Origin of the sequence: Erwinia sp. INIA01 (assembly GCF_025947915.1) — a bacterium.
GTDB lineage: Bacteria > Pseudomonadota > Gammaproteobacteria > Enterobacterales > Enterobacteriaceae > Erwinia > Erwinia coffeiphila.
Genome location: NZ_JAPDNC010000016.1, coordinates 1 through 87760 on the forward strand (window position 1 = coordinate 1; position 87760 = coordinate 87760).

At 55.0% G+C, this 87760-nt stretch carries 87 protein-coding genes, 3 tRNA genes, 1 other RNA gene and 1 pseudogene; 47 read left to right on the forward strand and 45 right to left on the reverse strand.

Translation table 11 applies throughout. From position 1 onward, the window contains the following. Window positions 1-150: 150 nt before the first annotated feature. Window positions 151-699: a flavodoxin family protein gene (locus OMR58_RS22525; protein WP_105591577.1), complete on the reverse strand. Its 549-nt coding sequence runs from the start codon at window positions 697-699 to the stop codon at window positions 151-153. A 244-nt stretch (window positions 700-943) separates the two neighbouring features. Between OMR58_RS22525 and OMR58_RS22530 the strand changes: the two genes are divergently transcribed. Then, window positions 944-1321: a winged helix-turn-helix transcriptional regulator gene (locus OMR58_RS22530; protein ID WP_264547010.1), complete on the forward strand. Its 378-nt coding sequence runs from the start codon at window positions 944-946 to the stop codon at window positions 1319-1321. A 93-nt stretch (window positions 1322-1414) separates the two neighbouring features. Beyond that, window positions 1415-1519: pseudogene (locus tag OMR58_RS22535) on the forward strand (helix-turn-helix domain-containing protein); the annotation flags it as partial. 55 nt (window positions 1520-1574) lie between these two features. Here the strand turns inward: OMR58_RS22535 and OMR58_RS22540 are convergent. The 4 genes from OMR58_RS22540 to OMR58_RS22555 all read right to left on the reverse strand — a co-directional run bounded on the left by OMR58_RS22540 (window position 1575) and on the right by OMR58_RS22555 (window position 4747). Next, entirely contained in the window at window positions 1575-1886 is a 312-nt protein-coding gene (locus OMR58_RS22540) for an antibiotic biosynthesis monooxygenase (RefSeq protein ID WP_200544375.1), read from the reverse strand. Window positions 1887-2062: 176 nt separating this feature from the next. Beyond that, window positions 2063-3052, reverse strand: coding sequence for an aldo/keto reductase (locus OMR58_RS22545; RefSeq protein WP_264547011.1), 990 nt, complete (start codon window positions 3050-3052; stop codon window positions 2063-2065). A gap of 26 nt (window positions 3053-3078) precedes the next feature. Beyond that, window positions 3079-3930, reverse strand: coding sequence for an aldo/keto reductase (locus tag OMR58_RS22550; protein ID WP_264547012.1), 852 nt, complete (start codon window positions 3928-3930; stop codon window positions 3079-3081). Between the two features lie 226 nt (window positions 3931-4156). Beyond that, window positions 4157-4747, reverse strand: coding sequence for a flavodoxin (locus OMR58_RS22555; RefSeq protein WP_264547013.1), 591 nt, complete (start codon window positions 4745-4747; stop codon window positions 4157-4159). A 258-nt stretch (window positions 4748-5005) separates the two neighbouring features. On the opposite strand from OMR58_RS22555, the gene yafN reads away from it, so the two are divergent. Beyond that, entirely contained in the window at window positions 5006-5299 is a 294-nt protein-coding gene (gene yafN, locus OMR58_RS22560) for a type I toxin-antitoxin system antitoxin YafN (protein ID WP_264547014.1), read from the forward strand. Beyond that, on the forward strand, window positions 5296-5640 hold the full coding sequence (locus OMR58_RS22565) for a type II toxin-antitoxin system YafO family toxin (protein ID WP_234471719.1): 345 nt from the start codon (window positions 5296-5298) through the stop codon (window positions 5638-5640). Before yafN ends, OMR58_RS22565 begins: the two co-directional genes overlap by 4 nt. A gap of 72 nt (window positions 5641-5712) precedes the next feature. On the opposite strand, the gene OMR58_RS22570 is transcribed toward OMR58_RS22565, so the two are convergent. Together OMR58_RS22570 and OMR58_RS22575 are read right to left on the reverse strand one after the other, a co-directional pair. Next, window positions 5713-7035, reverse strand: a complete 1323-nt coding sequence (locus tag OMR58_RS22570; protein WP_264547015.1) for a cation:proton antiporter — start codon at window positions 7033-7035, stop codon at window positions 5713-5715. A gap of 140 nt (window positions 7036-7175) precedes the next feature. Further along, a complete protein-coding gene (locus OMR58_RS22575) occupies window positions 7176-7928 on the reverse strand; it encodes a FadR/GntR family transcriptional regulator (RefSeq protein ID WP_200544256.1) in 753 nt (250 codons plus the stop codon). A 194-nt stretch (window positions 7929-8122) separates the two neighbouring features. Between OMR58_RS22575 and OMR58_RS22580 the strand changes: the two genes are divergently transcribed. The 8 genes from OMR58_RS22580 (at window position 8123) to OMR58_RS22615 (ending at window position 15311) form a co-directional block, all read left to right on the forward strand. Beyond that, complete coding sequence (locus OMR58_RS22580) at window positions 8123-8863, forward strand: SDR family oxidoreductase (protein WP_264547016.1); 741 nt, start codon at window positions 8123-8125, stop codon at window positions 8861-8863. A 14-nt stretch (window positions 8864-8877) separates the two neighbouring features. Continuing rightward, on the forward strand, window positions 8878-9726 hold the full coding sequence (locus tag OMR58_RS22585) for a fumarylacetoacetate hydrolase family protein (protein ID WP_205067254.1): 849 nt from the start codon (window positions 8878-8880) through the stop codon (window positions 9724-9726). Then, window positions 9723-11009 carry an L-fuconate dehydratase gene (locus OMR58_RS22590; protein WP_200559760.1) on the forward strand — a complete coding sequence of 429 codons (1287 nt, stop codon included), beginning with the start codon at window positions 9723-9725 and terminating at the stop codon, window positions 11007-11009. The genes OMR58_RS22585 and OMR58_RS22590 overlap by 4 nt, the downstream gene beginning before the upstream one ends. A gap of 2 nt (window positions 11010-11011) precedes the next feature. After that, entirely contained in the window at window positions 11012-11869 is an 858-nt protein-coding gene (locus OMR58_RS22595) for an amidohydrolase family protein (protein WP_264547017.1), read from the forward strand. Beyond that, window positions 11847-12623: an SDR family oxidoreductase gene (locus tag OMR58_RS22600; protein WP_264547018.1), complete on the forward strand. Its 777-nt coding sequence runs from the start codon at window positions 11847-11849 to the stop codon at window positions 12621-12623. Before OMR58_RS22595 ends, OMR58_RS22600 begins: the two co-directional genes overlap by 23 nt. Next, window positions 12620-12970, forward strand: a complete 351-nt coding sequence (locus OMR58_RS22605) for an L-rhamnose mutarotase (protein ID WP_200559757.1) — start codon at window positions 12620-12622, stop codon at window positions 12968-12970. Before OMR58_RS22600 ends, OMR58_RS22605 begins: the two co-directional genes overlap by 4 nt. 41 nt (window positions 12971-13011) lie before the next feature. Then, on the forward strand, window positions 13012-14241 hold the full coding sequence (gene fucP, locus OMR58_RS22610) for an L-fucose:H+ symporter permease (RefSeq protein WP_200544241.1): 1230 nt from the start codon (window positions 13012-13014) through the stop codon (window positions 14239-14241). A gap of 176 nt (window positions 14242-14417) precedes the next feature. Further along, on the forward strand, window positions 14418-15311 hold the full coding sequence (locus OMR58_RS22615) for an alpha/beta fold hydrolase (protein WP_264547019.1): 894 nt from the start codon (window positions 14418-14420) through the stop codon (window positions 15309-15311). Window positions 15312-15326: 15 nt separating this feature from the next. Here OMR58_RS22615 and OMR58_RS22620 read toward each other — a convergent pair whose 3' ends face one another. Further along, window positions 15327-16769, reverse strand: a complete 1443-nt coding sequence (locus OMR58_RS22620) for an MFS transporter (RefSeq protein ID WP_264547020.1) — start codon at window positions 16767-16769, stop codon at window positions 15327-15329. Window positions 16770-16896: 127 nt separating this feature from the next. Here OMR58_RS22620 and OMR58_RS22625 point away from each other — a divergent pair, with 127 nt between their 5' ends. After that, a complete protein-coding gene (locus OMR58_RS22625; protein ID WP_264547021.1) occupies window positions 16897-17793 on the forward strand; it encodes a LysR substrate-binding domain-containing protein in 897 nt (298 codons plus the stop codon). A 16-nt stretch (window positions 17794-17809) separates the two neighbouring features. On the opposite strand, the gene OMR58_RS22630 is transcribed toward OMR58_RS22625, so the two are convergent. The 8 genes from OMR58_RS22630 to OMR58_RS22665 all read right to left on the reverse strand — a co-directional run bounded on the left by OMR58_RS22630 (window position 17810) and on the right by OMR58_RS22665 (window position 24651). Then, the gene (locus OMR58_RS22630; RefSeq protein ID WP_264547022.1) at window positions 17810-18775 is read right to left on the reverse strand and encodes an AraC family transcriptional regulator; all 966 of its coding nucleotides are present in this window, start codon (window positions 18773-18775) and stop codon (window positions 17810-17812) included. A gap of 182 nt (window positions 18776-18957) precedes the next feature. Continuing rightward, window positions 18958-19845 (reverse strand): alpha/beta fold hydrolase, encoded by an 888-nt coding sequence (locus tag OMR58_RS22635; RefSeq protein ID WP_200544233.1) that lies wholly within the window; start codon window positions 19843-19845, stop codon window positions 18958-18960. Window positions 19846-19894: 49 nt separating this feature from the next. Continuing rightward, on the reverse strand, window positions 19895-20737 hold the full coding sequence (locus tag OMR58_RS22640) for a transporter substrate-binding domain-containing protein (protein ID WP_264547054.1): 843 nt from the start codon (window positions 20735-20737) through the stop codon (window positions 19895-19897). Next, a complete protein-coding gene (locus tag OMR58_RS22645) occupies window positions 20727-21479 on the reverse strand; it encodes an amino acid ABC transporter permease (protein WP_200559753.1) in 753 nt (250 codons plus the stop codon). Before OMR58_RS22645 ends, OMR58_RS22640 begins: the two co-directional genes overlap by 11 nt. Window positions 21480-21487: 8 nt before the next feature. Further along, window positions 21488-22186 (reverse strand): ABC transporter permease subunit, encoded by a 699-nt coding sequence (locus OMR58_RS22650; RefSeq protein WP_264547023.1) that lies wholly within the window; start codon window positions 22184-22186, stop codon window positions 21488-21490. A gap of 11 nt (window positions 22187-22197) precedes the next feature. Continuing rightward, on the reverse strand, window positions 22198-22938 hold the full coding sequence (locus tag OMR58_RS22655) for an amino acid ABC transporter ATP-binding protein (RefSeq protein ID WP_264547024.1): 741 nt from the start codon (window positions 22936-22938) through the stop codon (window positions 22198-22200). A gap of 275 nt (window positions 22939-23213) precedes the next feature. Beyond that, window positions 23214-24014, reverse strand: a complete 801-nt coding sequence (panB, locus tag OMR58_RS22660; RefSeq protein WP_264547025.1) for a 3-methyl-2-oxobutanoate hydroxymethyltransferase — start codon at window positions 24012-24014, stop codon at window positions 23214-23216. A gap of 10 nt (window positions 24015-24024) precedes the next feature. Continuing rightward, window positions 24025-24651, reverse strand: a complete 627-nt coding sequence (locus OMR58_RS22665; protein WP_264547026.1) for a LysE family translocator — start codon at window positions 24649-24651, stop codon at window positions 24025-24027. A 233-nt stretch (window positions 24652-24884) separates the two neighbouring features. Here OMR58_RS22665 and OMR58_RS22670 point away from each other — a divergent pair, with 233 nt between their 5' ends. Together OMR58_RS22670 and OMR58_RS22675 are read left to right on the forward strand one after the other, a co-directional pair. Further along, window positions 24885-25337, forward strand: coding sequence for an Lrp/AsnC family transcriptional regulator (locus OMR58_RS22670; protein WP_105591638.1), 453 nt, complete (start codon window positions 24885-24887; stop codon window positions 25335-25337). Window positions 25338-25507: 170 nt separating this feature from the next. After that, complete coding sequence (locus OMR58_RS22675; RefSeq protein WP_264547027.1) at window positions 25508-26710, forward strand: ROK family protein; 1203 nt, start codon at window positions 25508-25510, stop codon at window positions 26708-26710. 72 nt (window positions 26711-26782) lie between these two features. On the opposite strand, the gene OMR58_RS22680 is transcribed toward OMR58_RS22675, so the two are convergent. The 5 genes from OMR58_RS22680 to OMR58_RS22700 all read right to left on the reverse strand — a co-directional run bounded on the left by OMR58_RS22680 (window position 26783) and on the right by OMR58_RS22700 (window position 31156). Beyond that, window positions 26783-28024, reverse strand: a complete 1242-nt coding sequence (locus tag OMR58_RS22680; RefSeq protein WP_264547028.1) for a nucleoside permease — start codon at window positions 28022-28024, stop codon at window positions 26783-26785. A gap of 138 nt (window positions 28025-28162) precedes the next feature. Further along, window positions 28163-28981 carry a purine-nucleoside phosphorylase gene (locus tag OMR58_RS22685; protein WP_105591598.1) on the reverse strand — a complete coding sequence of 273 codons (819 nt, stop codon included), beginning with the start codon at window positions 28979-28981 and terminating at the stop codon, window positions 28163-28165. 307 nt (window positions 28982-29288) lie between these two features. Further along, window positions 29289-29364 (reverse strand) — tRNA-Asn (locus OMR58_RS22690). 100 nt (window positions 29365-29464) lie between these two features. Then, window positions 29465-30259, reverse strand: coding sequence for a DgsA anti-repressor MtfA (gene mtfA / locus OMR58_RS22695; protein WP_105591599.1), 795 nt, complete (start codon window positions 30257-30259; stop codon window positions 29465-29467). A gap of 240 nt (window positions 30260-30499) precedes the next feature. Beyond that, window positions 30500-31156, reverse strand: a complete 657-nt coding sequence (locus tag OMR58_RS22700) for a hypothetical protein (RefSeq protein ID WP_264547029.1) — start codon at window positions 31154-31156, stop codon at window positions 30500-30502. A gap of 590 nt (window positions 31157-31746) precedes the next feature. Between OMR58_RS22700 and OMR58_RS22705 the strand changes: the two genes are divergently transcribed. Together OMR58_RS22705 and OMR58_RS22710 are read left to right on the forward strand one after the other, a co-directional pair. Next, window positions 31747-32442: a phosphohydrolase gene (locus OMR58_RS22705; RefSeq protein ID WP_105591639.1), complete on the forward strand. Its 696-nt coding sequence runs from the start codon at window positions 31747-31749 to the stop codon at window positions 32440-32442. Between the two features lie 81 nt (window positions 32443-32523). Continuing rightward, the gene (locus tag OMR58_RS22710) at window positions 32524-32772 is read left to right on the forward strand and encodes a hypothetical protein (RefSeq protein ID WP_105591602.1); all 249 of its coding nucleotides are present in this window, start codon (window positions 32524-32526) and stop codon (window positions 32770-32772) included. Between the two features lie 217 nt (window positions 32773-32989). On the opposite strand, the gene OMR58_RS22715 is transcribed toward OMR58_RS22710, so the two are convergent. After that, the gene (locus OMR58_RS22715; protein WP_200544213.1) at window positions 32990-33658 is read right to left on the reverse strand and encodes an epoxyqueuosine reductase QueH; all 669 of its coding nucleotides are present in this window, start codon (window positions 33656-33658) and stop codon (window positions 32990-32992) included. Window positions 33659-33759: 101 nt separating this feature from the next. Here OMR58_RS22715 and OMR58_RS22720 point away from each other — a divergent pair, with 101 nt between their 5' ends. Beyond that, window positions 33760-34227: a very short patch repair endonuclease gene (locus OMR58_RS22720; RefSeq protein ID WP_105591604.1), complete on the forward strand. Its 468-nt coding sequence runs from the start codon at window positions 33760-33762 to the stop codon at window positions 34225-34227. Between the two features lie 3 nt (window positions 34228-34230). On the opposite strand, the gene yedA is transcribed toward OMR58_RS22720, so the two are convergent. Next, window positions 34231-35148: a drug/metabolite exporter YedA gene (gene yedA / locus OMR58_RS22725; RefSeq protein WP_200544211.1), complete on the reverse strand. Its 918-nt coding sequence runs from the start codon at window positions 35146-35148 to the stop codon at window positions 34231-34233. A gap of 169 nt (window positions 35149-35317) precedes the next feature. Between yedA and OMR58_RS22730 the strand changes: the two genes are divergently transcribed. The 4 genes from OMR58_RS22730 to OMR58_RS22745 all read left to right on the forward strand — a co-directional run bounded on the left by OMR58_RS22730 (window position 35318) and on the right by OMR58_RS22745 (window position 37060). Continuing rightward, window positions 35318-35593 carry a hypothetical protein gene (locus OMR58_RS22730; protein WP_105591606.1) on the forward strand — a complete coding sequence of 92 codons (276 nt, stop codon included), beginning with the start codon at window positions 35318-35320 and terminating at the stop codon, window positions 35591-35593. Window positions 35594-35604: 11 nt separating this feature from the next. Next, the gene (locus OMR58_RS22735) at window positions 35605-36507 is read left to right on the forward strand and encodes a DUF808 domain-containing protein (RefSeq protein WP_264547030.1); all 903 of its coding nucleotides are present in this window, start codon (window positions 35605-35607) and stop codon (window positions 36505-36507) included. Window positions 36508-36575: 68 nt separating this feature from the next. Continuing rightward, complete coding sequence (locus tag OMR58_RS22740) at window positions 36576-36707, forward strand: hypothetical protein (protein WP_255416823.1); 132 nt, start codon at window positions 36576-36578, stop codon at window positions 36705-36707. A 179-nt stretch (window positions 36708-36886) separates the two neighbouring features. Next, window positions 36887-37060 carry a YodC family protein gene (locus tag OMR58_RS22745; protein WP_234471717.1) on the forward strand — a complete coding sequence of 58 codons (174 nt, stop codon included), beginning with the start codon at window positions 36887-36889 and terminating at the stop codon, window positions 37058-37060. Window positions 37061-37115: 55 nt separating this feature from the next. Here the strand turns inward: OMR58_RS22745 and OMR58_RS22750 are convergent, their stop codons facing one another. Further along, window positions 37116-37439 (reverse strand): DUF6388 family protein, encoded by a 324-nt coding sequence (locus OMR58_RS22750; protein WP_105591609.1) that lies wholly within the window; start codon window positions 37437-37439, stop codon window positions 37116-37118. Window positions 37440-37621: 182 nt separating this feature from the next. Here OMR58_RS22750 and yedD point away from each other — a divergent pair, with 182 nt between their 5' ends. Next, a complete protein-coding gene (yedD, locus tag OMR58_RS22755; RefSeq protein WP_200559742.1) occupies window positions 37622-38104 on the forward strand; it encodes a lipoprotein YedD in 483 nt (160 codons plus the stop codon). A 585-nt stretch (window positions 38105-38689) separates the two neighbouring features. Here the strand turns inward: yedD and amyA are convergent. Beyond that, window positions 38690-40171, reverse strand: coding sequence for an alpha-amylase (gene amyA, locus OMR58_RS22760; RefSeq protein WP_264547031.1), 1482 nt, complete (start codon window positions 40169-40171; stop codon window positions 38690-38692). Between the two features lie 193 nt (window positions 40172-40364). Here amyA and OMR58_RS22765 point away from each other — a divergent pair, with 193 nt between their 5' ends. Next, window positions 40365-41348, forward strand: coding sequence for a D-cysteine desulfhydrase (locus OMR58_RS22765; protein ID WP_264547032.1), 984 nt, complete (start codon window positions 40365-40367; stop codon window positions 41346-41348). Window positions 41349-41438: 90 nt separating this feature from the next. Here the strand turns inward: OMR58_RS22765 and putA are convergent, their stop codons facing one another. Next, the gene (gene putA, locus OMR58_RS22770; RefSeq protein WP_264547033.1) at window positions 41439-45386 is read right to left on the reverse strand and encodes a trifunctional transcriptional regulator/proline dehydrogenase/L-glutamate gamma-semialdehyde dehydrogenase; all 3948 of its coding nucleotides are present in this window, start codon (window positions 45384-45386) and stop codon (window positions 41439-41441) included. 445 nt (window positions 45387-45831) lie between these two features. On the opposite strand from putA, the gene putP reads away from it, so the two are divergent. The 5 genes from putP (at window position 45832) to phoH (ending at window position 52353) form a co-directional block, all read left to right on the forward strand. After that, entirely contained in the window at window positions 45832-47313 is a 1482-nt protein-coding gene (gene putP, locus OMR58_RS22775) for a sodium/proline symporter PutP (RefSeq protein ID WP_200559738.1), read from the forward strand. A gap of 396 nt (window positions 47314-47709) precedes the next feature. Continuing rightward, entirely contained in the window at window positions 47710-48543 is an 834-nt protein-coding gene (gene efeU, locus OMR58_RS22780; RefSeq protein ID WP_200559737.1) for an iron uptake transporter permease EfeU, read from the forward strand. A gap of 55 nt (window positions 48544-48598) precedes the next feature. Beyond that, complete coding sequence (gene efeO / locus OMR58_RS22785) at window positions 48599-49726, forward strand: iron uptake system protein EfeO (RefSeq protein ID WP_264547034.1); 1128 nt, start codon at window positions 48599-48601, stop codon at window positions 49724-49726. A gap of 6 nt (window positions 49727-49732) precedes the next feature. Further along, the gene (gene efeB, locus OMR58_RS22790; protein ID WP_105595094.1) at window positions 49733-51016 is read left to right on the forward strand and encodes an iron uptake transporter deferrochelatase/peroxidase subunit; all 1284 of its coding nucleotides are present in this window, start codon (window positions 49733-49735) and stop codon (window positions 51014-51016) included. A 548-nt stretch (window positions 51017-51564) separates the two neighbouring features. After that, a complete protein-coding gene (phoH, locus tag OMR58_RS22795) occupies window positions 51565-52353 on the forward strand; it encodes a phosphate starvation-inducible protein PhoH (protein ID WP_123329080.1) in 789 nt (262 codons plus the stop codon). Window positions 52354-52400: 47 nt separating this feature from the next. Here phoH and OMR58_RS22800 read toward each other — a convergent pair whose 3' ends face one another. Further along, a complete protein-coding gene (locus tag OMR58_RS22800) occupies window positions 52401-53141 on the reverse strand; it encodes a nitroreductase family protein (RefSeq protein ID WP_264547035.1) in 741 nt (246 codons plus the stop codon). Window positions 53142-53403: 262 nt separating this feature from the next. Between OMR58_RS22800 and OMR58_RS22805 the strand changes: the two genes are divergently transcribed. From OMR58_RS22805 to OMR58_RS22815, 3 genes are all read left to right on the forward strand, one after another. Continuing rightward, window positions 53404-54243 (forward strand): ABC transporter substrate-binding protein, encoded by an 840-nt coding sequence (locus OMR58_RS22805; RefSeq protein ID WP_105595091.1) that lies wholly within the window; start codon window positions 53404-53406, stop codon window positions 54241-54243. A gap of 78 nt (window positions 54244-54321) precedes the next feature. After that, window positions 54322-55035, forward strand: coding sequence for an amino acid ABC transporter permease (locus tag OMR58_RS22810; RefSeq protein ID WP_105595090.1), 714 nt, complete (start codon window positions 54322-54324; stop codon window positions 55033-55035). Window position 55036: 1 nt separating this feature from the next. Further along, a complete protein-coding gene (locus tag OMR58_RS22815) occupies window positions 55037-55774 on the forward strand; it encodes an amino acid ABC transporter permease (protein WP_200559733.1) in 738 nt (245 codons plus the stop codon). A gap of 133 nt (window positions 55775-55907) precedes the next feature. On the opposite strand, the gene OMR58_RS22820 is transcribed toward OMR58_RS22815, so the two are convergent. Further along, window positions 55908-55995: transfer RNA gene (locus tag OMR58_RS22820), tRNA-Ser, on the reverse strand. A 247-nt stretch (window positions 55996-56242) separates the two neighbouring features. On the opposite strand from OMR58_RS22820, the gene phoA reads away from it, so the two are divergent. Further along, window positions 56243-57646: an alkaline phosphatase gene (gene phoA / locus OMR58_RS22825; RefSeq protein WP_264547036.1), complete on the forward strand. Its 1404-nt coding sequence runs from the start codon at window positions 56243-56245 to the stop codon at window positions 57644-57646. Window positions 57647-57709: 63 nt separating this feature from the next. After that, window positions 57710-58870, forward strand: coding sequence for a low temperature requirement protein A (locus OMR58_RS22830; protein ID WP_264547037.1), 1161 nt, complete (start codon window positions 57710-57712; stop codon window positions 58868-58870). A 21-nt stretch (window positions 58871-58891) separates the two neighbouring features. On the opposite strand, the gene OMR58_RS22835 is transcribed toward OMR58_RS22830, so the two are convergent. From OMR58_RS22835 to OMR58_RS22870, 8 genes are all read right to left on the reverse strand, one after another. After that, on the reverse strand, window positions 58892-59797 hold the full coding sequence (locus OMR58_RS22835; RefSeq protein WP_264547038.1) for a fimbrial protein: 906 nt from the start codon (window positions 59795-59797) through the stop codon (window positions 58892-58894). Between the two features lie 16 nt (window positions 59798-59813). Continuing rightward, window positions 59814-60317 carry a fimbrial protein gene (locus OMR58_RS22840; protein WP_264547039.1) on the reverse strand — a complete coding sequence of 168 codons (504 nt, stop codon included), beginning with the start codon at window positions 60315-60317 and terminating at the stop codon, window positions 59814-59816. A gap of 12 nt (window positions 60318-60329) precedes the next feature. Then, window positions 60330-60860, reverse strand: a complete 531-nt coding sequence (locus tag OMR58_RS22845) for a fimbrial protein (RefSeq protein ID WP_105595084.1) — start codon at window positions 60858-60860, stop codon at window positions 60330-60332. A 7-nt stretch (window positions 60861-60867) separates the two neighbouring features. Next, window positions 60868-63504 carry a fimbrial biogenesis usher protein gene (locus tag OMR58_RS22850; protein ID WP_264547040.1) on the reverse strand — a complete coding sequence of 879 codons (2637 nt, stop codon included), beginning with the start codon at window positions 63502-63504 and terminating at the stop codon, window positions 60868-60870. Between the two features lie 80 nt (window positions 63505-63584). Next, window positions 63585-64289 carry a fimbria/pilus periplasmic chaperone gene (locus OMR58_RS22855; RefSeq protein WP_234471716.1) on the reverse strand — a complete coding sequence of 235 codons (705 nt, stop codon included), beginning with the start codon at window positions 64287-64289 and terminating at the stop codon, window positions 63585-63587. Between the two features lie 54 nt (window positions 64290-64343). Beyond that, entirely contained in the window at window positions 64344-64883 is a 540-nt protein-coding gene (locus tag OMR58_RS22860; protein ID WP_264547041.1) for a fimbrial protein, read from the reverse strand. A gap of 72 nt (window positions 64884-64955) precedes the next feature. Next, a complete protein-coding gene (gene fimA / locus OMR58_RS22865) occupies window positions 64956-65498 on the reverse strand; it encodes a type 1 fimbrial major subunit FimA (RefSeq protein WP_105595081.1) in 543 nt (180 codons plus the stop codon). A gap of 32 nt (window positions 65499-65530) precedes the next feature. Next, entirely contained in the window at window positions 65531-66085 is a 555-nt protein-coding gene (locus OMR58_RS22870) for a helix-turn-helix transcriptional regulator (RefSeq protein WP_264547042.1), read from the reverse strand. Between the two features lie 762 nt (window positions 66086-66847). Between OMR58_RS22870 and OMR58_RS22875 the strand changes: the two genes are divergently transcribed. Beyond that, window positions 66848-67804: a winged helix-turn-helix domain-containing protein gene (locus OMR58_RS22875; protein WP_264547043.1), complete on the forward strand. Its 957-nt coding sequence runs from the start codon at window positions 66848-66850 to the stop codon at window positions 67802-67804. Window positions 67805-67826: 22 nt separating this feature from the next. Further along, window positions 67827-68276 (forward strand): hypothetical protein, encoded by a 450-nt coding sequence (locus OMR58_RS22880; protein WP_264547044.1) that lies wholly within the window; start codon window positions 67827-67829, stop codon window positions 68274-68276. 138 nt (window positions 68277-68414) lie between these two features. On the opposite strand, the gene OMR58_RS22885 is transcribed toward OMR58_RS22880, so the two are convergent. Both OMR58_RS22885 and OMR58_RS22890 read right to left on the reverse strand, forming a co-directional pair. Further along, window positions 68415-68550, reverse strand: a non-coding RNA gene (locus OMR58_RS22885) — RtT sRNA. 44 nt (window positions 68551-68594) lie between these two features. Continuing rightward, window positions 68595-68682: transfer RNA gene (locus tag OMR58_RS22890), tRNA-Ser, on the reverse strand. Between the two features lie 231 nt (window positions 68683-68913). On the opposite strand from OMR58_RS22890, the gene ghrA reads away from it, so the two are divergent. The 5 genes from ghrA (at window position 68914) to OMR58_RS22915 (ending at window position 72653) form a co-directional block, all read left to right on the forward strand. Beyond that, a complete protein-coding gene (gene ghrA, locus OMR58_RS22895) occupies window positions 68914-69852 on the forward strand; it encodes a glyoxylate/hydroxypyruvate reductase GhrA (RefSeq protein ID WP_264547045.1) in 939 nt (312 codons plus the stop codon). A 53-nt stretch (window positions 69853-69905) separates the two neighbouring features. Further along, window positions 69906-70643 carry a phosphatase gene (locus tag OMR58_RS22900; protein WP_264547046.1) on the forward strand — a complete coding sequence of 246 codons (738 nt, stop codon included), beginning with the start codon at window positions 69906-69908 and terminating at the stop codon, window positions 70641-70643. Between the two features lie 282 nt (window positions 70644-70925). Continuing rightward, window positions 70926-71306: a hypothetical protein gene (locus OMR58_RS22905; RefSeq protein ID WP_264547047.1), complete on the forward strand. Its 381-nt coding sequence runs from the start codon at window positions 70926-70928 to the stop codon at window positions 71304-71306. A gap of 80 nt (window positions 71307-71386) precedes the next feature. Then, window positions 71387-71779 carry a hypothetical protein gene (locus OMR58_RS22910; RefSeq protein WP_264547048.1) on the forward strand — a complete coding sequence of 131 codons (393 nt, stop codon included), beginning with the start codon at window positions 71387-71389 and terminating at the stop codon, window positions 71777-71779. Window positions 71780-72080: 301 nt separating this feature from the next. Further along, on the forward strand, window positions 72081-72653 hold the full coding sequence (locus OMR58_RS22915; protein WP_200559719.1) for a TorD/DmsD family molecular chaperone: 573 nt from the start codon (window positions 72081-72083) through the stop codon (window positions 72651-72653). 180 nt (window positions 72654-72833) lie between these two features. On the opposite strand, the gene OMR58_RS22920 is transcribed toward OMR58_RS22915, so the two are convergent. After that, on the reverse strand, window positions 72834-74222 hold the full coding sequence (locus tag OMR58_RS22920) for a CoA transferase (RefSeq protein ID WP_264547049.1): 1389 nt from the start codon (window positions 74220-74222) through the stop codon (window positions 72834-72836). An 18-nt stretch (window positions 74223-74240) separates the two neighbouring features. Next, window positions 74241-75143 carry a DMT family transporter gene (locus tag OMR58_RS22925; protein ID WP_264547055.1) on the reverse strand — a complete coding sequence of 301 codons (903 nt, stop codon included), beginning with the start codon at window positions 75141-75143 and terminating at the stop codon, window positions 74241-74243. Window positions 75144-75368: 225 nt separating this feature from the next. On the opposite strand from OMR58_RS22925, the gene OMR58_RS22930 reads away from it, so the two are divergent. Together OMR58_RS22930 and exaC are read left to right on the forward strand one after the other, a co-directional pair. Next, window positions 75369-76091 (forward strand): glutamine amidotransferase, encoded by a 723-nt coding sequence (locus OMR58_RS22930; RefSeq protein WP_264547056.1) that lies wholly within the window; start codon window positions 75369-75371, stop codon window positions 76089-76091. A 198-nt stretch (window positions 76092-76289) separates the two neighbouring features. After that, entirely contained in the window at window positions 76290-77810 is a 1521-nt protein-coding gene (exaC, locus tag OMR58_RS22935; RefSeq protein WP_264547057.1) for an acetaldehyde dehydrogenase ExaC, read from the forward strand. A 191-nt stretch (window positions 77811-78001) separates the two neighbouring features. Here exaC and OMR58_RS22940 read toward each other — a convergent pair whose 3' ends face one another. Next, a complete protein-coding gene (locus tag OMR58_RS22940) occupies window positions 78002-78568 on the reverse strand; it encodes an NADPH-dependent FMN reductase (protein ID WP_200559717.1) in 567 nt (188 codons plus the stop codon). 255 nt (window positions 78569-78823) lie between these two features. Here OMR58_RS22940 and hemB point away from each other — a divergent pair, with 255 nt between their 5' ends. Then, a complete protein-coding gene (gene hemB, locus OMR58_RS22945; RefSeq protein ID WP_264547050.1) occupies window positions 78824-79801 on the forward strand; it encodes a porphobilinogen synthase in 978 nt (325 codons plus the stop codon). A gap of 174 nt (window positions 79802-79975) precedes the next feature. Here hemB and OMR58_RS22950 read toward each other — a convergent pair whose 3' ends face one another. Beyond that, window positions 79976-80278, reverse strand: coding sequence for an EthD family reductase (locus OMR58_RS22950; RefSeq protein WP_105595069.1), 303 nt, complete (start codon window positions 80276-80278; stop codon window positions 79976-79978). Between the two features lie 357 nt (window positions 80279-80635). On the opposite strand from OMR58_RS22950, the gene otsB reads away from it, so the two are divergent. Further along, window positions 80636-81439 (forward strand): trehalose-phosphatase, encoded by an 804-nt coding sequence (otsB, locus tag OMR58_RS22955; protein WP_264547051.1) that lies wholly within the window; start codon window positions 80636-80638, stop codon window positions 81437-81439. Next, window positions 81436-82866, forward strand: a complete 1431-nt coding sequence (gene otsA, locus OMR58_RS22960) for an alpha,alpha-trehalose-phosphate synthase (protein ID WP_105595067.1) — start codon at window positions 81436-81438, stop codon at window positions 82864-82866. The genes otsB and otsA overlap by 4 nt, the downstream gene beginning before the upstream one ends. A gap of 94 nt (window positions 82867-82960) precedes the next feature. Here otsA and argS read toward each other — a convergent pair whose 3' ends face one another. Beyond that, window positions 82961-84691, reverse strand: a complete 1731-nt coding sequence (argS, locus tag OMR58_RS22965) for an arginine--tRNA ligase (RefSeq protein ID WP_264547052.1) — start codon at window positions 84689-84691, stop codon at window positions 82961-82963. A 278-nt stretch (window positions 84692-84969) separates the two neighbouring features. On the opposite strand from argS, the gene OMR58_RS22970 reads away from it, so the two are divergent. Then, a complete protein-coding gene (locus OMR58_RS22970) occupies window positions 84970-85533 on the forward strand; it encodes a VOC family protein (RefSeq protein ID WP_200544146.1) in 564 nt (187 codons plus the stop codon). Window positions 85534-85649: 116 nt separating this feature from the next. Here the strand turns inward: OMR58_RS22970 and OMR58_RS22975 are convergent, their stop codons facing one another. Together OMR58_RS22975 and OMR58_RS22980 are read right to left on the reverse strand one after the other, a co-directional pair. Then, window positions 85650-86807, reverse strand: a complete 1158-nt coding sequence (locus tag OMR58_RS22975) for a MalY/PatB family protein (protein WP_200559711.1) — start codon at window positions 86805-86807, stop codon at window positions 85650-85652. A 110-nt stretch (window positions 86808-86917) separates the two neighbouring features. Beyond that, on the reverse strand, window positions 86918-87571 hold the full coding sequence (locus OMR58_RS22980) for a site-specific integrase (protein ID WP_264547053.1): 654 nt from the start codon (window positions 87569-87571) through the stop codon (window positions 86918-86920). Window positions 87572-87760 lie beyond the last annotated feature (189 nt).

The following is an 87760-nucleotide window of genomic DNA, read 5'->3' on the forward strand; positions in this document are numbered from 1 at the left end:
TGCTGATGCTGATGCTGATGCTGATGCTGATGCTGATGCTGATGCTGATGCTGATGCTGATGCTGATGCTGATGCTGGCCGCAGCATCGAATCTGCCTGGCGGGAAAGTGAAGAATGCCCCGCCTGCTTAACGTGGCGGGGCACTGCTTATCAGTTAAAACGCTGGGCAACAGATGCCACGCGCTCACCGAATTTCACTGCGGTTTCCAGATCGCCGGAGGCAATCTTATCCGCGCCCGCGTCTGAAGGCGACTGCACCAGCAGGCCCACGGAGCCGCCGAGGTTGTTCACGTCTTCGCGAGTTGAGGCCAGGGTATTGGCCGGAGGGAAGCCGAGGCTGACCCAGATCCCGCCGTGCTGTGATGCCAGCGTTTGCAGGTACTGCAGGGAGACCTGCTTGTCGCCGTTCAGGCTGGCGCTGTTGCTGAAGCCGGCGAAGATTTTATCCTGCCAGCCGCGGGTGAACCAGATTTTGGATGAAGCATCTGCGAACTTTTTGAACTGCCACGGCACGCTGCCCATATAGGTTGGTGCGCCAAAGATGATCGCTTTGGCCTCGTTCAGTTTCTGCCAGTCACTCTCCTGGATATCGCCATTCTGGTCAACGGCAATCAGTTCAGCCTGTGCGCCCTCGGCCACTTTCTCTGCCACCAGCTTGGTGTGTCCGTAGCCGGAAAAATAAACCACCGCAATACTCATGATAGATCCCCTTGATTAACAATCGTTATTCGGTCCGGCCCGTGAGCGTTTAAGCCCCGGCCAGAAACCTCATCCACAACACTTTCTGAATTCAGCGCGTTCGCGTATGGCTTTGCTATTTCTTGCGCCTTAGTATCCAATAGAAACCACGTGCAAGTTATACCAGCGTTGTTTACAGCGTGGAAGAAGGCACCTTATCGCCACTACGTTTCTAAAAGGAAACCGGCATTAGAGGAATAAGCATATGAATAAAGAGCATTTAGACTGGAATGTGTACAGCAATCAGTGCCCGACCCGTGAGGTGCTGGCCAGGCTGGCGGACAAATGGGCGTTGCTGATTCTGGGCCGACTGGAAAGTGGCCCGGTGCGTTTTAACAACCTGCGCCGCGACGTGCAGGGCATTTCACAGAAGGTATTAACCCAGACGTTGCGCAAGCTGGAGCGCGACGGCCTGATCGCCCGCCAGGTTTTTGCTACCGTGCCGGTCACGGTGGAATACAGCATCACCCCGCTGGGCCAGACGCTGACTAAAACCGTTTCGGTACTGATGCACTGGGCGGAAAAGAATATGGATGCGGTACTGGCGGCGCAGGCGGCTTATGATGCGGCGAATGTAGCTTGAGGGTAGTGAGCAAACTGGCGAGGCACCAGGGTACGCTTGTTGATAAGAAAATTTTGGCATTGGTTGTAAGTAAAGAACTGGTGGAGATTTGCCATGACGACGAAAAGTAAATTTAAAAGCCCGGCATTCGAAGCAATCCACAGTGCAGCAGCAGGATTATTCAGTGTGGATGCTATTCCTGCTGAAACAATGCGCAACAACCGTTTGGGCTAGCCGCGTCCGTTGCAAACCCATATCGGATTCTCTTCCCTGATTACAGTGGCGTCACGCTGTCCACTTCATGCTGGAAAACGTAGGGATCGGACAGCAGTTCAAAGGCTTCATCGTCCGGGTAGGTGACGGCGACGTGGTAGTCTTCACCGGCAAAGGCTTTCACCGCAGCAAGATCCTGCCAGTATGTCGCCAGGAAAAAATGTTCCCAGTCTGCCTGAGTTTCCCGGCGCACCAGCGCTCCGCGGTTCCCCGGCACGCTTTTTGAGTGTTCCACGCCGGTTTCCTCAAGGTGCTGAGCAAAACCCTCAGCGTGTTTCAGCGGCACGCAGCCGTGCCATGTCCTGACTATCATCCGCATTCCTTTTTCTGATCGGTGAGATTTTCATACTATCGTAAAAAACAGGATTGTGTAGTGCCGGAAACGGGGCCTGAAAGAGACCCCTTAGAAGAAAATGGCTGAAGAGTTCATAGATTTAAGGCTGGCGAATCGTTAACGTTGCGCTACGACAACGCTGCTGTCGCTGAATTTTAGCGCCCGACCCGGGCCGCCAGCGCAGCAGGATAGCGTTCGCCGGTGATTTTCACCGTTTCCAGCGCCTGTGCGATCTGGCTTAGATCGCGCTGATTGAGAACGACATCCACCGCCGCCAGGTTTTCATCCAGCCGGTGCAGTTTCGTCGTGCCCGGGATTGGCACAATCCACGGCTTCTGTGCCAGCAGCCATGCCAGCGCGATCTGCGCAGGCGTGACGCCTTTTTCTGCCGCGATGCCGGCCAGCAGAACCCGCAGCTGTTCATTCGCTTCCAGCGCGTCGGCGGCAAAGCGCGGCACTTTACTGCGGAAATCGTCGTCGCCAAAGGTGGTTCCTGCTTTAATTGCCCCGGTCAGGAAGCCTTTGCCCAGCGGGCTGAACGGAACAAACCCAATGCCCAGCTCTTCCAGCAGCGGCAGGATTTCCTGCTCGGGTTCACGCCACCAGAGGGAGTACTCGCTTTGCAGTGCGGCGACCGGTTGCACGGCATGCGCACGGCGAATGGTCTGCGCACCGGCTTCCGACAGGCCGAAGTGCTTCACCTTGCCTTCGGCAATCAGATCCTTCACCACCCCCGCAACGTCTTCAATCGGCACATCCGGATCGACGCGGTGCTGATAGAGCAGGTCGATAACCTCGGTATTCAGCCGACGCAGCGATCCTTCCACCGCCTTGCGGATGTGTTCCGGGCGGCTGTTTAAGATCTGCTGTTTATTGTCATCACCGAAGGTAAAGCCGAATTTGGTGGCGATGACCACCCGGTCGCGCAACGGTTTTAACGCCTCGCCAACGACTTCTTCGTTGAGATACGGGCCGTACACTTCCGCGGTATCAAAGAAGGTGACGCCGCGTTCTACGGCGGCGCGGATCAGTTCGATGGCCTGACGGGTGTCCGTTGCGGGGCCGTAGCCGTGGCTCAGGCCCATACAGCCCAGACCCAGCGCAGAGACTTCAAGTCCGGAATGACCAAGATAACGTTTTTTCATCACGTAACTCCTTATTTGTCAGGATGTTAAACATCAAGTTTACGGCCGGTCAGCCATTCAATTCTCGCCGGGTCGCGGTGTGAGAAGAACGCGCTGGTGGCGGTATCCAGCGCGGTAATTTGCTGCATATCCTGCGGGCTGAGCGTGAAGTCGAGGATGTTCATGTTCTCTGCCATCCGCGCCCGTTGTACGGTCTTTGCCAGCGAGACAATGCCGCGCTGGAAGATCCAGCGCAGTACAACCTGGCCCACGCTTTTGCCGTGCTGTTCACCGATGGCTGTTAACAGCGGATGCTGGAACAGGCCGTTTCGGCCTTCGGCAAAGGGTGCCCAGGCTTCAGGCTGGATCTCACGGCTCAGCATCCATGGCACCGGGTGCAGCTGTTGGTTGAAGGGGTTAACTTCAATCTGATTAACGGCGGGAACGACCGTGTTAAAAGCGATGAGATCGGCAAGACGGTCCGGATGAAAATTGCTGACGCCGATCGCCCGGATTTTCCCGGCCTGATACAGTTCCTGCATCGCTCGCCAGGCACCGTGGACGTCGCCATACGGCTGATGAATCAGATAGAGGTCAACATAGTCCAGCTGTAGCCTATTCAGCGAGCGTTCAAACTGGGCTTTCGCGCCGTCATAGCTGGCATCCTGCAGCCACAGTTTGGTGGTGACGAACAGCTCGCTGCGCGCGATGCCGCTTTGTTTAAGCGCATTCCCGACCTGGGTTTCATTTTGGTAGGACGCGGCGGTATCAATCAGGCGATAGCCGACGTCAAGCGCGTCAATCACGGAGCGCTCGCATTCGGCGGGGTCCGTCATCTGGAATACGCCAAAGCCCAGCAGGGGCATTTCAATGCCGTTGTTCAGTGTTACCGAGTGCATCACGATTTCCCTCAGCGGTGGTGAGTGAAAAGCATACTCCGATGTAATTGATGTGATTAGCGGGGTAAATTCGCTAAGGTTTATGATTTAAATTCATAAATAATTGCTCGGCTCGGCTCGGCTCGGCTCGGCTCGGCTCGGCTCGGCTCGGCTCGGCTCGGCTCGGCTCGGCTCGGCTTAGCTCAGCCTTGCTCAGCCCGGCTCAGCCCAGCTCGGCTCAGGCAGATCAGCTTCGCACCGACTCCAGCCAGCCGTTGACTGTTTCCGCGGTTCGTCTTTCCTGGTCGCACTCCATTACCAGCGGCTTTTCCCGGCGAGCCGCTGGCGCAAGCGCGGCAAGCACGTCCTCGCTGTCGCCCGGTCCGTAGCCGCCGTGGGTGATAAAGGGGATCAGCAATTTATCCGTGAAGTGATGACTAGCCAGAAAGGTTTGCACTACTGGCGGTATGCTGGTGCCCCAGATGGGAAACCCCAGATATACCGTCTGATAACGATCGATATCCGCGACGCTGTTTTTTAATGCGGGCCTGATACCGCGTTCGCGTTCAGTCTTAGCCTGTTCAACCGTCTGAAAATAGTCTGCCGGATAAGGGGCGGCGGGTTCGATTTCAAACAGGTCCGTCGTAAGCTGGCGGTGAATCACCCCGGCAATTACCCGCGTATTACCGCTGCGTGAAAAGTATGCCACCAGTGTTCGGCTGTTGTTACGGACTACCGCCTTGGCGCGAGCCGCCGCTGCCAGCGGAACACTTGCCAGCGTCAGTCCAGCCATGGCGTAAAGCAGCATGCGGCGAGTGGGATCGGGTTTTTCTTGCATGACGAGGTTCCTCTGGCTGGCTTATCCGGGATGAAATCGGTCCGGCACACGTGATGGCTGCCTGTGTGTGCCGGGGAGTAGCAACCAGAGTAGCCTTAGAGCCGGAATAAGATAATCGCGTCAGGCGGGCAGGGGTTATGAAACGGATTCATAGATGCTTTAATTGAAGTGACTCTATACAATCTCTAACGTTCAAAATTGATGTCTATTATAACGTGCATTATAATGTGTATTGTTGAGTGCACTTAAAGGTGAATCATGGAACGTATTCTTGCGGAAAAATCCATCAACATCACAGAGTTGAGAAAAAACCCGGCGAAATATTTTATTGATGAACCGGTTGCCGTGCTGTCTAACAACCGGCCTGCGGGCTATATGGTGAGTGCACGGGTGTTTGAAGCACTGATCGATCTGTTAGAAGAGAAACAGGGCAAAACGCATATTGCCGCACGTTTTCGGCCTACGGCTGAACGCTTGAGCCATATTGCCGATAGTGGGCAGGCGCTATTGGACAGCGCCTCGGATAAGGATCTTACTGAGTTCACGGAATGAGCATAAGGATTTTTAAATCTGCACTAATCCGCCATCAATTGAGCCAGCAGGAACTGGATGATTTGGTTGCGGATTTTCTAATCTATAAACAGGAAGGTGTATTGCCCGATACGTTTGGTCGGGATGCACTTTATGACGATGATGCCACCTTGCCTCTAGTGAAAGAGGAGCGGGTGGCACATATCCATCTCGCCGATGCAGACTCGCATTTCCCTCATTTTCTCCGCCAGTTCAAACGTACCAGCGATCTTGCTCATCTGGTTTATTGTCAGGGCGCAATGGAGCCTGACAGCTATCTTCTTATTATCATTCTCAAGCCTGAAGCGCATAAAATGGCATGAAATAACAACCATATGCACAAGATTAGTAAAATGGCTGAAGCATTTAGAATGAAATATTGAAAGCGTTAAGCCTCAGCCCTCTTTCCGCTGAAGCATCGCCATTAGCGGCGTGACCGAAATGCCGTGTACCAGCACGCTGGCGGTGACAATGGTCAGGGCGATGTCGATGACCCGGGTGGCATCCGCGCCCTGCATACCGTGGACCCAGGCGTAAGCGATATAGTTCAGGCTGCCGATGCCGCGAATGCCCAGCCAGCCAAGACTGGCGCGATGCAGCAGTGTAGTGCCGGAACGCCAGGTGACAATAAATACGGCCAGCGGACGGATCACCATAAAGATCAGCAGCGCCAGCAGCAGGGCGGGCGCATTCCAGTGGCCGGAGAGCGTTACGCCCAGCACGATGATCAGCCCGGCGGCCAGCAGCCGCTCCACTGTATCGCCAAAGGAGAGCGCATCGCCGATCACCAGGCCGACTGATTTAATCGGCGTGCGCTCCTCAATGCCGTGGCGCGTGTGCGGGTTAATCTGCATCTCTGCCGGAAAATCGTGAATATCTTCCTCTTTGTCAGCGTGCCTTTTCTGCACGCTGATTTCAGCGCTGCGTAGCCCGATACCTGCGGAAAAAGCAGCCAGAAAACCCGATGCGCTGAGAGACATCGCCAGTGAAAAACTCAGGCAGATAAGTGCCAGAGCAACGAAATCACTGGGTGCCATGTCCCCCTGCGCATGGCGGGAACGGGTGGCGATCAGGCCAATAATTCGGCCCAGTGCAAAACCAATCAGCAGTCCGCCTGCCAGCGCCCAGACCAGATCCACACTCAGCCAGGTGAACCACTCCTCCGTGCCGGGCGCTTCTCCGGCGTGATACCAGATCAATGCCAGCATCAGAAAGGGTAGCGCCGTGCCGTCATTCAGGCCCGCTTCGCTGGAAAGGGCGATGCGTAAACGGTCACCGTCGCGCGCATCGTTAATCGAAACCAGGCTTGCCAACACCGGATCGGTCGGCGCCAGAATAGCAGCCAGCGCCAGTGACAGCGGCCAGGACAGCCCCGTCAGATAGTGGGCGGCAACCATAATACCGGCGATGGTCAGTAACATGCCGGGCAGGGCCAGCATGATGCCCGTTCTCCAGTAGGGCGAGGTGAGCGGCAGGCGGATTTTCAGGCCGGTAATAAACAGCGATGCCGCCATGGCTATCTCAGTTATCCGACTGGTAAGCGAGGCGTGTTCCACGATATCGAGATTGACGATATCCAGTCCCCAGGGGCCGCAGCCGATGCCCACCAGCAGATAAAGCCCGAATACCGGGATCGGCGCGCGACTGATCCAGCCATATGACAGCGACATTAAAAGTAACAGGCCGCCCGCAGCAGCCGTCCACGCCAGATATCCCATACCTCTCCACTTCAGAATAAAAATTTCATTCTTAGGTATAGTTGTTCAGATAGCAGTTTTCCAGGCACGGAGGGCCGCCGCAGCCCTCAAAGACGGGCCGACGTTACGTTGCTGAGTTGAAAAATCTCTGGTGCAGCGACCTATTCCTGCACCCCACCAAAGGTGGAAATCACCCGCTCGATATGCAGTTTCATCGCCTGCCTGGCGGCTTTCGCATTGCGTTTTTCCAGTGCGTTCAGAATGGCAAGATGCTCATGCTCTGAAACGTTTGGCATATCGCTCGGCGTGAAGTGCGCCTGCAACATGCGGAACATGCTGCCGTAGCGGTGCCCAAGCAGGTGGCCAATGATAAATCCATAGGCGGGATTGCCGCTGGCCTGGGCGATGCGGATATGGAATAACCTGTCGCCGGGATGGGTGTGCGAATTCGCCCGGTTATCTTCACAGTTTTGTTTATAGGCTGCGCGGATCGCCTCCAGCTCGGCATCGCTGGCGTGCAGCGCGGCCAGCGCCGCGGCTTCCGGCTCAATCAGCAGGCGGGCCTGTAACAGCGAGAAGGGCGGCAGCTCGGTGGAAAAGTCCAGATTAATCCCCAGCTCGTCGTCCGGCTCGTGCCACTGGTCGCGTCCGGCTTCGGCCATCACCGGCTCCGCATTGCTGCGCCGTGCCTTGACGATCACGCCGTTGCCAACCTTCACATCGACCAGGCCGATCACCTCAAGTGCAATCAGCGCCTCGCGCACCGATGCCCGACTGACCTGTAGCTGTTCGGCCAGTTCTCGCTCGGCGGGGAGGCGGCTGCCGGGCGGAAATTCGTTATTGTCGATCAGCTTGATTAATTGATCGGCTATCTGCCTGTAAAGTCTTGGGTTTTCCATCTTTTTTATCGGCATATCGCGCTTACCTGAAAATTAAATTTAAGTGACTGCGTGCACAAAAAAGCAACATCACACTTGCCAATGTTACATAAATGTCAATAAAAAGTAATTCTTCTGCGGCCATCTCGGTACTTTTACGCCCCTCAATGTGAGGGAAAAGTTCACCGTTAATGGCCTGACCATTAGATCATTATACCAAAGGAGTTGCAATGAACCTACAGGGGAAACGCGTGCTGATCACCGCCGCCGGGCAGGGGATTGGGCTGGCTACCGCTCGCCACTTCGCCGAACTCGGAGCCGAGGTGATCGCCAGCGATATTCAGCTTTCCGCGCTGTACGATCTGCCGGGCATTACGCCCTATCAGCTGGACGTGACCGACCGACAGGCGATTGCCAGGGCGGCAGAAGAAATCGGCACGCTGGACGTGTTGTTCAACTGCGCGGGTGTGGTGCACAGCGGCAGCCTGCTGGCGTGCAGCGAGAAGGAGTGGCAGTTCGCCCTGGATCTCAACGTGACCGCCATGTTCCACATGATTCAGGCATTTTTGCCGGCCATGCTGGCGCAGAAAAAAGGGTCGATTATCAACATGTCGTCGGTGGCCTCCAGCGTGAAGGGCGTGGCTAACCGTTTCGCCTACAGCACCACCAAGGCGGCGGTGATCGGCCTGACGCGCTCGGTAGCGGCGGACTTTATCGGCGACGGCATCCGCTGTAACGCCATTTGCCCGGGCACTGTCGATTCGCCTTCGCTGCGACAGCGTATTGCCACGCAGGCCCAGGCGGAAGGGAAAAGCGAAGAGGAAGTCTATCGCGCTTTTGTGGCCCGTCAGCCCATTGGCCGCATCGGCAGCGCCGAAGAGATCGCCGCGCTGGCCGCCTATCTGGCCTCCGACGCCAGCGCTTACACCACCGGCACTGCACAGATTATTGATGGCGGCTGGAGCAATTAATTAAGGAGCACGGCATGAAATTAGTTCGTATTGGTGAACCTGGCCAGGAGCGCCCGGCTATCGTTGATGAAACCGGCGCGCTGCGCGATATCTCCGGCTATGTCGACGATATTGCCGGGGAGGTTCTGCTGCCGCAGTCGCTGGAAAAGCTGCGTCATCTGCCCGTTCATAGCCTGCCGAAAATTGACGGCACCCCGCGAATTGGGGCCTGCGTGGGCCGCATCGGTAAGTTCATCTGCATCGGCCTGAACTACGCCGATCACGCGGCGGAAACCGGGGCAGCGATTCCCGCCGAGCCGGTGGTGTTCAGCAAGTGGACCAGCTCGGTGGTCGGGCCGAACGATGCAGTGCGCATCCCGCGCGGATCGGTAAAAACCGACTGGGAAGTCGAGCTGGGTGTGGTGATCGGCAAGGGCGGCAGCTACATCAGCGAGGACGATGCCCTGGATCACGTTGCGGGCTACTGCGTGATTAACGATATCTCCGAACGCGAATACCAGCTTGAACGCGGCGGCACCTGGGACAAAGGCAAAGGCTGCGACACCTTCGGCCCGATCGGCCCGTGGCTGGTCACCGCCGATGAAATTGCCGATCCGCAGCAGTTGAATCTGTGGCTGGAAGTCGACGGCCATCGCTATCAGAACGGCAACACGCGCACGATGATCTTCACCGTGGCGCAGATTATCAGCTATCTCAGCCGTTTTATGAGCCTGCAGCCGGGTGACGTGATTTCAACCGGCACGCCGCCGGGCGTCGGGCTGGGTCAGACCCCGCCGGTTTATTTACGTGCGGGCCAGACCATGCGTCTGGGTATTGAAGGGCTGGGTGAACAGCGTCAAACCACCGTTGGAGAATCACTGTGACTACATTAACCGCCCTGCGCGTAGAAGATATCCGTTTCCCGACCTCGCAGCATCTCGACGGCTCCGATGCGATGAACCCGGACCCGGACTACTCCGCCGCCTATGTGATTATCGAAACCGATAACCCGGCGCTGAGCGGCCACGGACTGACTTTCACCATCGGGCGCGGCAACGAGATTTGCTGTGCGGCGATCCGCGCCATGCAGCATCTGCTGGTGGGGCGGCGACTGGCGGATATCACCGCCGATATGGGGCAGTTCTGGCGGGAGATCACCGGCGACAGTCAGCTGCGCTGGATCGGCCCGGATAAGGGCGCGATGCACCTGGCGACCGGCGCGGTGGTCAATGCCGTGTGGGATCTGTGGGCCAAGTCGGCAGGCAAACCGCTGTGGCGGCTGGTGGCCGATATGTCACCGCAGGAGCTGGTGCGCTGCATCGATTTCCGTTATCTGACCGACTGCATCACTCCAGCCGAGGCGCTGGATCTGCTGGCCACCCGAGAGGCAGGGAAAGCACAGCGTATCGCCGATCTGCAGGAAAACGGTTATCCCTGCTACACCACCTCGGCGGGCTGGCTGGGCTATGACGACGACAAGCTGCGTCGCCTGTGCCAGGAAGCGGTGGATGCGGGCTTTTCGCATATCAAACTCAAGGTGGGTCGCGACCTGGCCGACGACAAGCGCCGCGTGGCGATTGCCCGCGACGTGCTCGGCCCGCACCGCCAGCTGATGATCGATGCCAATCAGGTGTGGGAGGTCAACGAGGCGGTGGACTGGGTGAAGGAGCTGGCGTTTGCCGAGCCGTGGTTTATCGAAGAGCCAACCAGCCCCGACGACGTGGAGGGCCATCGCCGAATCCGCGAAGGGGTGCATCCGATTAAGGTCGCCACCGGCGAAATGTGCCAGAACCGTATTCTGTTTAAGCAGTTCATCATGCGTGAAGCCATCGATGTGGTGCAGATCGATGCCTGCCGCCTCGGGGGCGTCAATGAGGTGCTGGCGGTGATGCTGATGGCGGCAAAATACGGCCTGCCTGTTTGCCCGCACGCGGGCGGCGTTGGGCTGTGTGAATACGTCCAGCACCTGTCGATGATTGATTTCGTCTGCATCGCCGGGACGCATGAAGGGCGGGTGATCGAGTTTGTCGACCATCTTCACGAGCACTTCCTGCATCCGTGCGACATTCGCGGTGCGGCCTATATGCCGCCTACGGCACCCGGTTTCTCCATCGAAATGCATCCCGCCTCGCTGGCACAGTACCGCTTTCAGGGCGAGGGAGCATAACGGTGCGTATTGATGCCCATCAGCACTACTGGCGCTATCGGGCGGCGGATTTTCCGTGGATTGACGCGCAGATGATGCAGCTGCGACAGGACTTTTTGCCGGTTGACCTGACGCCGCTGCTGGCGGGGCGGGATTTTGACGGCGCGATTACCGTTCAGGCGCGGCAAAGCCTGGACGAGACGGCGCAGCTGTTGCAGTGGGCGGAGTCGCGCGGCAAGGCGGATGCGGTGGTTGGCTGGGTGGATATCACCGCTGCCGATCTGGCCCGTCAGCTGGAAACGCTGCGCCACCCGCGCCTGCGCGGCTTCCGGCACCTGGTGCAGGATGAACCGGACCCGGCCCGCTGGCTTCATCAGCCTGCGGTCGCTGCCGGGATGAGTGAGCTACAGCGGCAGGGCTACGCCTGGGACATGCTGGTGACCTGGCGGCATCTGCCGGAGTTAACCGCATTTGCCGCGCGGCACGATGCGGGCTGGCTGGTGCTGGATCATCTGGGGAAGCCCGATATCGCGCGTGGCGCAACGGCCTGGGGCGAGCAGGTCGCCGAGCTGGCGGCAATGCCGCATGTGGTCTGCAAGCTGTCCGGGCTGGTGACGGAAGCCCCCGAGGGGCGGTGGAGCGCGGCTCAGCTGCGCCCGTTTATTGAAGAAGCGCTGGCGCGGTTTGGCCCGCAGCGCCTGATGTTCGGCTCCGACTGGCCGGTGTGCCTGCTGGCGGCGGACTACGACGAGGTCAGCCAGCTGCTGGAGGATGCAACAGATGCCCTCACGGCGGATGAGCAGGCGCAGATTTGGGGAACAACCGCGGCCAGCGTGTATGGCCTGACAGGAGGCGAAAGTGGATCTGTTTTTAAAAGATAAAGTGGTGATTGTCACCGGTGGCGGCTCCGGGATCGGGGCGGCGATATCAAAACTGCTGGCGGAGGAAGGGGCCATCCCGGTGATTGTCACCAACCGCATGCCGGACGAGATCTGGCTGGCGGAAGTGCGGCGCTTACAGCCCGCGCTGGAAACGGTGATCGCCGATCTTTGTGATGAAGAGAACTGCCGCACGGCGGTTGAACAGGTGATGAAGCGCTTTGGCCGGGTGGATGCACTGGTGAATAACGCCGGGGTAAACGACGGTGTCGGGCTGGAGGCCGGGCGGGCAGCGTTTGTCTCCTCGCTGGAGAAAAACCTGATCCATTACTACCAGATGACCCATTTCTGCCAGCGGGCGCTGGAAAACAGTCGGGGTGCAGTGGTGAATATCGCCTCAAAAACCGCGCTGAGCGGGCAGGGCGGCACCAGCGGCTACTGTGCGGCGAAGGGGGCTATTCTGTCGCTGACCCGCGAATGGGCGGTGTCCCTGCGTGAAAGCGGCGTGCGGGTGAATGCGGTGGTTCCGGCCGAGGTGATGACCCCGCTGTACGAACAGTGGATCGCCAGCTTTGACGATCCCACCGCCCAGCTGGAGAAAATCAATGAACGTATTCCGCTCGGCAAGCGCATGACTACCCCGGAAGAAATTGCCAACACCGTGGTATTCCTGCTGTCGCCGCGCGCCTCGCACACCACCGGTGAGTGGCTGAGCGTTGACGGCGGCTATCTGCATCTTGACCGGGCGCTGCTGTGAGCGGCCGCACGCAGCGGTTCTGCCAGGCGCTGGACCTGGTAGACAGCGAGGAAAAAATCGCCGAATACCAGCGGTTGCATCAGCGTATCTGGCCGGAGGTGGCGGCACATATCCGGCAGCACGGAGTGGTCGATATGGAAATTTATCGCCTCGGCACCCGGCTTTTTATGATTCTGGAGGTGGACGAACGCTTTGACGGAGAACGTTTTAATCAGGCAGCGCTGAACAACCCAATCGTTCAGCGCTGGGAAGAACAGATGTGGCAATACCAGAATCCCACCCCGTGGACCGCCAGCGGCGAAAAATGGGTGGCGATGGCGCGAATATTCTCTTTGCAGGACCAATAAAAACTCTTACCACCCTACAAGTACGCTATGAGGATATAACTATGTCTACAGAACGAATCCGGATGTCATCAAGCATCGGGAGCGGCGGGAGCGTCAGTGTACGCTGGGCGTTTATGCTGATCACCACGCTGTTTTTTATGTGGGGCGTGTCATACGGCCTGCTTGACGTCCTGAACAAGCATTTCCAGGAAACGCTGCACGTGACCAAAGCGCAGTCCGGCCTGTTACAGGGTGCCTACTTTGGTGCCTACTTCCTGGTGGCAATGCCGGCGGGCTACTTTATGAGCCGCCGGGGCTACAAAGCCGGTATTCTGGCCGGTTTGATGCTGTACGCCGTCGGCGCGCTGCTGTTTGTGCCTGCGGCGATGGTGAATAACTTTATGATGTTCCTGTTTGCGCTGTTCGTACTGGCCTGTGGGCTGGGCTGCCTGGAGACGGCGGCGAACCCTTACGCCACCGTGCTGGGTGACCCGAACGGTGCGGAACGCCGCCTTAACCTGGCGCAGTCGTTTAACGGCCTGGGCCAGTTTGTCGGGCCGATGATCGGCGGCACGCTGTTCTTCTCGCAGACCACGGCGGATGAAGCGCAGGATACGGTGAAAATGACCTATGTGGCGATTGCCTGCGTGGTGATCGGCATCGCCTTCCTGTTCAAGCGCACCGCGCTGCCGGATATCCGCGAGTCGGAAGAGGCGGCGGCTCAGCACGGTAATACTTCACTGTGGCAGCAGAAGCACTTTGTTGGCGGCGTGGTCGCGCAGTTCTTCTACGTGGCGGCGCAGGTTGGCGTAGGGGCTTTCTTTATCAACTACGCCACCGAACACTGGCACGGCGTGACCAATCAGAGCGCGTCCTATATGCTCTCGGTGGCGATGATCTGCTTTATGCTGGGCCGCTTCTTCTCCACCTGGCTGATGGGCCGTGTGGCACCGGCGCTGATCCTCGCCAGCTATGCGGCAATCAACATCGTGCTCTGCGGCGTGGTGATGCTTGGTCTGGGCGATGTCTCGGTGGTCGCGCTGGTGGCGATCTTCTTCTTTATGTCCACCATGTTCCCGACCATTTTCGCCATGGGGGTGAAAAACCTCGGTAATGCCACCAAACAGGCCAGCTCGTTTATGATTATGGCCATCGTCGGTGGGGCGATCATGCCTTACTTTATGGGGCTGATTTCCGACAAACTCAGCACCGCTGTCTCATACGGTCTGCCGCTGCTGTGCTTCGTGGTGGTGCTGTTCTATGCCTTAAGCCAGCGCCGGAATGCAGCTTAAGCGCGCGGGATCATGAAGAAGATGCGGAGTTATCTGCCAGCCACGGGCGCGGCAGGCTCCGCGGGGCTGTCTGTTTCAGAAGGATTTTGAAGCGGGCAGTAACCCGGCGGTTTACGCTGGCTTCGGCATCTGCCATGCTGACGGCGAAAATGGACAGATCGACAGGAAGCTGCCGCGTGATTGATTTTAATGACTATATTGCACAAACCGATTCGTTACGTGCAGCCCTGCCCGATACGGCTGTGATAAGCACTGGCCAGGTGGAAGGGCTGCACTACCGGCTTTTCAGGCAGAGCGAAGAGCCTGAGGATGTGGTGGTGATTTATCATGGCGGCGGCGTAAGCGGCGATGCCGGATACGACGTTATTGCCCGCCAGCTCTGCGCCGAAGGGCCTGTCGCGGCCTGCGTGGTCGATATTCGCGGGCACGGTTTTTCTACGGGTGAGCGCGGTACGGTCGCCCGACCTGACCGCATCTGGCAGGATGTTGATCTGCTGCTGGCCGAAATGCGCCGTCTTTTTCCCAACGCACGTCGCCATTTGCTGGGGCACTCCAGCGGAGCCGGTATGCTGCTGAACTTCCTCACGCGTTTTCCCTTCACCGAACGGGCGGACAGCCTGATTTTGCTGGCACCGGAGCTGGGGCCGTTTTCCTCCACGGCGAAGAAGACGTCAGCACCGTTTGCCCGCGTGCGGCAGTGGCCATTTGTGGTCAATGCGCTTAGCGGCGGCAGGCTGATGGGGCAGTCGCAGGGCGTCAGCCTGCTGTTCCCTGCGGCGGTACCTGAGCCACCTGCGGGTCTGGTCCGGCACTACAGCGTTAATATGGCCAATGCCCTGACGCCGCGCCATCCGGGCAAGCAGCTGGCCGGAATACCGATTACCACGCTGATACTGGCCGCCGAGGAAGATGAGATTATCTGCTGCCGCGCGCTGGGCGAATTAGTCGCCCGATCCGGAAATGCCAGGCTGGCGTTTCAGACGATTGATCGGGCATCACATCTGGGCTGCGTGTTTGTTGCTTATCGCTTTATTCATGATTTTGTCACTGGGTGCAAAGCGCGCCGTTGAAGGCACAACGCCGGGTTAACTGCTCTCAGCGGAGCGATCGGCGCAGATCGCAATCAGCATCCCGACCAGTGCCGCGCCGCTCAGCACGCGGAATACTTCCTGCCAGGCGGCAATCTCCGGCTGCGTGCCGAGCAGCACTGCGATGACCGCCAGCGTTATCGCCCCGGCAATATACTGGCTGGTCACGATCAGCGCGCTGGCGCGGCCCTGCTGCGGTTCGGAGACGGCCGCCAGCCCGACGGCAAACATCGCCGGATAAATCAGCCCGTGGCCCAGCCCGCTCAGGACAATCCCACTAATGAACGAAGGCGAAAGTGGATGGGTCAGATTAACGGACAGCAGCCACAGCCCCAGCCCGGCGGCGGCAAAGCCCGCCATTAACAGATATGAACCGGCAAAGCGGACGCTCAGCCTGCTGTACAACGCGTTTCCGAGTACAATCAGCAGCGCCAGCGGGGTAAACAGCAGCCCGGTGGTGACGGCATCAAGATGCTGGCTCTGCTGCCACAGCAGAGTCATGGCGAAAAACTGGCTGCCGACGCTGGCCATATAGCAGGCGCTGCTGAGCCATCCCGTTTGCAGACCGGGCAGGATCCGCAGCGATCGCGGCAGCAGCGGCTGTGGCGCATAGCGTTCGTGCAGAATAAACAGCAGGGTCATCGCCGCCGCCAGGCGATTGGCGAGGAAATCTGCCGCCCCGCTTTCCGCAAAACGCATGAGTGCCCACACCAGCGTACCCGCCGCCGCGCAGCCGATAACCGCACCGCTGCCATGGAACAACCGGAAGTTCGGCCTGTGTATTTTTCCTGCTGAATAACCGCTTGAGGTGACGTCTGACTCCATCTTTAAGCCCGACGGGCTTGCCCGCTTGCCAGCAGCCAGAAAATGCCGTCTGACCAGCCACAGCGCCAGCAGTCCCGGCGGCAGGTTGATAAAGAAAATCGCCCGCCAGCTCAATGCGGTCAGCGCACCACCGAGGATAACACCGGCAACCAGCCCGGATGCGCCGATAGCGCTCCAGATCGCCAGCGCGCGGCGATGAGACTCACCGCTAAACCGCTGAGCCATCATCGCCAGCACCGTTGGTTGCAGCAGGGCGGCGGCGATCCCCTGACCACCGCGCGCGGCCAGTAACAGAACGCCGCTCTGTGCCAGACCACCCAGCAGCGAGGCGAATAAAAACAGCGCCATGCCAGCGATAAACATCCGCCTGGCCCCCAGGCGATCGCAGAGTGCGCCACCGCTCAGCAGCAGGGCGGCAAACGTCAGGCCGTACAGCGATACCACCCACTGCATCTCGCTGGTTGAAAGATAAAGCCGCTGCGCCAGCGTGGGCAGGGCAACGTAAACAATGGCGTAATCCAGGGCGATCAGCGCCTGGGCGATGCCGGGTGCCAGCAGCGCGCGGTAAGGGAAATCCGTTCGGGCGCGGATAGAGTCTGGGTGTATATCGGTCATAAGCTGTTCCTGTTGAGTCTTTTGATGAATCTAATTCATCTTTTTCTGCGACAGATAACAGATTAATTCCTGTGTTATGGCACAATCAAAGTCATATTATTCAGCCATAAATGAGTTTTTTTCAGCTATGAAGTCACGCCGACTGCCACCGCTTACCGCCATCCGCGCTTTTGATGCCGTTGCCCGCCACGCCAGCTTTAAACTGGCGGCAGAGGAAATTGGCGTTACGCCAACCGCTATCAGCCATCAAATCCGCGTACTGGAGGAGTCGCTCGGCCAACGGCTGTTTATTCGCTCGGCGCGATCGGTCGCCCTGACTCCCGCCGGAGAGATCCTGTTTCGTGCCTCGGGCAACATCTTTGCTACGCTGCGCGAAGCCGTTGACACCCTTAGCGGGGCAGACCGATCGGCTGCGATGACGCTGAGCACCACCTCGAACTTTTTAACCAACTGGCTGGTGCCCCGCCTGCCGCAGCTGAACGCCGAGCTGCCGGAGCTGGAACTTCGTCTGCATAGCGGAACCGAGCTGGTAGATGTACGCGGTGATAAAGCCGACTGTGCGATTCGCTATAGTATGCGCCCGGACGATACGCTGGATAACACGCTGCTGTATGAGGATCGTTTTGTGCTGATAGCCAGCCCGACGCTGGGTATTAAACAGCCGAAAGACCTGATCGGGCAGACGCTGTTTCACATTGAAAATCGACTGATACCCACCCACGAACCCAGCTGGCAGCACTGGAAGGACGCTTTTGGCCCCGATGAGCTGTTAGTGAAGTCCGGTCTTCATTTTGATGATGAGATGCATGCGATTCAGGCCGCGATCGCCGGACAGGGCGTGTTGCTGGCCAGTGAACTGCTGGTGCAGCACGCTTTGGCGCAGAAGCTGCTGCATATTGCACTGCCGGGCAGCCTGCCGGGCGGGAAATACTACTTTGTCACCAGCCCAGACAAGGCCGGGCGCGACAATATCACGGCATTTAAACGCTGGTTGCAGCAGGCGTTTAGGGATGCTGAGCGGTAGATGAAGGTGTTTTAGCCTATGCTGACTGATTGAAATTATCTCGCCACACCGTGGGTGGGACTTTATATTTATCGCGAAAGTTTTTACTAAAAATAAATGAGCTGCTGAATCCGCAGCGCCAGGCAATCTGATCAATCCTGAGATGGATATCGTTTTCCAGCAGTTCACGCGCTTTAATCAGGCGTGTTTCTTTAATCAATGCCATCACCGTGGTTCTTTGTTCTTTAAACGCGCGGTCCAGACTGGAACGGGAATAGCGCAATCTCAGCGATATATGGTCGGGGGATAACGCCGGATTGGAATAATTCTGCGCGATATACGATCGGGCGGCATTATAAACGTGCGAAAGACTCCCGGTAGAAATCAGTCCGCTTTCCTTAGCGACATCCGCCAGCATCAGTAAGGCCATGTCGTGCAGGCCATCAAGGATCAGCGAGGTCGATTTCGCATTCAGCGAGGCGGAATGGCTGTGCAGCAGCATCATATGCGATTTCATAAACGCCATCAGGTGATGGTTTTCCATAGAAAGCATCGGGCCGGGCAGTTTACCGTCAAAAATCTCCTTTACGGCTTCAATATCCGGGATCAGATACAGCTGCCGGACGTCATCGCTGCGGTAGGTATAGTAATCATTGCGCTCGTGTACCATCAGCGAATCGGACGTCACCTCCGTAGCGGTGGATTTCTTCCTGCCGCTGATGATTTGCGATCCTTCCAGTAAAAGCGAGAAGTACAGCGAAGACTGTGCGGTTTTATGCGGATCGAAAACGGTAATATTTCGCGAGCCATAAGCGCTGCAAAAATCGCCCTTCGTGCCGGAAATGGTTTTATGCTGCGCGATAATTTCTTCCGGGCGGCGATCGTCAACAACGTCAATGCCATAGCAGCTGATATTCTGCGATATCCGCAAATAGCGTTCATCCGGTGGAATATCCGCGGCGTCAAGTTCATGGGGAACATAGAGTTTTGTCGGTCTGGACATCTTCCTCGGGCATCCTGTTCGAATCGAAGGTATTTTTATACACCAGGAAGGGGGGGCTGGCTATTATTGAAAGTGGGTTGAAGATATGAATATCATTTTTTGTGCTGTTAATCCGAAAAATCCCATCAATTTTATCATTTATATTAATAAATTTCGGGGGGCACCCCGAAATCTAATATTACTTATTTATAGTCAATAAAGTTAATAATGGCCTGGTTAAATTCTTCCGGTGCCTGAATAAAGGCGAAGTGACTGGTATTGGGCAGAATCAGCAGTCCTGCTCCGGGTATGGTGTCGGCGATATATTCCAGATGCTGGCGAACAATGGCCTCGTCCCGATCGCCGTCAACAATCAGCACCGGCGTGTGAATTTTTTGCAGTTCGCTGTCGCTCCAGTTTGGCTGCGAAGCCCACATATGGCTAATCTGCTCAACAAAGGCATCGTACTGGTCGGGTGTTTTAGACAGTCGGCGATATTCCCCACCGGCGCGTTTGATATAGTTTGCGAACACCGGGTTTTTATCGGTATCCGGCTTCACGCCGCTGGTTTTCGTGTTTGGCGCAAAAGCGAAAATCTTATTGACCCGAGTTGGATGTCGAATGGCCAGATCGATGCCGATAATGCCACCATCGCTCCAGCCAACGATGTCTGCTTTCTGAATTTTAAGTACATCCAGCAGGGCGACGACATCATCGCTCATCAGATCGTAGCTGTAGGGTCGGCTGTCCCGCGTGCTGCGCCCGTGTCCACGGCTGTCTACCACAATGACCTGATGATGCTTTGCCAGCGCCGCAACTTGCTCGCCCCAGTAATCTGAGTTTGCCAGCCCGCCGTGTAACAGTACTACCGGCGAGCCTTTGCCAGCCGTCGCGTAGTAAAGCTGGATACCGTTAATACTGGCATAGTGGGGTTTGAGCGCGGCGACCGGAGCAGGCGTATTCGGTAGCTGCTGCCAGCGCTCGCTCCAGGCGATGTGGGATGACGGCCCGGCGGCGATGGCGGCTGAGCTACCGCAAACGCCAGCTACTGAGAGCAGCCCGGCAATAAGTAACGTTTTATTCCTGCGCATAGTTTTATCTCCAGATACGATAAACGGGCTGAAGTCGCCCGCTGTCACGTTATTCCCAGTCGGTATTTACCTTAACGTCGTTGGCACCAGGCAGCGCATACACGTCTTCGTTGTACCACTTGCGTGACAGCTCAGCGAGCGTCCCGTCTTTCTTCAGTGCGGCGAGTTCGCTGTCCACCGCTTTGATAAGCTTCGGATCGGCGTTCTTTTTATACAGATAGACGTTCGGGAACAGACCGACGGAATCTGAGGCTTTAAGATTCAGGTTTAGCGCTTTATTTAACGCCAGCAGCGCGCCAATAGGATAGATTGCCGCATCGTATTCCCCGGAGGCCACCGCCTTAAAGATATCGGCAGCAGACTGCTCGCCGTTAGGCTGCAGGTTGATCTGCTGAGTGGGATGTTTTTGGTTGTAGTTATCGATCACCGTGTAGCGGGCATCTGAAGTGTGGATCGGCACCAGCTTTTTCTTGCCGTTCGCCAGATCGCTCAGGTTATGAATATCGTTCTCGTTTTCCCGTACGATTAAACGCAGATCGCTGAGGCCGGAAGGTTCAGCGGACCAGGCGTACTTTGCCGCGCGCTCTTTGGTCAGATAAAAGTGGTCCGCAGCCAGCGTATAGGCCCCGGTCGATAATCCGACAATCATCGCATCGCGCGATACCGCGTTATAGTGGAACTTATAGTCTTTCAGCCTTGCGTCCAGCACCTTTAACAGGTCACCGTCGTAGCCGGTGATGTTGTTATTGTCATCAACGAAGCTGAACGGGAAACCGTTGGCATTGACGACCACCTCAACGGTTTCGGCATTCGGGCTTTTATCCACCGCCAGTACCGGGCTGATATTCAGCGCCAGCAGTATAGCGCTCGCCAGCAGTAATTTACTTTTCAACATATTTCCCCCAAAAAGAGTAAGACGGCACCACGTTATGCGCGTGGTTCTTCCATCGACGGCTAAGAAACAGCTCCAGACTGCGCAGTGCCCTGGCGACTACCAGACAGAGCGCGATATAAATCACCAGCACCACGCAGTAGGCTTCGACATAGTGAAACCCGCGCGCGGCGGCGATATTGGCTTTCGCCATCACATCAATCACCGTGATGGTGTAAACCAGCGACGTGTCCTTAATCAGATCGATAACCACGCTGGTGTAGTTGGGCAGGGCGGAAACGGCAGCCTGCGGCAGAATAATGCGGCGAAACTGAGTAAAGCCGGTCAGGCCAACTGACCAGGCTGCTTCACGCTGGCTTTTTTCTACCGCATTCCACGCCGAGCGAAAGGTCTCGGCGAAATAGGCGCTGAATACTACCGAAAAGGCGATAACCGCCGCGCTCAGCGGAGCCAGCTTGTAGCCATACATCGGCTGTTGCGGGCTGCCAAACCACGCGCTGGCTATCCACGGCCAGACGTAAAAGACGAAATAGAGCATCACCAGCATGGGGACCGATCGACCAAATGAGATCATTATCTGGGCGAAAGAGTGCAGCACCGGTATCCGACGAATGATTACCCACGCCAGCAGGCCGCCTAAAAGCGTAGAGAACAACAGCGATAGCAGCGTAATCGCCAGTGTGATGGGCAACGCACTGAGAATAAAAAAGGTGTTATCGCGAATAAATTCAACACTAAACATCAGTGAGGTTACTCCAGTAAATAGTGATACTTTTTCTCTATCCGTGAGGTGAGATAAAAGATGATCAGGTTAAGTAACCAATAAACAAGAATAACGCTAACAAATGCTGCTACCTGTTTAGCGCCATAACTGTTCTGCGAAATTTTTTGCGCACGGCCAAATATATCGACAATGCCGATAATATTAACCAGTGAAGTCATTTTAACCAGGTTGATTAATAAATTACCGAAATTGGGAATGGCAATAATTAAGCCCTGTGGAAAAATGACTCGCGCTATGCCGATCGAATAGGGAATATTCAGGCTTTTCAGCGCTTCTTTCTGCCCGATATCCACCGCTTCCCACGCGGAGCGCATCATTTCGGCAAAATACGGGCTGATGCCCACCGAGAGCGCCAGAATCGCAAAGGTCGTATCGCTAATTAACGCGGCAGGGAGCGCCAGTGAAGAAAGTAGCAGCTTGCCGCCAAAGAAAAACAGCAGGATCAGCAGCGCCAGCGGCGCACCGCGCAGCACGTCGGTCACGGTTTTCACCATTATCCGCAACGCTGTGGAACGACTGTAGCCTGACACGGTGAGGGTCAGGGCAAGACCCAGTCCCAGCAGCAGAGAGGCCAGCGTAATACCCAGCGTGACCGTCAGGTTTTCCAGCAGTTTAGGAACAATCAGCGTCAGGTCGGCAAACGTCATAAGCGTAGGTGCGGTCATTGATCGACTCCTCAGGCGTGATAACGCAGGCGAGCGAGGAAAGACTGCGTCCGCTGATGGCGGGCCGCACCAAAAATATGCTCCGGCGGGCCCTGCTCAACGATTTCTCCCTGGTCCATAAATACCACACGTGATGCCACCTGACGGGCAAACTCCATCTCATGGGTGACGATAATCATGGTTTGCCCGCGTGCCGCAATGTCCTGAATCAGCGACAGGATCTCGCCAACTTTTTCCGGGTCCAGCGCGGAGGTCGGTTCGTCCAGCAGCAGCACGGCGGGCCGGATTGCCAGCGCGCGCGCAATGCCGATGCGCTGTTTCTGCCCGCCGGAAAGGCTGTTAGGGTAGCTGTCTTTTTTGTGCAGCAGGCCTACCAGCTTCAACAACCGTTCAGCGGTGGCGATGGCTTCATGGCGCGGACGCTTTTGCGCGTAGATCAGACCTTCGGTGATATTCTGCAGGGCGGTAAGATTATGAAAAAGATTCCATGACTGGAATACCATTGCGGTTTTAGCACGCAGCTTCTCAATGTCTTTCTTCGCGGCATGCTCACAGTCTACGGTAATATTATCAATGGTAATATTACCCGCGTCGGCAGGTTCAAGAAAATTGAGTGTGCGTAGCAGAGTGGTTTTCCCCGAACCGCTTGGGCCAATAATACAAATTATCTCTCCGGCCTTAATAGAAAGTGATACCCCTTTTAATATCCGTTCTCCGGAAAAGCTTTTCGTTATTTTTTCTATGGCTATCATGTTTTTTTTCGCAGTAACCCATCCCGTGAATCAGGAATTAAGAGTGATATTTGTATTTTAAATATTGGCTTGAAAAGTGTTGGCGCTATTTAAAATTAATGGAGAGACGTTATCAGCAAGCCTCGCGGCAATCAATACGCGGGCTTGAGCTAATAAATCACAACATCATCATAAAAATTAATATAGTCAGGGTGAGAGGTGAGAGGTGAGAGGTGAGAGGTGAGAGGTGGTGGTTGCCTTAACCGGGTCAGCCCGCTAAGGACCGACCCGGGGTGTTATTCTGCGTAGCTGTGTTCCGCTGCGGGGAAGGAGCCATCCTTAACTGAAGAGACATAGCAAGCAATGGCCGCCTGAATCGTACCGCCATCCGCCATAAAGTTGCGCACGAACTTCGGCACGCGGCCGCCAAGGCTCAGTCCCAGCATATCGTGAAGAACCAGCACCTGGCCGTCGGTATCCGGTCCGGCACCAATGCCGATAACCGGTATATTGACCGCCAGAGCAATGGCCCTGCCAAGTGCGGCCGGCACGGCTTCAACCAGAATCATTGCTGCACCGGCTTTTTCCAGAGTCAGGGCGGTTTCAACCAGTGCGGCAGCCTGGTCCTGCCCGCGACCCTGAACTTTGAAGCCGCCCAGGACATTGACGGATTGCGGCGTCAGGCCGATATGGGCACATACCGGTACGCCATTTCTTGTCAGTTGGGTAATGGTTTCCGCCAGCCACTCACCCCCTTCCAGCTTCACCATCTGCGCACCCGCCTGCATCAACCTGCCACAATTGCTGAGGGCGCGTTCGACGGTGGCGCAGGTCATAAAGGAGAGGTCGGCGATGATAAAGCTGCCGCTGTTGCCGCGCTTCACGCTGGCAGTGTGGTAAATCATGTCATCTATTGTGACCGGGAGCGTGCTGTCGTGCCCCTGGAGGATCATCCCCAGCGTATCACCAATCAGCAGCATATCCACACCGGCCTGAGCGGACGTGTGGGCGAAAGTGGCATCGTAGCAGGTCAGCATCGCGATTTTTTCGCCGCGCTGCTTCATGGATCTCAGTTGGGTAAGCGTGATATCAGGCATAAATAGAGTCTTAATAAGTTATGCGAATAAGCTGTTCGGTAATCAAAATGAGCGCGATAACGATCATCAGTACGCCGGAGGTGCGGCTGACCAGCCGGGCGGCGTTGGGACGCGTCTGCAGTATGGCCCTGGAGCCGTAACCCACCAGCAGGTAAACCACGGAACAGCTGACAATATGCAGCAGGCCGAGTGCGGCCATCTGCACGGGTAAGGGCCACGATCCCTGCGGGTCGGTGAACTGCGGCAGCAGGGCGAGGAACAACAGAAACACCTTTGGGTTCAGGCCGCTGACGCACAACCCCCTCAGCGCCCACTGCCATCCGGAACTGTGTTCTGCATCTGCCGCCACCGCAGGCACAGAGGGATTTCGCAGCATACCCATCCCCAGCCACAGAAGGTAACCCGCTCCCGCCACGGTAAGAACGGCCATTGCCGAATGCATACTGGCGATAAGTGCGCCTGTGCCGATGGCCACAACGATCGTGGCGAGTAAATGCCCCGACAGCAGCCCGGCAATAGCAGGAACGATGGCCCGGCCACGTAAACCGGCGGAAATAGCGTAGGCCCAGTCTGCGCCCGGCGTGATGATAAACAGTACGGACACGGCCCAGAAGGCGATGAAGAGATGCAGGGACATTTTTTATCTCTCTGATTTAACAAGGTGGGTGTTTATGTTTATGTTTTTACAGCGAATTAAGCGATGAGTATGAGCTGTGGGCACCACGCTATTTTGCTTATGGCCTGAAAAGGGTTCATACAGCGTTGTTCTCGTCTGATGATGAAATCGGGAAGAAAAGATTATCCTTTCAGCGTTGAAATGTGCTTCCATACCTGTGGTTACTTTCGGCCTTATTGGGTAAATTTTTCCAAATGGACAGAATAGACAGGAAGATTCTTGCTGAGCTGCAATCAGACGGCCGGTTGTCATTAACCGATCTGGCCGACCGCGTAGGATTAAGCCTTTCCCCCTGCCATCGGCGGGTTCGTGCGCTGGAAGAATCCGGGGTCATAAGCGGCTACCGCGCCCACATTCAACCGGAACGGCTGGGGCTGACCTTTTTTGCCATCGTGTTCGTGACGCTAAAAGAGGGCGATCGCCAGGCCGTTGCGGCGTTTGAGTCTGCGGTACAGCAGGTCAAGAATGTGACGCTGGCACAGCGACTGTTCGGCGATCCGGATTACATCCTGCATGTGATTACTGAGGATTTGGAAGCCTTCCAGCGGCTCTATGATGAGCAGTTAAGCGGAATGCCCGGAGTGCGAAGACTGACTTCAACGCTGGTGATGAAGACGGTGGTAAAAGATGGGCCAATGCCGGTGTAGGCTAAAAATATAACGATGTTGAATAGAGGTCTGGTGTGAAAATCAACCTCTTTTACCCTATGGAATATATTATTATGGTACGGATCATGGTTACGCAGGCGCTGTGTCGTGCGTTGAGATAAAAACTGATATTTTGCATTTAATATCGGTGAATCATCATAGGTGGCGACGTGTTACTCAATCTACTGCATGAATTTCGTGAGTCTAAAAATTCAAAAACGCGCAAGCTTAAAACGCTGTACAGATTGATACTGAATCACGGGCCAATAAGGGCAGAGACATTATCGTCACTGGCCCATATCCAGTCGGCAACCTGTGCAAGATTACTGGATGAATTAAGCAAAAGCGGCCTGATTTCGACCGCCGAACTTGGCGAGTCTACGGGCGGCCGTAAACCCATTCTTTATCAGATTAATTCAGCGGATGGCTATGTTATTGGCATCGAGATTAGTGATATTTACTCCACCGTGCTATTACTTAATCTGAAGCTTGATATTTTAGGTATGGTGAAAGTTCAGAATAAACGTGTTGAACCTATAGATCGGATGATTGATGGTTTACTGATTAAAGTTGATGCGCTTTTGTCGGAACATAATTTGACGACGAAGGATATTTTAGGCATCGGAATTGCGCTGGACCACATTCTTGAGCGCGATAAAACTCCACCCGATCGCTATGAATCTGAAATTTCAGAAATTCAGAATGTTATCGCAAGCAGAGTCGGCTGCCTGGTGACTATCGGTAGCGGAATAAATTTTGCGGCTTTAGCGGAATATCGGTTACGGTATAAATCACAAAGTCAGCGATTTTTATTTACTACCTGCGATACTGAAATCCGCAGCTGCACTATTATCGACAGCGTACTTTCTCGCCTGCCCATCAGCACCGCCCAGTCTTTTGGGCACACGACAATAGATATCAATGGGCTTCATTGTGAATGTGGTTCTGAAGGTTGCCTGAAGCAGTACAGCTCATTGGCGGCAATAAAAAATCAGGTTATACAGCAGCTCCGGCTGGATAAAGAATCAGTGATTAATACGTTGGTTAAAGACGAAAGTGAAATTGATTATCATGTCATTTTTCAGGCACTGGCTATGGATGACCCTCTCTGCCAGTCTGTTTTAGCCGAAGCGGCCCGCTATTATGGTGTGGCAATTGCCAACGCGGTGCTGATATTCCAGCCCGATGTGGTTGTCTGTGGCGGGACGTTAACGCCGAAGAATAACTTTTTTGCGCTGACTAAAGAAACGATAGAAAGAAAGATATCTGCTTTTCCACATATTAAGACCCGTATATTCTCTGCCAGTGATTCTTATGAAATCGTCGCTCAGGGGGCGGGTGGGGCAGTATTAGAAAAGTATCTTGAAGAATAAAGAACGCTATCCATTGGGAGTAAACTGACAGATAACTGCGGGATGTGCAGGTATCTGTCAGAGTCTTTTCTATTAGCAGGCAGGTACTTCTTCTTTGTGATGGTAGTGGAAGGTAAAGTAAAAAATAACGGACAGAACGGCAGTATAAGCCGCGAAAACCAGCCAAATTGTCGGCCAGTCCTTCACGCCATCAATACTGAAATAGTCAACGACCCGCCCGCTCAGTATCGCGCCAAAGTAAGCGCCAACGCCATTCACCATGGTCATAAAGAGCCCCTGTGCGCTGGCTCTCATTCGGGTATCGACGGTTTTTTCGATAAAAATAGAACCTGATATGTTAAAGAAATCAAAAGCACAGCCATACACAATCATCGACAGAATTAAAAACAGTAAGCCAATCGTTGAAGGATCGCCTAAGGCGAAGAAGCCAAATCGGAGCGTCCAGGCAAGCATGCTGAGCAACATGACCGTTTTAATGCCGTAGCGTTTTAAAACAAAGGGAATCGCCAGGATAAAACAGACCTCTGCCATTTGTGAAATCGACAGCAGCAGAGAAGGGTACTGAACAATCAGGCTGTCTTGATACTCAGGATTCCGGGCGAAGTCATGCAGGAACGGGCTGCCAAACGTATTGGTAATCTGTAAAACCGCACCTAACAGCATGGAAAAAAGGAAGAACACCACCATGATGGGTTGCTTAAACAACACCAGGGCATCCAAACCTAACTTGCTTCCTAAGCCGGAGGTGATGGCTTTTTTGACCACGGGGATGTGCGGGAGCGTCAGGGAATAGATTGCGAGTAATAAAGAGCAACCGCCAGCAATGTACAGCTGATTGCTGCTTAATTCGAACTTCAACAGGCTGATCAGCCACATGGCAATGATAAAACCGACCGTGCCGTAGACGCGGACCGGGGGAAAGTTCGTTACGGAGTCGAGCTGATACTGGGACAGTGAAGAGTAGCTGATTGAGTTTGACAGAGCGATGGTCGGCATAAATGCCATCGCATTGATCATCATGACCAGGAACATCACCGTCGGGTCGGTTACCGATGCCGCGTAAAACAGCGTTCCAGCGCAAACCAGATGGCAAATCATATACAGGCGATTCGCCGGGATATATTTGTCGGCGATAATGCCTATAATCCCCGGCATCAAAATAGCAGCGATGCCTTTTGAGCTGTACACGATCCCCACTTCTGCACCGGAGAAATTTAGCGTCCTCATCATATAGGCACCCAGCGTCACCAGCCAGCATCCCCAGATAAAATACTGCATGAATAACATTATTTTTAAACGGTATCTAATGTCCATAAAAGCTCCGGCCGGGACAGTGCGCTATGTATTTTGATGGATGACTGATTAACTCAATCAACATAATGAAATGACCACAGGTGCTGTATATTTGGCGCTGTTAGCACCTGTGGATTAATTAATAAACTACCGTCAGGGTTAGAATCGTTTAATGACCTCAGTGACCAGATTCAGGAAGGTTGATTTCACTCTTTCTGCCGTTTCAATCACTTCATCATGGCTTAATGGCTGATCCAAAATACCGCATGCCATATTGGTCAGGCACGAGATACCCACCGTCTTAATCTGGGAATGATGCGCAACCAGTGCTTCTGGCACCGTTGACATTCCTACCGCATCTGCGCCAAGCGTTCTGATCATGCGGATTTCTGCCGGTGTTTCATACGTTGGGCCGGTCCACCAGGCATAAACGCCTTCACGAAGTGATACCCCTTGCTCCTGAGCGACATCCTTAATTGTCTGGCGAAGTGATTTGTTATAAACCTCGCTGACATCTAAGAATCGGGTTCCCAGTTCCGGGTTATTCGGCCCCATCAGTGGATTCGCAGCCGTTAAATTAATATGGTCGGTGATCAGCATCAGGTCGCCGGGATTAAACGCTTTATTGACCGCACCGCAGGCATTGGTAATGATTAATTTTTCAACGCCTAACGCTTTCATTACCCGCACCGGGAAGGTGACCTGTTCCAGCGAAAACCCTTCGTAATAATGGAAACGCCCCTTCATTGCCACAACGGTTTTATCGGCAATGGTGCCGATAACCATTTCATTGGCGTGCCCAACCGCTTCTGATTTTGCAAAATGCGGGATCGCGCTGTAAGGAATACGTACGGCATTTTGCAGTGTGTCTGCAAATGGACCCAGACCGGACCCCAAAATAATACCGACGGTGGGCTTGAGGTCGGTGTGTTCTTGAATAAATTTCAGGCTTTCTAAAATATCATCTGTCTGGTGCATCACGGCTCTCCGCAAGAGTTCTTAATTGAATTTACGGCGATTATATCGTCGGCAGGGGGAGGGGGAAGCGATCTTGATCTCATTTTAAGAAAAAGTGGCATCAATGGACAAACTGTGGAGGGTTGTGGCGCTGCCCATAGCAAAAACGCTACGCGCAGGCCGCGTACAGTTCACTGATGCTGAACGCCAGGAGGGGGTTCACGTTGAGTTTGTGCGCCGGTATCACAGCCGCGAACAGCATCCTGGTGCTTGTTTCGCGCATAGCAAAAAGCCCGCTTAAGTTTCCTTAAGCGGGCTTCTCTAAATATGGCTCCTCTGACTGGACTCGAACCAGTGACATACGGATTAACAGTCCGCCGTTCTACCGACTGAACTACAGAGGAATCGTTTGAACGAGGCGCATATTAGCGATCTGCCTGTTGCCTGTCAACAGCAAAAGTAGCGGTGCTATCTGAATGGCGTAGTTTGCAGCAGTCCGTTGTTTTAATGCACAATTCCATCCGGGTTTTGCTGTTCTAACGTGAGTTCCAAACGCTGATAGGGGTCCTGGCGATAAAACTGGCGCAGCCGCTCGTAAACCTGCGGGAATCTTACCAGCAGCAGTTCCGGGGCACTGAAGAAATACTCCGACAGCACGGCGAAGCATTCCGCGGGATCGCTGGCCGCATAGGCATCAATGGTCGCGGCGTTTTCTCCAACAAGGTCAACCTCTTCCTGAATCGCGTTCATCGCCGCCAGCATATCGCGCTCCCAACCGGCAACGTCACGGAGTGCCATGGCCGGAATACCGGTTGACTCGCCGCTGCCGTGTGCGTCCAGCTTGTGTGCCACCTCGTGGATCACCAGGTTATAACCGGAGCGGTCAAAAGAATCCTGAATATCCAGCCAGTTAAGGACGATCGGGCCCTGTTCCCAGCTCTGACCGGACTGCACCATGCGTTCGCGGTGAACCAGGCCAAACTCATCCTGCCATTCGTCATCAACCATAAAAGGGGTAGGGTAAACCAGCACTTCCAGAAATCCATCCAGCCAGTCGTAGCCGAGGTTGAGCACGGGAAGGCAAAACAACAGTGCCAAACGACAGCGTTTCAACTCGTCCAGTTCAAGATTCTGTAAGCCAACAAGACGTTTCTGGCGCAAAAAGCGTGCGGCGAGCGCGATCAGTGTCTGGCGTTCATCTTCATTGAGCGGAGCGAGTAGGGGGATCTCAAGCGCCTGTTGCCAGGGTAATCCACTGGTCGCTGCGTCATCATCGCTTTTCCACGGCCATTTGATCATGCTGATATTGCCCCCATGCGGTAATGAATTCCTCTTACACCATGCCGCAGCCGCACAAATGCTGCAACGGGTTAATACACATTGCATGAAATTTGAGCGGCTGACGAGTGTGATGCTGATGAAAGTTGCCAAAAATGATGGCAAATTGAGGGGGATATTCAACCAGTTATATTAGGAATTGTCTGTGATGAAGCGCAAACGACGCTGAAAAACTTCAGCGTCGCGCATCATTCACAACGGTCAGATTCGTTCAAAGTCGATGACCCAGACCCAGGGATTCACTTTCCAGCTGGTACCGCCATACTGCGCGGTCCATGCTTTGCGGTAGGCCTCTTTTGGTGAGTCGGTTTCGCTTTGCATGGTAAAGAAGTTATTTAAAAAATGGCTGTCGAACTGCACACCTTCAGCGACGATATCATCATCACTGATGTCCTGGATTTTTTCCACGCGCAGGCGGGTGATCAGCAGGTCAATACGGCTGGCCCAGCGCGGCATATGAATACCAGCCTGCCAGCCGGGATGACCGATGCCATCTTCACTTCCCCAGGTACTGGTATCGGCCCGGTAGCGGCAATACTTGCGGTCCCTGAACGCCGCCGGGTCCTGTTGATAGCGTGCAACGTCTTCGGGGGCAATAACCGGCCCGCGCCAGGTTTCTCGCACCCATAACCGATCGCCCGGCTGGCCGTGCGGGCTGTGGTGGCTGATGTTCTCCATGCTCATTACCAGGTTTCCTTGCAGGTGGTTACGCTTTACATCAATGCCGTAACAGCCTTCATGATTATCCTGAACCGGTCCGAAAGGTTGGGATTTCATGATGCGCCGGGTCTGGCTTTGACGGCCAGATAGCAGGGCGCGCACCCGTTGATCGCTGAACAGAATCGGGCGTTCTTTCATGGGATAACCTCTATATCTTTCTCAACCAAACCAGCTACATAGTTAAAATGAAAACACAATGCGGAGAACTCCTAACTTAAACCTTTAACACCAATCAGGGGCATTTTTTTGGTAAAACATCAGTAAAATTTAATAAAAAAAACGGAAAGATAAAACGCCGCTGATGACGCTATGCTGGCAGTTGAATTGCCGTATTCGGGTAGCGACCCGACGTCATTTTTGCAGCGTAACATATTTTACATGTTGCTTAATTACAATGTCTTAAAGCGTAGCGGCATTTTTAAAATATTCAGAAAAGTGTGGAGCATACCTGGATAGACCAGCACAACGCAAACGATAATCCTCTGCACACGATGGCAGGTGAAACGTTTCGTTACCTTTGGCCTGTATTATGACTGCTTAATGATTTGGGTGATTTTTAATCAGTATGAATTGGCAGCAGAATACATCAGCCTGCATTCAGGCTGTAACATAATGAATACATGCACTATATAGTGATGAGGGTCGCATTTTTATCGCGTTGACGCAGCACGTTGCAGTGGCTTATTGCCACTGAGATCTCAACAAGTCCAAAGAATGAAGGAGAGTCTATTATGCTGAACACCTGGCAATCGCGCTTCGAACAGTGGCTGCATCAGAGCTGGCAGAAAGAAGACAAAGCGCATGATGTGGCTCATCTGGCGCGCGTATGGCAAACCGCACAGCGCATTATGCAGGGAAGCGAGGCCGACCCGCTGGTGGTTTTGACCAGTTGCTATTTTCACGACATTGTTAACTTACCGAAAAATCATCCGGAGCGGCATCTGGCCTCTGCCCAGGCGGCGGAAGAAGCCCGGAGGGTTCTGCTGACGGAGTTTCCGGACTTTCCTTCAGAAAAAATTGCCGCCGTAATGCACGCGGTTCACGCCCATAGCTTTAGCGCCGCCGTGACGCCAGAAACGCTGGAAGCAAAAATCGTACAGGATGCGGATCGGCTGGAATCTCTGGGCGCTATTGGCCTGGCGCGGGTGTTCTATGTCTCCGGTGCGCTGGGGCGTTCGTTGTTTGACAGTCATGATCCCCTGGCCCGTGAAAGGCCGCTGGATGATGCCGAATGGGCGCTGGATCATTTCCAGAAAAAGCTGCTTAAGCTGCCGCAAACTATGCAGACCGCCGAAGGCAAACGTCTTGCAGAAATCAATGCTGATTTCTTAGTGGCCTATATGGCAAAACTCTGTGCGGAACTGCAGGGCGATTTTTGCGGCACGGATCGGCAGGTACTGGCTGAATTTGCGGTTAGCCACTGATATATTAAATTTTTATGACAGTATGGTTAAATTTAGCTTAACAGGCTAATTTGATGTGTAAATTTATCAGGAGATTCAACAATGACTGAGACAGTAAGCCTGACGTTAAAGATCGATCCTGTATTAAAAGAAACACTGAAAGCCATTGCGCTGGAAAATCAGACTTCGGTCAGTCAGGAAGTGACCCGCCGTCTGCTGATCACGCTTGAAGGGGCAAAAGAACCGGAAGTGGACAATCAGGATACGGCTGAAGAACTGTCAGAACAGCTGAGCGCAGCAGAACTGAAGCAGGTTCGTGCGCTGCTGAAAAAGAGTAAAAAGAAAAAATAAGCGCTGAGTACGTTTCGCGTATCCGCTGCGATTAACGCCCCTCGTCGTGAGGGGCGTTATGCTTACCTCTATTCCAGTGTTTTGACAATTCATGCACCGACGGTTTGTCGCTGTCCTGTGCCACTCACCTGGCGATTGCCTCACCGCTGTCACTGACAACGCTTTTACTGCGGCGCCTGTCTCACTCCCACAGCGATTATCGTCATCAGGCGATAATTTACGATTTCCCCTCTGCGTCTTCATCACCGTAATACAGCACGCCCAGTTTAATTAACGGACGGCCCTGGCTTTTCCGATGCAGGTTGCTGTCGCGCAGCGAATAAACGCAGCCGCAGTATTCCTGCTGGTAAAACCGCTCGCGCTTGCTGATTTCGATCATGCGCGCCGAGCCGCCTTTTTTGCGCCAGTTGTAATCCCAGTAGCTGATGCCCTCATAAGGCGCGGCTGCCCGATCGCCGCAGTCGTTAATCTGCTGCATGTTCTTCCAGCGTGAAATACCGAGCGAACTGGAGATGACCGGAAAACCGTTCTCATAGGCGTAAAGCGCGGTGCGCTCAAAGCGCATATCAAAACACATGGTGCAGCGCACACCGCGCTCCGGTTCCCACTCCATGCCTTTTGCCCGCGCAAACCAGTTGTCGGTGTCGTAATCGGCATCGACAAACGGAATACCGTGCTGCTCGGCAAAGCGGATATTTTCCTCTTTGCGCAGCAGGTACTCTTTCTGAGGATGAATATTCGGGTTGTAGAAGAAGATGGTGTAATCAATTCCCGAAGCCTGCAGGGCTTCCATCACTTCACCAGAGCAGGGTGCGCAGCAGGAATGCAGCAGCAGTTTATTCGCGCCTTTCGGCAAGGTGAGTTTATCTCGTTCAACAGTGCTCATTAAATCAGATCCACATTAACTGGAATTTTGACTAAGTGTAGAGGCATCTTGTATGACAATAAAGCGCTATACTCGAACGTTGTTGCCAAAGGAAGAGCAGGATGGCTGACGTACATAAACCCGACGTGCGTAGTAAAAATATGCGAGCGATTCGAACCCGTGACACCGCGATTGAACAGCGTGTGGCGGAGTTGCTGGGCGAGCTGGACATCACTTTTCGGGCGCAGGATAAGTCGCTGCCAGGCAGGCCCGACTTTGTTTTGCCGGACTACCGGGCAATCATTTTTGTTCACGGCTGCTTCTGGCACCATCATCATTGCCACTTATTCAAGATGCCCGCCACGCGCACGGCGTTCTGGATGGGGAAAATAGACAGTAACGTGGCGCGCGATAAACGCTATATTGCTGAACTGACCGACGGCGGCTGGAAGGTGCTGCTGGTCTGGGAGTGTTCGCTGCGCGGTAAAACGCGGCTGGAAGAACAGGCGCTGAGCGCCCGTCTTGAAGAGTGGATCTGCGCCGCTGAAGGCAACGGCGAGATCGATGAAAAAGGTATTCATCAGCTTTAACGGTTAATCCCGGCTGATGGGTTTGATCACGGGTTTTGCCGGGAACAGGTATTTTCCCAACGTGACCAGCACCACCGCAAATACGATGATCGCCAGCGCCAGCCATTCACGAGAAGAGAGCGTTTCCCCGGCAAAGCCAATCCCCAACAGCACCGCCACCACCGGATTAACATAGGCATAGCTGGTCGCCACTGCCGGGGTGACATTGCGAATCAGGAACATATAGGCGTTGATGGCGATAATCGAACCAAACAGGCTGAGATAGCCCAGCGCCAGAATGCCTGGAAGTGTAGGCGTTCCGGTCAGATGCTCACCGCTCAGCGTGCTGGCAATCAGCAGCACAATTCCCGCAGACAGCATCTCAACGGCTCCTGCCATCATTCCCTGCGGCAGTTCAATGCGTGAGCCCCAAACGGAACCGAACGCCCAGGTCATTGAACCCGCAAGAATCATCAAGGCTCCCCACGGATTACCGGCCATATGTCCACCGCTGTTGAGCAGCAGTATTCCTACCAGCCCCACGCCGATCCCCACCCATTCAATCCAGCGGGTCTGGATGCCAAACATGCGGCTAAAGCACATCGCGAACAGCGGCACGGTCGCTACCATGACTGCTGCCAGTCCGGAAGGCACGTGCTGATGCTCGGCTACGGTGACCGCGCCGTTGCCCATCGCCAGCAGTAAAACGCCGATAATCGCCGCATTTTTCGTGGCTTTCAGCGACGGCAGTTTTTCCCCGCGCAGCAGCAGAATCGCCAGCAGCACAACGCCCGCCAGCAGGAATCGCAGCCCGGCCATCATCATTGGCGGCCAGCTTTCCACACCGATGCGGATAACCAGATAGGTTGAACCCCAGATAAAATAGAGAGAGAACAATGCCGCCAGCAGCGGCAGCCAGGCAGGAATACGACGCAACTTCATCTTAATAGCTCAGTCCGGTTGAGTAATTGCAGCGCTAAATTCTCGTTTTTTAACGCGGAATAGGGAAATGTTTTTCTTCAGGACTGGGAATTTTTTTACAAAATTTGCACTTGTTACGCATAATTGTTTAGATCACCCCCACTTTCTACGGCGAAGCGCAGGGCGAAATATGGCCAGTGTCAAACTGACGGTAAAGCGTTTATATCAACTAAGCGGTGAACGGATGGTCAACACCCGGGCGACGGCGCGTATTTTCGTCGGCGATCGGCTGATTGCCACGGAGGAAATAACCGGGATGACCGAAAGCCCGGTAAGCAAGTATCTGCACCACACCGAGCGACAGGGTCAGCCGGTGCGCGTTGAGTGGGACTGCGAAGGTATTGCCGATATGGCGGTACTGGAGATTGAGCGGTGCCCCTGCTGTCAACATGATGAACATGAATAAGGAATCACACTTTGGCGGGAAGTAGCTTACTGAGCTTGCTGGATGATATTGCCACGCTGCTTGATGATATTTCGGTAATGGGAAAAGTGGCGGCAAAGAAAACCGCGGGTGTACTGGGGGACGACCTGTCTCTTAATGCGCAGCAGGTTAGCGGGGTGAAAGCCAATCGTGAGCTCCCGGTGGTGTGGGGGGTGGCCAAAGGCTCATTCCTCAATAAGCTGATCCTGGTGCCGCTGGCGCTGGTGATCAGTGCTTTTGCGCCCTGGGCAATTACGCCGCTGCTGATGATTGGCGGTGCCTACCTCTGTTATGAAGGGGTGGAAAAGGTGCTGCACAGCCTGCACAAAAGCAAAAGTGATGAAACCCCGGAGGCCCGAGAGCAGCGTTTGCTGAAGGTGGCGCAGCAGGACCCGGCGGCCTTCGAGAAGAAAAAGGTGCAGGGGGCTATCCGCACCGACTTTATTCTCTCTGCGGAAATTGTGGCGATCACTTTAGGGATCGTCTCGGAAGCTCCGCTGCTGAATCAGGTTTTGATTTTGTCCGGGATTGCGATTCTGGTCACCGTCGGCGTTTACGGCATTGTGGCGGCGATTGTGAAAATTGACGACCTTGGCTACTGGCTGCAGAAAAAAAGTTCGGCGCTGGCGAAATCGGTGGGCGGTGTACTGCTGGCCACGGCCCCGTGGCTGATGAAAATTCTGACCGTGGTAGGAACCGTGGCGATGTTTCTGGTCGGCGGCGGCATTATCGTGCACGGTGTGCCGGTTCTGCATCATGCTATTGAAGGATTTAGCGCCGGATTGGGCGCGCTGGTTGCGGCCCTTGCGTCTAACGGGGCCAATCTGGTGATCGGGTTTATCGTGGGGTCGATTGTGCTGTCGCTGGTAAATTTGATTGCCAGAGTGCGCGGCTAATCGGTATAACGTGCGGCTTGCGGACTCGCCAGGCGGGTCCGTTTTTTTACCAATGTGGGAGCAATGTGATGAAAGACGATATTTTTGAATTTGATATTGATGCGCAGCTGGAGCAGGCGGAAGCCAACGCAGAGAAAAAAGCCGCAGAATTGCCGGCTGACTTAGGCGATGAAGCTGACTGTGAAGGTTGCAAAATCTAAGTGTAAGTGAGAGCTGGTTCACATAAACGAAACCTGCAAAACTTATTCATTTTTTTTATTTATCGAGTTTTTAACTGCTTATTTGCATTTAACAATTTGTTTACCTCCAGTTAACAGCATCGAAATCAACAAGATGCTATAACTATTCTGTCTTTTAACCGGAAGGGAGGTGCTTTGTGATGTTTATAATCAGTAATGAAGTGCAGCACAAGGATGGTGGACCCGTGATGATTGTGACGGGTGTTGCCAGCGGTATGGTTGAATGTCGTTGGTACGATGGTTTTAGCGTAAGGCGAGAAGCATTCCGCGAGGATGAACTGGCGGCAACGTCGGGTTCCCGCCTGGCCGGTTAAGCGCTACGACCCCCGAACAGGCGTGTTGACGCGTCTGTTCGGGAGGATCGACCGATCACAGTTCGTTCTGAATACAAAACTCTTCCCAGCTTAATCCCAGCGCTTCAGCATGCGAGCGCAGATAGGTTTCAATCGCTTCCACCATCACGGCTTTATCCGGCTCGGCCAGTTGAATGGCAAACAGCACACCGTCCAGTTTTTTCTCGCGCACGTAGGCCGCGTAGGCGCGATCTTTTTGCAGCGCCTGGAGCTGCTCGATGCTCATGCCAACGCTTGCCGCCTGCTCTGCTGTGAGGTTTTCAATGCCTGATTTCAGTTCCGGATGTGCCTCAAGGAACAGGTCTTTAGCAATGGCGTAATATTCTTCAACGGTTTTCATAGCGGTCCTGCCTGGGTAATTTCGGCCGCCAGTGTACACGGGGCAAGCGGGAAAAGGAAAGGTGCGGTGCGGGTGCAGGCGGGGTGAAAAGGGCAGAAATCGGTCGTGAACTGGCGATCGGGCTTGCGGCACAGCGGGAATTAATTATAACGTAGCGCGAGATTCATAAAGCAGGGAAAAACATGAAAAACTGGATTATTGCAGGGCTGGCCGTTACCGCGTTGAGCGGTTGTGCGCAGCTGGAAGGTTACAGCAGCGCGGTGAAAACGCCACCGCCGGCATCGCTGGTGGGTAACTGGCAGACGATGGGCCCGCAGAAAGGGCTGGTCAGCCCCGAAGCACGTGCCAGCCTGATTATTACCGCCGCGGGCGATACGCTTGACTGCCGTCAGTGGCAGCGGGTGATTGCTAAACCGGGCAAGACCACTCTGCTTGATGGTGACTGGGTGAACATCAATAACCAGTCCCGGGTGATGCCGCTGGAGCTGGAAGGCAGCGTTTTGCATTACGATAAGCTGACGTTGAGCAAGGTGAATCAGCCGACCGCGGAGTGCCAGAAGGCGCTGGCGGATAATGCTGCTCCGGCTGCTGCACAGGCTGCGGCTGAACCGACTGCCACGAAGAGTGGTAAGCACTACAGCGGTGTGTTTAACCGGGCGAACTGATCCGGGTTGAGCCTGGTGCTTGCTGAGATAGTGTGCCAGTGCTGTGTTGTCTGCCGCGTCGGGAGTTAGCGCTGGCTGGCCGTGCCCCCGAGAGGGCGGTCCTCGCGCCGCGTTGCGGTTCCTTCACTCCGTTCGTCAGCCGTTCGGACCGTCACAGACGCGCGTCCTGCGCGGCTGTGGCTTTCGGCCACGTCCGTGTGGCCGAATCCTGGCTTCCTCTCTGCGTTCAGCGCTGTGGATTGCCCTCTCGGGGGCACGGCCAGCCTGCTGTCAAAATTCCGTGATGCCTGAAAATCTAAAAGCGATGAAATGATTAACGGGGACAGCCTCTGCTGCTGCGTAAGGGCATCCACAGCGCTGAGGTGGAGCCATTACGCCAGGAGACGACAACACGGATGTTGGCGTCAGGTCAGGTTTGAACAGGGACGTTCAATCCTGGCCGATCCGGTCGGCGCAATGGCGTAACCGAGGGTACCGCAACGCGGCGCGAGGACCGCCCTGAAGCAGCAGCAGAGGCTGAACCCCAACAACCAATTCAACAGCGAGAAAAGCGTGTAGTTATTGGCTGCGCGAGGAGCCGCTACACTATTCCAGTACCCACACGCTCACGCTGCCCGGATTACAGCGGAACGTCGCGACACCGTTCTCGTCACTTTCAACCTGCTCCTCGCGGTGGCCGAGATAATCAAACCAGCGCTTACCGGCAAAATTATCACCCAGCTCCAGTACTTTCTCCCCCTCATCCCCGTTGGACATGATCACAACGCATCCCGGCAGTTCCTCCGTGCCGCTGCGCGCAAAGGCAACGCAGTTGGCGTGATCGAACCACTCGGTCTGCACGCCGTGCGCATACAGCTGGCGGGCACGGATCAGTGCTTCAAGCTCCGCCACCACCGGCATCTCAATCTCATACTGTTCGCCGTCGCCGCCCTCATCCTGATAGCTGGCACCGTAAAGATCGGGATAGAACAGGGCAGGGACGCCGTTTTCACGCAGCAAAATCAGCGCGTAGGCCAGCGGTTTGAACCAGGGATCGACCGGGGCCTCCAGCGCTTGCAACGGCTGGGTATCATGGTTGGCGACAATGGTTACCGCATGCCACGGATCGGCCGCGACCAGCGTGTCGGTAAAGATCTGGCTCAGATCGTAATCGGAACCCTGCTGCGAGGCGTGATGGAAATTCATTTGCAGCGGGGCATCAAACAGCATGGTTTTGCCGTCCACCTGGTCAATATACTGTTGCAGCTTGTCCAGCTCATGCGACCAGTATTCGGCAACGATGAACAGCGGCTCGTCGTTGACCTCCTGCACGTGCTCAATCCACTCTTTATAGAACCAGGCCGGAATATGCTTCACCGCGTCCAGTCGGAAGCCGGTGGTGGCAGGGATTTGCTCCATCACCCAGCGCGCCCAGTACTTCAGCTCCTCGGTTACCGCATGGTTGCGAAAGTCGATATTGGCACCCATCAAATAGTCAAAGTTGCCCAGCTCATCGTCGACCTGTTCGTTCCAGCCCTCACCGGTGTAGTCGTTCACAATCTTGAATACGCCGTTCTCATCGGGGTTTTCAATATGGTCGACGCCGCTAAAACATTTGTAATCCCAGACAAATTTTGAATATTTTCCCTCACGAACCGGGAAGGTGAAGCGGGTCCAGGCTTCGGCTTCGATCACCTCATCATCAATCTCTTCGCGATTGTCCGGATTCACGCGGTTGATCTGCACCCGTTCCTTTTCATCCGCGCCCATTTTGTGGTTAAGCACCACATCCAGAATGACCCCTATCCCATGGGACTTCAGCGCTTCGGTTGCAGCCAGCAGCTGCTCTTTATCACCGTACTTAGTGGCTCTTGAACCCTTCTGCTCGAATTCGCCTAAATCGAACAGATCGTAAGTATCGTAACCAACGGAATACCCGCCGGACTCGCCTTTATACGCCGGAGGTAACCAAACAGCGGTTACGCCCATTTCAGCCAGACTGGGGGCCTTATCAACCACTTCAGGCCACAGCTTGCCGCCATCGGGATAGTACCAGTGAAAAAACTGCAACAGCGTGGGATTGCGCATATCCTTGTTCCATTTTTCATCAGTTCGGGATCTGAATTATGGAGCAGCCGTTGTGAAAAGTGTGATCTGAGCTGTAATTTTTTTTCACCGTTATTCAGCCTGGCATTGAGTTATCACCAAATGAAAGATGACCCGATTGCTATCTTCTGCAACACTAAGGAATAATTCGAACGCACATCTCGCGGAGGCCGCGTTGTCCTTACATAATCTTGTTAATTTTCCCCGTGTTGAGCTGCTGGGCGCTCCAACGCCGTTGGAGCATTTACCCCGTCTTTCAGACTATCTGGGGCGCGATATTTTCATCAAACGTGATGACGTTACACCAGTGGCGCTGGGGGGCAACAAGCTCAGAAAGCTGGAGTTTCTCGCCGCCGATGCGCTGCGCAATGGCGCTGACGTGCTGGTTACCGCCGGCGCTATACAGTCTAACCACGTTCGCCAGACGGCGGCAGTGGCGGCAAAACTGGGTTTGAAATGTGTGGCGCTGCTGGAAAATCCCATCGATACCCGTGCAGAAAACTATCTCAGCAACGGTAACCGCCTGCTGCTGGAATTGATGAATACGGAAGTGGTGATGGTGGATGCGCTGCACAACCCCGACGCGCAGCTGGAAGAACAGGCCACGCTGCTGGAAGCACAGGGATTCCGTCCGTACAGTATTCCGGTGGGCGGCTCAAGTGCCTTGGGGGCGCTGGGCTACGTTGAATGTGCGCAGGAAATTGCCCACCAGAGCGAAGGCGTAGTGGATTTTGCGGCGGTAGTGGTGGCATCCGGCAGTGCCGGGACCCATGCCGGACTGGCGGTCGGCCTGGAGCAGTTGCTGCCGGATACCGAACTGGTTGGCGTTACGGTTTCCCGCAAGGTGGCTGCTCAGCTGCCGAAAGTGGAATTACTTCGTCAGCAGGTGGCGCAGTCGCTGGAACTGAATAGCAGTGCGGAAATTACCCTGTGGGATGACTATTTTGCACCTAAGTATGGCGTACCGAATGAAGAAGGCCTGGAAGCGGTAAAACTGCTGGCGCGGCTGGAGGGGATTTTCCTCGATCCGGTTTACACCGGTAAGGCGATGGCGGGGCTGATTGACGGTATTGCTCAGAATCGTTTCCGTCGTGAAGGGCCGATTGTTTTTGTGCATACCGGCGGTGCCCCGGCGCTGTTTGCCTATCATCCGTTTTAAACCTGTATCGTCTTTCACCTGACGTTAAACCTGTTGTTGAAAACCGGCACGGTCCTTAAAGGCCGTGCCGGTTTTTTTAATCGGCAGTGATTAACCGATGGTCATCAGGCTGGCGTTACCGCCGGCGGCGGCTGTATTCACACTCAGCGAGCGCTCGTGCAGCAGTCGTTCCAGCAGCAGATTGGTTTCTCCACGTGCAAAGCCCTGAACCGACACAATCGCGCCGTCCCGCGCGGCAATGGCCTCGCAGAGCGTACGCAGCTGATCGGCATCGCCGTGATAGATCGCCGCATCATACTCCCCCTGTTCCAGCGGTCGGTCAGCCAGCGTAATTCGCTGCTGCACCGCCGAAGGAAGCTGCTGCCACAGCGCGCGATGCAGCTCATCATCCTGCCACAGCGCCTGGCTACCGACGGCGGTGACCGCTGCCAACTGAACCAGCGTATCCTCCTCGTTATCGGCAATACACAGCACCCGTTCGCGCGGCAGCAGGGTAAAGGTATTGCGCTCGCCGGTTGGCCCCGGCAGCAGGCGTACGGTGCCGCCCAGGCCCAGTTCAGCGTAGCGCGCGCACAGCGCTGCCAGATCCTTGCGGTCGGTTGCCCACTCGCTTAGCGCCTGATGCGCGGTCAATAGTTCCGGGCGCAGCTGCGTATCCGGTGGGCTGAGGCGGTCCTGGCGGTTAAGCGTGGTTTGCAGCGCATCGTCCGGGCGGTACGACAGCAGGCGATACAGATACAGCGGCCCACCGGCTTTCGGTCCGGTGCCGGACAGACCTTCACCGCCGAACGGCTGTACGCCGACCACTGCGCCGACCATATTGCGGTTAACGTAGAGGTTGCCGACGTGAGCCTTCTGCGTCACCTGACCGATGGTTTCATCGATGCGGGTATGCACGCCCAGCGTCAGGCCATAGCCGGAGGCATTAATCTGCTCAATCACCTGCGGCAGGGCGTTGCGGGCAAAGCGCACCACGTGCAGCACCGGGCCGAAGATCTCGCGCGTCAGGTCAGTTACGCTGCCCAGCTCGATCAGCGTCGGCTGTACAAAGGTCCCGGTCCGCCATTCGCGGCTGTCCTGCACCTGCTGCTGCGCGGACTGGAACACGGTAAAGCCTTTGCTGCGCATCGACTGAATATGCTGGTCGATGTTGGCCTTCGCCTCGGCATCGATCACCGGGCCGATGTCGGTGGAGAATCGTTCAGGGTTGCCCATACGGCATTCGGCCATCGCGCCGCGCAGCATGGTCAGGGTGTGATCGGCAACATCTTCCTGCACGCAGAGCAGACGCAGCGCCGAACAGCGCTGACCGGCGCTGTCAAAGGCGGAAGCAACGATATCGGTGACCACCTGCTCGGTTAGCGCCGAGGAATCCACGATCATCGCATTCATACCGCCGGTTTCGGCAATCAGCGGCGTCGGGCGGCCCTGCGGATCGAGGCGTCCCGCCAGCCCGCGCTGTAGCAGGGTGGCAACGGCGGTCGAGCCGGTAAACATCACGCCGCGCACTCGGTTATCCTGGGTCAGCTGCGCGCCGACGGTTTCACCGGTGCCCGGCAGCAGCTGGAGCGCGCCCTGCGGCACGCCCGCTTCATGCAGGATCGCCACTGCGCGTGCGGCGATGAGCGGGGTTTGCTCGGCCGGTTTGGCCAGCACGCTGTTACCCGCGGCCAGCGCGGCGGCGATTTGCCCGCTGAAGATGGCCAGCGGGAAGTTCCACGGGCTGATGCAGACCACCGGTCCCAGCGGACGGTGGGTTTCATTGTCAAAGTCGTCGCGTACCTGTCCGGCGTAGTAGTGCAGGAAATCCACCGCCTCGCGCACTTCGGCGATGGCGTTGCTGAAGGTTTTCCCGGCTTCACGCACCAGAATGCCGATCAGCGTCTGCATCTGGCCTTCCATCAGGATCGCCGCGCGTTCGAGGATCGCCGCGCGCTCCTGCGGTGGGGTGGCGAACCAGATCGGGCCGACGTTGACCGCCGCATCCAGTGCGGCAGAGACTTCTCCCGGCGTGGCGTGGCGCACGTGGCCGACGATATCCAGCGGCTCTGCGGGGTTAATTACCGGCAGGCTGTCGCCGGTTTCCAGCGGCGCGTCGATCAGCGGCGCGGCCTGCCAGCTCTCGCTGGCGCTGTTCAGCAGGGCGCTGGAAAGCGAGGCCAGACGGTGTTCGTTGGCCAGATCCAGCCCGGCGGAGTTCTGCCGCTGCGTACCGTACAGCTCGCGCGGCAGCGGGATTTTTGGATGCGGCAGGCCAACGGCACCTTCGGCCTGCGCCAGTTTTTCCACCGCCTCAACCGGATCGGCAACCAGCTCATCCAGCGGCAGGCTGGTGTCGGCAATGCGGTTAACGAAGGAGGTGTTCGCGCCGTTTTCCAGCAGGCGACGCACCAGATAGGCCAGCAGGGTTTCATGGGTGCCGACCGGGGCATAGATACGGCAGGGGCGATTCAGCTTGCCGTCCGCCACTTTTCCCACCACCTGCTCGTACAGCGGTTCGCCCATACCGTGCAGGCACTGGAACTCGTACTGGCCCGGATAGTAGTTGTTGCCCGCCAGTTGATAGATGGCCGCCAGCGTGTGGGCGTTATGGGTAGCAAACTGCGGATAAATCAGATTGGGCACCGCCAGCAGCTTGCGGGCGCAGGCGATATAGGCGATGTCGGTGTACACCTTACGGGTGTAAACCGGGTAGCCTTCCAGTCCGTCGACCTGAGCACGTTTGATTTCGCTGTCCCAGTAAGCGCCTTTGACCAGGCGGATCATCAGACGGCGACGGCTGCGCTGCGCCAGATCGGTCAGTGCATCGATCACCATCGGGCAGCGTTTCTGATAGGCCTGAATGACAAAGCCGATACCGTTCCAGCCTTCCAGTTCCGGCTCAAAGCACAGTTTTTCCAGCAGATCGAGCGACAGCTCCAGCCGGTCGGCCTCTTCAGCATCGATATTAATGCCGATGTCGTAGGAACGCGCCAGCAGGGTGAGGGATTTTAGCACCGGGTACAGTTCGTCCATCACCCGCTCGTACTGCGCGCGGCTGTAGCGCGGATGCAGCGCAGACAGCTTGATTGAGATACCCGGGCCTTCATAAATGCCACGACCGTTCGAGGCTTTACCGATGGCGTGGATCGCCTGCTGGTAGGAGAGCAGGTAGGCTTTGGCATCACGGGCGGTCAGGGCCGCTTCTCCGAGCATATCGTAGGAGTAGCGGAAGCCTTTCTCTTCCAGCTTGCGGGCGTTAGCCAGCGCTTCGGCGATGGTTTCACCGGTGACGAACTGTTCGCCCATCAGCCGCATTGCCATATCCACGCCTTTACGGATCAGCGGCTCACCGCTTTTACCGATAATACGGTTCAGCGAGCGGGAGAGGTTGGCTTCATTGTGGGTCGACACCAGGCGGCCTGTAAACAGCAGGCCCCAGGTGGCGGCATTAACGAACATTGACGGGCTGCGGCCCAGATGTGAATGCCAGTTGCCATTGCTGATTTTGTCGCGGATCAGTGCATCGCGCGTGGGCTTATCGGGAATACGCAGCAGCGCTTCCGCCAGGCACATCAGCGCCACGCCTTCCTGAGAGGAGAGGGAGAACTCCTGCAGCAGGTTTTGCACCATTCCGGCGCGCCCGCCTGCACTTTTTTGGTGCCGAAGTTTATTTGCCAGCTGATGCGCCAGCTCATAGGTCGATTTTGCCAGGGCGGCAGGAAGGCGCGCCTGATCCAGCAGCATCGGCACCGCTTCGGTTTCCGGGCGACGCCAGGCCGAGGTGATAGCCGCGCGAGCAACGGACTGAGGCAAAACGCTTTCGGCAAAGTCGAGGAATGGCTGGTGCGTCTCTTCCTGCGGACGTTCTTCTTCCTCAGCGGGAACCTGACCGGCGACCAGCTCGGGCAGGGACTGGCCCTGCTCAACCTGCTCAAGATAGTTAAAAATGGCCTGCTTAATTAGCCAGTGTGGCGTGCGGTCAATACGCTGGGCGGCCTGCTTAATACGGTCGCGTGTGGCGTCATCCAGTTTTACGCCCATGGTGGTTGTGCCCATGCCTGAAAGCTCCTGAATCAGAGAGAATAAACAATAGCGAGCAATATCACTGATGTTGCAACTTTGTGCAACCTCGTTAAATGTGACCTTTTCCTCACTCTTTAAAATCGGCCTTTTGTTAACGTAAAAAAAAGCGGCATGGTTATTGCTGCAAGAATCCCGCCAGGTATGAATGCCGCGTAAACCCTGGTTTTAATGAGGTTGCTGTGCGGGTGCAACCCGCTTAAATGTGACTCAGTGCAACCTGTTGACATTTGGCGGTTGCTACCGGGTGAAATGGCTGTGTGAAGTGTGTTAAATCGATTGTGCGCCGTAGCCGTTTACGGCAGGATACCGCCCCCGGCAGGAAGCCACCCTCTTGCGATGCTGCTGTTATTGCACCTTTGGGCAGTAAACGCCTTGCAGCCTGACCGCTACGGAAACGAATAATAAGTGGAGAACCTGAATGACTGTAAGTACACCAATGGTGGTGACCTTTTGTGTTTATATTCTTGGCATGGTGTTGATTGGCTTTATCGCCTACCGCTCAACAAAAAACTTTGACGATTACATTCTGGGCGGGCGCAGCCTCGGCAGCGTGGTGACCGCGCTTTCCGCCGGTGCGTCTGATATGAGCGGCTGGCTGCTGATGGGCCTGCCGGGCGCGATTTTTATCTCCGGTATCTCAGAGAGCTGGATCGCCATCGGGCTGACGCTGGGTGCCTGGCTGAACTGGAAAATCGTTGCCGGACGTCTGCGCGTGCAGACCGAGCATCATGACAACGCGCTGACCCTGCCAGATTTCTTCTCCAGTCGTTTTGAGGATAGCAGCAAACTGCTGCGGGTGATCTCAGCGCTGGTTATCCTGGTGTTCTTCACTATTTACTGCGCCTCCGGCGTTGTAGCGGGTGCTCGTCTGTTTGAAAGCACCTTCGGCATGAGCTATGAAACGGCGCTGTGGGCCGGTGCGGCCGCCACCATCGTTTACACCTTCGTCGGTGGGTTCCTGGCGGTGAGCTGGACCGATACCGTGCAGGCCAGCCTGATGATTTTTGCGCTGATCCTCACGCCGGTGATCGTCATTATTGCCGTTGGTGGACTGGGTGACTCGCTGCAGGTGATTGAGGCCAAAAGCATGGCTAACCTCGATATGCTGAAGAACCTGAACTTCGTGGCGGTGATTTCGTTACTGGGCTGGGGCCTGGGCTACTTCGGCCAGCCGCATATTCTGGCCCGCTTTATGGCGGCGGATTCTCATCGTTCTATCCGTACGGCGCGCCGTATCGGCATGACCTGGATGATCCTGTGCCTGGCCGGTGCGGTCGCAGTTGGCTTCTTCGGAATTGCCTTCTTCCAGAACCATCCGGAGCTGGCTGCCGGGGTTAATGAAAACGGCGAGCGCATCTTTATTGAGCTGACGCGTATTCTGTTTAACCCGTGGATTGCCGGCGTGCTGCTGTCGGCGATTCTGGCTGCGGTAATGTCAACGCTGAGCTGCCAGCTGCTGGTGTGCTCCAGCGCGCTGACGGAAGATCTGTATAAAAACTTCCTGCGTAAAAAAGCCAGCCAGCGTGAGCTGGTATGGGTAGGTCGCCTGATGGTGCTGCTGGTGGCCGTGGTGGCAATTGCGCTGGCCGCAAACCCGAACAACCGCGTACTGGGCCTGGTCAGCTACGCCTGGGCGGGCTTCGGTGCCGCGTTTGGTCCGGTGGTGCTGTTCTCGCTGATCTGGCGCCGTATGACCCGCAACGGCGCGCTGGCCGGGATGATCGTTGGTGCGGCTACCGTTCTGCTGTGGAAAAACTACGGCTATGCGGAGCTGTACGAAATCATCCCTGGCTTCCTGTTCGGCAGTATTGCCATTGTGATCTTCAGCCTGATCGGTAAAGCACCTTCCACCGCAGCGCAGCAGCGCTTTGACGCAGCGGAAGCGGAATATCGCAGCTGATAAACGGCTGAGCCATTCTGCCGTGTAGCGGGATGGCTCTCCTCTTACTGATGGGGTTTCTCGAAATGGGGAACCCCGTTTGCCGCAAAATTCTTTACGGTAAACGCAGCCCCAAAGTCCGCTAATCGCGGCCTGACCCTGAATGCCTGACCGTTGCGTTAATGAAGGTTAACAGTCGCCAGATTCCCCCCTTTCATCTTTCAGCAAGCCCCTTTTCAGGTTGAACGAAACAAGTTTCCCACCGTTACATTTCCTTAAATAATTCTCGCTCGCAAAACAGCAATATTTCGCCTGAAATGCTTGTAATTCCTTGTCCGATAATGATAATCGATATCGTTTGTATTTTACTTTTCTTTACCGCACTTGACCGTATTTAACACTTCCGAGGGTGTTGGCATGTTTGTTCCTTTTCTGATTATGTTGCGTGAAGGGCTGGAGGCGGCGCTGATTGTCAGCCTGATTGCCAGCTATCTGAAGCGCACCCAGCGCAGCCAGTGGTTTGGAGCAATGTGGGTCGGTGTGGTGGTTGCCGCTGCGCTTTGCCTTGCGCTTGGCTGGTTCATCAATGAAACCACCGGCGAATTCCCGCAGAAGCAGCAAGAGCTGTTTGAGGGACTGGTGGCGGTTATCGCCGTGGTGATCCTCACCTGGATGGTGTTCTGGATGCGCAAAGTGTCGCGCAACGTGAAGGCCCAGCTGGAAGATGCGGTGGATAACGCGCTGAAGAAGGGCAACAGCAGTGGTTGGGCGCTGGTGCTGATGGTGTTTCTTGCCGTCGCCCGTGAAGGGCTGGAGTCGGTGTTCTTCCTGCTGGCCGCTTTCCAGCAGGACGTGGGCTACGGGCCGCCGCTGGGCGCGATGCTCGGCCTGGGCACTGCGGTTGTACTGGGGATGTTGATCTACTGGGGCGGCGTGCGTCTCAACCTGGCAAGCTTCTTTAAGTGGACCAGCCTGTTTATCATTTTTGTTGCCGCAGGCCTGGCGGCGGGGGCGATCCGTGCCTTCCATGAAGCGGGGCTCTGGAACCATTTCCAGGACGTCGCGTTCGATTTCAGTAACGTGCTCTCCACCCACAGCGTATTCGGTACGCTGATGGAAGGCATGCTTGGCTATCAGGAAGCCCCGACCGTGAGCGAAGTGGCGGTCTGGCTGATTTATCTGATTCCTGCGCTGCTGCTGTTTATGCTGCCGGCACGCGCATCCACCTCTGCGGCGCGCAGCACGCGCTGAAACTGACCGGGCAGGCAGCCGCCTGCCGGTTCAACTCTTTGACAGGGATTACACTATGACTACACACTTTCGCCGCCACGCACTGAATGCCGCTCTGCTGGCCGTTCTGACCTCCTCGGGGGCGGCGCTGGCTGCTGATATTCCGCAGGTCAAGGTTAGCGTCAACGACAAGCAGTGCGAACCGATGACTCTGACGGTGGATGCCGGTAAAACCCAGTTCATCATCAAGAACGACAGCCAGAAAGCGCTGGAGTGGGAGATCCTGAAAGGGGTGATGGTGGTGGAAGAGCGTGAAAATATCGCCCCATCCTTTACCCAGAAGCTGACCGCCAATCTGGAAGCGGGCGAATACGATATTACCTGTGGCCTGCTGAGCAACCCGAAAGGCAAGCTGATTGTGAAAGCCAACGGCAGCAAAGTGAACGACGGCAAGCCGGACGTGCTGCAGCTGGTCGGGCCGATTGCCGACTATAAAGTCTACGTGATGAAAGAAGTCGAGCAGCTGGTTGCCGGAACGAAAGCCTTTACCGATGCGGTGAAAGCGGGCGATCTGGCGAAAGCGAAAGCACTGTATGCTCCAACTCGCCAGCACTACGAGCGCATTGAACCGATCGCCGAGCTGTTCTCCGATCTCGACGGCAGCATTGATGCCCGTGAAGATGATTTCGAGAAGAAAGCCGAAGATCCGCACTTCACCGGTTTCCACCGCCTGGAAAAAGTTTTATTTGCTGATAACACCACAAAAGATATGGATAAATTTGCCGACCAGCTGTACAAAGATGTGCTGGATCTGCAAACCCGTATCAGCGAGCTGGCTTTCCCTCCGAGCAAGGTGGTTGGCGGCGCCGCAGGTCTGATTGAGGAAGTCGCTTCCAGCAAGATTTCCGGTGAGGAAGATCGCTACAGCCGTACCGACCTGTGGGACTTCCAGGCGAACGTTGACGGCGCGCAGAAGATTGTGAACCTGCTGCGTCCGCTGCTGAAAAAAGACAATCCGGAATTGCTGGCGAAAGTGGACGGCAACTTCAAAAAAGTGGATACCATTCTGGCGAAGTACCGTACCAAAGACGGCTATGAATCTTACGATAAATTGACCGATGCTGACCGCAACGCTCTGAAAGGCCCGATTACGGCGCTGGCCGAAGACCTTTCCCTGCTGCGTGGAACGCTGGGCCTGGATTAATCAGATATGGCAAAACCCGTTGATGACGTGACGTCAAGTTCACGTCGTCGTTTGTTGAAAGGTGTGGGCATCCTTGGCGGTGCCCTCGCCGTGACCGGCGGCTGTCCGGTCCATGCAGCCGGTGACGGGAAAGTCTCGTCGCCGGGCACCGTTTCTCCTTCCGCACGCAGTGAAAGCCAGCCGTTCTTTGGGCTGCGTCAGTCCGGTATCGTCACGCCGCAGCAGGCGGCAATGATGCTGGTCTCGTTTGACGTGCTGGCCGCGGATAAAAACGATCTGGTGCGTCTGTTTAAGCTGCTGACCGACCGGATTGCGTTTCTGACCACCGGCGGTAAAGCGCCGCTGGTCACCAATCCGCAGCTGCCGCCTATGGACTCCGGTATTCTCGGCGATGATATTTATCCCGACAATCTGACCATCACCGTCTCCGTCGGCGCATCGCTGTTTGATGAACGATTCGGCCTGCAGGCGCATAAACCGCTGAAGCTGCAGCGCATGACCCGTTTCCCTAATGATGCGCTCGATGCCAGCCTGTGCCATGGCGATCTGCTGCTGCAAATCTGCGCCAATACCAACGATACGGCAATCCACGCGCTGCGCGATATTATCAAGCACTCGCCGGATCTGCTGAGCGTGCGCTGGCGCCGCGAAGGGTTTATTTCCGATCACGCCGCGCGCAGTAAAGGCAAAGAAACGCCGATCAACCTGCTGGGCTTCAAGGACGGCACGGCCAACCCGGATACTGCTGATGCTTCACTGATGGATAATATCCTGTGGGTGAGCAAAGAGCAGGGCGAACCCGCCTGGGCGCTGAACGGCAGCTATCAGGCCGCGAGGATCATCCAGTTTCACGTGGAGTTCTGGGACCGTACGCCGCTCGGCGAGCAGCAGACGATATTTGGCCGCGTGAAACACAGCGGTGCCCCGCTGGGGATGGAAAACGAGCACGATGTACCGGACTACGTCAGCGACCCGGAAGGGAAGGTGATCCCGCTGGATGCGCATATTCGCCTGGCGAATCCGCGTACGGCGGAAACGCAAAGCAACCTGATGTTACGCCGTGGCTACAGTTATTCCCTCGGCGTGTCGAAATCGGGACAGCTGGAAATGGGGCTGCTGTTTGTCTGCTATCAGCACGATTTAGAAAAAGGTTTTCTGACCGTGCAAAAGCGTTTAGACGGCGAAGCCCTGGAGGAGTATATCAAGCCGATCGGCGGAGGATATTTCTTTGTTCTTCCGGGCGTAGTGGATGCTCAGCACTATCTCGCGCAGGGTCTGCTTGAGGCCTGATTAATAATAGCGGGTGCTGCGCGCCCGCTATTCTATGATATGCCGCCCGCCGTTTTTTGTTTCAATTTCCCTCTCCCTCATTGTTTAAAAAATGCGCCATACAATTTAATTATGACAGTAATGTTAAATAAGCAATTAATTTAATATGTTGTATTTATTGATTTTATTTTTTGACAAATAATAACAGTAAAAAATATGTTGCAATTTCGCACCGATATGCTGGAATGAAATTGTAGTATCTTTTCGCATTAAGTATCCCACTATGGAGATAGCGAATGCCCAAGTCCTTTAACGGACCCGTAAACAGAAAGTTAACCATCGCCGTAAAACGCGAGGAGTTCATTTCCTCTACAGCATTCTCTTCTTTAAAAATTTATCGTTCCATCAACCCTGTTAATTGCTTTCCGGTGCACTCTGCGCCCCGGCGCGGCTTTGCATCTGTTGCAACGGCCAGACACGGCTTAAAAGGAAGCCAAAACCTCTAAAGCGTTCACGTAATCGCATCGCCAACCTGATGCGGGAAATGAAACCAACTGTAAGGTGCCACTATGGGAAGACAGAAAGCAGTGATCAAAGCTCGTCGTGAAGCAAAACGTGTGCTTCGTAGCGATTCGCGCAGTCACCGTCAGCGTGAAGAAGAATCGGTCACCTCGCTGGTGCAAATGGGTGGACTGGATGCAATTGGTATGGCGCGTGATACCCGCGACCATTCCCCGATTGCCGCCAGAAATGAAGCTCAGGCGCACTATCTCAACGCCATAGAAACCAAACAACTGATCTTTGCTACTGGTGAAGCCGGGTGTGGTAAAACCTGGATTAGTGCCGCGAAAGCGGCGGAGGCTCTGATTCATAAGGATGTGGAAAGGATCATAGTGACCCGACCGGTGCTACAGGCGGATGAGGATCTGGGATTCCTTCCAGGGGATATCTCAGAAAAATTCGCCCCGTATTTCCGCCCGGTCTACGACGTTCTGGTTAAACGTCTCGGCTCTTCCTTTATGCAGTACTGTCTGCGTCCCGAAATCGGTAAAGTTGAGATCGCTCCCTTTGCCTATATGCGTGGCCGTACCTTTGAAAATGCGGTAGTGATCCTCGATGAGGCGCAAAACGTCACCGCCGCGCAGATGAAAATGTTCTTAACGCGCCTGGGGGAAAACGTCACCGTTATCGTTAACGGCGATATCACCCAGTGCGACCTGCCTGCCCACGTGAAATCCGGCCTCAGCGACGCCATGGCCCGCTTTGAGGAAGATGAAATGATTGGGGTGGTGCGGTTTACCGCAGAAGACTGTGTACGTTCTCAGCTGTGCCAGCGTACGCTGCTCGCCTACGGTTAACGTTAAAATCCGCTATAAAGCCCGGCTTATGCCGGGCTTTTTTTTGCCTATTTGTCGATGCCAAAGCCCTGGCGCAGGATCGCCGGCTGCACGGCAGGGAAATAGATATGCTGGTAGTAGCTGGCGGTGTTGTTACCCCAGTTATCGCCGTCGGTACGGCCGGTCTGCTGCCAGTGTTCCACTATTGTCTGGTTATAACTGCGGATGGTTTCAGGCAGAACGTCCTGGCGATAATGCTCTTCATGGCGGAAACCCGCCATCGGCATACGCGGTTTTTGCGGAGCCTGCTGATCGACATAGCCCAGCACTACGCCCGCGACAGGGAAGGTCAATTCCGGCAGCTGCAATAGCTCAATCAGCGCCGTTGGATCGCGGCGAATGCCACCAATCGGCACTACGCCCAGGCCGTGTGAACGGGCGGCGGTCATCACCGCTTCCAGCGCGATACCGACGTCGGTTGCGCCTGAAACAATACTTTCCAGGCTCTGATGGGCGATCTGCTCTTTGCCTTCGGCGGCAATCGCCAGCTGGCTTTTATGCATATCCAGCACAAAGGTGATAAACACCGGGGCCTGGGCGATCCATGGCTGTCCACCGGCCAGTTCGGCAATACGCGCGCGTGTGGCGGCATCGCGCGTGACGATCACCGACACCTGCTGGGAGTTGACCGAGGTTGGGGCCAGCCATGCGCATTCGATAATGTCATCAAGAATGCGGTCATCGATAGGTTTAGCCAGATAGCTACGATCGCTGCGGTGGCTTTTTAAAATCTGTGTTGTGCTATTCATCAATAATCAACCTGGGTAATTAATAAAAACGCGAAGATAACTGACGCAGAACAGCACGGTTTGCCACTTTGTGCCTGGGATCACGTTTTTACACTCATCACCGATGGATGAAGTACTACAACCAGCATTCTGCCCGCCATGATATGTCCAGATATGACAAATAGATAAAAAACATAAACATAGTCCTTTATATTATTTCCTGAGCCGAGTGGCCCTTGCTAGCTTATCTGCGTGCAGGAATTCAACCATTCAGGAGCTTTCAATGAAACATCGTGCTTTGGCCTTAACGTTGCTAGCCAGTCTGACCGGCCTCGCCGCCGGTGCCGCTCAAGCCGACAAACTTGATGATATCAAGCAGGCCGGTGTGGTGCGTATTGCCGTGTTCGACAGCAATCCGCCGTTCGGCTATATCGATCCACAAAGCAAAAAGCTGGTGGGGTACGATGTGGACTTCGCCGATGCCATTGGTAAGGCGTTAGGCGTGAAAGTGGAACTTCGCGCCACCAATCCTGCTAACCGCATTCCGCTGCTGGTATCGAAGAAGGTGGACCTGATCGCCGCTAACTTCACCATTACCGACGAGCGAGCCAAAGAGGTGAATTTCAGCGTACCGTACTTCGCCACCGGTCAGAAATTTATTGCCCGCAAAGGCGTGCTGAAAACCCCGGATGACATTAAAACCCTGCGCATCGGCGCGGACAAAGGCACGGTACAGGAGATAACCCTGCGTGAACGCTATCCGACCGCCAAAGTGATCTCCTACGACGACACCCCGCTGGCTTTTGTGGCGCTGCGTAACCGCAACGTGCAGGCGATTACTCAGGACGACGCAAAACTGGTCGGCCTGCTCGGCAATCTGCCAGCGGCGCAGAAGGCGGAATTTGAAATTTCTCCGTTCAGCCTGACCAAAGAGTATCAGGGCGTCGGTATTCCAAAAGGTGAGGATCGCCTGACCGATGCGGTGAACGACACGCTGATCAAGCTGGAAAAAGACGGTGAGGCGGTTAAAATTTACGACCGCTGGTTCGGGCCGCAAACCAATGCTGCACAGCCGCGCGGCGACTTCAAAATCGGGCCGCTGGATCAACAGCCGAAAGCCTGACGCACGGTTTGCAGGTAACGGATAAGAGGGGCGCAGCTTGCTGCGCCCCTGATGCATTTTATAAAACAAGGACAGAACATGAACCTGGACTGGCTGCTGGCACCGCAGTACCTTGACTGGCTGTGGCACGGTTTTTTGCTCACTCTGTGGCTCTCGGCCTGCGCGGGACTGGCCGCCACGCTGTTGGGATTTGTACTGGCCGCGATGCGCGACAGCAGCCTGGAACCGCTGCGCTGGCTGGCGATGGGCTACAGTTCCCTTTTTCGTAATACTCCGCTGCTGGTGCAGCTGTTCTTCTGGTACTTTGCCGCCGGGCAGGTCCTGCCGGGCGCGGCGATGGACTGGCTCAACAGTTCACATCAGGCCGGCCCTTTTACGTGGCCATCGTTCGAATTTCTTGCCGGATTTTTCGGCCTGACCGTTTATTCCTCCGCCTTTATTGCTGAAGAGATCCGCTCCGGGATTCGCGGCGTCGCGACCGGGCAGAAGGCTGCTGCACTGGCGATGGGGCTGACCGGCTGGCAGGCGATGCGCTACGTGGTACTGCCGCAGGCGCTGAAAATTGCACTGCCACCGCTGCTGGGCCAGTACATGAATGTAATTAAAAACTCGTCGTTGACCATGGCGATTGGCGTGGCCGAACTGTCTTATGCTTCCCGCCAGGTGGAAACCGAAACTCTGCGAACTTTCCAGGCATTCGGCGTGGCCACGGTATTGTACATCGCCGTTATTGCGCTGCTGGAAGGCTGGGGCATGTGGCGGCAGCAGCGTAAGCCGCTGGGAGGGCACTAAAATGGATTTCAGTATTATTCTCGATAATCTGGGCTATATGCTGTGGGGCACCTGGCCAGACGGGCCGCTGGGCGGGGCAGCGCTGACCCTGGCAATCAGCCTGATGGCCGGAGTGGCCTCGGCGGTACTTGGCACGGTGCTCGGCGTGGCGCTGGCGATGTCGCGCGGCGTGGCCGCCGGGCTGCTGGCGGCGGTACTGGGTTTCTTCCGCGCGATTCCGGTGATTATGCTGATCTTCTGGACCTACTTCCTGCTGCCTATGGTGTTTGGCGTTGAGATCCCGGAAATCACCACGGTGGTGTGCGCACTGGCGCTGATCGCCTCGGCCTATCTGGCTCATGCGGTTAAGGCCGGTATTGCGGCGATTCCTGCCGGGCAGTGGCAGGCAGGCCTTTCACTAGGGCTGACCCGCTGGCAGACGCTGCGAATGATTGTTCTGCCGCAGGCGCTGCGGATGATGGTGCCTTCCTTTATTAACCAGTGGATCTCGCTGATCAAAGACACCTCGCTGGCCTATATTGTTGGAGTGGGGGAGCTGACCTTTCTGGCGACGCAGGTGAACAACCGCAGCATGGTTTACCCGATGGAGGTGTTCCTGTTTGTGGCGCTGATCTATTTTATCTTCTGCCTGTCGCTGGATATCCTGGCCAATGCGGCAAATCGTCGCTTCAGTGCGCAGGGCCGGGTGCAGAAGCGAGCGTGGCTCGGGTGGAGAAAACAAAAAAGCGCCTTAACGTGAGGCGCTTTCTTAAATACGTTATAAAACGTCATTCCTGCCGTTTGTCGAACCCTGTCGAGGGTTCTCACCCTCCCTGGCCGCGAAATATGCAAAAAAAAAGCCTGAACTTTCGTTCAGGCTCTCTCTTTAAATATGGTGGTGAGGGAGGGATTCGAACCCTCGATACGTTGCCGTATACACACTTTCCAGGCGTGCTCCTTCAGCCACTCGGACACCTCACCATATTGTCAATCTCATCACCCGCAGGGGGCAACGGGGCGCTACTATAGGCAGTCAGCTGTTACCGGTCAAGCAGTATTTTTCCCTGTGCTTCCGTTCGGTTAACTCCTGAGCAGCTGTCTTACCTCATCACCTTTTGCGCTGCCGTTGTCATCTTATCGTCACCTGGCAGACACAAAACTGACATTGTTGTGTCGCAGACTGGCTCCCTGAAATCTTTAGAAAAATTTATTCATGGAGATCGTAACAATGAAACAGAAAGCCTTTGCCCTCTCGTTGCTGACCGCGCTGGTGTGCTCTACCGCTACAGCGGACCTTGCCATATGGAACCGCGCCGCACAGGGTGATATTACCGAACCGGGCGGTGCGCGCCGACTGACCGGCGATCAGACCGAAGCGATTAAAGCCTCGCTGAGCAATAAGACCGCGAAAAACGTGATTTTGCTGATCGGGGATGGCATGGGCGATTCTGAAATTACCGCCGCGCGTAACTATGCCGAAGGAGCGGGCGGTTTCTTTAAGGGAATTGATGCGCTGCCGCTGACCGGCCAGTATACCCACTATGCGCTGGATAAAAAGAGCCACAAGCCGGACTACGTGACTGACTCCGCCGCTTCCGCTACGGCCTGGGCCACCGGCGTAAAATCCTATAACGGTGCGATTGGCGTTGATGTGAACGGCAAGGACCATCCATCTCTGCTGGAACTGGCAAAAGCCGCCGGTAAGGCCACCGGTAACGTCTCTACCGCCGAGCTGGAAGATGCGACTCCGGCGGCACAGATCGCGCACGTCACCTCACGTAAGTGTTACGGCCCGGAGAAAACCAGCGAGCTGTGCCAGAGCAACGCGCTGGAGAAAGGCGGTAAAGGCTCAATTGCCGAGCAGCTGCTGAACGCGCGTGCCGACGTCACGCTGGGCGGCGGCGGTAAAACCTTCGGTGAAGCGGCGAAAGCCGGTGAGTGGCAGGGTAAAACGCTGCTGGAGCAGGCTAAACTGCGCGGCTATCAGCTGGTTAACGATCTGGACGGCTTGAATGCTCTGACCGTGGCCGATGACAGCAAACCGGTGCTGGGCCTGTTCGCCGACGGCAATATGCCGGTGCGCTGGAAGGGGCCAAAGGCAACTTATCACGGTAACCTTGATGGTAAGCCGGTGACTTGTGAAGTGAATGCTGAACGCCCGGCCTCAACGCCAACGCTGGCGCAGATGACCGAGAAGGCGATCCAGCTGTTAGAGGATAAGCCGCAGGGCTTCTTCCTGCAGGTGGAAGGTGCATCGATCGATAAGCAGGATCATGCGGCGAATCCGTGCGGCCAGATCGGCGAAACTGTGGATCTGGATGAAGCCGTGCAAAAAGCGCTGGAGTTCGCGGCCAAAGACGGCAATACGCTGGTGATTGTTACCGCCGACCATGCCCACTCCAGCCAGATTATTGCCAATGACAGTAAGGCACCGGGCCTGACGCAGACGCTGAATACCCGTGAGGGCGGGCTGATGACCATCAGCTACGGTAACTCAGAAGAAGATTCGCAGGGGCACACCGGTACTCAGCTGCGTATTGCTGCCTTCGGGCCACATGCGGCGAACGTGGTGGGTCTGACCGACCAGACCGATCTGTTCTACACCATGAAATCAGCGCTGGATATTAAGTAAATATTCACCTGTCTGGGGAGCTTCGCTACTATTTAAGCGACGCTCCCTTTCAGGAATCTTCCTATGCCGCAAAGCCTGCTGCGCACCCGTGATGGCCACGGTGCTACGGTCACCTTTTCCGAACTGCTGTTTGATCTGATCTACGTTTTTGCCGTTACGCAACTCTCACACTATCTTCTGCATCATCTGACGCTGGTCGGCGCGCTGGAAACCCTGCTGCTGTGGTTCGCCGTCTGGCTGGGCTGGCAGTACACCACCTGGGTCACCAACTGGTTCGATCCGGAAACCCGCCAGATCCGTCTGCTGCTGTTTGTACTGATGCTGCTCGGCCTGTTTGCTTCCTCAGCGATGCCGCAGGCGTTTGGCGAACGCGGCTGGATGTTTGCCCTGTGCTATGTTGCGCTCCAGGTGGGCCGCAGCGCGGTGACGCTATGGCTGTTGCCGAAAGGGCATCTGCTGCTGCGTAATTTCCAGCGCATTCTCGGCTGGATGTGCATCTCCGCCGTATTCTGGATACTCGGCTGTTTCTTTGACGGTGCGGAGAGGATGGTGCTATGGGCGATTGGCGTTTGCTGCATCTATTTTTCCCCCATGCTTGGCTTCCCGCTGCCCGGACTGGGGCGCTCGGACAGCAGCCGTGAATGGACCATTGACGGCCATCATCTGGCGGAGCGTTGCCAGCTGTTTGTGATTGTGGCGTTGGGTGAAACCATTCTGATTACCGGTGCCACGCTGAGCGAGCTGGAAGTCTGGAGTATGCCAATCGTCATTGCGTCGCTGGTGGCGTTTGTCGGCAGTCTGGCGATGTGGTGGGTGTACTTTGATACCAGCAGCAAGGCGGGCAGCCATGCGATCCAAAAGGCAGATAACCCCGGACAGATGGGCGCACGCTTTCATTATGTCCACGTGGTGCTGGTTGGGGCGATTATTGTTTGTGCGGTGGCCAACGAGCTGGTGATCGTCCACCCGGATGGGCACATCACCGTCGCGGATGCGGCGGTACTGCTGCTCGGACCGGCGGCCTACCTGCTGGCCAACGCCATCTATAAGTTTCTGGTGTACTGCCGTTTCCCTCTGTCGCATATCGGCGGGCTGGCGGCGCTGGCACTGCTCATTCCTGCAGCATTTACGACCGATCGCCTGATGGTTAACGGACTGACGACGGTCGTGATGGTCATCGTGGCGGGGTGGGAGAGCCTCTCGCGCCGCCGTAATGTTGTTTAGGTCGGCGCGATTTCCGAGGCGTCACTCATAGGTAAAGGTGACGCCGATTATCGACTGCACGTTGCCCGCCGTCAGCTCCCCGCTGGTGCGCGCATAGTTGGCGGTCAGTCCGAGATCGCGTGCTGTTGGACCAACGGTTCCCAGGGAAACCGGATCGTTAGCCTGGACGATGGTGCCGCTGCGGGTCATTTGCACGCCGATCCCCTGAGCCGCCGACGCCGAGGCGCTGTTGGTGAAGATCGATTTGCCTGCATCTTCCGTGGTGCCCGAGAGGTAATAGCTGATCTGCTGGTTCTGCGCACATCTGATGTTAAGCGGCACGGCGGCAGAGGCGGGATAGTCCGGCAGCGTCACCGTCACGCTACGTGAGGAGACGTCGCAGCCGCCGGTGGGCACTACCACATTGTTGTTGGCATAAATATTCCACACGAACTGGAAGGAGTCGTTATCCCTGTTGTTGGTTTGGTGCAGGATCAGTACGGCGACCAGCGATCCGGCTTTGATCGTGACACCACCAGCCGTGCTGATGGGCGTCAGATACAGCACGGCTGGCCATCCCTTGTCGGCTTTTGAGGTATAGGTCACCGGTGAGGTTTCCGTGGTGGTCGGAAACGGATAGCTGACGCTGTTGTATCTTACGGTACCGGTAAAGTTGGCCAGCGCGCCGCCGTAGGCCGATCCGCGCTGCAGCGTAACGTAGTCGATCATGGTTTCCGGATAGTCGTTATGGCAGTAAATCTGCGTCGACAAATCGACCACCAGGTTCTGCCCGACGCTGACCGCCGGGGTAAGATTGACATAGACGTTGGCCGTGCCGCCGCCAATTGGAATCGTTGCGCCGTTGGCGGTTCTGCAGGCAAACGCCAGAACGTTGGCAGACCAGCTCATCAGCAGCAGGGCGGTCAGCAGGGTGATTATCTTTTTCATTAACAATATCTCCGATTCAGGCGTAGGTGTAGGTGACGCTGATCACCGCCTGGATAGTGCCCTGAGTGGCACCACCGTTGACTGTTAGCGCTCTGACTTTCAGCGGGAACGTAGCGGACTGTGTAGTCCCATCGACCTGTACCGATTTTTTGGTGCCGGTATTGAGGGTGGCGCCCGCATCATCCTGTAGTTCAAGCTGGATGTTGCCCGCCGTACCCTGGTTTTTGTAGTAGCCCGTGGCATCCGCCGTGCCGCTAAAGCTGGCCGTTACCCGTGAGGTACCGCCCGGGCAGTTGCTCAGACTCAGCGTGGCATCCTGCCAGGCTGACGAAGACCCCGCTGTGACAAGGCTGAAGGTGTAGAGATCGCCAAGTTCCACCGCTGCGTTTTTGGTAGAAACTACGCAGGGTTGCGCCACTACCTTGCCATTGACGGTAATCGTCACGTCGGCGGCCTGCATAGTCGGGGAGGCAACTGACAGCATAAGTGCCAACAGCCATCCGTTCCGGGTCAATTTCATTTCAGTCTCCCGTTACAGAAATTCAAGAGTGAACGTTGCGGTGGCGTTCACGTGCCCGGCCGTGACCGGGATGCGGGTGGTCATCAACTGAGCATAAAAGTTCAGCGTATTAGCCTGCCCCGGCGTCAGCGTGGTCCAGGGAATACTGGCGGAGGTGGCGTTCAGCGGCAGCATTGCCTGCTGTGCGTTAAGGATTTGGATCCCCATCCCAGCCGCCGATGCTGCACCGGTATTGAGCTTCAGCAGTGCGGTATTATCGTTATCCGCCACGCCGGTGAAGCCAACTTTTACCGCCGTTACCGAACTGCCGCAGGGCGAAAGCAGGATACGGAACGGAACCGGAGGTGTGGTACTGCCCACCGCGTGAAATTGCCGGCTCGCGTTGTTCATCAGATCGACGGTGAAGTCTTTTGATTCACCCGCTACGGTGCAGGCGTTATCCCGCACGTAGCCGCTGATGGTAATCGTGCTGTCTGCCGCAGCGGCTCCGTTAGAGGCCAGTAGAAGGCATGCGCCCAGCAGATAAAGTGTTTTTTTCATCATGGCTTCCTTAGCGGCACACCGCTGACAGCTGGCTTAATGCCTGATCCTGGTCTTCTTTCGCCACGCGGTAATCGGCCTGGCAACTGGCGTCTGCACCGTCTCCCCATTTCACCAGCACCTTACCGGTCGCTGGCATGCCGCTGAGATACACCTGGCCACCGTCGGCGACGATGCTGCTATTCTGGCCGTCAGCAGAAGACGCCATGGCACCAAACGGTACGGGTTTGCCTTTGTAAGTCAGGGCCATCAGCAGTTTCATACCGACCTGCGCCTTAAACTCGGCACGAACAATCGCGCCGTGTGTCGGCACCACGGTGGCAACGGCGTCATTCAGTTCAATGTTGTCCGCCAGACTGTTGGTATTCAGTGCGATACGGTTTTCGCGATAATCCGTGGCGTAAGGCAGTACGGCGTAGCCGCGGCTGTCGGTGCGAACGCCGGTCTGGTTTTCAACTTTTACATTTCCTGCACCAGGTGCCTTAATCAGCACGACCGTATCGTTCATTGGCTGGCTTAGCGTTACGCCGTTAGCATGCGCCAGTACACCGCCGCTCATGCCGTAGTAAACCTGATCAATATTTTCACTGCGGCTGTAGCCAACGTTAGCGTTAGCGCGACCACCGCGATAGTTCAGTGCCGCATACCCGTTACTGCCGCTGCTGCCGTTACCACCGCCTGCATAGCCGGTCTGCATGCTATAGCTCAGGTTGTTGTCTTCCAGTACGGTACCGTAAAGCCCGGCCAGGCTGGTTGTCCGTCCATTAAGATCGTTCGACATGCTGTAGCTTGCGCTGGCATTACGCCATGCGGATTGGCTGTCGGAACGCATCCAGTGGCTGAACGGAATCGACACGTTCAGCGCCAGCATCTGGTCACGGCCCTGCTGCCAGGCGTTTTTGGTCAGGCTGTAGCTCAGCGTCCAGTTAATGTCATCAACGGCGGTGTTCAAACCCAGCTGCAGCTGCTCATCGGCGCCATCGGTTCCCCAGTAGGTCTGATGACTGCCGCTCAAATAGGCCGTCGCAGTGCGTCCTAACTGCTGTGTGATGCTGGCCTGCACTTTGCCCCGCTTGCTGTAGGCGAGGTTGTAGTAGTCAGTAAAGACCGGTTTCATCTCAACGATGCCGTCCTGTGTTTCCACGTTGTAACCGCTCATGCGGTTGTAGGTGGTGTCGGCAAAGCTGAAAAAGCCGCGGGTAGAATAGCGATAACCTACCAGCTGGAAATTGGTGCCCACTTCACTGAGCGATTTGTTATACAGAAAACGTATCGACTGCCCCTGATGATCGCTGTCATCGGGCAGGGTGGCGTTGGCCTGCGTCACATCAAGTGACAGCGCGCCGAACTCGCCCATGTTTTTACCTACGCCGAAATTAAATGCACGATAGCGATCTGCCAGCTGTGCGCCGCCGTAGATCGTAAAACCCGAAGCCAGCCCGTGTAGCAGGGTGCCCTGGACAAAATGGGGGTTTTCCTGCTGATCGTTACCGCTGCGGTATTCCGCGGCGGTAAATGAGTAGCGGGTACGGCCTTCACGCTGCAGGATCGGTACAGAAGAGTAGGGCACGGTGAAAACCTGGCTGCTGCCGTCCGCTTCTTTAATGGTGACCTGCAGATCGCCGCCGCTTCCTGCTGCGTACAGATCGTTGATGGTGAACGGGCCCGGTGGCACGGTACTGTGATAGATCTCGTAGCCGTTTTGTTTGATCGAAACCTGTGCCGTACCGCGCGCAATACCATGAACGGACGGTGCGAAGCCTCGCTGGCTGTCCGGCAGCATATTGTCATCTGAAGCCAGCTGGAGGCCGCGGAAGTTGATGCCGTCGAAGATATCGCTGTTGCTGTAGCTGTCGCCCAGCGTCAGGCGTGAACGCCATGAAGTGATGTCGCGCTCCAGCCAGGTGTTCACGTGCTGCCATTTATTTTCATTGCTGTTGGAGCTGCCGCTGCTGCTGTAACTCCAGGTGGTGTTATCGCGCAGGCGCCAGGCACCGATATTCAGCCCGCTTTGCAGGTTCAGGTAAGCATAATTGCTGTTGCCGCCGTTCGTGTTGTGAACGCTGTTACCGGTGAAGTTGTAGTTCAGCAAACCGGCATTAATACCGTTATCCCACATTTCAGGTGGAATATAGCCGCGAGCATGTCCGCCCATAAAAGCCTGAGGAATGGTCAGGTGTAAACGCTGCTGACCCACATCAAAGCGGCTGGTGGCATCGGGAATCATCTGAGCGAGCGCTACGCAGGCATCATTTCCCAGCAGGTCCATTCCGGCTATTGATGCGGTGTTCACACCCATATCGCTCAGCTGGCCGCGTGTCAGGCAGGGAATCAAACCGTGACCGTCTTCTCCCGGATTAAAGCTGACGTCATGAGTCGTCATGTAACCGTCGTTGAGATAAATATCAACGCGGTAAGTACCCGCCGGAACTTCCTGTCCTTTTTCAAAATTAGAAAGGTCCGCGACTGCGGCGGGATCGTCTGCCAGAAAACGCGGGTTAAAGTAAATTTCAGCCTGTGTAGAAAAGGTCTGGGAGGCCAGTAAAATCGCGAGTGGAATGCGGACGAATTTGCCGGAAGATCGTGTTTCATTGCTCAGTGCGCGTCGGAAAGCCAAACGGTCGAGTCCATATTTCAAATGTGACATAGTCCCTCCGGTCCGAAGTCGCCCGGCAGTCATTTCTTTTCGTTAATAGGGGGAAGGGGAGAGTGTCTCTCCCCATCGATTTACTGCATCGCGCCTTTCATGCGCGGGGTTAAAGCACCGTAATCATTAATGGTCCGGTAGGAGATATCACTGCCTGCATCTGCAGGGAGTTTGATGCTGACTTCACCCATTGGCGGCACGAGTGCATTTTCCAGAATTCGGGTACCGGCGTTGATCTCGGTGACGGTCTGGTAATAAGGCGTTGGATTAATCAGCGTGAGGGTACCCGCGCTGCGGCGAAACTTAATTTTTTCTGCGGCCTGCTCTGGCGGCATGGCGAGATTAGCCGGGCGATAGTAGAGCTTGATGCGGCTGATAATGGCCAGCTGTAGCGTATTTTCGCTGAGCTTTGATTTCTCCATTGACGGGATCGCTTTAACGTTCATCCAGAACAGGCTTTCGCGATCCTGCGGCAGCTGATTGTTAGTGGCATCCACGATGCGCAGGGTGTTCTCTTTTTTACCCTGCATGGCAAACAGCGGAGGGGTGATAACGAAACGGCCGTCCTTCACTCCATCCTTATTCTCAACCCATGACTGGATAAGATAAGTGCTGCTGTCGTCGTTATTGGTGACAGCCAGCTGAACCTGTTTTTGCCCGGCGGGATAAATGACCCGGGTTGCGCCCAGTGCAACGCCGGCTTCTGCCTGCGGAACCAGGCCCGCAGTGGCAACCATAAATAAGCCAGCCAACAGGCCCCGAGTGAAGTTGAGTGTTTTTTTCATGTTGTCTCCTTTAGCATTCACCGTATGTTCTGTTGGCGGTATCTATGCTGTTCATTACTGGTAGGTCAGGGAGAACCAGGCCTGTGCATTGGCGATGCCGCCGGTAACCTGATTGCCCGTTGCCCGATATTTTGCGACGAAATGTAATGTGTTCAGCCCGGTATAAATTCGCGTCCATGAAGCGGGTGGTGAATTTGGACTGATTAACTGGTCATCTTTGTCGAACAGTGCAACCCCAATTCCGGTTGCGATCCCAGGTCCTTCTCCGACGGAGAGAACATCCGGGTTTTTACCATCAGCCACGCCGTGAAAGGTCACACCTACACGCTGGCTAACTGCCGTGCTGCATTCCTGCAGCTGGATGTCGAAGGGAACGGGATTGGCATCTTCCCCTACGGCATGAAAACGATGACTACTGATTTGCCCCATCCTGACAGTCATTTGCCGGTCACCGACTTCAACGCGACAGGATTCGGCGATAACGATCCCCTGGAAACGCATACTTCCGCCGGGTAAAGTGACGTTCCACTGATTTCCCGCCAGTGCCAGCGGGGGTAACAGCAACATCAACAGACCCGATTTCATCCTTTGCATTTTGTTCATCCCAGTCCCGTTGCGGATAGCGGGCCATCCTGGCCCGACTTGCTTCCCTGCGTGATGGGTGTCTTACTCGTACTGAACTTTAAAGGTGGCGTCAGCGTTCGCGGTACCTGCTGTGGCAGCATCGGTAGCGAAGTAGCGAGCCTGGAATGGAATCACGTTGGTACCGTCGTTCAGAGCCGTTGCGGTGCTGAAGTCAGCGCCATCCAGCTTCAGTGGGGTACCGGTTCTGTCGAGGATCTGTACACCAACGTTGGTTGCGCTGCCCGCAGCGGAGCTTTGCAGCGCCAGTACGTCTGGGTTGGCGTTGTCAATGGCAGTACCGGAGAAGGCAACGGCGGCTTTGGTAGCAACGGAGGTGTCACAGTCGTTCAGCTGGATGTTGAAACCAACCGCTGAGCTGGTGTCACCCAGCGCGGCGAGCTTCGCTGAACGAACCTGGCCTAACATGACGGTCTGGTCCATTGAGCCAGCATCGACAGCACAGGCTGCGTTAACGACTTCACCTTTAAAGTGAACCGTACCGCCATTTACAGTCGTTGTCGCAGCCAGAGCAGCAGTAGAGGTCAGAGACAGGGCAGACAGAACAACAATCGCTAATTTTTTCATGATATATTTCCTTTATCATATTGGTGAGGCTATTACTCAGATGTAATAAGCCGGTTTTTTAAAAATAACTTATGGAACATAATTCTGTTTTCACATCCAAGCTTCATCATTAAATTTCGCCGGTGTGAGTAAATTGTTTTTAGCTTTACGCCAAGTTTTAAGGCTATTTCCTTGTTACTTTCTCCCTTCCTTAACATGTTGAGCATCTGTTTTTCACGATGCGTTAAGTTAAATTTAATGTGGTAATTCCCTGGTGTGTTCTCACTCGCAAAGAAAGACACGATTTCTTTCAGGCTGCTTCCTTTATCTAAAACGGCTACTTCCTCATAAAGTTCAGAGTTGTAATAGGCCAGGTCGCTGGATGCGAATGCCACCGTTTTCTTTCTGGATGCAGACAGGTCCTTACATTCATTTATGTCATTAAAATCCAGGTCAACAACCTGGTAAAATGCTTCAATAAAATCTGTGCCGAGCAGTTCCAGTAGGCCAAGAATAAAATATTGGTCGTGCGATAAAACATTCCTTGACTGTTTAGTGACTGATTTCAATTCCATGATATCGACTCTTATTCCCTGTGTGCCCGACATATCAATAACTCCGCAATAATTTACCACCTTAAAAATCTTCAGCTATGTCACAAGGTCAAAAGCAGTTAATTTATCTACTTGTAAGTCGTTAACTGGATGTAAGTTCCGTAATGTGTTTGTGTGTCGATTTTTAAGTTCGATTAACCTTCTTATTTAAGGATAATTCACTGCCAGATTGATAGGTTGTGATTATCGTTTAACTCAAAAATAATAGGCACACTCTTTGTATTGGAATTTTCTTAGGTAGTATTCCTCTACGCAACACTTTTTTTTAACGTTTCGCGCCTTGATGTCGTCATGTCTCCATGTTAATCACCTGCGCTACAGAACAACTTTACAGTCAATGTTGAGTAAGAACTTTCTAACACTAAGGTATTTAATCCCTGCTTCCGTATGTTTTTCTTTATCTGGCTGTTTTTCGTATACCAGCTGTTGAAATCGGCGTTCAGACTTCTTAACTGTGTGGTGGCCAATTTCTGCTGTTTTTTGTTCCTCATCAATTCACGCTGTTTAAGGATTCACGTCTGCAGGCAAGCGCTTTAATCAGTGTTGCTTTAAGGCTGCTGCGTGCATCTCGTTTCGATGGGGTAAAGATTATCACCGTGAATCCAAAATGGTTATTTGTATTTGTAATTTTCACTTATTTGGATTTTTATGCTGATAAGTGGTTAAATTATAAACTTTTTTAGTCAAAATAACTGCTGCGTTATGGTGTATTTTTACTTTTGAGATCTGGCACTTAAATAAATCAAAGGCTGAGGCATGATTTACAGGATTCAGGAGTCGATTTTTTTCAGGAATGATGACGGGCGAGTGTGGACAGATGACGATACCCGCGTAATTTTGACTGCTACGACGGGCAGATTGCTGGCGTATCTTCTGCAGCACAAAGGTAATGTGATATCGAAAGATGAACTGCTTGAAAATGTATGGGATGCTTATGGTTTATCAACGTCAAGCAATAGTCTTTACAAGTACATCTCAGATTTAAGAGCGGTGTTTAAAAACCTTGGCTGTACGGATGAAATCATCGTAACCGTACCCAAATTGGGTTTTATGATTTCTAAAGCCGTTCGCGTGGAGTGGGTTGATGACGACGAACGCTCGGGGGGAACAGTAATTGAACCCGACATTGAGCCGCCGGTTGAGCTCAATACCCGCGCCACATCAGAGCCTGATATGGCGCAGTATGAAGGCAACAATCGTGCCGAAGATGCTGCTGCAGAATCTGACGTTTTCAAAATTAATTCAACTGAATCTCAATACCACGAAAATAAACATCGCGAAAATACCGTAGCAGAAAAAATCCGCGCAGAAGAGTCTGTTCTGGTTAAACCTTCTTTCATGAAATTAAAGGTCGCGCTGCTTTCTGTCGCTTTGACTGTATTAGTCGCGCTTATTCTTGCTTTGTATATCATGGGGGATAGCGGCAGGCAGGAAGAGATGACCTGGTCTTTAGGTAATATAGATAATTGCCCGGTAAGAAGCTTTAATCCACACGAATCAGAAAAGTCTCTTGCGGCTCTGCAAAATGTTATCGCAACGAAGGGCATGTTGTGTTCCGGTAACAGTATTTTCTTCGTTCGCGTCTCTGACCCCGTATTGACCGATAAAAAAGGTCGGATTTTTATCTCCCGCTGCAACTATGTTGACGACAAACGCAAGAAATTCTCATCGTGTGAAAATTATTACAGAGCTGATTATGAAATTACGCGCTAAACTCCAGAGGAAATTAATTTACATGCTTTCCACTGCGGTGGTCGTGGCCATATTAATTTTAGGGTACAGGGTATACTCTCCTGCTAACAAGAACGGTTTCGACTGCACCGGCTACCTGATCGTGGATTCTGATGCTTTCAACTTCTCTGCCGGGCTCAACTCCTATCTGCTGATGGGCAATGACAACAAAGGCTACTTCAATATGTCGGGTACGGTGAAGTCGAATGCGGTTACCTACCAGGTTGAACGCTCTTATGGCTTTAGCTACCAGCGGCAAAGAAATGGGATTTATCATCTTACCGATATCACGATGTCGAAGCGCAGTGCGGATAACGCCGTCGATGAAGTGATGAGCAAGGTATTGATCAGCCCCGATCTTAATCACGGTCGCTATATCAAGATAAATGAATTGGGTAATGCATTTGTTTTGCAGGGCGTGTATTCGCCTGCGTTGATGTGCGTGCAAAAATGAGCAACGTCCGGCAGCCTGCGGCTGTGCAAAACGTCATTCCTGCCGTTTTGTCGAACCCTGTCGAGGGTTCTCACCCTCCCTGGCCGCGAAATATGCAAAAAAAAGCCTGAACTTTCGTTCAGGCTTTCTCTTTAAATATGGTGGTGAGGGAGGGATATCACGAGGCACTTCCCTGTGCCTCGCCCTGCGGGCAGCCTGCGGCTGTGCAAAACGTCATTCCTGCCGTTTTGTCGAACCCAGTCGAGGGTTCTCACCCTCCCTGGCCGCGAAATATGCAAAAAAAAGCCTGAACTTTCGTTCAGGCTCTCTCTTTAAATATGGTGGTGAGGGAGGGATTCGAACCCTCGATACGTTGCCGTATACACACTTTCCAGGCGTGCTCCTTCAGCCACTCGGACACCTCACCATATTGTTATCGCAACTGCGTTGTCGACGGGCGCTAATGTAGGGGAAAAGCCTCGCTGCGGTCAACTGACTTTCAACGCTTTTGCGTGCGTTTAATCAGTTTTAAATCACTTTGCCGATAAAAACGGCAGGAGAGAGGCCAAACCAGCCTGAAAATACGAATTCGCGACCATTTTTTTCTTGCCAGCTGTGGCGTTTTACCCGAGCCTTAAAGAAAAACAGGAGAAAAAACGTGGACATCATCTATTACCATCCCTCTTTTAACGCTCAGGCCTGGATTGACGGGGTTCAGCGCCGCCTGCCGGGTGCGCGGGTCCGACTGTGGCAGCCGGGCGACGATCTTCCTGCTGATTATGCGCTGGTGCGTGAACCGCCCGTCGCTATGCTGCAGGGACGCCAGCTGAAGGGGGTGTTCGCGCTGGGGGCCGGGGTGGATGATATTCTCGGCCAGTTAAAGCGGCATCCTGAGATGCTGGCTCCCGGTGTGCCGTTGTTCCGCTTGGAAGATACCGGCATGAGCCGCCAGATGCAGGAGTACGCTGTCTATCACGTACTCGGCTGGTTCCGCCGTTTTAACGAATATCAACAGCTCAAGCGTGAAGCTAGCTGGAAGCATCTGGAAAACAACCAGCGAGAAGCGTTCTCTATCGGGCTGTTAGGCGCAGGCGTGCTGGGTGGCAGCGTGGCGAAAAGTCTGCTGGACTGGGGCTTCCCGGTGCGCTGCTGGAGCCGATCGCCGAAGCAAATCGAGGGTGTTACCAGTTCCCACGGTCAGGAGCAGCTGGGTGAGTTTCTTTCCGGCACCCGTGTGCTGATTAATCTGCTGCCTAATACGCCGCAGACCGTTGGCATTATTAATCGTCAGCTGCTGAGCCAGCTCAAGCCCGGCGCATTCCTGATTAACCTGGCTCGTGGGCCGCATGTGGTTGACGACGATCTGCTGGCCGCGCTGGCGGCGGGGGAAGTTAAAGCTGCTGCGCTGGACGTCTTCAATGTTGAGCCTCTGCCTGCTGATCATCCTTTCTGGTCACATCCTGATATCGCCATCACACCGCATAATGCGGCTGTAACCTTACCCGAGGAAGCTATGGACTATATCGCAGGGGCGATTGCCCAGTGTGAAAATAATCAGATGCCGGAAGGCCGCGTTGATTTAGAACGCGGTTACTAAACGATAAGGGCCGCCCAGTGAGCGGCGCGGCCCTGAACATTAAGGAGTAAATCATGTATCCCGTTGACCTTCATATGCACACCGTTGCCAGCACCCATGCCTACAGTACGCTGCGTGACTACGTGCTTCAGGCACAAACCTGCGGCGTTAAGCTGTTGGCGATCACCGACCACGGCCCGGATATGGCCGATGCGCCGCACTACTGGCACTTCGTGAATATGAGAGTCTGGCCGCGGGTGATTGACGGCGTGGGTATTTTGCGCGGCATTGAAGCGAACATAAAAAACAACGAGGGTGAGATTGATTGCAGCGGACCGATGCTGGAAGCGATCGACATTATCGTTGCAGGCTTCCACGAGCCGGTGCTGCAACCGCAGGATAAAGAACATAATACCAAAGCGATGATTGCCACTATGGCCAACGGGCTGGTGCATATCATCAGCCATCCCGGCAACCCGAAGTATCCCATCGACATTCAGGCGGTAGCCGAAGCGGCGGCGAAATATAACGTGGCGCTGGAGCTGAACAACTCTTCCTTTACCACCTCCCGTAAGGGCAGTGAACCGAACTGCCGCGCCGTTGCCGCAGCGGTAAAAGAGGCGGGCGGCTGGCTGGCGCTGGGCTCAGATTCCCATACCGCTTTTACCCTTGGTAATTTCGAGCACTGCCTGCGCATCATGCGTGAGGTGGATTTCCCGAAAGATCGCGTGCTGAACGTTACGCCGCGCCGCCTGCTCGACTTCCTCGCGCTGCGCACCGGCAAAACGATAGAAGAGTTTGCTGAGTTTTAGTTTGGTTTTGGGGCGTATGGCTGCGATTGCTGATGCTTCAGCAATCGCAGGCGCTCAGCAGGCATAGAGAGCGGCTCTACGCCTGCTGTTCTGAATGCCTGCCGATCGTTGAATATCCTCTTTCTGTGTCTAATTGGTGACCATAGATCATATTTTATGCAGAAATTGAGTGTACTGGTCATTAACCTGATTGCACTTTTATTTATCTAAAACTTACAAAAGTATCGCCGCCTGGGGTGGCCCGTGATATTTTTTACAGGCGAACTTTCTGAACGGATAACGATGATGAGAAAGGCCCTACTGGGGTTAATGCTACTGGCCAGTACTGCCTATGCAGAACCCAGGATTCATTTGAATGGTGGAGCCGATATTCTTCTTCTTAACGAAGGAAAGAAGATCACGTTAAATGCATCAGAGCCGATGAACTATGAATACATCACAAGTACATATAACAATATAGACACGATGTCGGGCAGAGAATACACCATTGACGTGTATATGGATGAGCGGTGCAAGAAAAATAAACAATGTACTTATCCATTGCTGATGCTAGGTCTGTTCACCGATGCTAAGGGCGGCGGGTATGTTATCTATTATGATTTATTAAAGAAAGCGGCACATTCAACAATTGAATTTAAAAAGAGAGATGTTACTTATAAATAAATATGCGTTGTAATTTACTACGTATGGACGTTTTTTTTACACGGCGCAAGACATAAATTTGATTTTATTCAAGTGGTTAGATGAAGCTTTGCAGTGTGGCCTTTGGCTGCCTTATGGTGTGTTTTACTGCTGATGCAGCTTATTATATCAACATTGATACGAATAAACGTATGACGATAAGCGATGATTTCAAAAAGGCTGTGATAGTGGGTGTTGAGGAAAAACCATTGAGACTCAAGCCTTACAGCACGCACGATGATCAAATAGATAATCAAGGGCGGCCGTTCATGCTTCAAACATTCATAGATGAAGATTGTGATGAAACGGCTCCGGGAAGATGCAAAAATACCGGTGTGGCAATAAAGTTTTATTCAGATAAGCGTAGTGGGATGCATATATTTGGCATGGACCAAAAAAGTGGGGATATTAAGTGGTCTTATAATGTTGATGCTGAGAGTATTACTAAGGATTGATCGGCAACTTCCTCATGCTTCGTGCCGGAAAAACGCTTGAAGAGTTTACTGAGTGTTAGTGTGGTTATATGTCTGCCATTGCTGGTGTATCAGTAATTTGTCTGATATACGTCAATTTCCCGATCTGTCTTTACTACGCGCATATTTGGTTACTATTCCGTTGTTCATTTCGGATTTAGCTAACAGGATTTCGTTGATGAATGAGAATGGTTGCTCAGGGTTAGCCTCAGCGATGCTTCCACCCAGTCGCCGCCGGATCTATAGTATGATTCAGCCCTGACATACTTTTGGAATCGAACTAATGAATGAGTTTTCTATCATCTGCCGCATCCTTGGCTCGCTGTATAACCGCCAGCCGCAGGACCCGCTGCTGGTGCCGCTGTTTACACTGCTTCAGTCAGGTAAGCTGCAACAGCACTGGCCGCTGGAGCAGGATGAGCTGCTGACCCGCCTGCAGGAAAACAGCGATCCGCAGCTGCTGGCCGCTGACTATAACGCGCTGTTTGTTGGCAGCGAGTGCAAGGTGCCGCCGTACGGTTCGCAGTGGCCGCAGGGGCCGCAGGAAGTGGAGGTTCGCGCATTTCTGACCAGCCGCGGTATGCCGCTGGGCGAAGGACCGGCGGATCATTTTGGCGCACTGCTGTTGGCTTCTTCCTGGCTGGAGGATCAGTCCGAGGCCGATGAGTTCCTGGCACAGGTCACTCTGTTTGATGAGTTCCTGATGCCGTGGTGCGGCGCGTTTCTCGGCAAGGTAGAGGCTCACGCCTCAACGGCGTTTTACCGCACGCTGGCGGCAATCAGCCGTGAAGCCGTGCAGACGATGCGCGATGAGCTGGCCGAGCTGGAAGAGCAGCAGGGCGGCGAAGCCGAGTAAGCACCACGTTGCAGCGCAGCCTGTCCGGGCGTTATCTTTCCTGTTGCTGGCTGCGCGTGAGCCTTCAGTTGCTGTCTTACTGTGGCTACTGCGTGTTTTTCTTCAGGTGCTGTCGTGCTGTGGCTGGTTGTGTGTTTGTTTCAGGCACGATCCTGCCGTGATTTTCTAATCGCTTATGGGTTAACGCTGTTCACTCACCGCCAGCCATTCTGCTGTGGCTGAACCCAGCGGCGATGGCGATCGTGACCACAGCAGCGGTGTTCCCGGCAGCCGGAACGGCGCGCGAAGCTGGGCCGCAATCCCCCAGTGGGAAATCACCGTTTCCTGTTCTTCATCCTGTGGCTGTCTGGCACCCAGCCCGGCAGGCTGCTCATCGGCAGAGTAAGGGGAGTCTGACAGCAGGCTGGCGGTACGTGCCAGCGACAGGCGGGCGGCAAACCCGGTACTGTGCAGTCGCCGCTGGCGCATTCCTTCCAGCACCGCCGCCGCCATCAGATAGCCGGTTGCGTGATCCAGCGCCTGGACCGGCAGCGGGACCGGCGCATCGCCTCCCTGCCATTGACGCCCGCGATCGGCAATGCCGCAGGCCATTTGCACCAGGCTGTCAAAACCGCGCCGGTTTCGCCACGGCCCTGTCCATCCCCATGCGTTCAGGCTGACGTCGATCAGGCCGGGCTTCAACTTTTGCAGCATCTCCTGGTCGTAGCCGAGATTAATCAGCGCATCGGCTCGGTAGCCGTGGACCAGCACATCGCTCTGGCCCAGCAGGATTTCGAACTGACGCCGCCCTTCGGCTGATTTCAGGTCCAGCCGCGCGCAGCGTTTTCCCAGAGTAATCTCTTCTTCTAAAGACGGTTCCTGCCAGCCTGGCGGATCGATGCGCAGCACCTCTGCGCCCAGCCCGGCCAGGAAGCGTGTGGCGACCGGCCCGGCAATAATTCGCGTCAGGTCCAGCACCCGTACGCCGTACAGCGGGCGAGCAGGGGGGAGCGACCATTCAGGAGGTGGTCCGCAGGGTTGCAGGCTTTGCTCAATCAGCGCTTCACGACTGACGCTTTGCCCCTGCGGATGCTGCTGCCACTCCTCGCGGCTGGGTAACGCGGCCGCGCAGCCACCGGCATCCACCACGGCCTGTTCGAGCGTGAAACGGTCCCATCCCGTGACCGTGACGGCCAGCGCCTGACGGTTATCGTGCCTGCCCAGCACGCGCTCCATCGCCTCCAGGTGATGCGGCGCATTGGTATGCAGGCGGAGCCAGCCGTCAGCGCAGGCGTAATCCCCGGCAAACGGGTCCCACAGAGCGGCTGGCTGACGATTAATCGGACGAAGGGCGTGCTGGAACCAGCGGGAAGCAAGGGCACAGTCAACGTGCAGCGGCCGGGGACTGTCTATCAGGCTGGCTACGGCCTGTGCGGCCAGCGCAACGCTGCTGGTGGCCAGTTCACTGACCGGATAAGCGGACACCAGAGCCTGGCGACCGGAGAGGATAAGCGGAGGCGGAGGCGATAATGCATTGCGTAACCCCTGCCAAAGCTGCTGCCAGAGTTCAGTGGTTATCCGATCGTTCATCACGCCCTCCAGAAATGTTTAATGCCGTTTACTGCGCCCCGCATAGCGGAACCGCGCCAGTTTTGCATGCATACGCAGATTGCGCAGGTTGATCACCGCTATTGCCGTTCCGAGGATGACCAGCAGCGATCCCGCGACTTTAAAGCCGTTCATACTGTCGCCGAGCACCAGGACGCCCATAATCACCGCCAGCACCGGTGTCAGCAGAGAGTAGGGCATGATCAGATTAACGTTGTAGTGCTTAAGCAGGCTGTACCACAGCGAGTAAGCGATAATCGAGGAGCCTATTGCGCTAAACAGAATGGCAAACCAGCCGCGCCATGAGGCGTTTACCAGCAGCGTTATTTGATCGGACTCGGTCAGCCATGAAGCACAGCCGACAATCGGGATGGCTAAAAATGACAGCCAGCCGGTCATCGTCAGTGGGCTGATTGGCGGTGATTTTTTCACGATCATATTGCTGATTGCCCAGCCGAAGGCGCTCAGCAGCATCAGAACCAGCACCCACCAGTTAGGGATAGTCGGGCTGCCGGACAGCACCACCACCCCGCTGAGCGAAATGGCAATCCCCAGTAGCTGTACCAGGCGCAGTTTCTCTTTCAGGATGACCATCGCTAACAGCATCGCGATCGGCGTACCCAGCTGGACGATCACTGCCGCCGTTCCGGCATCGGTATTGTTAAGACTGATAAACATCAGCGAGAAATGCATAAAACCAAAGGTGAAAGCAAGTACGGCAAGATAGCGCAGCTGGTGAAGATTTACGCGGGTAAACGGCACCAGAATCAACGCCACCACCACGAATCGCAGGGTAGTGAGCATCAAAGGAGGAAGATCTAACAGCCCCCATTTAATGGCGATATTGTTAAATGCCCAGATTGATACCACCAGAAGTATCAGAAAAAAATGCCGCAGCGCCACCGCACAATCCTTAAAATAACGTTTCACTCCTGATTATCATGGCATGAAATGCAACAAATGAAGCGCTAAAGTGCCACTTTTTTTCTGCATGCCATCGCGCTAAAAGCGCGAAAAACGCAGCGGCTTAAGCTGATGCTTTGTTTACAATTTGCCAGAAAAGTTATAAGACAGTTAGCAAGCAAAGTGTCAGGATAAGAGACTGGGAATTGTACTCAGCCAGGAGAGATAAGCGTGAAGCTACCGTTAGCCATTATCCAACTTGAAACGCCGCCGCTGCCGGTCAGTGAGCTGGTGGGCGATCAGCAACTGTGGTTTGTGCAGGCGCTTGGCCTGTCGGCCGGTGAGTATATTGTTGTACGCCCGGACCTCGGCGAGACGTTGCCCGACCCGGCAACTATTTCCGCCGCCATTCTCAGCGGCTCCTGGGCGATGGTGACCGATCATGCCGACTGGAGCGAGCGAACCGCCGCGTGGGTGCGCCATCTGGTGGCGGAAAAGCTGCCGCTGCTTGGTGTCTGCTACGGTCATCAACTGATGGCTTACGCGCTGGGGGGGAAAGTCGGTGATAACCCCAACGGCTGGGAGCGCGGATTACAGCAGCTGGAATCCAGCGCGACAAGGCATCAGGACCCGCTGCTGGCCTCGCTGCCGCAGCATTTTTCAGCCTGGCTATCCCATCGTCAGTCGGTGCTGGCACCGCCGTCGGGCGCGCAGGTACTTGCCCGCTCTGCCCTGGAACCCTGCCAGATTATCCGCTATTCCCCACAGGCGCTGTCGGTGCAGTTCCATCCTGAGTTTACCGCAGAAATCATGACGGCCTGCCTGCATAACAGTCTTGGCGATGAGCAGGCTAAAAAACTGATGCGCAACCAGCCGGAGCCGGAATGGCCACGCCAGCTGCTGCAGGATTTCTGGCAGCAGTTACAGCCTGCGGCAAAACGCGCCTAGTTTAGCGACGATTCATCGGGTGGCTCTTCGTGAGCCACCTCACATCCGATCCGTAAAATCCACATTTCCTTCTGGCTTCGTCACAGTTTGCGCTGGTGCGATCTGACATTCTCATCTTTATCAACAATGTTAATAATTAGTTATTTCATTGTTAAATTAATGCCGCCGAACGATGTGTATTTCAACAGGAGAACGATGATGCGCTACGCTTATCCGGGCAGTAAAGATTCCCTGATCGTGCTTAAACCGCAGTATGGCAACTTCATCAACGGTGAGTTTGTGCCACCGGTCAACGGCCAGTATTTTACCAATACCTCACCGGTCAACGGTTCGGACATCGGCCAGTTTCCGCGCTCCGATAAAGACGATGTGGAAAAAGCGCTGGATGCAGCCCACGCCGCTGCCGATGCCTGGGGTAAAACCTCGGTGCAGGCGCGTTCTCTGACCCTGCTGAAAATCGCTGATCGACTGGAAGAGAAGCTGGAATACCTTGCCGTGAATGAAACCTGGGATAACGGCAAGCCGGTGCGTGAAACGCTGGCCGCCGATATGCCGCTGGCGGTGGACCACTTCCGCTACTTTGCCGGCTGCCTGCGCGCGCAGGAGGGCACCGCCGCTGAAATTGATGAATTCACCGCCGCCTATCACTTCCACGAGCCGCTGGGCGTGGTGGCGCAGATTATTCCCTGGAACTTCCCGCTGCTGATGGCGGCCTGGAAGCTGGCCCCGGCGCTGGCGGCGGGCAACTGCGTGGTACTGAAACCGGCTGAACAGACGCCGCTTTCCATCACGCTGTATGTGGAGGTCATTGCCGACCTGCTGCCGAAAGGCGTGCTTAACGTGATCCACGGCTACGGCAAGGAGGCGGGGGAAGCGCTGGCCTCTAATCCGCGTATCGCCAAGGTGGCCTTTACCGGTTCAACCGCTACCGGCGGCCATATTCTGGAACTGGCGGCGAAAAACCTGATCCCGTCCACCGTTGAGCTGGGCGGCAAATCACCGAATATCTTCTTCGAAGACATCATGCAGGCCGAAGAGTCGTTTATTGAAAAAGCGGCGGAGGGCGTGGTGCTCGGCTTCCTGAACCAGGGCGAGGTGTGTACCTGTCCTTCCCGCGCACTGGTGCAGGAGTCTATCTATGAGCCGTTTATGGCAGCAGTGATGAAACGGGTGAAAACCATCCGGCGCGGCGACCCGATGGATACCGATACCATGGTTGGTGCGCAGGCGTCGCAGCAGCAGTTCGACAAAATTCTCTCCTATCTGGACATCGCGCAGAAAGAGGGTGCGGAAGTGCTGACCGGCGGCGGGGTGGAAAAACTGGAGGGCGATCTTAACAGCGGCTATTACATTCAGCCGACGCTGCTCAAGGGCAACAACAGTATGCGCGTCTTCCAGGAGGAGATCTTCGGGCCGGTGGTGGGCATTACCACCTTTAAGGATGAAGCCGAGGCGATTGCCATTGCCAATGACTCGATTTATGGCCTGGGGGCAGGTGTCTGGACCCGTGATATCAACCGTGCCTACCGCGTGGGGCGGGCAATCAAGGCCGGGCGCGTGTGGACCAACTGTTACCACCTCTATCCGGCACATGCGGCGTTTGGCGGCTATAAGAAATCCGGGATTGGCCGCGAAACCCACAAAATGATGCTCGATCACTATCAGCAGACCAAAAACCTGCTGGTCAGCTACAGCGTGCAGCCGCTCGGCTTCTTCTGATCGTCTGCGTTTTTAAAGCCGGGATTCTCCCGGCTTTTTTTGTGGCTTAAAAACGCCTGTCTGACCGACGGACCGCTGTGCTGGCTGCGAGATCGCCATAATAAAGCAATGCAGCCGCTATTGCGGTAGGGGCCAGCCCGTGCGCTAAGCCAGCGCCACGACGCTCCGCAGGAGCTGATGCCGGTGTGGGGTTAACCCGCGCGGCGAGCCAGCGCTGCCAGCGCGTCCAGCTGCGCCGTCAGATGATGGCGGGTGCTCTCATCGCTGACCGTGCCTTTTTCCGCGTCGATGCGGCTGCCCGCCTGGCCGATCATGATTTCCGGTTTATTAATCACGTTGGCGTTAAGGAACACCAGACTCTGGCGAAGATGATATTGCGCGCGCGCGCCGCCGATAGCACCAGGAGAGACGGTCTGAATCGCCAGTGGCTTACCCGAAAGCGGACTGTCCGGCAGGCGCGACAGCCAGTCGATGGCGTTTTTCAGCGCGCCGGGAACCGAGTAGTTATATTCCGGCGTAACAACAATCACCCCGTCAGCGGCGGCAATCGCAGCACCCATGGCCAGCACGGCTTCCGGGAAACCTTCCGCCTGAATATCGGCATCGTAGTGGGGGAAGTCGGCCACGGAGCCAAGCGGACTGATTTCCACGCCAGAAGGCGCCAGTTCAGGCAGGCTGTTAGCAACAATGGCGTTCAGCGAAGCTTTACGCAGGCTGCCAAGCAGGGTAACGAATTTAAGCGGACGTACGTCAGACATAGTTGATTCCCTTTGATGTTCAGAATGAAAGTCAAAACGGCAGGAGCCGAAGCAGAATACCAGCCTCTGTGAAGGGAAGGGGGAAAAAATGTGAATTTTCTGTAGCTAACAAAGCACTCTGTGCCGTTAAGGCGCAGGTAATTTCCACAAATATTGTCATCTGCCGCCCGGAGGTATAGTGTTAGCGCACTATTCACTTTTATCATCACCGCCGCGTGATTTTGCCGGTGACTGAGTCGTTAAACCGAGGTTGTTTTGTCTACGAATTCTCTCATCCAGCGTCCAAGACGCTTACGCCAGTCCGCTTCTCTTCGCTCCCTGTTCCAGGAATCCAGCCTGAGTCTGAACGATCTGGCGCTGCCAATCTTCGTTGAAGAAGAGCTGGATGACTATAAGCCGATCGCCGCCATGCCGGGCGTGATGCGCATCCCTGAAAAGCGCCTGGCCTATGAGATCGAACGAATTGCCAAAGCTGGTGTGCGGTCGGTGATGACCTTTGGTATTTCACATCATACCGACGCCACCGGCAGCGACACCTGGAACGAAAATGGCCTGGTGGCGCGCATGTCGCGCATCTGCAAAGACACGGTGCCGGAGATGATTGTGATGTCCGATACCTGCTTCTGCGAATACACCAGCCACGGCCACTGCGGCGTGCTGCACGATCACGGTGTGGATAACGATGCAACACTGATTAACCTCGGCAAGCAGGCGGTGGTTGCCGCCCAGGCCGGAGCCGACTTTATCGCACCTTCTGCGGCGATGGACGGCCAGGTTGCGGCGATCCGCGGTGCGCTGGATGCAGCCGGTTTCACCGACACGGCGATCATGTCTTACTCCACCAAGTTCGCGTCATCCTTCTATGGCCCGTTCCGTGAAGCGGCCGGGACCTCGCTGAAGGGCGATCGTAAAACTTATCAGATGAACCCGATGAACCGTCGCGAAGCCATTCGCGAGTCGCTGATCGATGAAGCGGAAGGTGCCGACGCGCTGATGGTGAAACCGGCGGGGGCCTATCTGGATATCCTGCGCGACGTGCGCGAGCACAGCCGTCTGCCGCTGGCCGCCTATCAGGTGAGCGGTGAGTACGCGATGATTAAGTTTGCCGCGCAGGCTGGCGCTATCAGTGAAACCGATGTGGTGCTGGAAAGCCTGGGCGCAATTAAGCGTGCCGGTGCGGATATTATTTTCAGCTACTTCGCGTTGGATCTGGCGGAAAGAAAACTGCTGTAACGGCTGTTATCACAGTCGTTGACGTGTCAGGCGGGCCTTTCTGGTCCGCCTGTTTATTTTACGGGCTGGAATGTGTCGCCTGATATATGTTCAACTTCCTGCTCCTGCTCCTGCTCCTGCTCCTGCTCCTGCTCCTGCTCCTGCTCCTGCTCCTGCTCCTGCCCGCAAACGCGGTTAGCCCTTAACCACTACGTCTGAGATAAATTTAACCGACGTCACGTTGGTAAAATTCGCCACGTCGGCGGTAAATTCTTCCGCGTGCGGGGCCATCACCTGCTGGAACGCCTCAAGGCTTGCGCAGTAAATGTGGCACGCGGCGATAAACGGCGCATCTTCACCTAAGGGTTTATCAATCTCATAAGAGAGGCAGGCGTCACCCATCCGCGTTTTGATCAGCGGCAGATGCACATCGCGGTAGTAGTCGTGGTCGAAGTGGGCATCGCTGCGGTTGGGGTAAAGCACGCTGAATTTAATCACCGGGAAATCCTCTGGTTTAGGTAATAAGTTATATCTGAATGGGGCAAGTATACCCGTTGCGGACGCGGACGGATTAGCGGGATGAGTCCTGCCGATCATGCTGCTGCGGCTTATGTCGTGAACCCTCTGATTTTTCACTAAACCTGGCAGCTCCTCGATCCCTGACTATACTGAATGCTGATGTTATGCGCATTGAGGGGCGTCGGGGATGAGGGTAGTACTCCATCGCACAGAGTCTGGTTTTGATCAGGGAGAGCAACATCGTAGTCGAGAATTACCCCCATTCAGCCCTTTTTTATCCTGCCCGGCGATCGCGATTTCACTGAGTTTTCCCCTTTTTGCGCGGAAAGTTTGCCTATGTCTAATCAGGAGGAATGTGTGAGCAAAACAGAATTCGTTCCCCCGCTGGAACCGGCACGTTATGCGTTTTTTTTCGATGTCGACGGTACGCTGGCGGCGATTAAGTCACGCCCCGAGGAAGTCAGTATTCCCCCTGCCGTGCGCGACAACCTGGCACGCCTTGCCGCTTACAGCGATGGGGCACTGGCGCTGGTTTCCGGGCGGCCCATGCGTGAGCTTGATGAGCTGGTGGAGCCTCTGTCGCTGGCGCTGGCGGGCGTACACGGTGCCGAACGGCGCGACGGGCAGGGAAACATTGACCGTATTGCCTTATCCCCTGAAACGGTGCGTACGCTGACCGCCGAACTGGAGCCGGCAATCGCCGCGCTGCCCGGCACCCAGTTGGAAAGCAAAGGCATGGCGTTTGCACTGCACTACCGGCGTGCACCGCAGCATCAGCAGGCGATTCAACAGCTGGCGGATGAGCTGGTTGCCCGCTTTCCCGAACTGGTGCAGCAGCCGGGAAAATGCGTGATTGAGCTGAAACCGGACGGCGTCAGCAAAGGCGCGGCGATTAAATACTTTATGAAACAGCCCCCGTTTTCAGGGCGCATCCCGGTTTTTGTCGGGGATGATTTAACCGATGAGGCCGGATTTAAGGTTGTTAACGCAATGGAGGGCGTTTCCGTGAAGGTGGGTGCTGGCACCAGCGAAGCACGCGGCTATTTGCCGGATGTTAACGCGGTCTGGCACTGGCTGGAACTCACCAGATTAAAATTAGATCAGGGCGCGCAGGCGTCGGTAAGGAGTGAAAGATTATGAGTCGTTTAGTGGTCGTATCGAATCGAATTGCTGTTCCCGATGGCAGTAAGGTCAGCGCCGGTGGATTAACGGTGGGTATTGTTGATGCACTGAAAACCACCGGCGGCGTGTGGTACGGATGGAACGGTAATATTAACGAGATCGGTGAAGATGATGACGAGCTGTCGATGCTGGAGCAGGACGGCATCACCTACGCCTCCTTTGGTCTGAATCAAAATGATTACGATCTCTACTATCTGCAATTTTCCAACGCGGTGCTGTGGCCTGCCTTTCACTATCGTCTGGATCTGGTTAATTTTCAGCGAGAAGCCTGGGAAGGCTACAGCCGGGTGAATAAGCTGCTGGCACAGCGCCTGCTGCCGCTGCTGAAGCCGGATGACGTACTGTGGATTCACGACTATCATCTGCTGCCGTTTGCCGCAGAACTCCGTGAACTGGGCGTGACTAACCGTATTGGCTTCTTCCTGCACATTCCCTTCCCGACACCGGAGATTTTCAACGCGCTGCCGCCCCATGCCGAACTGCTGGAGATGATGTGCGACTACGATCTGCTGGGCTTCCAGACTGAAAGCGACCGTATTGCATTTCTGGAGTGTGTCTCTCTGCTGACATCGCTACAAACCGAGGGGAAACAGCATCGTGCCTTCGGCAATCGCTTTGCTACCGAGGTGTATCCTATCGGGATAGAGCCGGACAGTATTAAAGAGATGGCTGAAGGCCCGCTGCCGCCGAAGATGGTGGCGATGAAGAGGGATCTGGGCGATGCACAGAACATCATTGCCTGCGAACGTCTGGATTATTCCAAAGGGCTGCCGGAGCGTTTCCTCGCCTATGAAGCGCTGCTGGAAAACTTCCCGCAGCACCGTGGGAAAATCCGTTACTCGCAGATAGCGCCCACTTCGCGCGGCGACGTGCAGGCCTATCAGGATATTCGCCACCAGCTGGAGACCGAGGCGGGGCGGATTAACGGTAAATATGGCACTCTCGGCTGGACGCCGCTTTACTATCTCAATCAGCATTTCGACCGTCGTTTACTGATGAAAATCTTCCGCCTGACCGATATCGGGCTGGTAACGCCACTGCGTGACGGCATGAATCTGGTGGCAAAAGAGTATGTTGCCGCACAGGACCCGGACGATCCCGGCGTGCTGGTGCTGTCGCGTTTTGCCGGTGCGGCCAACGAGCTGACGTCGGCGCTGATCGTTAACCCGTACGATCGTGATGAAGTGGCAGCGGCGCTGGATCGTGCGTTAACGATGTCGCGCACCGAACGCATTTCGCGCTACAACGACATGATGGCGGTACTGCGGCAAAATGACATTGCCCACTGGCGTAAAACCTATCTGCAGGATCTCCAGGCGTTGAAACCACGCAGCGAGCAGGAGAACGAAGAAAAGAAGGTAGTGAGCTTCACCCGTCTCGCCTGATCGATAAGCCATAAAAAACCCCAGCCGGACTCATACCCGGCTGGGGTTTTTACTGCAGGACGGCAGGTGTAACGAACCTGCCTCCGTACACGAATTACATACGTTCTACGGTTTCAATACCCAGCGTATCCAGACCCTGCTTCAGCGTTTTCGCCGTCAGCAGCGCCAGGCGCAGACGACTCTGCTTAGTGGCTTCATCTTCCGCGCTGAGGATTGGGCAGTGTTCGTAGAAGCCTGAGAACAGACCGGCCAGATCGTACAGATAGGCGCACATCACATGTGGCGTACCGTCGCGGGCAACCTGGGTAATGGTCTCTTCGAACTGTAGCAGGCGAACGGCCAGCGCGGCTTCGCGATCTTCAGCGATTAGCGTTGAGCCGCTGATGCCGTTTTCATCAATCCCTGCTTTGCGGAACACCGACAGCACGCGGGTGTAGGCATACTGCATGTACGGCGCAGTATTACCCTCGAACGCCAGCATGTTGTCCCAGTCGAAGATGTAGTCGGTGGTGCGGCTTTTCGACAGATCCGCGTATTTTACCGCGCCGATACCGACGATGTTCGCCAGCTTGTTCAGCTCATCGGCCGGCATGTCCGGGTTCTTTTCCGCAACCAGTTTAGTGGCGCGATCCACTGCTTCATCCAGCAGATCGGAAAGCTTGATGGTGCCGCCCGCACGGGTTTTAAACGGCTTGCCGTCTTTGCCCAGCATCATGCCGAACATATGGTGTTCCAGCGGTACGGAATTCGGCACGTAGCCCGCTTTGCGCACGATGGTCCAGGCCTGCATCAGGTGCTGATGCTGACGGGAGTCGATGTAGTACAGCACACGGTCGGCATGCAGGGTTTCATAACGGTATTTGGCACAGGCGATGTCGGTGGTGGTGTACAGATAACCGCCATCCTTTTTCTGGATGATCACGCCCATCGGTTCGCCTTCCTTGTTTTTATACTCATCAAGGAATACGACGGTGGCACCTTCACTCTCTACCGCCATGCCTTTGGCCTTCAGATCGGCCACAATGCCCGGCAGCATGTCGTTGTACAGGCTTTCACCCATCACATCTTTACGCGTCAGAGTCACGTTCATGCGGTCATAAATCAGCTGGTTCTGCGACATGGTGATGTCGACCAGTTTTTTCCACATGGTCCGGCAGTACTCGTCGCCGCCCTGCAGTTTTACCACGTAGCCACGTGCGCGCTCGGCAAAGACCGGGTCTTCGTCGTAGGTACGTTTCGCTTCGCGGTAGAAGGCTTCCAGATCGGCCAGCGCGATGTCATCGTGATGTTCGTTCTGCTGTTTTTCCAGGAAGGCGATCAGCATGCCGAACTGCGTACCCCAGTCACCCACGTGGTTAGCGCGGATCACATTGTGGCCGAGGAACTCCAGCGTACGCACCGCGGCATCACCGATGATGGTGGAACGCACGTGACCGACGTGCATCTCTTTCGCCACGTTTGGCGCGGAATAGTCGATAACGATGGTCTGCGGCTTAACGTCAGTCACACCCAGCTTCGGCGCGGCCAGCACGCTGTCCACCTGCTGTGCCAGCCAGGCGGGTTCGAGGAAAATATTGATAAAGCCCGGTCCGGCGATCTCAACCTTACGGGCAATGCCGTTCAGGTCCAGCTGTTCCAGAACCTTTTCTGCCAGTTGTCGCGGCGGCATGCCCAGTGATTTCGCCACGGCCATCATGCCGTTTGCCTGATAATCACCAAACTGCACTTTGGCTGACTGACGCACCTGAGGCTCGCAGTCCGCTGGAGCACCCACTGCGATCATCGCCTGACTGACTTTTTCTGAGAGAAGGGCCTGAATATTCACCGAGTTACCTTAATTATGCTGAAGATGCCCGCACGCAAAGGGTGCGCGCCGCGATCGTAACGCCGCCAGTGAGGTAAAATGCACCCGCCGCTTGCGTCGTTAAAAAAACAAGGGGGGAAGTATACTGCATTTAGCGCCTGTTTTTCCAGGAACCTTAACGCGATGACGGGGTGAGTTTTTGCTGTCTTTTCGGGTAACATACGCCGCAACGACAGAAAGCGCATTCCGCGCCAGATGCCTTTACGGCGTGGCCGGAGCCGTAACCAGGATTTTTTCAGATGACCGATATCACTACTCAGCCCGAACTGCAGGATTTAAGCGCGGATTTGGCGCGTTTCGTTAACGCTCTTAGCCATCTGGCTGATCGCCTTGGTCTGGATCTGACCGCACTGGAGGCCGATCACATTGCGGTCCGCTGCCATCAGAACACCACTGCCGAGCGTTGGAAGCAGGGACTTTTGCAGTGCGGCGCGCTGTTTTCCGAAAAAGAGATTGCCGGCAGACCGATTGCCCTGTTCGAACTGCATACGCCGCTGAGCGTAGGACCGTGGCAGATCGACGTTGTTGAACTGCCGTGGCCGGGGGCGAAACTGTATCGTCACGAAGGCTGGGAGCACGTTGAGATCGTGCTGCGCGGCGATGAGGCACAGCTGGGTTCACGTGCGCTGGCGCTGATGGCGGATGAAGGGCTCATCCAGCAGGGTATTTCAGTGAAAAGCAGCGCGCCGAAAGGGGAAGGTGAACGCCTGCCGAATCCGACGCTGGCAGTGACAGACGGCCAGGTAACCATCAAGTTCCATCCGTGGAGCCTGAAAGAGATCGTCGCCAGTGAAATCAGTTGAAACCGATCGGGTTAACAACCGGGTTAACCGACCGGGCACATGCTGTAATCAATCGCAGGCAGCATTACTTAACCTGAGGCGGTGACGTTTCCGGTTCATCAGCCCGCCTCTCTGTTTTACCAGTCCGCCTGGCTGTGCGAAGACACCGCCAGCGTGATGCGGCGCAGTGCCTCGTCAAGCAGCAGACGATGGCAGCCGAAATTGATGCGAACAAAACGATCGTCACCAAAATCACTTCCTGCTGAGAATCCCAGCCCGTGGCGTTCAAAGAACTGCTGCGGGTTGGCGATGTTCAGCTTTCCGGTATCGATCCAGCCGAGATAGCTGCCTTCCGGCGATACCATACTCAGCGACGGCAGAGTGTTAATGTGGTTGACCAGCGTATCGCGGTTACGCTTCAGATAAGCCAGCAGTTCGTCAAGCCACGGCTGTCCGTCGCGCCAGGCGGCGGTAGCAGCGACGTAGGCCAGCACGTCAACATCCGGCACCATGCCTTTACGCTCGCGGGAAAAACGCTCGCGCAGTTCGCGATTGGGAATTATCGCCACCGACGCACCCAACCCGGCGATATTAAATGTTTTTGACGGCGACATCAGGGTGATGGATCGCTGTGCGGCATCTTCACTCAGGCTGGCAAAGGGAATGTGTTTCACGCCGGGTTCCAGCAGCAGATCGCAGTGGATTTCATCTGAACAAACGATCAGATCGTGGCGCTGGGCGAAACGCAGCTGGGCTTCCAGTTCTTCACGGCGATAAACCGTACCGCCGGGGTTTTGAGGGTTGCAGAGCATTAGCAGTTTTTCGCTGCCGTCCAGCTGCGATTCATGCGCGTCCAGATCCAGCACCCAGCGCTGCGCCTGCAACCGCAGAGGAACATTCAGCTGCGCGCGATCGGCGAGTTTTGCCGCCTGGCGGAATGGGGGATAGATTGGCGTCGGGGCGAGGGTACTTTCCTGCGGTGAGGTAAAGGCCCGCACGCACAGATTAAGGCCGCAAACCACGCCGGGTAAAAATACCAGCCATTCAGGCTGGATCTGCCAGCCATAGCGTTGAGCCATACGCTCAACAACGACTTCGATCAGCGCTTCCGACGGAAAACCGTAACCGAACACGCCATGGGCAACACGCTGCTGAAGTGCTGCCGTAATGCAGTCTGCCGAACGAAAATCGGTATCGGCCACCCATAGCGGAAGGATATCCCGATCACCATATTTTCGCCATTTAAGACTATCGCTGTGACGGCGGTCTATCCGTTGGTCAAAATCGAATGCCATGCTAATGATTCCCGTTAAAATATAAATCAGTAATGCTTCACGCCAGACTAGAGATCTGATGAGCTGGAATTATTTCGTAATGCGTTAATGTTTTTTGTACATTAAATTCATTAGCTTACAAGTGATATTGCCTCATTAGAACTTCGTGAGATATCGTCCTGTGCCATAAATGTGACAGTGTTGCTGTATTTGCTTAAATGTTCGCCACTCAGGTGCGCGTACTTATTGACCATCTCAAGAGTCTCCCATCCACCCATTTCTTTTAGCACCATTAGTGGGGTACCGTTCTGGGCGTGCCAACTTGCCCAGGTATGCCTCAGATCATGGAATCTAAAATCAACGATACCGCTTAATGACAAGGATCTCTTAAAATCTGTACGGTTGAAATCGCCTTGCATCGTGCCATCCGAAGAAAACAAGAATTCCTTTTTACGAGATATCTTTCTGATCAATGCTACAGCCTCATCATTGAGGGGGAGTGGTCTCGCTCTTCCTGATTTAGCTCTATCTGCAGTTACAACAGCTACTCGCCTGCTCAGATCTACATTCTTCCATGTCAACGAAAGCATTTCTCTTAATCTGGCACCTGTAAGTAGAGCGAAAGAGCACAGTTGCTTCATCCATTCGTGTTCAAGATTATCGATAAGAGATCTGGCTTCGTTTTTGTATATCCACCTTACCCGGACCTTGGGCTCACGCAATGATCGAGAATAAGGAATTTTATCAATCCAGCCATTTCTATATGCTAGAGAGAATCCTCGCATTATCAGAGCCCGATAACGGTTTTTTGTAGCATTCGCCAGCCGTTTTCTGGAAAGCAAACCATGAGTTGGGAGGTTGTTAGTAATGTCTTCACTTGTAATCGATGATATTAACTGATCTTACCCAGCAATAGTGGACACGAGACTAAGTGAGTAAACTCTTAACCAGAGGTGACTCATATGACAAAACCA

Excerpts from the sequence above, each read along its gene's own strand:
- OMR58_RS22750 (WP_105591609.1), bottom strand. The coding sequence starts at position 37,439 with ATGAAAACCGTTGAAGAATATTACGCCATTGCTAAAGACCTGTTCCTT.
- OMR58_RS22620 (WP_264547020.1), bottom strand. The coding sequence starts at position 16,769 with ATGACCGATATACACCCAGACTCTATCCGCGCCCGAACGGATTTCCCT.
- OMR58_RS22850 (WP_264547040.1), bottom strand. The coding sequence starts at position 63,504 with ATGTCACATTTGAAATATGGACTCGACCGTTTGGCTTTCCGACGCGCA.
- OMR58_RS22545 (WP_264547011.1), bottom strand. The coding sequence starts at position 3,052 with ATGAAAAAACGTTATCTTGGTCATTCCGGACTTGAAGTCTCTGCGCTG.
- OMR58_RS22835 (WP_264547038.1), bottom strand. The coding sequence starts at position 59,797 with ATGAAAAAGATAATCACCCTGCTGACCGCCCTGCTGCTGATGAGCTGG.
- OMR58_RS22525 (WP_105591577.1), bottom strand. The coding sequence starts at position 699 with ATGAGTATTGCGGTGGTTTATTTTTCCGGCTACGGACACACCAAGCTG.
- OMR58_RS22815 (WP_200559733.1), top strand. The coding sequence starts at position 55,037 with ATGGATTTCAGTATTATTCTCGATAATCTGGGCTATATGCTGTGGGGC.
- yedA (WP_200544211.1), bottom strand. The coding sequence starts at position 35,148 with ATGAAGTTGCGTCGTATTCCTGCCTGGCTGCCGCTGCTGGCGGCATTG.
- efeU (WP_200559737.1), top strand. The coding sequence starts at position 47,710 with ATGTTTGTTCCTTTTCTGATTATGTTGCGTGAAGGGCTGGAGGCGGCG.
- OMR58_RS22585 (WP_205067254.1), top strand. The coding sequence starts at position 8,878 with ATGAAATTAGTTCGTATTGGTGAACCTGGCCAGGAGCGCCCGGCTATC.
- otsA (WP_105595067.1), top strand. The coding sequence starts at position 81,436 with ATGAGTCGTTTAGTGGTCGTATCGAATCGAATTGCTGTTCCCGATGGC.
- OMR58_RS22580 (WP_264547016.1), top strand. The coding sequence starts at position 8,123 with ATGAACCTACAGGGGAAACGCGTGCTGATCACCGCCGCCGGGCAGGGG.
- OMR58_RS22715 (WP_200544213.1), bottom strand. The coding sequence starts at position 33,658 with ATGAGCACTGTTGAACGAGATAAACTCACCTTGCCGAAAGGCGCGAAT.
- OMR58_RS22655 (WP_264547024.1), bottom strand. The coding sequence starts at position 22,938 with ATGATAGCCATAGAAAAAATAACGAAAAGCTTTTCCGGAGAACGGATA.
- OMR58_RS22720 (WP_105591604.1), top strand. The coding sequence starts at position 33,760 with ATGGCTGACGTACATAAACCCGACGTGCGTAGTAAAAATATGCGAGCG.
- OMR58_RS22905 (WP_264547047.1), top strand. The coding sequence starts at position 70,926 with ATGATGAGAAAGGCCCTACTGGGGTTAATGCTACTGGCCAGTACTGCC.
- putA (WP_264547033.1), bottom strand. The coding sequence starts at position 45,386 with ATGGGCACAACCACCATGGGCGTAAAACTGGATGACGCCACACGCGAC.
- putP (WP_200559738.1), top strand. The coding sequence starts at position 45,832 with ATGACTGTAAGTACACCAATGGTGGTGACCTTTTGTGTTTATATTCTT.
- OMR58_RS22550 (WP_264547012.1), bottom strand. The coding sequence starts at position 3,930 with ATGCACTCGGTAACACTGAACAACGGCATTGAAATGCCCCTGCTGGGC.
- OMR58_RS22650 (WP_264547023.1), bottom strand. The coding sequence starts at position 22,186 with ATGACCGCACCTACGCTTATGACGTTTGCCGACCTGACGCTGATTGTT.
- OMR58_RS22810 (WP_105595090.1), top strand. The coding sequence starts at position 54,322 with ATGAACCTGGACTGGCTGCTGGCACCGCAGTACCTTGACTGGCTGTGG.
- OMR58_RS22870 (WP_264547042.1), bottom strand. The coding sequence starts at position 66,085 with ATGTCGGGCACACAGGGAATAAGAGTCGATATCATGGAATTGAAATCA.
- exaC (WP_264547057.1), top strand. The coding sequence starts at position 76,290 with ATGCGCTACGCTTATCCGGGCAGTAAAGATTCCCTGATCGTGCTTAAA.
- OMR58_RS22805 (WP_105595091.1), top strand. The coding sequence starts at position 53,404 with ATGAAACATCGTGCTTTGGCCTTAACGTTGCTAGCCAGTCTGACCGGC.
- efeB (WP_105595094.1), top strand. The coding sequence starts at position 49,733 with ATGGCAAAACCCGTTGATGACGTGACGTCAAGTTCACGTCGTCGTTTG.
- OMR58_RS22880 (WP_264547044.1), top strand. The coding sequence starts at position 67,827 with ATGCTTTCCACTGCGGTGGTCGTGGCCATATTAATTTTAGGGTACAGG.
- OMR58_RS22635 (WP_200544233.1), bottom strand. The coding sequence starts at position 19,845 with ATGCGCAGGAATAAAACGTTACTTATTGCCGGGCTGCTCTCAGTAGCT.
- phoA (WP_264547036.1), top strand. The coding sequence starts at position 56,243 with ATGAAACAGAAAGCCTTTGCCCTCTCGTTGCTGACCGCGCTGGTGTGC.
- OMR58_RS22555 (WP_264547013.1), bottom strand. The coding sequence starts at position 4,747 with ATGCAAGAAAAACCCGATCCCACTCGCCGCATGCTGCTTTACGCCATG.
- efeO (WP_264547034.1), top strand. The coding sequence starts at position 48,599 with ATGACTACACACTTTCGCCGCCACGCACTGAATGCCGCTCTGCTGGCC.
- OMR58_RS22685 (WP_105591598.1), bottom strand. The coding sequence starts at position 28,981 with ATGCACCAGACAGATGATATTTTAGAAAGCCTGAAATTTATTCAAGAA.
- OMR58_RS22910 (WP_264547048.1), top strand. The coding sequence starts at position 71,387 with ATGAAGCTTTGCAGTGTGGCCTTTGGCTGCCTTATGGTGTGTTTTACT.
- OMR58_RS22630 (WP_264547022.1), bottom strand. The coding sequence starts at position 18,775 with ATGTCCAGACCGACAAAACTCTATGTTCCCCATGAACTTGACGCCGCG.
- OMR58_RS22875 (WP_264547043.1), top strand. The coding sequence starts at position 66,848 with ATGATTTACAGGATTCAGGAGTCGATTTTTTTCAGGAATGATGACGGG.
- OMR58_RS22940 (WP_200559717.1), bottom strand. The coding sequence starts at position 78,568 with ATGTCTGACGTACGTCCGCTTAAATTCGTTACCCTGCTTGGCAGCCTG.
- phoH (WP_123329080.1), top strand. The coding sequence starts at position 51,565 with ATGGGAAGACAGAAAGCAGTGATCAAAGCTCGTCGTGAAGCAAAACGT.
- OMR58_RS22830 (WP_264547037.1), top strand. The coding sequence starts at position 57,710 with ATGCCGCAAAGCCTGCTGCGCACCCGTGATGGCCACGGTGCTACGGTC.
- OMR58_RS22730 (WP_105591606.1), top strand. The coding sequence starts at position 35,318 with ATGGCCAGTGTCAAACTGACGGTAAAGCGTTTATATCAACTAAGCGGT.
- OMR58_RS22740 (WP_255416823.1), top strand. The coding sequence starts at position 36,576 with ATGAAAGACGATATTTTTGAATTTGATATTGATGCGCAGCTGGAGCAG.
- OMR58_RS22860 (WP_264547041.1), bottom strand. The coding sequence starts at position 64,883 with ATGCAAAGGATGAAATCGGGTCTGTTGATGTTGCTGTTACCCCCGCTG.
- OMR58_RS22565 (WP_234471719.1), top strand. The coding sequence starts at position 5,296 with ATGAGCATAAGGATTTTTAAATCTGCACTAATCCGCCATCAATTGAGC.
- OMR58_RS22855 (WP_234471716.1), bottom strand. The coding sequence starts at position 64,289 with ATGAAAAAAACACTCAACTTCACTCGGGGCCTGTTGGCTGGCTTATTT.
- otsB (WP_264547051.1), top strand. The coding sequence starts at position 80,636 with ATGTCTAATCAGGAGGAATGTGTGAGCAAAACAGAATTCGTTCCCCCG.
- mtfA (WP_105591599.1), bottom strand. The coding sequence starts at position 30,259 with ATGATCAAATGGCCGTGGAAAAGCGATGATGACGCAGCGACCAGTGGA.
- OMR58_RS22970 (WP_200544146.1), top strand. The coding sequence starts at position 84,970 with ATGACCGATATCACTACTCAGCCCGAACTGCAGGATTTAAGCGCGGAT.
- OMR58_RS22665 (WP_264547026.1), bottom strand. The coding sequence starts at position 24,651 with ATGTCCCTGCATCTCTTCATCGCCTTCTGGGCCGTGTCCGTACTGTTT.
- OMR58_RS22900 (WP_264547046.1), top strand. The coding sequence starts at position 69,906 with ATGTATCCCGTTGACCTTCATATGCACACCGTTGCCAGCACCCATGCC.
- OMR58_RS22680 (WP_264547028.1), bottom strand. The coding sequence starts at position 28,024 with ATGGACATTAGATACCGTTTAAAAATAATGTTATTCATGCAGTATTTT.
- yafN (WP_264547014.1), top strand. The coding sequence starts at position 5,006 with ATGGAACGTATTCTTGCGGAAAAATCCATCAACATCACAGAGTTGAGA.
- OMR58_RS22840 (WP_264547039.1), bottom strand. The coding sequence starts at position 60,317 with ATGAAATTGACCCGGAACGGATGGCTGTTGGCACTTATGCTGTCAGTT.
- yedD (WP_200559742.1), top strand. The coding sequence starts at position 37,622 with ATGAAAAACTGGATTATTGCAGGGCTGGCCGTTACCGCGTTGAGCGGT.
- amyA (WP_264547031.1), bottom strand. The coding sequence starts at position 40,171 with ATGCGCAATCCCACGCTGTTGCAGTTTTTTCACTGGTACTATCCCGAT.
- OMR58_RS22800 (WP_264547035.1), bottom strand. The coding sequence starts at position 53,141 with ATGAATAGCACAACACAGATTTTAAAAAGCCACCGCAGCGATCGTAGC.
- OMR58_RS22540 (WP_200544375.1), bottom strand. The coding sequence starts at position 1,886 with ATGATAGTCAGGACATGGCACGGCTGCGTGCCGCTGAAACACGCTGAG.
- OMR58_RS22710 (WP_105591602.1), top strand. The coding sequence starts at position 32,524 with ATGACTGAGACAGTAAGCCTGACGTTAAAGATCGATCCTGTATTAAAA.
- OMR58_RS22530 (WP_264547010.1), top strand. The coding sequence starts at position 944 with ATGAATAAAGAGCATTTAGACTGGAATGTGTACAGCAATCAGTGCCCG.
- OMR58_RS22645 (WP_200559753.1), bottom strand. The coding sequence starts at position 21,479 with ATGTTTAGTGTTGAATTTATTCGCGATAACACCTTTTTTATTCTCAGT.
- OMR58_RS22915 (WP_200559719.1), top strand. The coding sequence starts at position 72,081 with ATGAATGAGTTTTCTATCATCTGCCGCATCCTTGGCTCGCTGTATAAC.
- OMR58_RS22980 (WP_264547053.1), bottom strand. The coding sequence starts at position 87,571 with ATGCGAGGATTCTCTCTAGCATATAGAAATGGCTGGATTGATAAAATT.
- fucP (WP_200544241.1), top strand. The coding sequence starts at position 13,012 with ATGTCTACAGAACGAATCCGGATGTCATCAAGCATCGGGAGCGGCGGG.
- OMR58_RS22920 (WP_264547049.1), bottom strand. The coding sequence starts at position 74,222 with ATGAACGATCGGATAACCACTGAACTCTGGCAGCAGCTTTGGCAGGGG.
- fimA (WP_105595081.1), bottom strand. The coding sequence starts at position 65,498 with ATGAAAAAATTAGCGATTGTTGTTCTGTCTGCCCTGTCTCTGACCTCT.
- OMR58_RS22575 (WP_200544256.1), bottom strand. The coding sequence starts at position 7,928 with ATGCCGATAAAAAAGATGGAAAACCCAAGACTTTACAGGCAGATAGCC.
- panB (WP_264547025.1), bottom strand. The coding sequence starts at position 24,014 with ATGCCTGATATCACGCTTACCCAACTGAGATCCATGAAGCAGCGCGGC.
- OMR58_RS22570 (WP_264547015.1), bottom strand. The coding sequence starts at position 7,035 with ATGGGATATCTGGCGTGGACGGCTGCTGCGGGCGGCCTGTTACTTTTA.
- OMR58_RS22845 (WP_105595084.1), bottom strand. The coding sequence starts at position 60,860 with ATGATGAAAAAAACACTTTATCTGCTGGGCGCATGCCTTCTACTGGCC.
- OMR58_RS22700 (WP_264547029.1), bottom strand. The coding sequence starts at position 31,156 with ATGAAAGAACGCCCGATTCTGTTCAGCGATCAACGGGTGCGCGCCCTG.
- OMR58_RS22670 (WP_105591638.1), top strand. The coding sequence starts at position 24,885 with ATGGACAGAATAGACAGGAAGATTCTTGCTGAGCTGCAATCAGACGGC.
- OMR58_RS22975 (WP_200559711.1), bottom strand. The coding sequence starts at position 86,807 with ATGGCATTCGATTTTGACCAACGGATAGACCGCCGTCACAGCGATAGT.
- OMR58_RS22745 (WP_234471717.1), top strand. The coding sequence starts at position 36,887 with ATGTTTATAATCAGTAATGAAGTGCAGCACAAGGATGGTGGACCCGTG.
- OMR58_RS22625 (WP_264547021.1), top strand. The coding sequence starts at position 16,897 with ATGAAGTCACGCCGACTGCCACCGCTTACCGCCATCCGCGCTTTTGAT.